92 protein-coding genes and 1 tRNA gene (2 of these 93 running past the window's edge) are annotated in these 115,343 nt (G+C 68.3%); 39 read left to right on the plus strand and 54 right to left on the minus strand.

What is annotated here, in order from left to right:
• Window positions 1–550, plus strand: partial view of a UTP--glucose-1-phosphate uridylyltransferase GalU gene (gene galU / locus PK98_RS13240; protein WP_039097306.1) — the 3' portion only. It extends 326 nt beyond the left edge of the window; the window shows 550 of its 876 coding nt (coding positions 327–876); its start codon lies off the left edge, out of view; the stop codon is at window positions 548–550.
• Window positions 551–595: 45 nt separating this feature from the next.
• On the opposite strand, the gene PK98_RS13245 is transcribed toward galU, so the two are convergent.
• The 3 genes from PK98_RS13245 to PK98_RS13255 are packed head-to-tail and all read right to left on the minus strand — an operon-like array spanning window position 596 to window position 2,403.
• Window positions 596–1,030, minus strand: a complete 435-nt coding sequence (locus tag PK98_RS13245) for an acetyltransferase (protein WP_456062131.1) — start codon at window positions 1,028–1,030, stop codon at window positions 596–598.
• 12 nt (window positions 1,031–1,042) lie between these two features.
• On the minus strand, window positions 1,043–1,696 hold the full coding sequence (locus PK98_RS13250) for a 3-oxoacid CoA-transferase subunit B (protein ID WP_039097309.1): 654 nt from the start codon (window positions 1,694–1,696) through the stop codon (window positions 1,043–1,045).
• Window positions 1,696–2,403 carry a CoA transferase subunit A gene (locus PK98_RS13255; protein ID WP_039097310.1) on the minus strand — a complete coding sequence of 236 codons (708 nt, stop codon included), beginning with the start codon at window positions 2,401–2,403 and terminating at the stop codon, window positions 1,696–1,698. Before PK98_RS13255 ends, PK98_RS13250 begins: the two co-directional genes overlap by 1 nt.
• Window positions 2,404–2,812: 409 nt before the next feature.
• Here PK98_RS13255 and PK98_RS13260 point away from each other — a divergent pair, with 409 nt between their 5' ends.
• A complete protein-coding gene (locus PK98_RS13260; protein WP_039097311.1) occupies window positions 2,813–5,119 on the plus strand; it encodes a CDC48 family AAA ATPase in 2,307 nt (768 codons plus the stop codon).
• 78 nt (window positions 5,120–5,197) lie between these two features.
• Here the strand turns inward: PK98_RS13260 and PK98_RS13265 are convergent, their stop codons facing one another.
• Window positions 5,198–6,151 (minus strand): ROK family protein, encoded by a 954-nt coding sequence (locus tag PK98_RS13265; RefSeq protein WP_052208678.1) that lies wholly within the window; start codon window positions 6,149–6,151, stop codon window positions 5,198–5,200.
• An 81-nt stretch (window positions 6,152–6,232) separates the two neighbouring features.
• Window positions 6,233–7,495, minus strand: a complete 1,263-nt coding sequence (locus tag PK98_RS13270) for an ROK family transcriptional regulator (RefSeq protein WP_039097312.1) — start codon at window positions 7,493–7,495, stop codon at window positions 6,233–6,235.
• A 284-nt stretch (window positions 7,496–7,779) separates the two neighbouring features.
• On the opposite strand from PK98_RS13270, the gene PK98_RS16775 reads away from it, so the two are divergent.
• Entirely contained in the window at window positions 7,780–7,947 is a 168-nt protein-coding gene (locus tag PK98_RS16775) for a DUF4177 domain-containing protein (protein WP_152608666.1), read from the plus strand.
• Between the two features lie 4 nt (window positions 7,948–7,951).
• Here the strand turns inward: PK98_RS16775 and PK98_RS13275 are convergent, their stop codons facing one another.
• Entirely contained in the window at window positions 7,952–8,317 is a 366-nt protein-coding gene (locus tag PK98_RS13275; RefSeq protein ID WP_039097313.1) for a TFIIB-type zinc ribbon-containing protein, read from the minus strand.
• A 53-nt stretch (window positions 8,318–8,370) separates the two neighbouring features.
• Window positions 8,371–11,226 carry a DNA polymerase I gene (gene polA / locus PK98_RS13280; protein WP_039097314.1) on the minus strand — a complete coding sequence of 952 codons (2,856 nt, stop codon included), beginning with the start codon at window positions 11,224–11,226 and terminating at the stop codon, window positions 8,371–8,373.
• 266 nt (window positions 11,227–11,492) lie between these two features.
• Here polA and PK98_RS13285 point away from each other — a divergent pair, with 266 nt between their 5' ends.
• Complete coding sequence (locus tag PK98_RS13285; RefSeq protein WP_039097315.1) at window positions 11,493–11,777, plus strand: hypothetical protein; 285 nt, start codon at window positions 11,493–11,495, stop codon at window positions 11,775–11,777.
• Window positions 11,778–11,857: 80 nt separating this feature from the next.
• Here the strand turns inward: PK98_RS13285 and PK98_RS13290 are convergent, their stop codons facing one another.
• The 5 genes from PK98_RS13290 to PK98_RS13310 form a co-directional block, all read right to left on the minus strand.
• Window positions 11,858–12,898 (minus strand): serine hydrolase, encoded by a 1,041-nt coding sequence (locus PK98_RS13290; RefSeq protein ID WP_039097316.1) that lies wholly within the window; start codon window positions 12,896–12,898, stop codon window positions 11,858–11,860.
• A 129-nt stretch (window positions 12,899–13,027) separates the two neighbouring features.
• Window positions 13,028–13,435 carry a baeRF12 domain-containing protein gene (locus PK98_RS13295; protein ID WP_039097317.1) on the minus strand — a complete coding sequence of 136 codons (408 nt, stop codon included), beginning with the start codon at window positions 13,433–13,435 and terminating at the stop codon, window positions 13,028–13,030.
• A gap of 180 nt (window positions 13,436–13,615) precedes the next feature.
• Window positions 13,616–15,256 (minus strand): chaperonin GroEL, encoded by a 1,641-nt coding sequence (groL, locus tag PK98_RS13300; RefSeq protein WP_039097318.1) that lies wholly within the window; start codon window positions 15,254–15,256, stop codon window positions 13,616–13,618.
• Between the two features lie 53 nt (window positions 15,257–15,309).
• Entirely contained in the window at window positions 15,310–15,597 is a 288-nt protein-coding gene (gene groES, locus PK98_RS13305) for a co-chaperone GroES (protein WP_039097319.1), read from the minus strand.
• A 140-nt stretch (window positions 15,598–15,737) separates the two neighbouring features.
• Window positions 15,738–17,108 carry an MATE family efflux transporter gene (locus PK98_RS13310; protein ID WP_039097320.1) on the minus strand — a complete coding sequence of 457 codons (1,371 nt, stop codon included), beginning with the start codon at window positions 17,106–17,108 and terminating at the stop codon, window positions 15,738–15,740.
• A gap of 83 nt (window positions 17,109–17,191) precedes the next feature.
• Here PK98_RS13310 and PK98_RS13315 point away from each other — a divergent pair, with 83 nt between their 5' ends.
• Complete coding sequence (locus PK98_RS13315; protein WP_039097712.1) at window positions 17,192–17,608, plus strand: c-type cytochrome; 417 nt, start codon at window positions 17,192–17,194, stop codon at window positions 17,606–17,608.
• A gap of 106 nt (window positions 17,609–17,714) precedes the next feature.
• Here PK98_RS13315 and rplL read toward each other — a convergent pair whose 3' ends face one another.
• The 5 genes from rplL to PK98_RS13340 all read right to left on the minus strand — a co-directional run bounded on the left by rplL (window position 17,715) and on the right by PK98_RS13340 (window position 20,140).
• Window positions 17,715–18,086: a 50S ribosomal protein L7/L12 gene (gene rplL, locus PK98_RS13320; protein ID WP_039097322.1), complete on the minus strand. Its 372-nt coding sequence runs from the start codon at window positions 18,084–18,086 to the stop codon at window positions 17,715–17,717.
• 83 nt (window positions 18,087–18,169) lie between these two features.
• The gene (gene rplJ / locus PK98_RS13325) at window positions 18,170–18,685 is read right to left on the minus strand and encodes a 50S ribosomal protein L10 (RefSeq protein ID WP_039097323.1); all 516 of its coding nucleotides are present in this window, start codon (window positions 18,683–18,685) and stop codon (window positions 18,170–18,172) included.
• Window positions 18,686–19,010: 325 nt separating this feature from the next.
• The gene (locus PK98_RS17175) at window positions 19,011–19,307 is read right to left on the minus strand and encodes a hypothetical protein (RefSeq protein ID WP_052208683.1); all 297 of its coding nucleotides are present in this window, start codon (window positions 19,305–19,307) and stop codon (window positions 19,011–19,013) included.
• Between the two features lie 57 nt (window positions 19,308–19,364).
• Window positions 19,365–19,601, minus strand: coding sequence for a helix-turn-helix domain-containing protein (locus PK98_RS13335; RefSeq protein ID WP_039097324.1), 237 nt, complete (start codon window positions 19,599–19,601; stop codon window positions 19,365–19,367).
• On the minus strand, window positions 19,601–20,140 hold the full coding sequence (locus PK98_RS13340) for a DUF2975 domain-containing protein (protein WP_039097325.1): 540 nt from the start codon (window positions 20,138–20,140) through the stop codon (window positions 19,601–19,603). The genes PK98_RS13335 and PK98_RS13340 overlap by 1 nt, the downstream gene beginning before the upstream one ends.
• A gap of 495 nt (window positions 20,141–20,635) precedes the next feature.
• On the opposite strand from PK98_RS13340, the gene rpoB reads away from it, so the two are divergent.
• The 3 genes from rpoB to PK98_RS13355 all read left to right on the plus strand — a co-directional run bounded on the left by rpoB (window position 20,636) and on the right by PK98_RS13355 (window position 30,487).
• Window positions 20,636–24,817: a DNA-directed RNA polymerase subunit beta gene (gene rpoB / locus PK98_RS13345; protein WP_039097326.1), complete on the plus strand. Its 4,182-nt coding sequence runs from the start codon at window positions 20,636–20,638 to the stop codon at window positions 24,815–24,817.
• Between the two features lie 82 nt (window positions 24,818–24,899).
• A complete protein-coding gene (gene rpoC, locus PK98_RS13350) occupies window positions 24,900–29,234 on the plus strand; it encodes a DNA-directed RNA polymerase subunit beta' (RefSeq protein ID WP_039097327.1) in 4,335 nt (1,444 codons plus the stop codon).
• A gap of 140 nt (window positions 29,235–29,374) precedes the next feature.
• Window positions 29,375–30,487, plus strand: coding sequence for an NADH:flavin oxidoreductase (locus tag PK98_RS13355; protein ID WP_039097328.1), 1,113 nt, complete (start codon window positions 29,375–29,377; stop codon window positions 30,485–30,487).
• A 27-nt stretch (window positions 30,488–30,514) separates the two neighbouring features.
• Here the strand turns inward: PK98_RS13355 and PK98_RS13360 are convergent, their stop codons facing one another.
• A complete protein-coding gene (locus PK98_RS13360; RefSeq protein ID WP_039097329.1) occupies window positions 30,515–31,420 on the minus strand; it encodes an ankyrin repeat domain-containing protein in 906 nt (301 codons plus the stop codon).
• Window positions 31,420–32,304 carry a hypothetical protein gene (locus PK98_RS16080; RefSeq protein ID WP_052208685.1) on the minus strand — a complete coding sequence of 295 codons (885 nt, stop codon included), beginning with the start codon at window positions 32,302–32,304 and terminating at the stop codon, window positions 31,420–31,422. The genes PK98_RS13360 and PK98_RS16080 overlap by 1 nt, the downstream gene beginning before the upstream one ends.
• 123 nt (window positions 32,305–32,427) lie before the next feature.
• On the opposite strand from PK98_RS16080, the gene PK98_RS13370 reads away from it, so the two are divergent.
• From PK98_RS13370 to PK98_RS13380, 3 genes are all read left to right on the plus strand, one after another.
• Window positions 32,428–32,847, plus strand: coding sequence for an META domain-containing protein (locus PK98_RS13370; RefSeq protein ID WP_039097330.1), 420 nt, complete (start codon window positions 32,428–32,430; stop codon window positions 32,845–32,847).
• A 61-nt stretch (window positions 32,848–32,908) separates the two neighbouring features.
• Window positions 32,909–34,240 (plus strand): glutamate--tRNA ligase, encoded by a 1,332-nt coding sequence (locus PK98_RS13375; RefSeq protein WP_039097331.1) that lies wholly within the window; start codon window positions 32,909–32,911, stop codon window positions 34,238–34,240.
• A 71-nt stretch (window positions 34,241–34,311) separates the two neighbouring features.
• Complete coding sequence (locus PK98_RS13380) at window positions 34,312–36,459, plus strand: TonB-dependent receptor (protein ID WP_039097332.1); 2,148 nt, start codon at window positions 34,312–34,314, stop codon at window positions 36,457–36,459.
• Between the two features lie 49 nt (window positions 36,460–36,508).
• Here PK98_RS13380 and PK98_RS16415 read toward each other — a convergent pair whose 3' ends face one another.
• The 6 genes from PK98_RS16415 to trxB form a co-directional block, all read right to left on the minus strand.
• Window positions 36,509–37,099, minus strand: coding sequence for a DoxX family protein (locus tag PK98_RS16415; RefSeq protein WP_039097333.1), 591 nt, complete (start codon window positions 37,097–37,099; stop codon window positions 36,509–36,511).
• A gap of 62 nt (window positions 37,100–37,161) precedes the next feature.
• On the minus strand, window positions 37,162–37,716 hold the full coding sequence (dcd, locus tag PK98_RS13390) for a dCTP deaminase (protein WP_039097334.1): 555 nt from the start codon (window positions 37,714–37,716) through the stop codon (window positions 37,162–37,164).
• Window positions 37,717–37,771: 55 nt separating this feature from the next.
• Window positions 37,772–38,257 (minus strand): hypothetical protein, encoded by a 486-nt coding sequence (locus PK98_RS13395; protein ID WP_039097335.1) that lies wholly within the window; start codon window positions 38,255–38,257, stop codon window positions 37,772–37,774.
• A complete protein-coding gene (locus PK98_RS13400) occupies window positions 38,254–40,110 on the minus strand; it encodes a rhamnogalacturonan lyase (RefSeq protein ID WP_081996239.1) in 1,857 nt (618 codons plus the stop codon). Before PK98_RS13400 ends, PK98_RS13395 begins: the two co-directional genes overlap by 4 nt.
• 329 nt (window positions 40,111–40,439) lie before the next feature.
• Window positions 40,440–43,562 (minus strand): bifunctional proline dehydrogenase/L-glutamate gamma-semialdehyde dehydrogenase PutA, encoded by a 3,123-nt coding sequence (gene putA / locus PK98_RS13405; protein ID WP_039097336.1) that lies wholly within the window; start codon window positions 43,560–43,562, stop codon window positions 40,440–40,442.
• Window positions 43,563–43,728: 166 nt separating this feature from the next.
• A complete protein-coding gene (gene trxB, locus PK98_RS13410; protein WP_039097337.1) occupies window positions 43,729–44,727 on the minus strand; it encodes a thioredoxin-disulfide reductase in 999 nt (332 codons plus the stop codon).
• A 206-nt stretch (window positions 44,728–44,933) separates the two neighbouring features.
• Here trxB and PK98_RS16090 point away from each other — a divergent pair, with 206 nt between their 5' ends.
• The 8 genes from PK98_RS16090 to treY all read left to right on the plus strand — a co-directional run bounded on the left by PK98_RS16090 (window position 44,934) and on the right by treY (window position 62,246).
• Window positions 44,934–45,455, plus strand: coding sequence for a MarR family winged helix-turn-helix transcriptional regulator (locus PK98_RS16090; protein WP_161792445.1), 522 nt, complete (start codon window positions 44,934–44,936; stop codon window positions 45,453–45,455).
• A gap of 90 nt (window positions 45,456–45,545) precedes the next feature.
• Window positions 45,546–48,569, plus strand: a complete 3,024-nt coding sequence (locus tag PK98_RS16420; protein ID WP_152608667.1) for an alpha-1,4-glucan--maltose-1-phosphate maltosyltransferase — start codon at window positions 45,546–45,548, stop codon at window positions 48,567–48,569.
• On the plus strand, window positions 48,566–51,814 hold the full coding sequence (treS, locus tag PK98_RS13425) for a maltose alpha-D-glucosyltransferase (protein WP_081996242.1): 3,249 nt from the start codon (window positions 48,566–48,568) through the stop codon (window positions 51,812–51,814). The genes PK98_RS16420 and treS overlap by 4 nt, the downstream gene beginning before the upstream one ends.
• A 5-nt stretch (window positions 51,815–51,819) precedes the next feature.
• Window positions 51,820–53,982, plus strand: coding sequence for a 1,4-alpha-glucan branching protein GlgB (gene glgB / locus PK98_RS13430; protein ID WP_200885057.1), 2,163 nt, complete (start codon window positions 51,820–51,822; stop codon window positions 53,980–53,982).
• Complete coding sequence (gene glgX / locus PK98_RS13435; RefSeq protein WP_235425514.1) at window positions 53,979–56,111, plus strand: glycogen debranching protein GlgX; 2,133 nt, start codon at window positions 53,979–53,981, stop codon at window positions 56,109–56,111. Before glgB ends, glgX begins: the two co-directional genes overlap by 4 nt.
• Window positions 56,108–57,826, plus strand: a complete 1,719-nt coding sequence (treZ, locus tag PK98_RS13440) for a malto-oligosyltrehalose trehalohydrolase (RefSeq protein WP_039097339.1) — start codon at window positions 56,108–56,110, stop codon at window positions 57,824–57,826. The genes glgX and treZ overlap by 4 nt, the downstream gene beginning before the upstream one ends.
• Window positions 57,823–59,835, plus strand: coding sequence for a 4-alpha-glucanotransferase (malQ, locus tag PK98_RS13445; protein ID WP_039097340.1), 2,013 nt, complete (start codon window positions 57,823–57,825; stop codon window positions 59,833–59,835). Before treZ ends, malQ begins: the two co-directional genes overlap by 4 nt.
• Window positions 59,832–62,246, plus strand: a complete 2,415-nt coding sequence (treY, locus tag PK98_RS13450) for a malto-oligosyltrehalose synthase (protein ID WP_235425515.1) — start codon at window positions 59,832–59,834, stop codon at window positions 62,244–62,246. The genes malQ and treY overlap by 4 nt, the downstream gene beginning before the upstream one ends.
• Before the next feature lie 15 nt (window positions 62,247–62,261).
• On the opposite strand, the gene PK98_RS13455 is transcribed toward treY, so the two are convergent.
• The 7 genes from PK98_RS13455 to PK98_RS16100 form a co-directional block, all read right to left on the minus strand.
• Window positions 62,262–64,085, minus strand: a complete 1,824-nt coding sequence (locus PK98_RS13455) for a glycoside hydrolase family 15 protein (protein ID WP_407637632.1) — start codon at window positions 64,083–64,085, stop codon at window positions 62,262–62,264.
• Window positions 64,086–64,087: 2 nt separating this feature from the next.
• The gene (locus PK98_RS13460; protein WP_039097341.1) at window positions 64,088–65,116 is read right to left on the minus strand and encodes an SDR family oxidoreductase; all 1,029 of its coding nucleotides are present in this window, start codon (window positions 65,114–65,116) and stop codon (window positions 64,088–64,090) included.
• On the minus strand, window positions 65,116–66,009 hold the full coding sequence (locus PK98_RS13465; protein ID WP_039097342.1) for an SDR family oxidoreductase: 894 nt from the start codon (window positions 66,007–66,009) through the stop codon (window positions 65,116–65,118). The genes PK98_RS13460 and PK98_RS13465 overlap by 1 nt, the downstream gene beginning before the upstream one ends.
• Before the next feature lie 107 nt (window positions 66,010–66,116).
• Window positions 66,117–66,509 (minus strand): response regulator, encoded by a 393-nt coding sequence (locus PK98_RS13470; protein WP_039097343.1) that lies wholly within the window; start codon window positions 66,507–66,509, stop codon window positions 66,117–66,119.
• Between the two features lie 64 nt (window positions 66,510–66,573).
• Window positions 66,574–68,973, minus strand: a complete 2,400-nt coding sequence (locus PK98_RS13475; RefSeq protein ID WP_052208692.1) for an ATP-binding protein — start codon at window positions 68,971–68,973, stop codon at window positions 66,574–66,576.
• Window positions 68,974–69,037: 64 nt separating this feature from the next.
• The gene (locus tag PK98_RS13480) at window positions 69,038–72,112 is read right to left on the minus strand and encodes a S8 family peptidase (RefSeq protein WP_081996243.1); all 3,075 of its coding nucleotides are present in this window, start codon (window positions 72,110–72,112) and stop codon (window positions 69,038–69,040) included.
• 99 nt (window positions 72,113–72,211) lie between these two features.
• Complete coding sequence (locus PK98_RS16100) at window positions 72,212–73,522, minus strand: EAL domain-containing protein (protein WP_052208693.1); 1,311 nt, start codon at window positions 73,520–73,522, stop codon at window positions 72,212–72,214.
• Here PK98_RS16100 and PK98_RS13490 point away from each other — a divergent pair.
• Window positions 73,521–74,549 (plus strand): AEC family transporter, encoded by a 1,029-nt coding sequence (locus PK98_RS13490; protein ID WP_235425516.1) that lies wholly within the window; start codon window positions 73,521–73,523, stop codon window positions 74,547–74,549. The two genes, PK98_RS16100 and PK98_RS13490, sit on opposite strands and share 2 nt — an antisense overlap.
• A gap of 3 nt (window positions 74,550–74,552) precedes the next feature.
• Here PK98_RS13490 and PK98_RS13495 read toward each other — a convergent pair whose 3' ends face one another.
• The 3 genes from PK98_RS13495 to PK98_RS13505 are packed head-to-tail and all read right to left on the minus strand — an operon-like array spanning window position 74,553 to window position 77,482.
• A complete protein-coding gene (locus PK98_RS13495; RefSeq protein WP_039097346.1) occupies window positions 74,553–75,179 on the minus strand; it encodes an exopolysaccharide biosynthesis protein in 627 nt (208 codons plus the stop codon).
• Between the two features lie 33 nt (window positions 75,180–75,212).
• Complete coding sequence (locus PK98_RS13500) at window positions 75,213–75,398, minus strand: YbdD/YjiX family protein (RefSeq protein WP_039097347.1); 186 nt, start codon at window positions 75,396–75,398, stop codon at window positions 75,213–75,215.
• A complete protein-coding gene (locus tag PK98_RS13505; RefSeq protein ID WP_052208695.1) occupies window positions 75,395–77,482 on the minus strand; it encodes a carbon starvation CstA family protein in 2,088 nt (695 codons plus the stop codon). The genes PK98_RS13500 and PK98_RS13505 overlap by 4 nt, the downstream gene beginning before the upstream one ends.
• Before the next feature lie 133 nt (window positions 77,483–77,615).
• On the opposite strand from PK98_RS13505, the gene PK98_RS13510 reads away from it, so the two are divergent.
• From PK98_RS13510 to PK98_RS13520, 3 genes are read left to right on the plus strand one after another with little or no spacing between them, the layout of a single operon-like run.
• Window positions 77,616–78,662, plus strand: a complete 1,047-nt coding sequence (locus PK98_RS13510; protein WP_081996246.1) for a type III polyketide synthase — start codon at window positions 77,616–77,618, stop codon at window positions 78,660–78,662.
• On the plus strand, window positions 78,662–79,351 hold the full coding sequence (locus PK98_RS13515; protein ID WP_039097350.1) for a methyltransferase domain-containing protein: 690 nt from the start codon (window positions 78,662–78,664) through the stop codon (window positions 79,349–79,351). Before PK98_RS13510 ends, PK98_RS13515 begins: the two co-directional genes overlap by 1 nt.
• Window positions 79,330–80,415 carry an NAD(P)/FAD-dependent oxidoreductase gene (locus tag PK98_RS13520; protein WP_039097351.1) on the plus strand — a complete coding sequence of 362 codons (1,086 nt, stop codon included), beginning with the start codon at window positions 79,330–79,332 and terminating at the stop codon, window positions 80,413–80,415. Before PK98_RS13515 ends, PK98_RS13520 begins: the two co-directional genes overlap by 22 nt.
• A 38-nt stretch (window positions 80,416–80,453) precedes the next feature.
• Here PK98_RS13520 and PK98_RS13525 read toward each other — a convergent pair.
• Window positions 80,454–80,540 (minus strand) — tRNA-Leu (locus tag PK98_RS13525).
• 96 nt (window positions 80,541–80,636) lie between these two features.
• The gene (locus tag PK98_RS13530; RefSeq protein WP_039097352.1) at window positions 80,637–81,305 is read right to left on the minus strand and encodes a zinc-ribbon domain-containing protein; all 669 of its coding nucleotides are present in this window, start codon (window positions 81,303–81,305) and stop codon (window positions 80,637–80,639) included.
• Window positions 81,306–81,463: 158 nt separating this feature from the next.
• On the opposite strand from PK98_RS13530, the gene PK98_RS13535 reads away from it, so the two are divergent.
• The 4 genes from PK98_RS13535 (at window position 81,464) to PK98_RS13550 (ending at window position 84,664) form a co-directional block, all read left to right on the plus strand.
• The gene (locus PK98_RS13535; protein ID WP_039097353.1) at window positions 81,464–81,994 is read left to right on the plus strand and encodes a YdcF family protein; all 531 of its coding nucleotides are present in this window, start codon (window positions 81,464–81,466) and stop codon (window positions 81,992–81,994) included.
• Between the two features lie 3 nt (window positions 81,995–81,997).
• Window positions 81,998–82,690 carry a lysophospholipid acyltransferase family protein gene (locus tag PK98_RS13540; protein WP_039097354.1) on the plus strand — a complete coding sequence of 231 codons (693 nt, stop codon included), beginning with the start codon at window positions 81,998–82,000 and terminating at the stop codon, window positions 82,688–82,690.
• A gap of 82 nt (window positions 82,691–82,772) precedes the next feature.
• Window positions 82,773–83,330, plus strand: coding sequence for a hypothetical protein (locus PK98_RS13545; RefSeq protein WP_039097355.1), 558 nt, complete (start codon window positions 82,773–82,775; stop codon window positions 83,328–83,330).
• Between the two features lie 8 nt (window positions 83,331–83,338).
• On the plus strand, window positions 83,339–84,664 hold the full coding sequence (locus tag PK98_RS13550; RefSeq protein WP_039097356.1) for a PepSY-associated TM helix domain-containing protein: 1,326 nt from the start codon (window positions 83,339–83,341) through the stop codon (window positions 84,662–84,664).
• A gap of 2 nt (window positions 84,665–84,666) precedes the next feature.
• Here the strand turns inward: PK98_RS13550 and PK98_RS13555 are convergent, their stop codons facing one another.
• Both PK98_RS13555 and PK98_RS13560 read right to left on the minus strand, forming a co-directional pair.
• Window positions 84,667–85,587, minus strand: coding sequence for a prephenate/arogenate dehydrogenase family protein (locus PK98_RS13555; RefSeq protein WP_039097357.1), 921 nt, complete (start codon window positions 85,585–85,587; stop codon window positions 84,667–84,669).
• Window positions 85,584–86,666, minus strand: coding sequence for a pyridoxal phosphate-dependent aminotransferase (locus PK98_RS13560; RefSeq protein ID WP_200885060.1), 1,083 nt, complete (start codon window positions 86,664–86,666; stop codon window positions 85,584–85,586). The genes PK98_RS13555 and PK98_RS13560 overlap by 4 nt, the downstream gene beginning before the upstream one ends.
• A gap of 119 nt (window positions 86,667–86,785) precedes the next feature.
• Between PK98_RS13560 and metX the strand changes: the two genes are divergently transcribed.
• The 4 genes from metX (at window position 86,786) to PK98_RS13580 (ending at window position 90,038) form a co-directional block, all read left to right on the plus strand.
• Window positions 86,786–87,904 (plus strand): homoserine O-acetyltransferase MetX, encoded by a 1,119-nt coding sequence (metX, locus tag PK98_RS13565; protein ID WP_039097358.1) that lies wholly within the window; start codon window positions 86,786–86,788, stop codon window positions 87,902–87,904.
• Window positions 87,901–88,332 (plus strand): GNAT family N-acetyltransferase, encoded by a 432-nt coding sequence (locus tag PK98_RS13570; protein WP_039097359.1) that lies wholly within the window; start codon window positions 87,901–87,903, stop codon window positions 88,330–88,332. The genes metX and PK98_RS13570 overlap by 4 nt, the downstream gene beginning before the upstream one ends.
• Window positions 88,329–88,916, plus strand: coding sequence for a methionine biosynthesis protein MetW (gene metW, locus PK98_RS13575; protein ID WP_039097360.1), 588 nt, complete (start codon window positions 88,329–88,331; stop codon window positions 88,914–88,916). Before PK98_RS13570 ends, metW begins: the two co-directional genes overlap by 4 nt.
• A 93-nt stretch (window positions 88,917–89,009) precedes the next feature.
• Window positions 89,010–90,038, plus strand: a complete 1,029-nt coding sequence (locus PK98_RS13580; protein WP_152608669.1) for a hypothetical protein — start codon at window positions 89,010–89,012, stop codon at window positions 90,036–90,038.
• A 6-nt stretch (window positions 90,039–90,044) separates the two neighbouring features.
• Here the strand turns inward: PK98_RS13580 and fdhD are convergent, their stop codons facing one another.
• The 5 genes from fdhD to PK98_RS13605 form a co-directional block, all read right to left on the minus strand.
• Complete coding sequence (gene fdhD, locus PK98_RS13585) at window positions 90,045–90,821, minus strand: formate dehydrogenase accessory sulfurtransferase FdhD (protein WP_039097362.1); 777 nt, start codon at window positions 90,819–90,821, stop codon at window positions 90,045–90,047.
• A complete protein-coding gene (gene mobA, locus PK98_RS13590) occupies window positions 90,811–91,341 on the minus strand; it encodes a molybdenum cofactor guanylyltransferase (RefSeq protein ID WP_039097726.1) in 531 nt (176 codons plus the stop codon). The genes fdhD and mobA overlap by 11 nt, the downstream gene beginning before the upstream one ends.
• A gap of 8 nt (window positions 91,342–91,349) precedes the next feature.
• Window positions 91,350–92,189, minus strand: coding sequence for an S-formylglutathione hydrolase (fghA, locus tag PK98_RS13595; RefSeq protein ID WP_039097363.1), 840 nt, complete (start codon window positions 92,187–92,189; stop codon window positions 91,350–91,352).
• Window positions 92,186–93,538, minus strand: coding sequence for an MFS transporter (locus tag PK98_RS13600; RefSeq protein ID WP_039097727.1), 1,353 nt, complete (start codon window positions 93,536–93,538; stop codon window positions 92,186–92,188). Before PK98_RS13600 ends, fghA begins: the two co-directional genes overlap by 4 nt.
• Before the next feature lie 156 nt (window positions 93,539–93,694).
• The gene (locus PK98_RS13605) at window positions 93,695–95,158 is read right to left on the minus strand and encodes an NAD-dependent succinate-semialdehyde dehydrogenase (RefSeq protein WP_039097728.1); all 1,464 of its coding nucleotides are present in this window, start codon (window positions 95,156–95,158) and stop codon (window positions 93,695–93,697) included.
• 116 nt (window positions 95,159–95,274) lie between these two features.
• On the opposite strand from PK98_RS13605, the gene PK98_RS13610 reads away from it, so the two are divergent.
• Window positions 95,275–95,832, plus strand: a complete 558-nt coding sequence (locus PK98_RS13610) for a superoxide dismutase family protein (protein WP_039097364.1) — start codon at window positions 95,275–95,277, stop codon at window positions 95,830–95,832.
• Here the strand turns inward: PK98_RS13610 and mdlC are convergent.
• A complete protein-coding gene (mdlC, locus tag PK98_RS13615; RefSeq protein WP_152608670.1) occupies window positions 95,829–97,361 on the minus strand; it encodes a benzoylformate decarboxylase in 1,533 nt (510 codons plus the stop codon). The two genes, PK98_RS13610 and mdlC, sit on opposite strands and share 4 nt — an antisense overlap.
• Before the next feature lie 128 nt (window positions 97,362–97,489).
• On the opposite strand from mdlC, the gene PK98_RS13620 reads away from it, so the two are divergent.
• Entirely contained in the window at window positions 97,490–97,852 is a 363-nt protein-coding gene (locus PK98_RS13620; RefSeq protein ID WP_039097366.1) for a hypothetical protein, read from the plus strand.
• A gap of 13 nt (window positions 97,853–97,865) precedes the next feature.
• On the opposite strand, the gene ctrA is transcribed toward PK98_RS13620, so the two are convergent.
• The 5 genes from ctrA to PK98_RS13645 all read right to left on the minus strand — a co-directional run bounded on the left by ctrA (window position 97,866) and on the right by PK98_RS13645 (window position 103,784).
• Entirely contained in the window at window positions 97,866–98,561 is a 696-nt protein-coding gene (gene ctrA / locus PK98_RS13625; protein ID WP_039097367.1) for a response regulator transcription factor CtrA, read from the minus strand.
• A gap of 126 nt (window positions 98,562–98,687) precedes the next feature.
• The gene (gene rpoN, locus PK98_RS13630; RefSeq protein ID WP_039097368.1) at window positions 98,688–100,160 is read right to left on the minus strand and encodes an RNA polymerase factor sigma-54; all 1,473 of its coding nucleotides are present in this window, start codon (window positions 100,158–100,160) and stop codon (window positions 98,688–98,690) included.
• Between the two features lie 23 nt (window positions 100,161–100,183).
• Window positions 100,184–100,945, minus strand: coding sequence for an LPS export ABC transporter ATP-binding protein (gene lptB, locus PK98_RS13635; RefSeq protein WP_407637633.1), 762 nt, complete (start codon window positions 100,943–100,945; stop codon window positions 100,184–100,186).
• 153 nt (window positions 100,946–101,098) lie between these two features.
• Window positions 101,099–101,686: an inorganic diphosphatase gene (ppa, locus tag PK98_RS13640; protein ID WP_052208703.1), complete on the minus strand. Its 588-nt coding sequence runs from the start codon at window positions 101,684–101,686 to the stop codon at window positions 101,099–101,101.
• A 133-nt stretch (window positions 101,687–101,819) separates the two neighbouring features.
• Entirely contained in the window at window positions 101,820–103,784 is a 1,965-nt protein-coding gene (locus PK98_RS13645) for a M61 family metallopeptidase (RefSeq protein ID WP_039097370.1), read from the minus strand.
• Between the two features lie 89 nt (window positions 103,785–103,873).
• On the opposite strand from PK98_RS13645, the gene hisS reads away from it, so the two are divergent.
• The 6 genes from hisS (at window position 103,874) to metK (ending at window position 111,063) form a co-directional block, all read left to right on the plus strand.
• Window positions 103,874–105,106: a histidine--tRNA ligase gene (hisS, locus tag PK98_RS13650; protein ID WP_039097371.1), complete on the plus strand. Its 1,233-nt coding sequence runs from the start codon at window positions 103,874–103,876 to the stop codon at window positions 105,104–105,106.
• Entirely contained in the window at window positions 105,106–106,176 is a 1,071-nt protein-coding gene (gene prfA, locus PK98_RS13655; RefSeq protein ID WP_039097372.1) for a peptide chain release factor 1, read from the plus strand. Before hisS ends, prfA begins: the two co-directional genes overlap by 1 nt.
• A complete protein-coding gene (gene prmC, locus PK98_RS13660) occupies window positions 106,173–107,027 on the plus strand; it encodes a peptide chain release factor N(5)-glutamine methyltransferase (RefSeq protein ID WP_039097373.1) in 855 nt (284 codons plus the stop codon). Before prfA ends, prmC begins: the two co-directional genes overlap by 4 nt.
• Window positions 107,028–107,233: 206 nt before the next feature.
• Window positions 107,234–108,166, plus strand: a complete 933-nt coding sequence (locus tag PK98_RS13665; protein WP_052208705.1) for a DUF4167 domain-containing protein — start codon at window positions 107,234–107,236, stop codon at window positions 108,164–108,166.
• Between the two features lie 32 nt (window positions 108,167–108,198).
• Window positions 108,199–109,773, plus strand: coding sequence for an apolipoprotein N-acyltransferase (gene lnt / locus PK98_RS13670; RefSeq protein ID WP_235425517.1), 1,575 nt, complete (start codon window positions 108,199–108,201; stop codon window positions 109,771–109,773).
• 36 nt (window positions 109,774–109,809) lie between these two features.
• Entirely contained in the window at window positions 109,810–111,063 is a 1,254-nt protein-coding gene (gene metK / locus PK98_RS13675; protein ID WP_039097374.1) for a methionine adenosyltransferase, read from the plus strand.
• Window positions 111,064–111,209: 146 nt separating this feature from the next.
• On the opposite strand, the gene PK98_RS13680 is transcribed toward metK, so the two are convergent.
• The 4 genes from PK98_RS13680 to PK98_RS13695 all read right to left on the minus strand — a co-directional run.
• Entirely contained in the window at window positions 111,210–111,908 is a 699-nt protein-coding gene (locus tag PK98_RS13680) for a M23 family metallopeptidase (RefSeq protein ID WP_039097375.1), read from the minus strand.
• Window positions 111,909–112,079: 171 nt separating this feature from the next.
• The gene (locus PK98_RS13685) at window positions 112,080–112,871 is read right to left on the minus strand and encodes a ferritin-like domain-containing protein (protein WP_039097376.1); all 792 of its coding nucleotides are present in this window, start codon (window positions 112,869–112,871) and stop codon (window positions 112,080–112,082) included.
• Window positions 112,868–113,311, minus strand: coding sequence for a peroxiredoxin (locus PK98_RS13690; RefSeq protein ID WP_039097377.1), 444 nt, complete (start codon window positions 113,309–113,311; stop codon window positions 112,868–112,870). Before PK98_RS13690 ends, PK98_RS13685 begins: the two co-directional genes overlap by 4 nt.
• Window positions 113,312–113,324: 13 nt before the next feature.
• A protein-coding gene (locus PK98_RS13695) for a [protein-PII] uridylyltransferase family protein (protein WP_039097378.1) crosses the window boundary here: on the minus strand, window positions 113,325–115,343 show its 3' portion. Its footprint extends 630 nt past the window's final position; 2,019 of the gene's 2,649 nt are visible here — the last part of the coding sequence; its start codon lies beyond the right edge, outside the window — the gene reads right to left on this strand; its stop codon occupies window positions 113,325–113,327.

The raw sequence follows: 115,343 nt of genomic DNA on the forward strand, positions 1-115,343 counted from the left end.
GATGGGGCTGGGCCATGCGATCTGGTGCGCGCGCGCGATCGTGGGGGACGAGCCCTTCGCCATCCTGCTGCCGGACGAGCTGATGGTGGGCCAGCCCGGCTGCATCAAGCAGATGGTGGAAGCCTATAACGAGGTCGGCGGCAACCTGGTGTCCGTGCTGGAAGTGCCGGAGGAGGAAGTCTCCTCCTACGGCGTCATCGCGCCCGGCGCGGTCAACGGCGCGCTGACCGAGGTGAAGGGCCTGGTCGAGAAGCCGAAAATGGCCGAGGCCCCGTCGAACAAGATCGTGTCCGGTCGTTACATCCTGCAGCCCGAGGTCATGCGCATCCTGAAAACGCAGGGCAAGGGTGCCGGCGGCGAGATCCAGCTGACCGATGCAATGGCGCAGATGATCGGCCAGCAGCCGTTCCACGCTGTCACCTTCGCCGGTCGCCGCTTCGATTGCGGCAGCAAGACCGGCTTCGTGGAAGCAACCCTGGCGCTGGCGCTGGAACGCCCGGATATGGGCGACGAAGTCCGAAAGATCGCGACGCGCCTGCTGGCGCAGTAAGGTCCGGACAAGGCGGGCTGCGCCGGTGGGGCAGCCCTGTTCCGGTCAGGCCGTGCGCCGCAGGTGGACCAGCGGGTAGGGGCGATCCTGCCCGTCGACCGGCGAACGGCCGGTGGGCGCAAAGCCGAGATAGCGATAGAAGCCCATTGCCCGGACGTTCTGTTCGTTCACGTCGGTCGTCAGCACGCCGCAGGACGCGATGGCGTGATCCACCAGCGCCCGACCGACGCCGCGGCCGGCATGCAGCGGGTCCACGAACAGCGCCTCCATGTGCGCCCCGTCCAGCAGCATGAACCCCATTGCCCGGTCTTCTGCATCGACGCTGATCCATAGCGGTGCCGAGGGGAGGGATCCGACCACCTCCCGCTCGATTGCCAGCCGGTCCGCCGGTTGCAGGAAATCGTGCGTAGCATCCACGGCGTTGCGCCAGATCTCCAGCACGCGCTCACCGTCAAGCGGCGTGGACCGACGGATTGACACCACGCCCGCCCCTCACGCTTCCAGGTAATGCCCGGTCGTCTTGCCCGCGATCTCCTCCGCGGTGACGCCGGGCGCCAGTTCCACCAGCCGGAAGGGGCTCGCATGATCCGGCCGGGCGAACACCGCCAGGTCGGTAACGATCATGTCGACCACGTCGCGGCCGGTCAGCGGCAGGGTACATTCGGGGATGAACTTGGGCGTGCCGTCCTTGGCATTGTGGTCCATCACCACGATGATCTTCTTGACCCCGGCCACCAGGTCCATGGCGCCGCCCATGCCCTTGATCATCTTGCCCGGGATCATCCAGTTGGCAATATCGCCCCGCTCGCTGACCTCCATCGCGCCCAGCACCGCCACGTCGACATGCCCGCCGCGGATCATGGCGAAGCTCTGCGCGCTGTCGAAATAGGCCGAGTGCGGCAGCTGGCTGATGGTCTGCTTGCCGGCATTGATCAGGTCGGCATCGACCTGGTCCGGATAGGGGAACGGACCGATGCCCAGCATCCCGTTCTCCGACTGCAGCGTGACCTCCACCCCCGCGGGGATGTGGTTGGCCACCAGCGTCGGTATGCCGATGCCAAGATTGACGTAGAAGCCATCCTCCAGCTCGGCCGCGGCACGGGCGGCCATCTGGTCGCGGGTCCAGCCCTTCAACTGCGTGGCCATCAGGCACTCTCCCTTTCGCGCACGGTCGTGAACTCGATCTTCTTGTCGTAGGGTGCGCCCACGATCAGCCGCTGGACGTAGATGCCCGGCAGGTGGATCTGGTCAGGGTCGAGCGTGCCCACCGGCACCAGCTCCTCCACCTCCACCACGCATACCTTGCCGCAGGTGGCGGCCGGAGCGTTGAAGTTGCGAGCGGTCTTGCGGAATACGCAATTGCCCGCCTCGTCGGCCCGCCAGGCCTTCACGATCGCCAGGTCGGCGAAGATGCCGCGTTCCAGGATATAATCCTGGCCGTCGAAGCTCTTCACCTCCTTGCCCTCGGCTACCTGCGTGCCGACGCCGGTCTTGGTGTAGAAGCCGGGAATGCCCGCGCCGCCCGCGCGCATCCGTTCGGCCAGCGTGCCTTGCGGGCAGAACTCCACCTCCAGCTCGCCAGACAGGAATTGCCGCTCGAACTCCTTGTTCTCGCCGACATAGCTGGCGATCATCTTCCTGACTTGCCGGGTGCGCAGCAGCTTGCCGATGCCTTCATTGTCGATCCCTGCATTGTTGCTGGCGAAGGTCAGATCGGTGACGCCGCTGTCGCGAATCGCGTCCAGCAGGCGTTCGGGCAGGCCGCACAGGCCGAAGCCGCCGGCCGCGATCAGCATCCCGTCACGCAGGACGCCGTCCAGCGCGGCCCCTGCATCGGGATAGAGTTTGCGCATCGTCAGGCCCCTCTCAACAGTGCAATTTGCAGGCAGGTGCTACGCAATCGGGCAGCACCTGTCACGGGGTGTCATGTATGGGTGTAACTCTTGCTGCACCGCACAATATTCGGGCATGACCCAGCAACATCCTTGCGCAACGCGACAGATGCCTTCAGATTTTTCATGCACTTAGCTTCCTCGCAGTTGCGCAATACGCAATCTTCCGTGCGCCTTTCGCACTTGCGAACAGGCAGGTCGGCGAGCATAAGGAACGGGCCTTTCAGGCATCCTCTCCCAAACTTTCAAGCCCGGCTGGCAACGGCCGGGCTTTTCTTTTTGGTCAAGCCCGCCTTGCCATGCGGACCCTTTCCATCGCCCTGCGCGCTTCCTAGCTGAACGGCAGGAACTGAGCGAAGGGACATGGCGGATGGCGGACGGGGAAGCGACAGTGGCAGCGGATCAGGCCGTGCGCCTGCAGGTGGCCGCCGCCCGGCAGGAAGAAAGCGGCCGCGGCATCGCCCGGATGCCACGGTCCGCCTTTCAGGCGCTGGGCATCACCGAAGGTGACCCGATCGAGATCGAGGGTAAGCGGATCACCGCCGCGCTGGCCTTTCCGGCCTATGACGAGGATCAGTCGCTATCCGTGGTCCGGCTGGACGGCTTGCAGCGCGCCAATGCGGAAACCGCCGGCGGGGAGCATGTGCAGGTGCGCCGCGCACAGACCCGCGTCGCCAGCCGGGTGGTGTTCGCCCCCGCGCAGCGGCAGATGCGGCTGCAAGGCCCGCCGGAGGCGCTGAAGCGTGTGTTTGCCGGCAAGCCGCTGGTACAAGGCGATTTGGTGGCAACCCATGGCCAGCAGCCGGTGCAGAACGTGCCCCCTGAAGTGCGGCGGATGTTCAACACCCCGGCCTATGCGTTGACGCAGATCCGCCTGCAGGTGATCTCCACCGTGCCACGCGGCATCGTCACCATCGGACCGGAGACCGAAGTCGAACTGCGCGCTGAGTATGCCGAGCCGCGCGACGGGCGCGGTACCGTCAATTATGACGATGTCGGCGGCATGGACGACACCATCAAGCAGCTGCGCGAAATGGTGGAACTGCCGCTGCGCTATCCCGAACTGTTCACCCGGCTGGGCGTGGATCCGCCAAAGGGCGTGCTGCTGCACGGGCCGCCGGGGACCGGCAAGACCCGGCTGGCGCAGGCGGTGGCGAACGAGAGCGAGGCCGAGTTCTTCATCATCAACGGGCCGGAAATCATGGGCAGCGCCTATGGCGAGTCCGAGAAGCGGCTGCGCGAGGTGTTCGAGCAGGCGGAGCGGGCGCAGCCGTCCATCGTCTTCATCGACGAGATCGATTCCATCGCGCCCAAGCGGCAGAACGTGCAGGGCGAGGCGGAGAAGCGGCTGGTCGCCCAGTTGCTGACGCTGATGGACGGGCTGCAGGCGCGCGCGAATCTGGTGGTGATCGCCGCCACGAACCGGCCCGACGCAATCGACGAGGCCCTGCGCCGCCCGGGCCGCTTCGATCGGGAGATCATCGTCGGCGTGCCGGACGAGAAGGGCCGACGCGAGATCCTGGGCATCCATACCCGCGGCATGCCGCTGGGCGAGGGCGTGGACCTGCGCGAGCTGTCCCGTTCCACCCACGGCTTCGTGGGGGCCGACCTGGCCGCGCTGGCGCGGGAGGCCGCGATCGAGGCGGTGCGACGGATCATGCCCAAGCTGGACCTCGATGCGCGCACCGTCCCGCCCGAGGTGTTGGAAACACTGCAGGTCGAGAAGAACGACTTCCGGGAGGCGCTAAAGCGCGTGCAGCCGAGCGCCATGCGCGAGGTGATGGTGCAGGCGCCCACCGTCGGATGGTCCGACATTGGCGGTCTGGGCACTGCGCAGGAGAAGCTGCGCGAAGGGGTGGAGCTGCCGCTGCGCAACCCGCAGGCGTTCGACCGGCTGGGGATCCGCCCGGCTAAGGGGTTCCTGCTCTACGGCCCGCCGGGCACCGGCAAGACGCTGCTGGCCAAGGCGGTCGCGCGGGAGGCGGAGGCGAACTTCATTTCCATGAAATCATCCGACCTGCTGTCCAAATGGTATGGCGAGAGCGAACAGCAGATCAGCAAGCTGTTCGCCCGCGCCCGGCAGGTGGCGCCCTGCGTGGTGTTCATCGACGAGATCGACAGCCTGGTGCCCGCGCGCGGCAGCGGTGCGGGCGAGCCGCAGGTGACCGCGCGGGTGGTGAACACCATCCTGGCGGAGATGGACGGGATGGAGGAGCTGAACTCCATCGTGGTGATCGGCGCCACCAACCGCCCCACGCTGGTCGACCCTGCGCTGCTCCGGCCGGGCCGGTTCGACGAACTGGTCTATGTCGGTCCGCCGGACGAAGCGGGCCGGGCGCATATCCTGTCGATCCACACCCGCAACATGCCGCTGGCCGCTGACGTGGACCTGGCGCCCATCGCCGCGCAGACCGACCGCTATACCGGCGCCGATCTGGAGGACGTGGTCCGCCGCGCCGGCCTGCTTGCCATCCGGCGCGACGGCGAGAATGCGCAGGCGGTGACGGCCGCCGACTTCCGCGCCGCGCTGGAGGAGAGCCGGGCCTCCGTCAGCGAGGCAATGGAGCGCGAATATGAGGCGATGCAGGGCGAGCTGAAGCGCCGGGCGATGGAAGTGCGACCGATCGGCTTCCTGACCGAAGGCATGGTTGAAAGCACCCGCAGCTCCAAGCACTGACGCTGCCGCCATCCGGGGACGCATGCCGGCAGGCGTAGCGTTCCCGGATGGACGGGCAGAGAGCGCAAGGGGCGTTCGTCAGCCTGCCGCCTGATGCTCCGCCGTGCCCGCGGCGGGCCACAGCCGCGCCGCGCCGCGCACGCCGGACGCATCGCCCCAGCGGGCCGGGACGATGCGCCCGTCCCACAGGTCCGAGAACGCATGATGCCGCACGATCGCCGGCAATGCCGGATACAGCTCGGCCACGTTGGACATGCCGCCGCCCAGCACCATTACGTCCGGATCGAGCAGGTTGGCGACCTGCGCCAGTACCCGGCCCAGCCGGTCGGTATAGTCCGTCAGGGCCTGCTTCGCAGCGGGATCACCGTTGCGTGCCGCCGCCACGATCTCTGGCGCGGTCAGCGTCTGGCCATGCTCCGCATGGAAGGCGCGGGCGAAGCCCTTACCCGACACCCAGGTTTCGCAGCAGCCGGCAAGCCCGCACCAGCAGGGTGGCGGGTCGAGTTCCGCCCCTTGCGGCCATGGCACCGGCAGGTGGCCGATCTCCCCGGCGATGCCGTGCGCGCCGTCCAGCAACGCGCCGTCCAGTACCAGCCCGCCACCGACGCCGGTGCCGATGATCAGGCCGAAGACCGATCCGACACCCGCTGCGGCACCGTCGAACGCTTCGGACAAGGCCAGGCAATTGGCGTCGTTTGCCAGCCGCACCGGGCGATCCAGTGCCGCCTCCAGGTCGCTGCCGAACGGCTTGCCGTTCAGATACTGCGAATTGGAATTGCGCATGATGCCCGTCCGCGGCGAAGGCGAGCCGGGCGTACCGACGCCGATCGTGCAGCGCGCGCCCAGTGCCTGCTCCGCCGCGCCGACCAGATCGCCGATGGCGGCAACCGCCTTGGGATAGGTGCCGGGATTGGGCACCCGGTCGCGCCACAGCACGCTGCCGGCCGGATCAAGCACGTTCGCCTCGATCTTGGTGCCGCCGAAATCGATACCAAGCGAGAGCGGCGCTGCACTTGTGGTCGGCTGGTGCAAAAGACGGTCTCCCCCGGGCACTCTGCGATGCGCGCGAACCATCCCTGCCACATCCGACAATAAACGAAAACGGTTGTTTTATTAGCGCGGCCGGCCGGCCTGCATCAGGATCGCGTCGGATGGCAGCAGGTGATCCAGGAAGGGCAGCATGGCCGCACCGATCGCCGGCGCGTCCTCCGCCATCGACGCCGCCAGTATCGGGGCACGGGCGGGCAGAGGGATATCCGCCAGCACGGCCGTCAGCGCCTCCGCCAGCCGGTGCATCAGCGGCATCGGCAGGCGCCCGCCCAGCAGCACAGCATCTGGATCGACCAAGCACTGCACCGCCACCAGCGGCGCGGTGAGCGCGCGGGCGGCATCGGCGATCCACCGGTCCACCACTGCACGGATCGCCGGGTCGTCACCGGTCATCCCGGCCCGGGGCAGGTCGGGGAAGCCGGCCTCCGCCAGCCGCAGGCTGAGCGCTGACAGCGACACGGTGTCCTGCACCAGCGCGCCGGGACGGCTGGCGGTCGGATCGGGCATCAGGCCCAGTTCCCCGCTGCGAGCATGGGCGCCGCGATGATAGGTCCGGTCGATCACCGGCCCGCCGCCCAGCCCGGCCGCGATCAGCAGGTAGAAGAAGGTCGGCGTGGCAAAGGCGGCGCCGTTCTGCGCCTCGCCCAGCGCGGCGGCGGCGGCATCGTTGTCGACGTGGATGTCCCACGGCAGGTCATCCGCCAGCAGGGCTGGCAGGTCGACATCGCTCCATGCGGCATAATCGGCCGGCTGGCCCGGCAGGGCGATACGCCCCAGGTCGTCCGGCATGGCAACGCCCACGCCCAGTACGGCGGCAGGGTCGAAGCCAGCTTCCGCGCGCAGTTCGGCCATGTGCTCGCGCACGAAGGCGACCACGTCCGCCGGCATGGGGAAGGCCACGTCGCGGGTGCGGCGGGCGCGCACCTCGCCCGTCAGGTCCAGCACCGCCAGCGTCAGGTGATCACGGTCGATGTTCAGGCCGATGCCGAAGGCGCCGTCCGGATCGACCTGCAGGCGCAGCGGCGGCTGCCCGCGCCCGCCCTGCAAGCGGCCCATCGTGCGCACCAGCCCGGCATCGATCAGCCGGTTGGTGATGTTGGCGATGGTCGCCGGGGTCAGTCCGGTCTCGGCCGCGATGGCGACGCGGGTGGTTTCCGCCTTCAGCCGGATGGCCTGCAGCACGGTGCGCTGGTTGTAGTCGCCCGCCCGCACCAGGTTGGTGCCGGACAGGCCACGCGCCAGTCGCGCATTGCGGGCGGGGGCATCGCGGCCCTCCTCTGTCGCCTGTTGCTCGGCAGCGTTCGGCCCGGTGGCTGGTCGTTCCATGCCCCGCCTCACGCCCCAGGACCGTCCGCAGCGCCTGGCGGCGTGCCATGAGCCCGGCCTGCCGGCGACAGGGGCAGAAGCGGTGAGGAGAAGGCCATGCGCGTTTATGTATCCCGATCCGTTCGCGGCGTATGTGGACCATGCGACGGCAGGGGCACTTGGGCAATGGTGCCACTGCCGACCGCGACGCCTTTTCACCTATCCCGCCCGCGGCTCCGCTGGTCAGGCGGGCGGTTGCATCATTGCCCGCGCCCGCTCACCTGTTCATTGCAAAGGAGCAGCCAATGCAGTGGGAATACCGGACGGTGGACGGCGCGCTGGATGCGCCCGCGCTGGAGCAACGCCTGAACAGCCTGGGGGCCGAGGGGTGGGAGCTCGTGGCCTGCGCCTCGCCCGGCCATTACGTGATCCACTATGTGCTGAAGCGCGCCGTCCCGCCCGACCCGGGCTGAGCCGTCAGTCGAACAGCTCTTCGATGAAGCTCTTCCTGCGCTTGGGCTTGCCATGGCGCTGGTCGTAGCCGCCCTGATGATGTGCGCCGCGATCATCATGCCGGTGATCGCGCTGCTGCTGCCCCTGACCCCACGGGCTGGCAGCCTGGGGCGGATAGGGGGCCGAGGCGGGCGCGGGGGCAGCCTGCGGGGCCTGCGCCACCTCGGCCGCGACGTTCCGCTCGATGATCTTGTCGAGTTCTCCGCGATCCAGCCACACGCCGCGGCATTGCGGGCAGTAATCGATCTCGATGCCCTGCCGATCTGACATGGCCAGGCTCACCTGGCAGACCGGGCACAGCATACCGGCAACGGCTTCGGGGGTACGCATGATGCTCTCCTGTGGTGTCCAGCACCCGATCTGGGGACGCTGTTGCACCTGCGCTAGTGCGCGGCATCCCAGCTGAGACCATGGCCGATATCGATCGCCAGTGGCACGCTCAGCTCCACCGCCGGCCGGGCCGCTTGCGCCATCACCCGTTCGATCACCGGCCGCGCCGCATCGACATCACCTTCGGGCATCTCGAACACCAGTTCGTCGTGCACCTGCAGCAGCATCCGTGCATGGCCCAGGCCGGCCTCCGCCAGCGCCGGCCCCATGCGGACCATCGCCCGCTTGATGATGTCGGCGCTGGTGCCCTGGATCGGCGCGTTGATCGCGGCGCGCTCGCTGCCCTGGCGTTCGTTGATCGCCTTGGAATTGATCCGCGGGAACCACGTCTTGCGGCCGAACAGGGTCTCGGAATAGCCGCGCTCCCGCACGCTCTCCAGCGTCTGCACGATGTAGCGCTGGATGCCGGGGAAGCGTTCGAAGTAGCGGTCGATCATGGCCTGCGCCTCGTCCGCCTCGATCTCCAGCCGGCCGGCCAGACCCCAGCGGCTGATGCCGTACAGGATGGCGAAGTTGATCGTCTTGGCCCGCGCGCGGGTGTCGCGGTCGACCGTGCCGAACATCTCTTCCGCAGTGCGGCTGTGGATGTCCTGCCCTTCGGCAAAGGCTTCCTTCAGCGGCGGCACGTCGGCCATGTGCGCGGCCAGCCGCAGCTCGATCTGCGAATAGTCGGCGGCCACCAGCACATTGCCCGGCTCCGCCACGAAGGCTTCGCGGATCTGCCGGCCGATGGCGGTGCGGATCGGGATGTTCTGCAGGTTGGGATCGGTGGAGGACAGCCGCCCGGTCTGCGCACCTACCAGGCTGTAGCTGGTGTGGACGCGGCCGGTCCCGGGATCGATCGCGGCCTGCAGTGCATCGGTATAGGTGGTCTTCAGCTTTGACAGCTGCCGCCATTCCAGGATCATCCGCGGCAGGGTCGCGCCATCCGCGGCCAGCTTCTCCAGCACGGCCTGATCGGTGGAATATTGCCCGCTCTTGCCCTTGCGTCCGCCCTTGTAGCCCAGCTTGTCGAACAGGATGTCGCCCAGCTGCTTGGGGCTGCCGATGGTAAAGCTCTGCCCGGCATTGTCGAAGATCTCGCCCTCGATCCGGGCAATCTCGCCAGCGAACTTCTCGGACAGGCCAGCCAGCGCCTGCCGGTCCACGCGGATGCCGTGCCGTTCCATGGCGGCGACCACCGGAATCAGCGGGCGGTCCACCGTCTGGTAGATGCGTGTGCCACCTTCGATCGCCAGGCGTGGCTTCAGATGGCGGTGCAGACGCCAGGTGACGTCCGCATCCTCCGCCGCATATTCCGTCGCGCGATCCAGCGGTACCTGGCCGAACGGAATGGTCTTCTTGCCGGTGCCGCAGATGTCCTTGAAGGTCAGGGTGGCGTGACTGAGGTGCCGCTGTGCCAGCTCGTCCATGCCGTGCCCGCCGCCGATCCCGTCCAGCGAGCGGCCGGCATCCAGCGCGAAGCTGATGATCATGGTGTCGTCGACCGGTCCCACGGCGATGTTGGCGCAGCGGGACAGGATGTTGATGTCGTACTTGATGTTCTGCCCGACCTTCAGCACCGCATCGTTTTCCAGCAGCGGGCGGAGCAGGTCATAGGCGACGTGCCGGTCCACCTGCGGCGGCACCTCGGCGAACATGTCGCTGCCACCATGGCCCAGCGGGATGTAGCAGGCATCGTTGGGACCGATCGCCAGCGAGATGCCCGACAGCTCCGCCTGCATGGCATCGAGCGCGCTCGTCTCCGTATCGATCGCCACCAGCCGCGCGGCGAAGGCCCGGTCCACCCAGTGCTGCAACCGTTCGGCGGTCTGCACGCACTCATAGGCGCTGCGATCGACCGGCGGCAGGTCCGGCAGGGCCTGGATGTTGCCCTGCGGTGCGGCCGGGCTTGTCGTCGTCAGCTTGGCGGGATTGAGGTTGGTGGCCCGATCGGGCGATCCGCGCCCGCCATCCAGCCGCTTCAGCAGGCTGGTGAAGCCATGTTCGGTCAGGAACGCCGCCAGCGGTTCCGGCGGCACGCCGTCCAGCCTGAAGGAGTCCAGCTCCATGGGGAGGTCGCAATCCTCCTTCAGCTGCACCAGCACGCGGCTGAGCTCCGCCATCGGGCGTCCTTCGATCAGCCGCTCGCGCAGCTTGCCCGCCTTCATCCCGGGCGCGGCGTCCAGCGCGGCGGTCAGCGATCCATGATCCTGGATCAGCTTGCTGGCGGTCTTGGGCCCGACGCCGAAGATGCCGGGCACATTGTCGACCGAATCGCCCATCAGTGCCAGCACGTCGCCGACCAGTTCCGGCGGCACGCCGAACTTCTCGACCACCTCAGGTACGTCGATCCGCTGGTTCTTCATCGTGTCCAGCATGTCGATGCAGCCGCCTTCGCAGCCATCGTCGGGCGCCCCGCACTGGCCGACCAGCTGCATCAGATCCTTGTCGCTGGACACGATGGTCACATCCCATCCGCGGCGGGTGGCCGCGCGGGCATAGGACGCGATCAGATCGTCCGCCTCCAACCCGGCTTCCTCGATACACGGGATGGAAAAGGCCCGGGTCGCGTCACGGATCAGCGGGAATTGCGGGCGCAGGTCCTCCGGCGGTTCGGGCCGGTTGGCCTTGTACTCGGCATACAGGTCGTTGCGGAAGGAGTGGCTGGCCTTGTCCAGGATCACCGCCAGGTGCGTGGGACCGTCCGCCTTGTCCAGGTCCTCCGCCAGCTTCCACAGCATGGTGGTGTAGCCATAGACCGCGCCCACCGGCGTGCCGGCCGGGTTGGTCAGCGGCGGCAGCCGATGATAGGCCCGGAAGATGTAGGCCGACCCGTCGACCAGATAGAGATGCTGCTTGTCCGCCATGGCCGCCTGTTAGCAAGGCCGGGGCAGGGGGTCAGCCGGTTTGTGGCAGACAGCCGGTAGCGCGAGCCCGGATGACGGCGATTGCGGCAACGGTCCCGCCGCAATTGTGGCCACTATTCGGCTGCCCGCCACTTTTCTGCCACATTCCGGTTGTGCTGCCCGCCCGGGCCGATTATCTTTTGTGATGAAGTTCGCCGCCGATTGGCGGATTTCGTGCGCCGCCGGGTGGCGGCGCGCTGTTATTCGCAGATCAAGGATGTCTGACCATGCGCAAGATCATTCTCGCCGCCGCCATTGCCGGTTCCGCCCTGTCGCTCGCCGCTTGCTCGGAAAGCACTGAAGACGCCGCCGGCGCTGCCGTCGAAGGCGCTGCCAACGACGTAGAAGCGAATGCCGAGGAAGTTGGCCAGACCGTCGAGACCGGCCTGAACGACGCCGGCGCCGCCGTTAGCGGTGCGGTCGATTCCGCCGGCCGCGCGACCGACGAAGCGGGTGACCGCATCGAGGCCGACGTGCAGGACGAGTCGGTCGCAGAAGCCAGCCGCGACTGATCTTTCGCTCAGCGAAAACGGGAAGGGGCGCCTGGCATCGGCCAGGCGCCCCTTTTTCGTGACCCGACGGCGGTCACCGATCAGTAGTTGGCGTTGACCATCTGGCGCGCGGCCAGGGTGCCCTGCTGGGCATAGCCGTCATAGATGGCGCGGGCGAGATTGGCGATCTTGGCATCACGCCCCGGGCGGCCACCCTGCCCGGTGACGTAGATCGCGACGGCGATGGTCCGGCCGTCAGGCGCGTGGATGAAGCCGATGTCGCTGGCCGTGTTGTTCAGCGTGCCCGTCTTGTGCGACACCGTCACGCCGGCAGGCATCAGGGCGCGTATGCGCCGGGTGCCGGTGCGGCAGCGTTCCATCGCACCCAGGATCACCCGGCGGCTGGAATCCGACAGGAAGCGGCCCTGATGCAGGCCGCTGAGCAGTTGCACCATGGCACGTGGCGTGGCGCTGTCGCGCGTGTCGATGCTGGTGGCAGGGTCGACCTCGCCATCGTCGCGCACCAGTGTAGCGATGTCGCGCGACAGGTTGAATTCGCTGATGCCGTTGCGACGCACCCAGTCGTTCACCGCCGCCGGGCCGCCGACTGCCTTCAGCAGCGCATCGGTCGCAGGGTTGGAACTGCGGGTGATCATCAGCTCTATCAGCTGGCGCGCACTCAGATGCTCGCCCGCCCGCACCGGTGCCACGGCGGTGGAGAACGGCCGGCTGGCCACCGGCACCATCAGCGGGAACTCGCTCGACAAGCTCCAGCGCCCGCGCTCCACGCCTTCCATAAAGGTGGCGGCGATGGCGATCTTGCTGGTGGAGGCCATGGGGAAGCGCTGGTCGCCCAACACTGCGATCTCCTCGCCCGTGGCCAGGTCGACCGCGAACAGGCCAATCCGACCCTGCCCGCCATCGGCCAGCCGGGCGATCTGCTGCTGCAGGATGCCTTCATAGCTGGCGGAATAATCCCGCGGGCTGCGGATGTCCGTGCCGAAGGCAGTGTCGAACGCCGCCTCCAGCTGGACGGCGCCCTGCGGGGGCGCCGCGTCGCGTGCGATCGCCGTGCCGCCAGCCAGCCCGCCAAAGGCGAGGGCGGCGGCAAGGGCGGTGCGTGCAAGAGTCCCGATCTGCATGGATCCCCCAATAAAGCCTGCCAGATTGCTGAAAGCCTAACCATACCAGCCGATTCGCGCAAATCGGACCGCGATGGTCAGGCTGACAGCTGCGACAACCGGGGGAACCAGGCAGCGGGACGAGCGTGATCAGGCTGCGGCGAGCACCTTCTCGATCGACGGAATTGGCTCCCCGGTCAGGGACTTGGCCAGTTCTCCCGCCAGACGATCCTTCAGCTCCACATGGTAATGCCGACGCATCTCGCCCAGCGTCTTGGGGTCGGCGACCACCACCAGATGCTCGATCTCGCCGGCCTTGGCCTTGCTGTTCAGCCATTCGGCGGCAGCGGCGCCATGAGCCAGCTCGTTCAGATTGGTCGAGGCGCCACCGGGGGCCGACGGTTCCTGATTACGAATGCCGGCGCTGAAGTTGGTCGGGTCCAGGTCGGGTTCGGCCACCAGTTGCAGGCTAGGCTCGAACGGCTGGCCACTGTTGCGCAGCACCAGGAAACGAGTGCCATCGACGAGTGCGACATGGGCGTTGTGCGGGATCTTCATGGGGGCGTTCTCTCCTTTATGTCGCTGATGTCGACCTAACGGCCCGCCCGCCTGCCAGTGCCAGACAATGCGACGACAAGGCGCCATTCGTCGCCAGCCGGTATCTTGCGGACGCACGAAAAAGGGCCGGAGGATCGCTCCCCCGGCCCCTTCCCGTAGCATGACGCGAGTGGCGCGGACTTAGAAGTCCATGCCGCCCATGCCGCCACCGCCCGGCATCGCCGGCATGGCAGGCTTGTCTTCCGGCGACTCGCTGATCGCGGCTTCCGTCGTGATCAGCAGGCCAGCCACGGACGAGGCATCCTGCAGCGCGGTGCGGACGACCTTGGTCGGGTCGATCACGCCGGCAGCCACGAGGTTCTCGTAGGTGTCGGTCGCGGCGTTGAAGCCCTGGGTCTCGTCGCCTTCGCGCAGCAGGTTGCCCGAAACGACCGCACCGTCATGGCCGGCATTCTCCGCGATCTGACGCACCGGGGCGAAGATCGCCTTGCGGATGATGTCGATGCCGCGGGTCTGGTCGTCGTTGGCGCCGGTCAGGCCTTCCAGGGCCTTCGTGGCGTACAGCAGCGCCGTGCCGCCGCCGGGGACAATGCCCTCCTCGACAGCTGCGCGGGTGGCGTGCAGTGCATCGTCCACGCGATCCTTGCGCTCCTTCACCTCGACCTCGGTCGCACCGCCGACCTTGATCACGGCAACGCCGCCGGCCAGCTTGGCCAGCCGCTCCTGCAGCTTCTCGCGGTCGTAGTCGGACGTGGTGGTCTCGATCTGTGCGCGGATCTGCTCGACCCGGCCCTTGATCTGGTCACCTTCACCCGCACCGTCGACGATGGTGGTGTTGTCCTTGTCGATGGTGACACGCTTGGCCTGACCCAGCATGCCCAGCGTAACGGTTTCCAGCTTGATGCCGAGATCCTCGGAAATCATCTCGCCGGCGGTCAGGATGGAGATGTCCTGCAGCATCGCCTTGCGACGATCGCCGAAGCCCGGTGCCTTCACGGCAGCGATCTTCAGGCCACCACGCAGCTTGTTGACCACCAGGGTGGCCAGCGCCTCGCCTTCGATGTCCTCGGCGATGATCAGCAGCGGACGGCCGCTCTGCACCACGGCTTCCAGGATCGGCAGCATGGCCTGCAGGCTGGACAGCTTCTTCTCGTGGATCAGGATGTACGGGTTATCCAGCTCCACCACCATCTTCTCGGCATTGGTGACGAAGTAGGGCGACAGGTAACCGCGATCGAACTGCATGCCTTCCACGACATCCAGCTCGAACTCGAGGCCCTTGGCCTCTTCCACGGTGATCACGCCTTCCTTGCCGACCTTTTCCATGGCCTCGGCGATCTTCTCGCCGACTTCACGGTCGCCATTGGCGGAGATGATGCCGACCTGGGCGATCTCGGACGAACCGGTCACGGCCTTGGAACGCGCCTGCAGGTTCTCGACCACCTTGGTCACAGCGATGTCGATGCCGCGCTTCAGGTCCATCGGGTTCATGCCGGCGGCAACCGACTTCATGCCCTCGCGCACGATGGCCTGGGCCAGCACGGTCGCGGTGGTGGTGCCGTCACCGGCCTTGTCGTTCGCCTTGCTGGCGACCTCGCGCAGCATCTGCGCGCCCATGTTCTCGAACTTGTCCTTCAGTTCGATTTCCTTGGCGACGGTGACGCCGTCCTTGGTGATGCGGGGCGCACCGAAGCTCTTGTCGATCACGACGTTGCGGCCCTTGGGGCCCAGCGTGACCTTGACGGCATTGGCGAGCGTGTCGACGCCCTTCAGGATGCGCTCGCGCGCATCACGGCCGAACTTTACGTCCTTGGCAGCCATTGTGTTATTCCTTCGCTATATGGGTGAACGGAAAGATCAGAGGCGGTGGCTGTTCAGCCGACCACGCCCATGATGTCGCTTTCCTTCATGATCAGCAGGTCTTCGCCATCCAGCTTGACCTCGGTGCCGCCCCACTTGCCGAACAGCACGCGATCGCCGACCTGGACATCCAGCGGGGTGACGGTGCCGTTCTCGGCGCGGGTGCCGGTGCCGACAGCGACGATCTCGCCTTCGCTCGGCTTTTCCTTGGCGCTGTCGGGGATGATGATGCCGCCGGCCGTCTTTTCCTCGGCCTCGATACGGCGGACCAGAACACGGTCGTGCAGCGGACGGAATGCCATGATTATGACCTCTTCCTCATGATGTGATTTCGGTGCTGGCACTCTCCGATCGAGAGTGCCAGCGGCCCGCATATGTGCAGGCGGAAGGTCCGCGTCAACCGGCATGTGCGCACAAAATCTTGCACGACGATGACGCGTGCTCAGGCGGCGATCAGTCCCAGCCGGACCCGGCGGCGCCAGCGGACCAGCAGCAGCACCGCCACGATCAGCAGCCCGATGGCAAGGCCCAGCCAGACGCCCGTGCCCCGTAGCGGGGTGTTGAAGCCCAGTCCGATGGCGAGGCCAAAACCGACCAGCCAGTAGCCGCCAATGGCGTAGGCCATCGGTGTGCGGGTGTCCTGCAGGCCGCGCAACGCGCCCAGCACCACGGCCTGCAGCCCGTCCGCCAGCTGGAACGCCGCCCCCACCAGCAGATAGGCGACGGCCAGTTCGACCAGCGGCGCGTTGGCGGCGTTGCCGGTGTCGATCCATGGGGTCAGCACCAGCAACGGCGCCCCCACCATCAGCGCGGCGCTGCCCAGCGCGAAGACCTGGCTCAGCACCATGCCGACCAGGCCGGCTCGCCCCACGCCCGCTGCATCGCCGGCGCCGAAGTGATAGCCGACGAGGATCGTCGCCGCCTGGCCGATGCCGAACGGCACCTGGAAGGCGAGCGAGGCGATGGACAGGGCCAGCGTGTGCGCCGCCAGTTCCAGTGCTCCGATCCGCCCCATCAGGAAGGCGGCCGCGCCGAACAGCCCGGCCTCCGCCACGATGGTGATGGATACGGGCAGTCCCACGGCCATCAGCCGGCGGATCTGCGGCCAGTCGGGCCGCCAGAAATTGCCGAACAGGTAATAGCGCCGCAACCGCCGGTCGTTGTGGATGGCGGTGACATACATCAGCAGGCCGATCAGCGCGGTAGCGACGCTGGCGATGGCAGCGCCCCGCAGGCCAAGCGCGGGCGCGCCCCACGCGCCGAACACCAGCAGGTAATTGCCCAGCGCGTTCAACGGCAGCGACAGCAGCGCGACGACCGTGGCGAAGACGGGGCGGCCCAGCGTGGAGACAAAGGCGCGCAGCACGTTGCTGAGCAACAGGGGAATGGCCGACCAGAGCATGATGCCGAGGTAATCGCCGCTCATCGCGGCAATCCGTTGATCCTGCCCCGTCAGCAGCATCAGGCGTTCGCCGCCGGCGCAGATCGCCATGGCCAGCAATCCGCTCGCCACCGCCAGCCACAGGCCCATGCGGGTGATCCGCCGCACCTCCCGCACAGCCGGACCGCGCGCGCCGATCGCTGCTGCCGCCAGTGCGCCGACCTGACCGGACAGGCCGCTCAGCGCCCAAACCGTGACGCTGAACAGCGCGACGGCCAAGCTGGCCGCGGCCAGCGGTTCCGGGCCGAGCCGGGCGATAAAGGCGATGTCCGTAGCGCCAAGCGCCATCTGCAGCAGCCCGGCAATCACCAGCGGACCGGCGAGGTGCAGCGTGGCGCGGATCTCTGCGCGAAGGGCTGGGGAGAAACGCATGGCCGTGCGGTAGGGGGCAGCGGCGATGGTGGAAAGCCCGGATCGTCAGGACAGGAGGCTTTCGCCGGCCTATGGCGCGGGTGATGATTATCAACCGGACCCTCGCCCTGATCGCCGGCCTGTCTGCGCTGGCGGGCTGCGAGCAGGCGCCGCAGCCCGCGCCGGCCTCGAGTGCGACATCCCGGGCCGAGGCTCTCGCTCGTGCCGGGCCCCCGCCGCCAAGGGCCTTCATCGTCTGCAGTGCCTGCCATGCGACAGGCGAGGGCCAGCACGGCATCGGCCCGTCACTGGCAGGTGTCTCCGGCAAGTCCGCCGGCGCCGCTGCGGGGTTTAACTACACGCCCGCGCTGCAGCAATCGGGGCTGGTGTGGGACGAGGCGACCTTGCACCGCTTCCTGGCCGATCCGCGATCGACGGTGCCCGGCACCACCATGACCTATGCCGGGCTGCACGACGCAACGGGGCGGCAAGAAATCATCGACTGGCTCAAGACGATCTGATTTCGCGCCCGTGAAACTTTCACGGACATGAAAAAGGCGGCTGCCCGCATGCGGGAGCCGCCCTTTCCTGTGCAGTGCCGGCCCGCGAAGGGACCGGCCCGGCCGATTACTTCAGCTCGATCGTGCCGCCAGCGGCTTCGATCTTGGCCTTGATGTCCTCGGCCTCGGCCTTGTTCACGCCTTCCTTGACGGCCTTGGGCGCGCCCTCGACCAGAGCCTTGGCTTCGGTCAGGCCCAGGCCGGTGATGGCGCGGACTTCCTTGATGACCTGGATCTTCTTCCCGCCGTCGCCGGTCAGGATGACGTCGAACTCGGTCTTCTCTTCTTCAGCCGGAGCAGCAGCGGCGGCCGGGCCGGCAACGGCAACGGCGGCAGCGGCGGACACGCCCCATGCTTCTTCCAGCGCCTTGGCGAGCTCGGCGGCTTCCAGCACGGTCAGCTGCGACAGGTCTTCGACGATCTTGGCGATATCGGCCATGATTATTCACTCCGTTCGATAAGGTTGCCCGTGCCCGGCATCAGCGCCGATCCAGCGGGTATTCGCATTCACACTGGCTCGGCTTACGCGGCTTCCTTGTCGCCATAGGCGGCAAAGACGCGGGCAAGCTTGGCGGCGGGCGCGGTGGTCAGCTGGGCGATCTTGGTCGCCGGCGCCTGCACCAGGCCGATGATCGTACCACGCAGCTCGTCCAGCGACGGCATCGCGGCAAGTGCCTTGATCCCGTCGGCGTCGAGCACCCGCGCACCCATGGAACCGCCCACGATCTCAATCTTGTCGGTGCCCTTGGCAAAATCGACGACGGCCTTGGCCGCGGCGATGGGGTCAACCGAATAGGCGATCGCGGTCGGGCCGGTCAGAAAACTGTCCAGACCCGTGTAATCGGTATCCTTGATGGCGAGCTTGGCGAGGCGGTTCTTCGCCACCTGATAGGTCGCGCCAACATCACGCATCTTCGAGCGCAGTACAGTCGACTGCGCGACCGACAGGCCGAGGTTGCGGGTGATCACCACCACGCCGGCCTCGCCGAAGACTTCGCTGAGCTGGGCGACCGCGTCGGCTTTCTGCGAACGATCCATGCCTTACTCCTTCACTTATGGCCGAGACCCGGGGCCGAAACCCCGCGCACGACCGGCTGCGTTGTCCTGCATCGCGGACGATGCAGGGCGGGTCCGTTGCGACAAGGGAAGGAGGTACGCTCCGGACAGGCCGGCGGCGCGAACGGGTGCGAAGACCCGAAAAACTCTGTCCCCGCCTAGGCTGGAGATTAAGGGGAAGCCCCACCAGCTGTCTTGGACGGATGATTCGGCGTGCACGAAAAGGCCCGCCGGATCGCGGCGGGCCTTTAACGAACCGGCGGCAAAGGTCAACCCGCCGCCGGTCCTTGCGGGGCGCTCCGCGCCGTCAGATCTTGTCGGCGCGATCCTCCAGCACCTCGGCCGTGCTGTCCAGCTGCTGCGCCCGGGTCGGGTCGGTGTCCTCCAGCTGGTCGGCGCGCTCGTCCATCTGGTCGGCCGCCTCGTCGATCGTGTCGCCCTGCGCTTCGCGCATGGAATCGATCTGCTCGCCCTGGGCTTCGGCCTGGCCGTTGACGTTGTTGATGTTGTCGATCTCCTCGCCCGCCTGTTCGGCCGGGCCGTCACAGGCGGCGAGGCCCAGGCCAAGGGCGAGGGGCAGAGCGGCGAGTGCGAGCTTGTTCATGTGATGGTTCCCTGTTTGCTTCAGGCCGACCAACCGTCCGGCCCATGGCAAGGTTCCTTATTCCACGCTGTAGCCCAGCAGGTCGCCCGGCTGGCAGCCCAGTTCCCGGCAGATCGCCTCCAGCGTGGAGAAGCGGATCGCCTTGGCCTTGCCGGTCTTCAGGATCGACAGGTTGGCGAGTGTCAGGCCGACCCGTTCGGACAGTTCGGTCAGGGTCATGCGGCGCTGGTGCAGCAGTTCGTCCAGCTTGACCACGATGCGGGTGCTGTCGTCGGGCTCGATGGCGGGGGGCATCAGACGGTACCTTCCAGATCGTCGCGCATCGCGGCACCCTGCCGGAAAACGCGGGCGAGGATGAACAGGGTGACGACCATGATGATGCCGCTGAGGTCCACGTCCGTGCTCTCGCTGGCCAGGGTCTCCTCGGCCATCAGGCTGCCGATCCGGTAGGCGAGCGGGGCCAGCGCCAGCGTCAGCATCTCCACCGCCAGCATGATCCACGCCATATGGGTCAGGCGCTGCGCATTGGCCGGCACGAAGGGATCGCCTTCGCTCACGGTGCGGACGATCCGCAGCAGGTTGCGGAAGAACAGGAACATCAGTGCGACAATCGCCAGGCAGATGCCCATGGACGGCAGGATCATTGGCAGCGGCAGGGCAAGGGCGGCATTGCCGGTCTCCAGCCGCATCGCAGCGGTGATCTGGTCGGCGAAGATGGCGGCCAGCGGCAGGGCGATCAGCAGGGTGATGCCGGCGATCGCCATCAGCCACTGGCCGATGATGACGATGGCCTTGCCGGTGACGAGCAGCGGGTCGAGAGTGCGTACGGACATGATGGTGTTTCCCCTCTTCGGATCAGGCGAGAACAGGAACGTCGCGGTATGCCGGGCCCGGGCTGACCGGTACCAGTGCGGCAAGCGCGATCAGCAGCGCGGCGAGCGCGGCGGCGGTGCGACGGAACAGCAAAGGCATATCGATCTCCAGCAATGAACTTGTTGCTTATCGATAAGCTGTGAGTTGCATATCGTCAATCAATAATATCGCTTTCCGATAAGGATGATCGGAATTCGCGGTGCGGTTGACCCGTAGCGGCACTGCTCCTATATCCGCCCTCTGCCAGATAGATTCGAGAAAGCCGGGCCTGCGCGGGGGCCTGTGCGATGGATGAGATGTCCGGCACGTTCCGCAAGATCTGCCAATGCTGCCACGACCGTCCACCAAGGGGCGAGTCGCCAGGCGGCGTTCCGCGTGTCTTGCGAACATTCCCCGTCAGCGAGATTTATCCGCCGGCGTGCATGTGCCGGCTCATCTGAAGAGGCACATCCTTCATGGCCACTGACTTCTCCGAAGTGACCGGCACCTCCACCGGCGCCAAGATCGGCAGCAAGAAGAAGCGCATCCGCAAGATCTTCGGCAACATCCACGAAGTGGTGGAGATGCCGAACCTGATCGAGGTGCAGCGCGAAAGCTACGAGCAGTTCCTGCGTTCCGACCGTGAGACGGGCTACGTCTCCGGCCTGGAGAAGACGCTGCGCTCGGTGTTCCCGATCCGCGACTTCGCCGGCACGGCCGAGCTGGACTTTGTCCACTACGAGCTGGAAGATCCGAAGTACGACACGACCGAATGCCGCCAGCGCGGCATCACCTACGCCGCGCCGATGAAGGTGACGCTGCGTCTGATCGTGTTCGAGGTGGATGCCGAGACCGAGACCCGCTCCGTGCTCGATATCAAGGAGCAGGACGTCTATATGGGCGACATGCCGCTGATGACGGAGAACGGCACGTTCATCGTCAACGGTACCGAGCGCGTGATCGTCAGCCAGATGCACCGTTCGCCGGGCGTGCTGTTCGACCATGACCGCGGCAAGACCCACAGCAGCGGCAAGTTCCTGTTCGCCGCGCGCGTGATCCCGTATCGCGGTTCCTGGCTGGATTTCGAGTTCGACGCCAAGGACATCGTCAACGTCCGCATCGACCGCAAGCGCAAGCTGCCGGTGACCTCCCTGCTGTTCTCGCTGGGCATGGACGGGGAGCAGATCCTCAACCACTTCTACCAGACCGTCACCTGGAAGCGCAGCGGCGCCGGCTGGGAAATCCCCTTCACGCCGGAGGCATGGCGCGGCCAGAAGCCGACCTTCCCGCTGGTGGATGCCAAGACAGGCGAGGAAGTGTTCCCCGCCAACCAGAAGGTCAGCCCCCGCGCCGCCAACAAGGCTGCGAAGGACGGGCTGGAAGCGCTGCTGATCCCGACCGAGGAGATCTTCGGCCGTTATTCCTCGCTCGACCTGATCGACGAGAGCACCGGGCGTATCTACATCGAGGCCGGCGAAGAGGTCGGTCCCGAGAATCTGGAGAAGCTGGACAATGCCGGCATCGACCAACTGGGCCTGCTGGACATCGACCATGTCAGCACCGGCGCCTGGATGCGCAACACGCTGCAGGCCGACAAGGCGGAGAACCGCGACGAGGGCCTGGAATCCATCTACAAGGTGATGCGCCCCGGCGAGCCGCCGACCAAGGAAACCGCCGAAGCTCTGTTCGAAGGCCTGTTCTTCGACAGCGAGCGGTATGACCTGTCGGCCGTGGGCCGCGTGAAGCTGAACATGCGTCTGGGCCTGGATGCGGAAGACACCGTGACCACCCTGCGCAAGGAAGACATCCTGGCCGTGGTCAAGGAACTGGTCGACCTGAAGGACGGCAAGGGCGAGGTCGACGACATCGACAATCTCGGCAACCGCCGCGTGCGTTCGGTGGGCGAGCTGCTGGAGAACCAGTATCGCGTCGGTCTGCTGCGCATGGAGCGCGCTGTGAAGGAGCGCATGAGCTCCGTCGACGTCAGCACCGTCATGCCGAACGACCTGATCAACGCGAAGCCGGCCGTGGCCGCGGTGCGCGAGTTCTTCGGTTCCAGCCAGCTGTCGCAGTTCATGGACCAGACCAACCCGCTGTCCGAAGTGACGCACAAGCGTCGCGTCTCGGCCCTCGGGCCGGGCGGTCTGACGCGTGAGCGCGCCGGGTTCGAGGTGCGCGACGTGCATCCGACCCATTACGGCCGCATCTGCCCGATCGAGACGCCGGAAGGCCCGAACATCGGCCTGATCAACTCGCTGTCGACCTTCGCCCGCGTGAACAAGTACGGCTTCATCGAGACGCCGTACCGCCTGGTCGAGGACAACCGCGTCACCGGCGAGGTCAAGTACCTGTCCGCGATGGAGGAGCAGAAGCACACCGTCGCGCAGGCCTCGGCCGAGCTGAACAGCGACGGCAACTTCGTGGAGGACCTGGTGTCCACCCGCCAGAACGGCGAATTCGCGATGAGCCCGCGCGAGCAGGTCACGCTGATGGACGTCAGCCCCAAGCAGCTGGTTTCCGTCGCGGCATCGCTGATCCCGTTCCTGGAGAACGATGACGCCAACCGCGCGCTGATGGGCTCCAACATGCAGCGCCAGGCCGTGCCGCTGGTGAAGGCGGAAGCGCCTTTCGTCGGCACCGGCATGGAAGAGACCGTGGCGCGCGATTCGGGTGCGGCGATCTCCGCCACCCGGTCCGGCGTGGTCGATCAGGTGGACGCCACCCGCATCGTGGTGCGCGCATCGGGCGAGGTCGACACGACCAATCCCGGTGTGGACATCTACACGCTGCAGAAGTTCCAGCGTTCGAACCAGAACACCTGCATCAACCAGCGTCCGCTGGTGAAGGTGGGTGACGTGGTGGAGCAGGGCGACATCATCGCCGACGGCCCCTCCACCGACCTGGGCGAGCTGGCGCTGGGCCGCAACAGCCTGGTCGCGTTCATGCCCTGGAACGGCTACAACTACGAGGACAGCATCCTGATCTCCGAGCGGATCGTGAAGGATGACGTCTTCACCTCGATCCATATCGAGGAGTTCGAGGTGATGGCCCGCGACACCAAGCTGGGGCCGGAGGACATCACGCGCGACATCCCCAATGTGGGCGAGGAAGCGCTGCGCAACCTCGACGAGGCGGGCATCGTCTACATCGGCGCGGAAGTGCATCCGGGCGACATCCTGGTGGGCAAGATCACGCCCAAGGGCGAAAGCCCGATGACCCCGGAAGAGAAGCTGCTGCGCGCGATCTTCGGCGAGAAGGCCAGCGACGTGCGTGACACCTCGCTTCGCCTGCCGCCGGGCGTGTCCGGCACGATCGTCGAGGTCCGGGTGTTCAACCGCCACGGCATCGAGATCGACGACCGTACCCGTGCCATCCAGAACGAGGAGATCGAACGCCTCAAGAAGGACAGCGAGGACGAGCGCGCGATCCTGAACCGTGCCACCTGGAACCGTCTGCGCGAAATGCTGGACGGCCAGGCCGCCGGCGCCGCGCCGAAGGGCATCAAGAAGGGCACGATCATCGACGGCGCCCTGCTCGACAGCGTAGATCGCCACGACTGGTTCAAGTTCGCGGTGGCCGATGACGGCGTGCAGGCGCAGCTGGAGGCGGTGAAGGGCCAGTACGACGAGGCCGGCAAGCGCATCCGCGACAAGTTCGAGGATCGCAAGGAGAAGCTGGAGCGCGGCGACGAGCTGGCTCCGGGCGTGCTGAAGATGGTCAAGGTGTTCGTGGCGGTGAAGCGCAAGCTGCAGCCGGGCGACAAGATGGCCGGCCGTCACGGCAACAAGGGCGTCATCAGCCGCATCCTGCCGATCGAGGACATGCCGTTCCTGGAAGACGGCACGCATGTGGATCTGGTGCTGAACCCGCTGGGTGTGCCCAGCCGCATGAATGTCGGTCAGATCTTCGAAACCCACCTGGGCTTTGCCGCCCGTGGCCTGGGCATGCAGATCGCGGCGCAGCTGGACGAATGGCGCGAAGCCAATCCCGATCCGCAGGCGGTGCCCCCGCCGGCGGCCATCGTGGAGCGGCTGAAGGACATCTACGGCGAGCAGTACCATGCCGACATCGACAGCCGTACCACCGCCGAGGTGGTCGAGCTGGCGGGCAACCTGCGCACGGGCGTTCCCATGGGCACCCCGGTGTTCGACGGCGCGCGCGAGCAGGACGTGACCGACATGCTGCTGAAGGCGGGCTATGCCTCCTCCGGCCAGTCCACGCTGTATGATGGCCGCACGGGCGAGGCGTTCGACCGCCCCGTCACCGTGGGCATCATCTACATGCTGAAGCTGCATCACCTTGTGGACGACAAGATCCACGCACGGTCCATCGGCCCCTACTCCCTGGTCACCCAGCAGCCGCTGGGCGGCAAGGCGCAGTTCGGCGGCCAGCGCTTCGGCGAGATGGAGGTGTGGGCGCTGCAGGCATACGGCGCGGCCTACACGCTGCAGGAAATGCTGACGGTGAAGTCCGACGACGTGGTCGGCCGCACCAAGGTCTACGAGGCGATCGTCAAGGGCGACGACACGTTCGAGGCCGGCATTCCCGAAAGCTTCAACGTGCTCGTCAAGGAAATGCGTTCGCTGGGTCTCAACGTCGAACTGACCTCCATGGACGAGGAAACGGACGGCGACGGCCTGCAGATCGCGGCGGAGTGACGGACGGAACGGGCGGCCCCCGGCCAACGGGGCCGCCGCCCGCATCCGCCTCGACAAGATTTCCCCTTATGGGATGTGACACATGAACGAACTGACCAAATTCACGAACCAGCTGGCCAAGCCGGAATCGTTCGACCAGATCCAGATCGGCATCGCCTCGCCCGAGAAGATCCGTTCCTGGTCCTTCGGCGAGATCAAGAAGCCGGAAACCATCAACTACCGCACGTTCAAGCCGGAACGTGACGGCCTGTTCTGCGCGCGCATCTTCGGGCCCGTGAAGGACTACGAGTGCCTGTGCGGCAAGTACAAGCGCATGAAGTACAAGGGCGTCGTCTGCGAGAAGTGCGGCGTCGAGGTCACCGTCACCAAGGTGCGCCGCGAGCGCATGGGCCATATCGAGCTGGCCGCGCCGGTCGCGCACATCTGGTTCCTGAAGAGCCTGCCGTCGCGTATCGGCCTGCTGCTCGACATGCAGCTGAAGCAGCTCGAGCGCGTGCTGTATTTTGAAAGCTACATCGTCACGGAGCCCGGCATGACGCCGCTGGAGAAGTTCCAGCTGCTGACGGAAGACGAACTGCTCGACGCGCAGGACGAGTATGGCGAGGACGCGTTCGTTGCCGATATCGGCGCGGCGGCGGTCAAGACCATGCTGATGGACCTCGACCTGGAGCAGGAACGCAAGGACCTGCTGGACGAGCTGGAAACCACCAAGTCTACGCTGAAGCCCAAGAAGATCATCAAGCGTCTGAAGGTCGTGGAAAGCTTCATCGATTCCGGCAACCGCCCGGAATGGATGATCCTGGAAGTCGTGCCGGTCATCCCGCCCGAGCTGCGCCCGCTGGTGCCGCTGGATGGCGGCCGCTTCGCGACGTCCGACCTGAACGACCTGTATCGCCGCGTCATCAACCGCAACAACCGCCTGAAGCGGCTGATGGAGCTGCGCGCGCCCGACATCATCGTGCGTAACGAGAAGCGCATGCTGCAGGAAGCGGTCGACGCCCTGTTCGACAATGGCCGTCGCGGCCGTGTCATCACCGGCGCGAACAAGCGTCCGCTGAAGTCGCTGTCCGACATGCTGAAGGGCAAGCAGGGCCGCTTCCGCCAGAACCTGCTGGGCAAGCGCGTCGACTATTCGGGCCGTTCGGTCATCGTGACCGGGCCGGAGCTGAAGCTGCACCAGTGCGGCCTGCCCAAGAAGATGGCGCTCGAGCTGTTCAAGCCGTTCATCTATGCCCGACTGGATGCCAAGGGTCTGTCCATGACCCTGAAGCAGGCCAAGAAGTGGGTCGAGAAGGAGCGCAAGGAGGTCTGGGACATCCTCGACGAGGTGATCCGGGAGCATCCGGTGCTGCTGAACCGCGCGCCGACGCTGCACCGTCTGGGCATCCAGGCGTTCGAGCCCGTGCTGATCGAGGGCAAGGCGATTCAGCTGCACCCGCTGGTCTGTTCCGCCTTCAACGCCGACTTCGACGGCGACCAGATGGCCGTACACGTCCCGCTGAGCCTTGAGGCGCAGCTGGAAGCGCGCGTTCTGATGATGTCGACCAACAACATCCTGTCGCCCGCCAACGGCAAGCCGATCATCGTGCCGTCGCAGGACATGGTGCTGGGCCTGTACTACCTGTCGATGGATCGCGAAGGCGAGCCGGGCGAGGGCAGCATCCTGGCCGATCTGGCCGAGGTGCACCAGGCGCTGCATGTCGGTGCGGTCACGCTGCACTCCAAGATCACCAGCCGCGTCCCGCAGACGGACGAGAAGGGCAAGCAGTACATGGCGCGCGTGGAAACCACGCCGGGCCGCATGCTGATCGGTGAGTGCCTGCCCAAGAGCCACACGGTGCCCTACAGCGTCATCAATCGCCTTCTGACCAAGAAGGAGATCGGCGACGTGATCGATCAGGTCTATCGCCACACCGGCCAGAAGGACACGGTGCTGTTCGCCGACGCGATCATGTCGCTCGGCTTCCGCAACGCGTTCAAGGCGGGCATCAGCTTCGGCAAGGATGACATGATCATCCCCGACAGCAAGGTGCAGCTGGTGGACGAGACCAAGGCGCTGGTGGCCGATTACGAGCAGCAGTACCAGGACGGCTTCATCACGCAGCAGGAGAAGTACAACAAGGTGATCGACGCCTGGAGCCGGTGCGGCGACCAGGTGGCGAACGCCATGATGGACGAGATCCGTGCCGCCCCGCTGGACGAGAACGGCCGCCAGAAGCAGATCAACTCGATCTACATGATGAGCCATTCCGGTGCCCGTGGTTCCCCGGCCCAGATGAAGCAGCTGGCGGGCATGCGCGGCCTGATGGCCAAGCCTTCGGGCGAGATCATCGAGACGCCGATCATTTCCAACTTCAAGGAAGGCCTGACCGTCCTCGAATACTTCAACTCCACCCACGGCGCCCGCAAGGGCCTGGCGGACACGGCGTTGAAGACCGCGAACTCCGGTTACCTGACGCGCCGCCTGGTCGACGTGTCGCAGGACTGCGTGATCGTGGAGGACGACTGCAAGACCACCAATGCACTGGAGATGCGCGCCATCATCCAGGGCGGCAGCGTGATCGCGTCGCTGGGCGAACGTATCCTGGGCCGCACCGTGGCCGAGGACGTGCTGAACGCGGCGACGGGCGAGGTGATCATCAAGGCCGGCACCCTGCTGGACGAACCGATGGTTGCCCGGATCGAGGAGGCCGAAGTTCAGGTCGCCAAGATCCGTTCGCCGCTGGTCTGCGAAGCCAAGCCCGGCGTCTGCGGCACCTGCTACGGGCGTGACCTTGCCCGTGGTACGCCGGTCAACATCGGCGAGGCGGTCGGCGTGATCGCCGCACAGTCCATCGGCGAGCCCGGTACGCAGCTGACCATGCGTACGTTCCACATCGGTGGCGCGGCGCAGGTGAACGAGACCAGCCATCTGGAAGCGATCAGCAGCGGCCGCGTGGAATATCGCGACATCCCGACCATCATGGACAAGCGCGGCCGTCAGCTGTCGCTGGCCCGCAATGGCGAGATCGCGGTGATCGATGCGGAGGGTCGCGAGCGCGCCATCCACCGCGTGCCGTACGGTACCGTGCTGATGCACGAGAACGGCGGCAGCGTGAAGGAGGGCGATCGCCTGGCCGAGTGGGATCCGTTCACCCTGCCGATCATCACCGAGACGGGCGGCATCGTGCGCTACCTGGACCTGGTGGAAGGCAAGACGCTGGAAGAGCGCGTGGACGATGCCACAGGCATCGCCCAGCGCGTGGTGATCGAGTACCGCGCCGCAGGCCGTTCCAAGAAGGAAGACCTGCGTCCGCGCCTGACCCTGCTGGGTGAGGAAAGCGTCGGCAAGGACGACACGGAGGCTGCGCGCTACATGCTGGCGCCCGGCACCACCCTGTCGGTCGAGGACGGTCAGCAGGTGGAGGCGGGCGACATCCTGGCCCGTGCCAGCCGCGAAGCCGCCAAGACGCGCGACATCACCGGCGGTCTGCCGCGGGTGGCGGAGCTGTTCGAGGCGCGCGTGCCGAAGGACAATGCGATCATTGCCAAGATCAGCGGTCGGATCGAATTCGTCCGTGACTACAAGGCGAAGCGCAAGATCGCGATCATCCCGGAAGAGGGCGATCCGGTGGAGTACCTGGTCCCCAAGACCAAGGTGATCGACGTCCAGGAAGGCGACCACGTTAAGAAGGGCGACACGCTGATCTCCGGCAGCCCCAACCCGCATGACATCCTCGAGGTGTTGGGCGTGGAGGCGCTGGCAGAGTATCTGTGCACCGAGATCCAGGAAGTCTATCGACTGCAGGGCGTGAAGATCAACGACAAGCACATCGAGGTGATCGTTCGCCAGATGCTGCAGAAGGTCGAGATCAGCGATGGTGGCGACACCACCCTGCTGCCGGGCGAACAGCTAGATCTGGCGGAGATGATGGAATACAATGCCCGTCTGCCGAAGGGCAAGGCTCCCGCTGCAGGCTTCCCGATTCTGCTGGGTATCACCAAGGCCTCGCTGCAGACCCGGTCGTTCATCTCGGCGGCCTCCTTCCAGGAAACCACCCGCGTGCTGACGCAGGCGGCGGTCGAGGGGAAGAAGGACATGCTGAACGGTCTGAAGGAAAACGTGATCGTCGGGCGGCTCATCCCTGCTGGTACCGGTGCGGGCATGAACCGCCTGCGGGTCACGGCCAACAGCCGCGATGCCGCGATCCGCGTGCAGTGGAAGCGGGCGCAGGATGCGCTGATCGCCGCCAACACGGCGGAAGAGGAGCATGCGGCCGAACTGATGCAGGGTGCCGAGGCAGCGATCGGCGACGATCCGCTGGGCCGGATGGAAGCCGAAACGCACGGCACCGATGCCGATGCGGGCGACTACCTGCTGCAGAGCGACGAAACGCCGGTGAACGAAGTGCCGGAGGGCGACACGAACGCCGAGTAAGCGTCCGCCCGTCTTCGCAAGGAATCGACCCCGCCGGACCCGATGGTCCGGCGGGGTTTTTCTTGTGCGCCGCCAAGCCGGCTTGAACGGTCATGCTGCAGCGCCACATGCCGCCCCTGATAGAAGGAGTCGCATCCCCCATGACTGACACGTCCAGCCTGTTCCAGCCATTTACCAGCCCCAAGCTGAGCCTGCCCAATCGCATCGTGATGGCGCCGATGACGCGCAACAAGGCGCCCGACGGCGTGCCCGGCGAACCCAATGCCGCCTATTACCAGCGCCGGGCGGAAGCGGATGTGGGCCTGATCCTGTCCGAAGGGACGACGATCGAACGCCCGGCAGCGCGCAATCTGCCGCATATCCCGCATTTCCACGGGGAGCGGCCGCTGGACGGCTGGCAGCAGGTGATCGAGGCGGTGCACGATGTCGGCGGCCGGATGGGGCCGCAGATCTGGCATACCGGCGGCACCGATGGCGGCGATGCCGGCTTCACGCGCCCGCCGCTCGACAGCCCGTCCGGCCTCAATGCGCCGGGCCAGAGCGTTGGCGAGCCGATGAGCGAGGAAGCGATCGCCGACACGATCGCCGCCTTCGCGCGCGCCGCCGGCGATGCCAGGCGCCTGGGCTTCGACACGGTGGAACTGCACGGGGCGCACGGCTACCTGATCGACCAGTTCTTCTGGGCCGGCACCAACCACCGCACCGACCGGTATGGCGGCGCCACGATCGGGGAGCGGTCACGCTTCGCGGCGGAGGTGGTGAAGGCCACGCGTGATGCCGTTGGCCCCGACTATCCGATCATCCTGCGCCTGAGCCAATGGAAGCAGCAGGACTATACCGCCAGGCTGGCGGCCAATCCGGCGGAGATGCAGGAATGGCTGCAGCCGCTGGTCGATGCCGGCGTCGACATCCTGCATTGCTCGCAGCGCCGCTTCTGGGAGCCGGAGTTCCCCGAACTGGATGGCGAGGACGGGCTGAACTTCGCCGGCTGGGCCAAGAAGATCACCGGCCTGCCGACCATCAGCGTGGGTTCCGTCGGCCTGTCGGGCGAATTCCTCGGCTCCTTCGCGGGCGAGGCGTCGCACAAGACCGACCTCGATCGCCTGGTCGCCCGGATGGAGCGGGGCGAGTTCGACCTGATCGCTGTGGGCCGTGCGCTGCTGGCCGATCCGCACTGGGCCCTGAAGGTGCGCGACGGCCGGGCCGACGAACTGGCCGATTTCGATGCGGCTTCGCTGGGTGAACTCGTCTGAGGCGATAATTGCGACCGGACCGCGGTGTTACCCCGAAGGGTTGGCGCGGTCCTGTGCGGCGTGCGCCTTGATGTCGGCGACAAGCGCCGCCGGCGTGTCACTGATCGGCCAGCGGTCTTCCGCAACCGCGCGGCGGACGTCTCGCGGGGATGGCGGGGGCCACGGCCGGTCAGCGCGACCAACCTGCCGCAGCAGGCGCTGGCGGGCGGCTTCGTCCGCCTCCGTGCTCAGGATCAGCGGCTCCGCGATGCCTTGCACGGGCAGCACGCCATCCGGGCCCAGCAGCCACGGATCGCCGCCGTGGCGGATCAGAACCTCGGCCGAACGCATCGCGTCACCGTCGACCGCGGTCTGGAGGATGGAGGTGCCCGTGCTGTCGCGCCGGTCGGGATCGGCACCATGGGCCAGCAGCAGTTCGACCGCCTCCGGAGATTTCAGCGTCGCGCTGTACATGGTGCGGAACGGATCGCCCGGCGGCTGGTCAGGGTGCGCCCCGGCGGCCAGCAGCTGCCTGGCGATCGTCAGGTCCCGCGCCTGCACCGCAAGGGTCAGCGGGCTGCCGGGGATTGCACCGTCGGCGGGCACGCCCAGCTGCAGCAGCAGGTCGACCATGCCGGTGTCGCATTGCGCCACGGCAAAGGTCAGCAGATCGCCGAACTGGCCATCGGGCGCGAAATCCGGGTAGGTTGCGGGCGGCACATGGGCTGTCCGCAGCTGCGGATCGGACGTCAGCATCTGCCGGACCACCGCCTGATCGCCAGCAAACACCGCCGCTGCCAGATCGCGTCCGGCCTGCCCGTGCGTGATGGCGGTCAGTATCTGGCGTTCGTCAGGCAGCATCCTGGTCCGATCATAACATGCGCCGGAATTGGCGCAGGCGGCGATCGACAACCCGCATGTCGCCGCCACCAGGACGGTGATCCATGATCGCATCAGCGTGGCAGGCTGCTCAATACCCAATCCATGCCATGCTTAGCCACGGGGTTGAGGCCGTCAAGCCAGCCGGCCCCGTCCGGGCGCGCTGCCTCGAGCTTGTGCCGGGTGCCATAGGCGCTGGGCGCATCGGCTACCGCTGCGCCCAGCAGACCGCCCAGCAGTCCGCCAGCCACCCGGTCACCACCATCTTGCAGGGCCGACAGGACTTCCCCGCTGACATAATAGGCATCGACCCGTCCGGCGGTGCCGCCGGCGCGCACGGCGTTTGCCTGTTTGATTGTGGTGTCGTGCAGGCCGGCGGCGTTGAACGTATCTGCCGGCCTGCCGGACGCGATGGCCGCTGCGGAGGCGAGGCCACCACCAAGAGAGTGGCCGGTGAAATCCACGCGGCTGGCCAGGGGCGAGTTCTTGATCCTCTGTCCGATGACCAGCGCCTGCCGGTAATGGAGCGAATCGTTGCCCGTTCCCTGCTGGGCGTTGGCGATCCAGTCGCCCTGCCCCTCCGTCCCGCGGAACGCGATGGTGTAGCGGGTGTCGGCGCCGCTGCCGGTGACATAGACGCGCGCGCGCAGGTCGCCGACTTCCAGCACGCCAGGATCCAGCCGCAGCGCCTGCAGGTCCTGCGCACTCGCCGTGCGATAGCCGGCGGGCGGGCTGGCGCGGTCATTGTACACGTCCTCCGCCAGCAAGGCGTGGGCGCGCAGTTCGGCGTGGTTGGCGGAGGCGGGTTCCGGTCGCGCCACGACAGCGAGCCGCGCCGTCTCGTTCGCCGGCGACGCGACCGCGGACGGACGGGCTTCGATCGAAAGGCCGCGCGCAAGCGCCTGCTGCGCCAGCAATCCGGATGTCGGGATGGGGCTGCCGATATGCTGCAGGTTCATGGCCGGACTCCTTGCCTGATCGCCGGGGCAAGCTAACCGGGGCGGGCGCGGGTGTCGCTAAGCGAACTGACTAGGGCACGACAGCGGCTTGGCGGTGTGCTTGGCGCGGGGTACGATGCGGCCATGCGCATCATCCCCTTGCTCGCCCTGTCCCTGCTTGCCGCCTGCCAGCCGGCGGACGACTCACCTGCCAGCACCGGCGGTACGGTTGCAGCGATCGCCCCCGCGGACCTTGCGGGATCCTACCGCGTCGGGTCGGCCGGCGGGGCGCCGGTCGATCAGCCGGAGGCGATCGCCGCCACGCTGACCGCCAGCCGCATCGACGTGCAGTCCGGCTGCATCCGTTTCGCCTATGATTACCGGCTGGCGGGCGGTGTGCTGACCACCACCTCCGCACCGGTCGCCAGCTGCCGCCGGGCGCTCACGCCGGCGGAGCAGGCGGTGCAGCAGGCCTTCGCCGCGGCGAAGCAGGTGGCACGCACGGCCGGCAATGGCGTGGAGTTCAGCGGCAACGGTCGCAGCGTGACCCTGTTCGCCCAGTAGGCGCGGGGCCCGTTGCCCTAGTCCCTTCCGCTCCGCGCAAAGCCAAGCTAGCGCGGGCGGCATGGCTGTCATCACCCGTTTCGCCCCGTCACCCACCGGGCATCTGCATGTGGGTAATATCCGCACTGCGCTGCATAACTGGCTGCTGGCCCGGCAGGCGGGCGGGCGCTTCCTGCTGCGGATCGACGACACCGACCAGGCGCGGAGCGAGGAACGGTTCGTGGACGGGATCCGCGCCGATCTCGCCTGGCTGGGGCTGGTGCCCGATGGCGAGGAGCGGCAATCCGCGCGCCTGCCGGTCCATGAACAGGCGTTCGAGACGCTGCGCGCGGCCGGCCGCATCTACCCGGCCTACGAGACGCAGCAGGAGCTGGAGCTGAAGCGCAAGGTCCTGCTCGGTCGCGGCCTGCCGCCGATCTATGACCGGGCGGCGCTGCAGCTGAGCGATGCCGAACGCGCCGGCAAGGAGGCCGCCGGCACCGCACCGCACTGGCGCTTCCTGCTCGACCATGCCGAGCCGATCACCTGGGAGGACGGCATCCGCGGTCCGCAGCAGTTCGACCCCGCCGCCCTGTCCGACCCGGTCGTGCGGCGGGCCGACGGTTCCTGGCTGTACATGCTGCCCTCCGCCGTAGACGATATTGCGATGGGCGTAACGGATGTGCTGCGCGGGGAGGATCACGTCAGCAACACCGCGCTGCAGGTGCAGATGTTCACCGCGCTGGCGGCCACTCCGCCGCGCTTCGCGCACGAGGCGCTGCTGGTGGGCAGCGAGGGCAAGCTGTCCAAGCGGCTGGGATCGCTGGGCTGCGATGCCTTGCGCGATGCCGGGATCGAGCCGGAGGCGCTGCTGTCGCTGCTGGCGCGGCTGGGTACCTCGCAGCCGGTCGAGCCGCAGGCGGACGTGGCGGCGCTGGTCGCCGGCTTCGATCTCGGCACGTTCGGCCGCGCGCCCGCCCGCTTCGATGCGGAGGAGCTGGCGCGGGTCAATGCGGCGGTGGTGCACCAGTTGCCCCACGCGGATGTAGCCAATCGGCTGCCTGCCGGCATGGGGCCGGAGGCATGGGAGGCGGTGCGACCCAACCTGGCGCGGGTAAGCGAGGCGGCCGACTGGTGGCAGGTGATCCGCGGTCCGGTGACGCCGCCGGCGATCGATGACGAAACCCGCGCATTCCTGCAGCAGGCCGCCGGGCTGGACCTGTGGGGCGAGGATCCGTGGGCGACGCTGACGGGCGCGCTGAAGGAACGGACCGGGCGCAAGGGCAAGGCGCTTTTCCTGCCGTTGCGGCAGGCGCTGACCGGCCGCGACGCCGGCCCGGACATGCACCGCCTGTTGCCGCTGATCGGGCGCGAGGAAGCGCGCCGGCGGCTGGAGGCTGCTGCACTGCAATAAGCACTTGGCAGGACCGCAGGGCAGGCGTAAGCGCCGGTGTTACAGCGTAACATAACGTACGGATCGTGCCCATGCCCCGCCATGTCCTGCTTGCCGCCACCGCCCTGATCACCCTGCTTCCGGCCGCCGCGCTGGCCCAGCAGGCTGGCAATGCCCGGTCCACGGGGGACGATTTCCATGGACCGATCGTGGTGACCGCCGCCGGGCTTGACCGCCTGGATCTGCTGGCCGGCACCTCCGTGGTCTCGGGGCTGGAATTGCAGCGCAACATGAACAGCCAGATTGGTGACGTGCTGGACAAGGTGCCGGGCGTCGCTTCCACCGGTTTCGTGCCGGGGGCGGCCCGCCCGATCCTGCGCGGTCTGGGGGGTGACCGCGTGCGCGTGCTGGTCGACGGGCTGGGCACTGCCGATGCCGGCAATGTGTCGGACGATCACGGCGTCGCCATCGATCCGCTGATCGCCACCAGCGTGGAGGTGCTGCGCGGACCGGCGGTGCTGCTGTATGGCAGCCAGGCAATTGGCGGTGCGGTCAACATCATCACCCGGCGCCTGCCGGAACGGCGGCTGGAGGAGGCGGTCCATGTCGACGCCATGGCCGGGATCGATGATGCCTACGACCGGCGGCAGGCGGGGGCTTCGGTCGATTTGCGGCTGACGCCTGACCTGATCTTCCACGTCGATGGCGCGTGGCAGAAGACGAACGATCTGGAAGTGCCCGGCTATGTGCTGGCGCGCGACCTGCGCAGCGACCTGCTGGCTGATGCGGCGGAGCACGCCGCCGACGGCGAGACGGACGAAGCCGCCGAACTGACCGGACTGGCTAACCAGCGTGGCATGGTCCGCAACACGGCAAGCGAGCAGACGAGCCTTGGCACCAGCCTCAACTGGTTTTCCGGCAACAGCAGCTTTGCCGCAGGCTTCAGCTATTTCGACAGCGATTATGGCGTGCCCAGCCGCCCCGGCTTCGAACATGCGCACGGGGAAGAGGGCGAGGACCACGATCACGACCACGGCCATGAGGCAGGCGAGGAAGCGGGCCATGGCGAGGAGAACGTCACCATCGGCCTGCGCCAGTATCGTGGCGACCTGAAGGGCGTTGTCGACCTGGGCACCGGCCTGTTCCGCGAGGCCCGGACGCGCCTGGCCTATACCGACTACTCCCACACCGAATTCGAAGGTGACGAGATCGGCACCGTGTTCGATGTCGAGACGGTGGAAGGCCGGCTGGAGCTGGTGCAGAACCGCCGCGAAGGGTGGGGCGGGTCTGTCGGTGTGCAGTTCCAGCACATCAACTTCGCCGCCACCGGGGAAGAGGCGTTCGTTCCGCCGAACGAGACGGAGAGCATCGCCCTGTTCACCTTGCAGGAGGTGGATCTCGGCCCGGCCGAGCTGGAGGCGGGCGCCCGTTACGAACATACCACGATCGACGTGAACGCGCTGGACGAGCACCGCGAATTCGATGCGTTCTCCGGCTCGCTGGGCCTGTCCGCGCAGTTGACCGGGGCCTTGCGCATCGGCCTGAACGGCAGCCATGCCGAACGCGCACCCGTGGCGCTGGAACTGTATGCCGAGGGCCCGCACGTCGCGACGCAACTGTTCGAGGTCGGCAATGGCGATCTGGATAAGGAGCGCAGCTGGGGGCTGGAAGGCTATGTCCGCGGCAATCTGGGCCCGGCGCGGCTGTCGGCCAGCGTGTACCGCAACTGGTTCGAAAACTTCATCTACCTGACGGAGACGGACGAGGAAGCGGACGGCCTGCCGGTCGCGTTCTTCGGGCAGCAGGCGATGGACCAGTGGGGCGTGGAAGCGGAGGCGCAGCTACCGCTGATCACCAGGGAAGCTTTCGGGCTGCTGGCCGATGTGCGGGCGGATTATACCCGCGCCACGCTGGACGATGGCAGCCCAGTCCCGCGCATTCCGCCGCTGGCATTGCTGGGCGCCCTGGAAGCAAACCTGGGCCATTTCGATGCGCGTGCAGAGGTGCAGTGGTTCGACGATCAGGATCGCGTCCAAGGTGCGGAAACGACGACGGACAGCTTCACCTTCGTCAACCTGTCGCTGGCGTGGCACCCGGTGGAAGGTTCGAACAATTTCACGCTGCTGCTGCAAGGCGACAATGTGTTCGACGTGCAGGGCCGCAATCATGCCAGCTTCACGAAGGACTACGTGCCGCTGGCCGGCCGCAATGTCCGGCTGACCGCACGGCTCAGCCTCTGATCGGCAGGATGATGGCGAGCCTGCCGGTGCAGGCTCGCCAATCGGGTGGTCAGTAGCGCCACCAGGACCGCTTGCGGTCTGGTACGCCATCGCCGTCCGTGTCGACATAGGCACCCGGCGTGGCCCGTGCCGTGACGGCGTTGGGACTGGCGGCGACATGCGCATCGCCGCGCCCTTCGGCCAGACCCTCGGCCCGTGCCTGCGCCAGCTCCGCCTCGCGTGCTCGCTTTTCCGCCTCCAGCGCCGCCAGTTCGCTTTTGCGCACCGCCTGGACGTGGTCGTAATGCCAGCGCATCTGGCCGTAGGCGAACACCATCAGCAGGCCGCCGGTGATGGCGACATTCTTCAGGGCCTGCATGCCTTGCACCGGATCGGTGATCTGCGGGTGGAAGATGACGATGGTCATCAGGGTGAACCCGGCCAGCAGTATCGAGACCAGCCGGCTCATCAGCCCCAGCGCAAGCAGCAGGCCGGCGACCAGTTCGAAGACGCCCACGGGTATGGCAAGGCCCGGCGAGAGGACGCTGTTTGCGGCGATGTAATCGGCGGTTGCGGCCGGTGCGGCCAGCTTCTGAATGCCGGACAGCACGAACAGTGCACCCAGCAATATGCGGCCAATTGTGGCAGCGATGGCGGACATCGGCGGCAACTCCCCTGATTGTTGTGGCGAGGAAACGCTCGGCAGGCAGGTAAGTGCCTGCCTTACAGCCTTGGCAGTGTCACGCCCTGCTGGCCCATATACTTGCCTGCCCGGTCGGCATAGCTGACCTCGCACGGCTCGTTCCCCTGCAGGAACAGGAACTGGCACGCGCCTTCATTGGCGTAGATCTTGGCCGGCAGCGGCGTGGTGTTGCTGAATTCCAGGGTCACGTGCCCCTCCCATTCCGGTTCCAGCGGGGTGACGTTCACGATGATGCCGCAGCGGGCATAGGTTGACTTGCCGAGGCAGATCACCAGCACGTCGCGCGGCACCCGGAAATATTCCACCGTGCGCGCCAGCACGAAGGAATTGGGCGGGATCACGCAGACATCGGTCTTGCGGTCGACGAAGCTGTTGGCGGTGAAATGCTTCGGGTCGACCACGGCATTGTCGACATTGGTGAAGATCTTGAACTCGTCCGCCACCCGCGCGTCATAGCCATAGGATGACAGGCCGTAGGAGATGCACCCGTCCCGCTGCTGGCGTTCCACGAAGGGTTGGATCATGCCGGTGGCCTGCGCCTGTTCGCGGATCCAGCGGTCGGAGAGAATCGTCATGGGCGCGGCATAGTCAGGCCGCGCCGAGAGGCAAGCGATCCTGCGGGCACAGGGGTCAGCCCGTGCGGCAGAAGCTCTCCCCCGTGCCGAGATACAGGCATCTCGCATCGCCCTTGCGCGCCTGCAGCCAGTCCCCGTCGATCCCGCGCACGAAATGCACCCGCCCGTCGCTGAGCACCCCGTCATAGGTCTCGACCGCCGGACCGTTGGTCAGCACCAGCGCGTAGCGCTCGGGCGTGGTCCGGGTGACGGTGAGCCGATTGCCCGCCGCATCGGCCCATTGCCCGACATAGGCATCGGGGGCCGCGGCCACCGCGTCGGGTAGCGCAGGCGCCTTGGGCGGCCCGATCTCAGGAGGAGCCTGGGTCTGCGCCACGGCGGATGGCGCCCCGACCGGGGCCGACTGCGTGGGAACGGGGGTGATCGACCCCCCGTCCCACATCCCGTCGGTGCCGAACACAGCCAGTGCGATGATGCCGGCCAGGGCGGCGCCTGCGCCCCACCAGGCCCGCGATGGTCCGGCACCGCCGCGCACGCTCACTTCCCGATCAGGTTGGCGCCTTCACCCAGGTAGAACCCGGTATGCGGCGGCTGGTTGTACGCGACGTTCTGCCATGCGACCGACATGCGGTAGACCGGATCGTGCATCAGCGTGCGCAGGCGCCGTGTCGTGGAATAGGGCGTCGCATAGATCCGCAACTCGCTGGAATCGGTGCTCGGCAGGATCGTCTCCTCGCGCCAGTCGCCCAGGATATCCGCGGTCAGGGACGGGTTCGCCTTGGTGCCGTTGACGCTGACCGTGCCATCGGCCGTCAGCAGGCGGGTGGCGGTGCCCGCTTCCCAGTTCCACTTGTCGATCCGGGTCTGGTCCTGCAGCTCGCGCAGCAGGTCGCCATCCCACCAGATCCCGAAATTGACCGCGCTCGGCCGCCGCGTGCCGATCAGCTCACCGGTGGCGGTGTACAGGTTGTTGCTGCTGGCGGCCCAGGCCTCCGAACCCGGGTGACGCGGATCGATGTCCATCGCCACGCCGCGCCCGATGTCGCTGCTGGCCGGGGTCGACCAGATCACCTGGCCCGTGCGCGCATCCAGCATGGACGACCCGATGCCGCCATTGGTGCGGAAATCCTCGTGCACGCCGTACTTTTCCAGGCCGGGGCGGGACGGGATGTGGTCGGTCACGTGCATGGCATCGCCGTGCTTCAGGTTGCTGTTCCACAGCGCGGTGCCGTTGTCGTCCAGCGCCATCGCGCCGTAGATGATCTCGTCCTTACCGTCGCTGTCCACGTCGGCGATGGCCAGCTGGTGGTTGCCTTGTCCGCGATACTGGCTGCCCGCGACATTGCTGTCGAAGAACCAGCGCTGCGTCAGCTGGCCATTGCGCCAGTCGACCGCCCACAGCGTGGTGCGCGTGTAGTAGCCGCGCGCGAACACGGCCGACGGGCGCGAACCGTCGAAATAGGCTACGCCTGCCAGGAAGCGGTCCACCCGGTTGCCGTAATTGTCACCCCACACCGTGTTGATCTGGCTGGGGGTCGGCGTCAGCGTGTCGGGATGGCGCGGGGGATTGTAGGGGATGGTCGCCATCGCCGCACCCGTCTGGCCGTTGAAGACGCTGAGATATTCCGGCCCGGCCAGCACGTAGCCGGCGGAGTTGCGGTAATCGGCCGCAGCGTCACCGATCACCGTGCTTACGCCATCGACCGTGGCGTCGGCGGTCTTCATCATGACCTCCGCCTTGCCATCCCCGTCGAAGTCATAGACCATGAACTGCGTATAGTGCGCGCCGGCGCGGATATTGCGGCCGAGGTTGATGCGCCACAGCCGCGTCCCGTCCAGCCGGTAGGCGTCGATGAACACGTCGCCGGTCACGCCGGACTGCGAATTGTCCTTCGCATTGGACGGATCCCATTTCAGCACGACCTCGTACCGGCCGTCACCATCCAGATCGCCGACGCTGGCATCGTTGGCGCTGTAGGTGACGCCGGATGCGCCGGTCGGACGGGATAGCGGGATCGACAGGTATCCGGCGGTCCATACGCCAGCGGACGCGCTCGGCGCCTCGGCAATGCCCTTCAGCACCGCGCGCACCGTGTATGTCGACGATGCACTGCCGCCCGTATCGACCAGGTTGGTGCGGTCGGCGATCGGCGTGGGGTTGAGCAGGGTGCCGTCGCGATAGACGTTGAAGCGGATGGCGTTGCTGTCGGTCCGCAGCATGCGCCAGGACACCAGGTTGCCGCCTTCGAGAGCGGGCACGACCACCAGCCCGCGGTCCAGCGTCTCCATCTGCCGCTGCTGCGCCGCCGCGGGCGCAGCCAGGACCATCGTTGCAGCGGTGGCTGCCAGCCAGGCACTTGCCAGCAGGATCCGCTTGCGTCCGAAAACACCCATCACGTTCTCTCCCTTGTCATTCTTATTGTTCTGGACGGACTATCCGGTCTGTCCCGGCACTCTCAGGCTGGGTGATGGTGCATTGGAGAAAAGCGGCCGAAAACCGCCGCTGTCATACATCCCGGTCACGCACTGCGCGCCGGGTGGACTCCCGTCCGATCATGCCATCCTCAACACTTATAATATAAGTGCAAAGCTATCGGCATGCGGATCAGGTGTCGAGAGGCGAGTGATCCTGATACAAAAAGACACACTCTGTCGGCAAACGGCCACGCCAACAGCCTTGACGCGGGCAGGCGCGCCCTCCCGCGAAAGGGAGGGCGCCGTTCCTAGAGGTTCGCCAGCAGCGTGGCGTTGCCGCCCGCCGCCGTAGTGTCCACGGTCGTCACCCGTTCCGTGGCGAAGCGCGCCAGATAATGCGGGCCGCCGGCCTTGGGTCCGGTGCCGGACAGCCCCTCCCCGCCGAAGGGCTGACTGCCGACGACCGCGCCGATCTGGTTGCGGTTGACGTAGAAGTTGCCGACCCGCGCCCGGCGCTCCACCAGCCGGCGGTTGCCTTCGATCCGGCTGTGCAGGCCCAGCGTCAGGCCATAGCCGGTGGCGTTGATCTGCTCGACCACATCGGCCAGCTGGCCGGCGCGGAAGCGGGCGACGTGCAGCACGGGGCCGAAATTCTCCGCCTGCAGGTCGCCGATCGCGTCGATCTCCACGATCGCCGGCGCGACATAGCTGCCGTGTGCGCAGGTCGGCGGCACAACCGCCTGCCAGACATTGCGGCCGGCGACCCGCATTTCGGCCAGATGGTCGTTCAGCTGTCCCTGCGCCTGCCGGTCGATCACCGGTCCGACATCGGTGGCCAGCAGCGCGGGGTCGCCGATCTGCAACGCGTCGAACGCGCCGCGGATCATCGCCAGCATGCTGTCGGCGATATCCTCTTGCAGATACAGCACGCGCAGCGCGCTGCAGCGCTGGCCGGCGCTCTGGAACGCGCTGCTCATCACGTCGCGCGTGACCTGTTCGGGCAGGGCGGAGCTGTCGACGATCAGCGCGTTTTGCCCGCCGGTCTCGGCGATGAACTGCCCGATCGGGCCGGGCCGCATGGCCAGCGCGCGATTGATCAGGTGCGCCGTGGCGGTGGAGCCGGTGAAGGCCACACCGGCCACGCGCGGATCACCGGTCAGCATCCCGCCGACCCGGCCGTCACCCGGGGCCAGCTGCAGCACATCGTCAGGGATGCCGGCCGCATGGCACAGCTGCACCGCGAAGGCGGCGATCAGCGGGGTCTGCTCGGCAGGCTTGGCGATCACGCTGTTGCCGGCCGCCAGCGCGGCGGCGGCGGGGCCGATGAAGATCGCCAGCGGGAAGTTCCACGGGCTGATCGTGACGAACAGGCCACGCCCATGCAGGCGCAGGCGGTTCTCCTCGCCCGTGGGGCCGGGCAGCAGCAGACCGTTGCCGGTGAAATGCCGGCGCGCCTCCTGCGCGTAGAAGCGCAGAAAATCGACGGCCTCGCGCAGCTCCAGCACGGCATCGGGCAGGGTCTTGCCCGCCTCGCGCCGGCACAGCTCCAGGATCTCGTCCGTGTGTTCCTCGAACAGGTCGGCGGCGCGTTCCAGCAGGCGCGCGCGATATTCGCCACCGGCACCGTCCCAGGCGATCTGCGCTGCCGTGCCGCGCGCCAGCATGGCGTCCACATCGGCGGGTTCCGCCTCCAGCACATGGCCGACCAGCGTGCCGTCATGCGGGCTCATCACCGGGCGCGTGCGATCCGCCGCGCCGGCAGCCTCCGCCACGACGGTCGGTGCTGCGCCCCACTCGCGCGCGTCCAGCGCGGCCAGCCGGTCCAGCAGTGGTTCGCGCACCAGGGGGTCGGCCAGGTCCACACCGGCCGAGTTGCGGCGGCCGGGGAAGATGTCGGTCGGCAGCGGGATGGACGGGTTGCGCTGCGGTACCAGCGCGGCCAGCTCCGCCACCGGATCGGTCGCCAGGTCGGCCGCCGGAATGGCGGCATCGGCCATGCGGTTGACGAAGGAGCTGTTGGCGCCGTTTTCCAGCAGGCGCCGCACCAGATAGGCCAGCAGTTCCTTGTGCCCGCCGACCGGGGCATAGATGCGCACGCGGCGGCTGTGCCCTTCGGCGGCAAGGGCGGAATAGACATCCTCCCCCATGCCGTGCAGCCGCTGGAACTCGAAGTCGGGATTGCCCTGGTCCTGCGCCAGCGCCTCGATCGCGCCGATCGTGTAGGCATTGTGCGTGGCGAAGGCGGGATAAAGCACGTCCGCCGCCGCCAGCAGCCGCGCGGCGCAGGCGAGATAGGACACGTCGGTGGCAATCTTGCGGGTGAACACCGGATAGTCGGCAAAGCCGCCCACCTGGCTCTGCTTCACCTCGGCATCCCAGTACGCGCCCTTGACCAGCCGCACCATCAGCCGCCGCCCATGCGCGCGTGCCAGGCTGGCAACCCAGCTGCACAGCGGCACGGCGCGCTTCTGATAGGCCTGCAGCGCCAGGCCGAAGCCTTCCCACTGTCGCCCGTCGGCGCGCCGGAACAGCGCATCATCCGCCACCAGCACCTCGATGATGTCGAGGCTCAGCTCCAGCCGCTCGGCTTCCTCGGCATCGATGGTGAAGTGGATGTCAGCATCGCGCGCTGCCACCGCCAGTTCGCGCACGATCGGCACCAGCGCGTCACGCGCAACCTCGGCATGGAGGTAGTCGTAGCGGGGATAGAGCGCCGACAGCTTGACCGAGATGCCCGGGCTGTCTGCCACGCCGGCTGCGGACTCGCGCGCCAGCCGGCGGATCGCCGCCATGTAGCTGTCGCGGTAGCGGGTCGCGTCGGCGAAGGTCATCGCTGCCTCGCCCAGCATGTCGAAGCTGTGTGTCAGGCCGCGGCGCCGTTCCGGATCGGCGCGCTTCAGCGCCTCTTCCATGTCCCGGCCGAACACGAACTGCCCACCCAGAATGCGCATGGCCTGCAGCGTGGCCTGGCGGATCACCGGCTCGCCCAGCCGGCCGACCGCCCGGCGCAGGCTGCTGGCGAACCCGGCATCGGCCTTGCTGCCGCCGCGCAGCACCTCGCCCGTCAGCATCAGGCTGAAGGTCGCGGCATTGACGAAGGTGGAGGAGGATTCGCCCAGATGTTCCGACCAGTCGATCCCGGCCAACTTGTCATGGATCAGCGCGTCGGCGGTGTCGGCATCGGGCACGCGCAGCAATGCCTCTGCCAGGCACATCAGCGCGATCCCCTCCTGCGTGCCCAGGCCATAACTTTGCAGAAAGGCGTCCAGCCCGCTGGCCTTGCGCTGCCGCGCGCCTTCCACCAGCCGGATGGCCAGGGCACGGGCTTCGCCATGCGCCTCACGCGCAGGTGCGGCCTGGCGCAGCCGTTCGGCAATGCAGGCAGCTTCGTCTTGACGGTAGGCGGTGCGGAGCGCGGAGCGATCGATCATTTTTCGCCCTTGGACCTGTCAAATCGACGGCGCAAGCGGCGCGCGACGGGCGCTATTCTGTTGCCGGACAGGCCGGTGCAACTGCCCGCAAATTGCTGGTTCGGCTGGTAAAACGCAACCGCGGGCAAGGCGCCGCGGAACGACTCCGCAGCGCCCCGGCCGGCAGCTATTCCGCCGCCTCGGCTTCGACCCTGGCATGGGCTGCCTGTTCGTTGCGGACATATTCCAGGGTTGCCAGGAAGCGCTCGGCATCCAGCGCCGCCATGCAGCCGCTTCCGGCCGCGGTCACCGCCTGGCGATAGGTGTGGTCGGCCACATCGCCGCAGGCGAACACGCCGGGCCGGTTGGTCTTGGGCGTGCCCGGCTCCACCACGATGTAGCCATTGTCGTCCATCTCCAGCTTGCCCTGGAACAGGCTGGTGGAGGGGGCATGGCCGATCGCCACGAAGGCACCGTCGCAGACGAAGTCGCTGAACTCGCCCGTCTCCATGTCGCCCAGCACCAGATGGGTCAGGCCGCCCTGCATCGGATCGCCTTCGAAGCTTTCGACCCGCTTGTTCCACAGCACCTTGATCTTGGGGTGGACGAACAGCCGGTCCTGCAGGATCCGCTCCGCGCGCAGGTCGCCCCGGCGGTGGATCAGCGTGACCTCCTCCGCATGGTGCGTCAGGTACAGCGCCTCTTCGACCGCGGTGTTGCCACCGCCGATCACCGCGACCTTCTTGCCGCGATAGAAGAACCCGTCGCAGGTGGCGCAGGCGCTCACGCCCTTGCCGCCCAGCGCCTGTTCGCCCGGCACGCCCAGCCATTTGGCCTGCGCGCCGGTGGCGATCACCAGCACGTCGCCGACATATTCGTCGCCGCTGTCACCCTTCGCGCGAAAGGGGGTGCCACTGTCGATGTCCACCTCGGTGATGGTGTCCCAGATCATGCGGGTGCCGACATGTTCGGCCTGCGCCTGCATTTCCGTCATCAGCCACGGGCCCTGCACCACGTCGCGAAAGCCGGGATAGTTTTCCACATCGGTGGTGATGGTCAGCTGCCCGCCGGGCTGCAGGCCCTGCACCACGATCGGCTCCATCCCTGCACGCGCGCCATAGATGGCCGCCGTCAGCCCCGCCGGGCCGCTGCCGATGATCAGCATCCGCGTGGTGTGCGTCGTCATGTCTGCCAAAAGTTCCCGTCCGTCGATCCAGCGGCTCAGGTGGCGCCTGGATGGCGGCGGATCAAGCCCGGTCGCAACAGTGCTGGACTTGTTAGCCTCCTATGTCCAGAGGGCTCCAGGACAGTGGAGCGGAGCGTGGAAGCGTCGGTGCGGTTGGCCTGCACCGCGAACGAGGCCATGAATGTGTCACTGAATCGAGAATGAGCATGGACAGTACCAAGAGCGACCAGCCCGAAGGTCGCGCCGCCAGCGCCTTCGCCATCTATCGCGAAGGCGGCACCACGCCGGATATCCGCCTGACGATCAACCTGGTGCTGGTCGCCCGCCGGTGGCGCGCGCTGCTGGACGAGAAGCTGCGCCCGATCGGCCAGAGTTCCGCCCGGATGGAGGCGATGTCCGCCATCATGAACGCGCCCGACCCCAACGCGCAGATCGACATTGCCAAGCGGCTGCGCATCGAAGGGCCGACCATGACGCGCATGGTCGACACGCTCAGCCGGGACGGGCTGGTCGCGCGCGAGCAGGCGCCACATGACCGGCGCACCAACTACGTCACCATCACCGATGCCGGCCTGACCGCGCTGGAGGAGATCTTCGGCGTGGTGGACCCGTTGCGTGACCGCCTGTTCGAAGGGTTCACCCCCGAACAGGTCGTCACCCTGACGGATCAGCTGGCGCTGTTGCTGGAACGGCTGGACGACGGACTGCCGGAGCCGGAGGGCGACTGACGCCCCGAGATGGGCATGCAGGCTGGAACGATGGTGCCGGGCAGGGTTTGAGTAGGCGAACCGAACACCTGACGATCCGGGAGATCGCCCTTGCCTGCTGCCGCCTTGCAGATTGTCCGCGCCTATGACCGCAACCAGTCGGAGGCCGGCACCGCGGGGCAAGCCGCCACCGGTGGCGCGGATGGATGGATCATCGAACTGCCCGGCCTGTTCGATCCGGCGATCGACGCGCCGCTGCGCGAGTGGGTGACGGCGGCAAAGGCCGCCGGGGCACGGCTGATCCTGCAGGCGGACCCGGCCCGGTTCGTGCACGACCATCCGCTGGTCGCCGCCAACCCGGCCGCCTTTGCCCTGCGCAGCGACGGAGCCCCGCGTGGCATCGTCGACCCGCGCAAGCCGATGCCGCTGACGGGCGAGGCCCGCGCACGCTTCCGCGACCCTGCCTGGCAGCCGCTGTTCGCCGGCATACTGGCGGAGCGGCTGGCCGAGCTGGCGCAGGCGGGCCTTGCCGGCCTGCGGCTGGCACCCGGATCGCTGTCGCCTGCCTTGTTTGCCGCAATACGGGAGCAGCTGGTCCGGAGCGCACCGGAGTTCCTGTTCATCGCCGGGCCTGCAGGGGCAGACCGGGCGGGGATGCTGGCGCTGGCGGGGGCCGGCTGCGATTATCTCGTATCCTCGTTCGGCTGGTGGGATGGTGCCGCCCCGTGGCTGCTGGAGGAGCTGAACATCCTGTCCCGCGCGGGGCGCGTGCTGCATGAACTGCCGGGCGGTGCGAGCGCGTGTCAGGCCGCCCTGGCGCAAGCCCTCGGCGGTGGAGTGATCCTGCCCGCCAGCAGCGAACTGACGGTGCAGCCGGCTGGTGCGGCGGCGTTCTCCGGCCCGCTGGTGCGCCTGTCCTCCGGCGCCGATCCGGTGCTGGCGCTCCTGCGCACCGACGGGGCCGATGCGCGGCTGGCCACCCGGGCGGAGCTGATCCTCGCCAATGGCGGCAGTGACGAGGCGGTGGTGACATCTGCGCAGCTGTCCGTCGCCGGTGCCCGCTTCACCGCCGGCATCACGCCCGTGACGCTGGCCGCGGGCGAGGTCAGCCGCGTCACGCTGGATGCCGCGAAGCCCATCACGGCGCAGCCGCCACGCACCGATCCTGCCGCGCTGGCATCCATGCCGCGGCTGGTGCTGGAAGCGATCGAGCCGGTGGTGGATGGCGGCGCCTTTGCCGCCAAGCGCGTGGTGGGGGAGGACGTGACCGTCACTGCCACCCTGTTCGGCGACGGGCACGAACAGCTCGCGGCCGAACTGCTGTGGCGCGCGGGCGACGGTGACGAATGGCAGCGCGTGGCCATGGAGCAGCTGCCCAATGATCGCTGGCGCGCCCGCTTTCCGCTGACCCGCCTTGGCCGGCACCAGTTCGTGGTGGAAGGCTGGCTGGATCGCTGGGGCGGGTTCCGCCGCGACTTCCGCAAGAAGGTCGTGGCCGAGGTCGCGCAGCCGGTCGACCATGCCGAAGGCCGCGCCATCGTGGCCGAAGCGATCGCGCGCATGACGGGCGACGTGCGCAAGCAGCTGGCCGGGCTGCTGCCCCGGCTGGAAAGCGCCAGCGAGGCAGACAGCGTGACGCTGCTGCTGTCGGACGAACTGGCGCAGCTGATGGCGACGGCAGATGACCGCCCCTTCCGCATCGTCAGCGCGCCAGCGCTCGTCGATGCCGAGCGGGTCGAGGCGCGTTTCTCCAGCTGGTACGAGATCTTCCCGCGCTCCATTACCGAAGACAAGGCGCGGCACGGCACCTTTGCCGATGTGATCGGCATCCTGCCGCATGTGCGCGATATGGGCTTCGACACGCTGTACTTCCCGCCGATTCACCCGATCGGTACCGCCAATCGCAAGGGGCCGAACAACACGCTGACGCCCGGGCCGGACGATGTCGGCAGCCCTTACGCCATCGGCAGTCCCGATGGCGGGCACGATGCGCTGCACCCGGAACTGGGCAGCTTCGACGATTTCCGCAGGCTGGTCGCCGCCGCGCACGAGCATGGGCTGGAGATCGCGCTGGACTTCGCCATCCAGTGTTCGCCCGATCATCCGTGGCTGAAGGAGCACCCCGGCTGGTTCGCCTGGCGTCCGGATGGCAGCATGAAATATGCGGAGAACCCGCCCAAGAAGTACCAGGACATCGTCAATGTCGATTTCTATGCGCCGGATGCGATCCCCGGCTTGTGGAACGCCTTGCGTGACGTGATCCTGCTGTGGGTGGCGGAAGGGGTGAAGACCTTCCGCGTGGACAACCCGCACACCAAGACGCTGCCGTTCTGGGAATGGATGATCGGGGAGGTCCGCAGCCTGCATCCGGAGGTGATCTTCCTGTCCGAAGCCTTCACCCGGCCAACCATGATGTACCGTCTGGCCAAGGTCGGCTTCAGCCAGAGCTACACCTATTTCACCTGGCGTGACCACAAGGCGGAGCTGACCGAATATATCGAGGAGCTGACGACAACGGCGCCGAAGGAGTTCTACCGCCCGCACTTCTTCGTCAACACGCCCGACATCAACCCGCACTTCCTGCAGACCGGCGGCCGCCCCGCGCACCGCATCCGTGCAGTGCTGGCGGCGACGCTGTCCGGCCTGTGGGGCGTATATTCCGGGTTCGAGCTGTGCGACGCCGCGCCGCTGGGGCCAGGCAAGGAGGAGTATCTCGACAGCGAGAAGTACGAGATCCGCCCGTACCAGGCGCGCCGGACCGGCGACATCGTGGACGATATCACGCTGCTGAACCATCTGCGCCGCGCGCATCCGGCACTGCAGACGCATCTCAACACGCGCTTCTATGCCACCGACAGCGATCAGATCATCTGGTACGGCAAGCCCGCCGTCGGCGATGGCGCACTGGCGGAGATGATCATGGTGATGGTCAACATGGATCCGCATAACGCCCATGGCTGCACATACGAGGTGCCGTTGTGGCAGTTCGGCCTGCCCGATCACGGCACGATCGCGGTCGAGGATCTGGCGAAAGGCAACAGCTTCCAGCTGCACGGCAAGGCGCAGACCATCCACCTGACCCCGGACGAACCCTATCGCATCTGGCGCTTCAGCCTGCCCAAGGACGCATCGTGACCGAACTTGCCCCCTCCACCACCAGCGCAACCTTTGTCGATCCGGCGGACGATCGGCAGTGGTACAAGGATGCGGTCATCTACCAGCTGCACGTCAAGTCGTTCTTCGATGCGAACAATGACGGGATCGGCGACTTTGCCGGGCTGATGGAGAAGCTGGACTACATCGCCGACCTGGGCGTGACGGCGATCTGGCTGCTGCCCTTCTACCCCTCGCCCCGGCGCGACGACGGCTACGACATTGCCGAGTATCGCGATGTGTCGCCTGACTACGGCACGATCGAGGAGCTGCGCGCGCTGATCGACGCCGCGCATGCGCGTGGCATCCGGGTCATCACGGAACTGGTCATCAATCACACATCCGACCAGCACCCCTGGTTCCAGGCCGCGCGCAAGGCGCCGCCGGGCAGCCCGGAGCGGGACTTCTATGTCTGGTCGGACGACGACAAGCTGTATTCCGGCACCCGCATCATCTTCCTGGACACGGAGAAATCCAACTGGACCTGGGATGAGGAGGCGGGCGCCTATTTCTGGCACCGGTTCTATTCGCACCAGCCGGACCTGAACTTCGACAATCCGGCCGTGCTGCAGGAAGTGCTGGACGTCATGCACTTCTGGCTGGACGCCGGGATCGATGGCTTGCGGCTGGATGCGATCCCCTACCTGATCGAGCGGGACGGCACCTCCAACGAGAACCTGGGCGAGACCCACGAGGTCCTGAAGAAGATCCGCGCCGACCTGGACCAGCATTACCCCGGCCGGATGCTGCTGGCGGAGGCCAACATGTGGCCGGAGGACACGCAGCAATATTTCGGTGCGCGGGAGGACGTGACGGAGGAATGCCACATGGCGTTCCATTTCCCGCTGATGCCGCGCATGTACATGGCAGTGGCGCAGGAAGACCGCTTCCCAATCACCGACATCATGCGGCAGACGCCCGACATCCCGGAGGATGCGCAATGGGCGATCTTCCTGCGCAACCATGACGAGCTGACGCTGGAAATGGTGACGGATGCGGAGCGGGATTACCTCTGGAACACCTACGCCGCCGATCGCCGCGCGCGCATCAATCTGGGCATCCGGCGCCGCCTGGCGCCATTGATGGAGCGGGACCGGCGCCGCATCGAGCTGATGAACGCGCTGCTGCTGACCATGCCCGGTACCCCGGTGCTGTATTATGGCGACGAGATCGGCATGGGCGACAACATCTTCCTGGGGGATCGGGATGGCGTGCGCACGCCGATGCAATGGTCGCCGGACCGCAATGGCGGCTTCTCCAAGGCCGATCCTGCCACGCTGACGCTGCCGGCGATCCAGGATCCGCTCTACGGCTATGCCGCGGTGAACGTGGAGGCGCAGGAGCGTGACCGCCACTCGCTGCTCAACTGGGTCAAGCGGGCGCTGGCCGTGCGCCGCCGCTACCAGGCGTTCGGACGGGGCGAGCAGTGCTTCCTGCGACCGGCCAACCGCCGGATCCTGGCCTATCTGCGCACCTTCGAAGGGGCAAACGGGCCGGAGACGATCCTGTGCGTGGCCAATCTGGGCCGGAATGCGCAGGCGGTGGAGCTGGACCTGCACGAATATGAAGGCCGCACCCCGGTGGAGCTGACCGGCGGCGAATCCTTCCCGGCCATCGGCCAGCTGCCATACCTGCTGACGCTGCCGCCATACGGCTTCCTGTGGTTCGAGCTGACGCAGGGCGACGCGCCCGGCTGGGCCAGCGCGGCGCCGTCGCTCGACAGCGAGCGGCACACCTTCGTGCTGCGGCCGGAACTGGCCGACGTGGCCCGGGGTGGCAACCGTGCCGTGCTGGAGGGCGACATCCTGCCCGCCTATCTGGGTGGTCGCCGCTGGTTCGGTGGCAAGGATGCGCGGATCGACGGCGTCAGCCTGCTGCGCACCACCGCGCTGCCCGGCGCGGACGACCTGCTGCTGGGCGAGCTTGCCGTGACCAGCGATGGCGAGGAGGCGATCTATACCCTGCCGCTGGGCATTACCTGGGAAGGCGAGCGGTCCGGGCCTTTTGCCAGCAACCTGGCGCTGGGGCGGGTGCGCCGTGGGCGCAATGTCGGGCTGCTGACCGACGGGTTCGCCACCCTGACCTTCGCCAGCAGCGTGTTGGCCGCCATGCGTGACGGGGTGACGGTGCCGGCTGACGGCGGCGAACTGCGCTTCGCCGCGACGCCCGCCTTCGACCTGGAGCCGGAGGGCGAGCCGGAATGGCTGTCCGCCGAACAGTCGAACTCGACCGTGATCGTCGGCCAGCAGGCGGTGCTGAAGCTGCTGCGCAAGCTGGCGCCCGGCGTACACCCTGATGCGGAGATGACCCGCTATCTGGGCGAGAACGGGTTCGCCAACGTGCCGGCCGTCATGGGCACGGTGACCCGCGTGGACGAGAGCGGCGAGGAGACGCTGCTGATGATCGCGCAGGCCTTCGTCTACAATCAGGGCGATGGCTGGCAGTGGACGCTGAACGCGCTGGAGCGGCTGTCGACCGATACGGACTGGAGCTTCTCCAATTACGAGAACTTCGCCGCCAATCTGGGGCGCCGCCTGGCGGAGATGCACGAGGTGCTGGCGCGCCCGACCGGCAATGCCGACTTCGCGCCCGAGCAGATGAGCGCCGCCGATGCAGAGGCGCTGGGTGCGCGGGTCGCGGGTGAGGTGGCGCAGGCGATCGGCCGGCTGGCCGATACCGAGCTGTCGGAAGACGTGGCGGCGGATGCCGGCTGGCTGGCCGACAATCGGGCCGCCATCACCGATGCGATTGCCGAACTGGCGAAGCAGGCCGAGGGACAGCAGCGCATCCGCATCCATGGCGACCTGCATCTGGGGCAGGTGCTGATGACCGGGCATGATGTAATGATCATCGATTTCGAAGGCGAGCCGGCCCGGCCGCTGCATGAACGCCGGGCCAAGGATCTGCCGGCGCGCGACGTGGCCGGCATGCTGCGGTCCTTCGATTATGCCGCCGCGGTTGCCGGCAGCAACCGTCCGGCGGCATCCGAAAGCCACGAGGAACGCGCAGGCGAGGGAGCGGAGATGTTCCGTCGCCGTGCGATCGAGGCGTTCCTGGAAGGCTATCACGGGACGGAGAAGCGCGATCCGATGATGCTGCTCTTCGTACTGGAGAAGGCCGCTTACGAAATCGGCTACGAGGCGGCGAACCGCCCCGACTGGATCGGCGTGCCGGCCGGCGGACTGGCGCAGGCAGCGCGCGCATTGCTGCAGGAGAATGGTGAATGACCGAGATGCTTCCTGCCGCCGCCGCGGCCATGCTGGAAGGCCGGCTGGACAATCCCTTCGCCTTCCTGGGCGCGCATCGCGAGGGCGATGCCGTGATTGTGCGCACCTTCCAGCCCGGTGCGGCAAAGGTGGAGGCGATGCAGGGCCGCGCCGCCAGCCCGCTGGCAGAGGCCGCCCCCGGCCTGTTCAGCGGCCCGCTGGCGAATGACGGGGCCTATCTGCTGCGCATCACCTGGCCCGATGGCACGGTGCAGGAGACGGAGGATCCATACGCTTTCGGGCTGGTCCTGTCCGAGTTCGACCTGCACCTGTTCACCGAAGGCCGGCACTTCGACCTGGCGCGCGTGTTCGGCGCGCAGCCCGTCACGGTGGACGGTGTCAGGGGTGTCAACTTCGCAGTGTGGGCGCCCAATGCCCGCCGTGTCAGCGTGGTGGGCGACTGGAACAGCTGGGACGGCCGCCGCCACCCGATGCGCGCCCGCCATCCCACCGGCGTGTGGGAGCTGTTCGTGCCGCGGCTGGCCGCCGACACCCGGTACAAGTTCGAGGTCGCGGGTGCGGATGGCTCGATCGTGCAGAAGGCCGATCCGCTGGCCCGTGCGACCGAAGCGCCCCCCGCCACCGCGTCCATCGTCGCGCCCGTGCCGGACTTCCGCTGGACCGACAGCGACTGGATGGAGGAGCGTGCCGCCAGGCAGGCGCCCGACGCGCCGATCAGCGTGTATGAGGTCCATGCCGGATCGTGGATGCGGACGCAGGGCGAGACGGGTGAGGTGCTGGACTGGGCCGGGCTGACCGAACGGCTGGTCCCCTATGTGGCGGGCATGGGCTTCACCCATGTGGAACTGCTGCCGATCATGGAGCATCCGTTCGGCGGATCGTGGGGCTACCAGCCGCTCGGCCAGTTCGCGCCTTCGGCCCGGTTCGGCACGCCGGACGATTTCGCCGGCTTCGTGGATGCCTGCCACCGGGCGGGCGTGGGCGTGATCCTGGACTGGGTGCCGGCGCATTTCCCGACGGATGCGCATGGCCTGGCCATGTTCGACGGCACGCCGCTGTACGAACATGCCGACCCGCGGGAGGGGTTCCACCAAGACTGGAACACGCTGATCTACAATCTGGGGCGCAACGAGGTGTCCGGCTTCCTGCTGGCGAGCGCGCTCTGGTGGCTGGAGACGTTCCATGTGGACGGGCTGCGCGTCGATGCCGTCGCGTCCATGCTGTACCGCGACTACAGCCGCAATCAGGGTGAGTGGGTGCCCAACGTGCATGGCGGGCGGGAAAATCTGGAGTCGGTCGCGTTCCTGAAGACCATGAACACGCTGGTGGCCGAACGCTGCCCTGGGGCGATCACCATTGCCGAGGAAAGCACCGCGTGGCCGGGCGTGTCGGCGCCGGTCGCGCATGGCGGGCTGGGCTTCGACTACAAGTGGAACATGGGCTGGATGCACGACACGCTCCAGTATTTCGAGCGGGATCCCATGTACCGCAAATGGCACCATGGGGAGCTGACCTTCCCGATGGTCTATGCCTATTCGGAAAAGTACGTCCTGCCGATCAGCCATGACGAGGTGGTCCACGGCAAGGGATCGCTGTGGGACAAGATGCCGGGCGATCCTTGGCGCAAGAGCGCGAACCTGCGCGCCTATCTCGCCTTCATGTGGACGCATCCGGGCAAGAAGCTGCTGTTCATGGGCTGTGAACTGGGCGCGCCGAAGGAGTGGAACCATGATGCCACGCTGCCCTGGCACCTGCTAGACGAGCCCGATCATGCCGGCATCCAGACGCTCGTGCGGGACCTGAACCGGCTTTATGCGGCCGAGCCGGCTTTGCATAAGTTGGATACGGAACCCGGCGGCTTCTTCTGGCTTGTGCCCGATGATGCAGACAACAGCGTGTACGCCTTCGTGCGGGCGGGTGGCGGCGGGGCGCCGATGGCGGTGATCGTCAACATGACGCCCCAGCCGCACCAGTCCTATCGCGTGGGCCTGCCGCAGGGGGGGCGCTGGATGGAAGTCCTGAACACCGATGCCGCGATCTATGGCGGCAGCAACTGGGGCAATGACGGGCAGGTCATGGCCGATGGCCATGGCTGCCACGGTCAGCCGCATTCCGCCGGCGTCAACCTGCCGCCGCTGGGCGTGGTCGTCCTGAAGGCGGGCACTTGAGCCTGAGCCCGCTGCCCGACCGCCTGCAACCGGGATCGCCATACCCGCTGGGCGCTACGTTCGACGGGCTGGGCGTCAACTTCGCGGTGTTTTCCGCCAACGCGGACGGGATGGAGCTGTGCCTGTTCGATCCGCAGGGCGGCAAGGAGATCGCCCGGCTGCCGCTGAACGAATGCACGGACGAGGTATGGCACGGCTACCTGCCCTATGCCCGGCCCGGCCTGCTGTACGGCTTCCGCGCGCATGGCCGGTACGAGCCGGAGCAGGGGCATCGCTTCAACCCGAACAAGCTGCTGCTCGATCCCTATGCCCGGATGCTGCACGGCGATGTGCGCTGGAATGAATCGCTGCACGGCTACCGCCTGCGCTCCCCTCGCAAGGATCTGAGCTTCGACAAGCGCGACAGCGCCTCCGCCATGCCCAAGGGCGTGGTGGTGACGGATGCGTTCGACTGGGGCAACGATGTGCGGCCCAACGTGCCGTGGTCGGAAACTGTGATCTACGAAGCGCATGTGAAGGGCATGACCCGCCTGCTGGAGGACGTGCCCCGGCGCGAGCGCGGCACCTATAGCGCGCTGGCCCATCCCACCGTAATCGATCACCTGAAGCGGATCGGCGTCACCACGCTGGAGCTGCTGCCGATCCACGCCTTCGCGCAGGACCAGCGGCTGCAGGAGGCCGGGCTCGCCAATTACTGGGGCTACAACACGCTGGGCTTCTTCGCGCCCGAACGCCGCTACATGGCGGGCAGTAGCGGGGACGAGCTGCGTATCGCCATCCGCCGGCTGCATGCCGCCGGGATCGAGGTGATCCTGGACGTGGTCTACAACCACACGGCGGAGGGGAGCGAGCTGGGGCCGACCCTGTCCTTCCGCGGGCTGGACAATGCCACCTATTACCGGCTGGTGCAGGATGACCGGCGCTATTGCGTCAACGACACCGGCACCGGCAACACGCTGGACCTCAGCCATCCGCGCGTGATCCAGATGGTCGCGGATTCCCTGCGCCACTGGGTGCAGAGCTACCATGTGGACGGTTTCCGCTTCGACCTGGGCGTGACCCTGGGGCGGGATGGCAACAATGGCTTCGATCCGCGCAGCGGGTTCTTCGACGTGCTGCGGCAGGATCCGGTGCTGGGACAGGTGAAGCTGATCAGCGAGCCGTGGGACATCGGTCCCGGCGGCTACCAGCTGGGCAACCACCCGCCGGGCTTCGCCGAATGGAACGACAAGTTCCGCGACGTGACGCGCAGCTACTGGAACGGCGCACCAGGCGCCCGGCCCGAATTCGCCAACCGCATTGCTGGCAGCGCCGACCTGTTCGACCGGCGTGCGCGCCGGCCCTGGGCCAGCGTCAACTTCGTGTCTGCACATGACGGTTTCACGCTGGCCGACCTCGTCAGCTACAACGACAAGCACAACGAGGCGAACAACGAAGACAACCGGGACGGCCATTCCAACAACCATTCGCGCAACTGGGGTGCGGAAGGGGCGACGGACGATCCCGCCATCACCGGCCTGCGCGACCGGGTGGCCCGGTCGATGCTGACCACCCTGTTTGCCTCGCTCGGCACGCCCATGCTGCTGGGCGGCGACGAGTTCGGGCGCACGCAGAACGGCAACAACAACGCCTATTGCCAGGACAACGAGCTGAGCTGGTTCGACTGGGACCAGTTGCGCAGCGATCGCGGCCGGGCGCTGAGCGACTTCGTCCGCCGGCTGACGGCCGTGCGCCGGGAATATCCGCTGCTGCGCGCGGGCAAGTTCCTGCATGGGGAGGAGGAGATCGCCCCCGGCATGCTCGACATCGACTGGTTCGACGAGCGGGGCGAGCACCTGTCGCAGGAGGACTGGCACAATCCTGAAGGGCGTGCGCTGCTGATGCGGCGGGTGCGCCGGCGCGAGGATGGCGTGCTGGAAGTGGTGTCCATGCTGATGAACGGGTCGGACGATCCGCTGACCTTCAACCTGCCCAGGCCATCGCGGGAGCGGCGGCTGGTGATCGACAGCGCCGATCCGACCGCGCCCGAGCGGGAGATCGGCGACATGGTCGAAGTGCAGGCCCATGCCGTGGTGCTGATTGTCGGCACCGGGACACAGGGCGATAACAATCCGGACGGTGGAGAATGAAGATGCGCTGGGGGCCGGAACTGCTGGGCGGCGGGCGCGCCCGGTTCAACCTGTGGGCGCCTGATCGCGCCGGCGTGATGCTGGAGCTGGAGGGGGCGCAGACGCTGCCCATGGAGCATGGCGCGGATGGCTGGTTCACGGCGGAGACGGAGGCCACGCCCGGCGCCCGCTACCGCTTCCGGCTGGATGCCGACCTGGCCGTGCCCGATCCGGCATCGCGCCAGCAGGCCGCTGGCGAGGATGGCGGCGTCCATGGCTGGAGCGTGCTGACCGATCCGGACGAGTATCGCTGGCAGACGACCGGCTGGCAGGGCCGGCCCTGGCCGGAGGCCGTGATCATGGAGGTGCATGCCGGCGTGCTGGGCGGCTTTGCCGGCGTCGCCGCACTGCTGCCGCAACTGGCGCAGCAGGGCATCACGGCCGTGCAGCTGATGCCGGTCAATGCGTTCACCGGTACGCGCAACTGGGGCTATGACGGTGTGCTGCCCTATGCCGTCGCCGGGGCATATGGCACGCCGGACGAGCTGAAGGCGCTGGTGGATGCGGCGCACGATCTGGGGCTGATGGTCTTCCTGGATGTGGTCTACAACCATTTCGGGCCGGACGGGAACTACCTGGGCGCCTATGCCGCGGGCTTCTTCGACGAACATGCGCATACGCCATGGGGCGGCGCGGTCGCCGTCAGCCGTGATCCGGTACGCCGCTTCTTCATCGACAATGCGCTGATGTGGCTGCGCGACTACCGGATCGACGGCCTGCGCTTCGATGCTGTGCATGCGATCGCCGACAACGCGTTCCTCGACACCATGGCGCGCGAGATCCGCGCCGCGCTGCCCGACCGGCAGACCCATCTGGTGCTGGAGAACGAGAACAACGATCCCGACCGGCTTGCCCCCGGACTGTATGATGCGCAGTGGAACGACGACTTCCACAATGTGCTGCATGTGATCCTGACGGGCGAGCGCGAAGGCTATTACGAAGGCTTTGCCGAACGTGCGACGGAGCGGCTGGCCCGCTGCCTGGCGGAAGGCTTCATCTATCAGGGCGAGGATAGCGGCCACGGCCCACGCGGGGCGCCCAGCGGCCATCTGCCGGCGGGGCGCTTTGTCACCTTCCTCCAGAACCACGACCAGGTCGGCAATCGCGCGCTGGGCGAACGACTGATCAGCCTGACCGATGCCGGCAAGCTGCGCGCTGCGACTGCACTGCAGCTGCTATGCCCGCAGGTGCCGTTGCTGTTCATGGGGGAGACGGAGGGCAGCACCACGCCTTTCCTGTTCTTCACCGACTTCCATGACGAGCTGGCGGACGCGGTGCGCGAAGGCCGCCGCAAGGAGTTCGCGCATTTCGCCGCCTTCTCCGACCCGGAGGCGCGCGAGGGCATCCCCGATCCCAACGACCCCGCCACCTTCACCCGCTCCATGCCCGAGCCGGGCCCGGATGCGGCGGAGTGGCGCAGCTTCTATGCCGACCTGCTGGCCCTCCGCGACGCCTATGTCGTACCGGGGATCGAGGGCGCGCATTCGGCGGGGGCCGAGGTGCTGGGCGAGGGCGCCATCGCCGCCCGCTGGCTGCTGGGTGATGGTTGCACGCTGGGACTGGCCTTCAACCTGGGCGATGCCCCCGTGATTTTCCCTTCGCCGGAGGGCCGGGTCCTGTTCGAACTGGGGGAGGCCGGCACGCCGGCCAGCTTTGTTGCATGGATCGCGAAATGAGTGCCGTGACGGAACTGGCCCGCGCGGTCGGGCTGCAGCCCGAATGGGATGACGCGCAGGCCAGGCCGCAGGTCACCGCCGAGGATGACCTCGCCCGGGTGCTGGCTGCGCTCGGCTATCCCGCCGGCAGCGAGGCGGAGATCGCCGCATCGCACGAGAAGCTGGCGGCGGAGCGGGCGGCCCGCAATTTCCTGTCTGTAGATCTGGGTGACGACCTGCTGATCAACGATGTCGGCATGGCCAAGGCCGAGGTCATGCTGGAGGATGGCGGCGGCATGATCCTGCCGCTGACGGCATATGGCAGCGGTCAGCTGCGCCTGCCCACTTCGCGCATCACCACGCCCGGCTACCACCAGCTGCAGGTCGGCGGGCGGGACTACACGCTGGCGGTGGCGCCGCGGCGCTGCTTCAGCTTCGCCGATGCGGCGCCCGGCCGCCGGCTGTGGGGCAGCGCGGCGCAGATCGCCTCGCTGGTCGATGACCGCCCGTCCGCCTTTGGCGATTTCGGCACGCTGGCCGGGGCCGCCGCGGCGCTGGGGCAGGCGGGGGCGGATGCGCTGGCGATCAGCCCGGCGCATGCACTGTTTCCGGCCGATCCCTCGCGCTTCTCGCCCTATGCGCCGTCCAGCCGGCTGTTCCTCAACATCCTGTATGCCGATCCCCGGCTGGTCGGCGGCACGCTGCCCGGCGGGGCCGGTGGCGAGCTGATCGACTGGGCGGAGGCCATCCCGGCGCGCATCGCCGCCTTGCGCGCGGCCTATGATGCGCGCAGCGATGCCGTGCGGCAGCAGGTCGCCGCCTTCGAGGCGAAGGGCGGACAGGAGCTGCGGCTGCATGCCACCTTCGATGCGCTGCATGCGCATTTCTTCGCCACCGGGGCTGGCGGCTGGCAGGGCTGGCCGCCGGAGTTCCACGATGCGCAGGGCACGGCCGTGCAGCGGTTTGCGGACGAGCATGCGGAGGAAATCGGCTTCTACCTGTTCGCGCAATGGCTGGCTGAAGGCAGCCTGGCTGCCGCGCAGGGCGCTGCCAAGCAGGCCGGCATGGCGATCGGTCTGATCGCCGACCTGGCGGTGGGCATGGACGGCGGCGGCAGCCATGCATGGAGCCGGCCGGACGATCTGCTGACCGGGCTCAGCATCGGCGCGCCGCCCGATCTGCTGGGGCCGCAGGGGCAGGACTGGGGCATCACCAGCTTCGCGCCGATGGCCTTGCAGCGGACCGGCTTCGCCGGCTTCATCGGCACGGTTCGGTCCGCCATCACCCATGCCGGCGGCATCCGCATCGATCACATCCTGGGGCTCAACCGTCTGTGGCTGGTGCCGCATGGCGTGCCGTCGAAACAGGGCGCCTACATCACCTACCCGCTGGACGATTACCTGCGCATCCTGGCGATCGAGAGCCACCGGGCCAGGGCCGTGGTGATCGGCGAGGATCTTGGCACCGTGCCGGAGGGCCTGCGCCCGCGGCTGGCGGCGCGCGCGGTGCATGGCATGAACGTGCTGTGGTTCGAACGCGAGGATGACGGGGCCTTCATCCCCCCGGCCGACTATCGCGCATCCTCCGTCGCCATGACCGGCACGCACGACCTGGCCACGGTCGCCGGCTGGTGGAAGGGCCGCGACGTCGACTGGGCCTGGCGGCTCGGCCGCTCGCGTGCCGACAGCAAGGATGATGACCTGCACGAACGCCAGCGGGACCGCGCGCAATTGTGGGAGGCCATCCGCCAGACCGGATCGGCGCACGGGCCATGCCCGGCCGACTGGGACCGCGACCCGGTGGTGGACGCCGCCGCCGCACATATCGGCACCGCATCCGCCGAACTAGTGATCCTGCCGCTGGAGGATCTGGTCGGGCTGGACGAACAGCCCAACCTGCCCGGCACGATCGACGAACATCCCAACTGGCGCCGGCGCCTGCCCGCGCCCGTGCCCGACCTGCTGGCCAGCCCGCAGATCGCATCCCGCGCCCGCCGCATCGGCGCAGCGCGCAAAGGAAACCCAGCTTGACCATCCCCCGCGCCACCTACCGCCTGCAGCTGCACCGCGACTTCCCGTTCAGCGCGGCGGAGGCGATCGTGCCCTACCTGCATGATCTGGGCATCAGCCATGTCTATGCCAGCCCGATCACCACCGCAGTGGCAGGGTCGATGCACGGCTATGACGTCACCGACCCCACGCAGGTGAACCCGGAACTGGGCGGGGAAGAGGGCCTGCGCTCGCTGGTCGCCGCCTTGCGTGCGCATGGCATGGGCCTGATCATCGACATCGTGCCCAATCACATGGGCATCGCCGGCGGCGAGAACCCGTGGTGGCAGGACGTGCTGCGACACGGGCAGGGCAGCCATTATGCCCGCTTCTTCGACATCGACTGGAGCGGCAAGCCGCTGCTGCCGATCCTGGGCGCCCGGCTGGAGGATGTGCTGGCCGACGGGCAGATCACGATCGCCCGCGACGGCGAGGATGCCGAGCTGGTGGTCTATGGCGAGCACCGTGTGCCGATCCGCCCCGAGGATCAGGCTGACCTGCCCGCCGACGGCGATGTCGCCGGCCTGCGCGCCCTGCTGGACCGGCAGCATTACCTGCTGGGCTGGTGGCGCACCGCAGATGACGAGCTGAACTGGCGCCGCTTCTTCACCGTCAGCGAACTGGCCGGCCTGCGGGTCGAGGATCCGCAGGTGTTCGACGAAACCCACGCGCTGTACTTCCGGCTTTATGCCGAAGGGCTGGTGGACGGCCTGCGGGTCGATCATGTGGACGGCCTGTCCGATCCCGGCACCTATTGCCGCACGCTGCGCGCGCGGCTGGACGCGATCGAACGGTCCGCCGATGTGCCGGGTGGCCCGGCCTATCTGGTGGTCGAGAAGATCCTGGGCGCGGGCGAACGCCTGCCGACCACCTGGCAGGTGGACGGCACCAGCGGCTACGACTTCATGGAGGAGGTCAGCGCCGTGCTGCACGATCCGGCGGGCGAGGCCCCGCTGACGCAGCTGTGGCACGAATTCAGCGGGCGCGACCTGACCTGGCACCAGGAGGAATTGCTGGCGCGCCAGCAGCTGCTGTCCTGGTCGTTCGACAGCCAGTTCCGCGCCTGTGCCGAGCTGTTCGCCGAACTGGCGGCATCGCGGCCGGAGAGTCGCGGCTGGACGCTGGGCATGATGCGCCGCGCGATCGAGCGGCTGCTGTGGGTGTTCCCGGTCTATCGTACCTACCGTCCGCGCGACAATCCGCCGACGCAGGATGCCATGCTGGACCGCGTGCGCGCAGCCGTGATCCCCTACGCCCCGCCGGGCGAATCCGGCGTGGTGGAGCAGATCCTGGACTGGCTGGTGGAACCGTCCGAAGGCGATCCGCTGCTGCAGGCCGCGCGCCGCCGCTTCTGGCAATTGTCCGCCCCGATCGCGGCCAAGGCGGTCGAGGATACCGGGTTCTATCGCTATTGCCGGCTGCTCAGCCGCACCGACGTGGGCTTCGATGCCGGCCGCTTCGGCCAGAGTGCAGCGGAATTCCACGCCGGCAATGCGGAACGGGCCGAGCATTTCCCCGCCGCGATGCTGGCCACCGCCACGCACGACCACAAGCGGGGCGAGGATGTGCGCGCGCGGCTGGCGGTGCTGAGCAGCGTGCCCGAACTGTGGCGTCAGGAGGTCACCGGCTGGGACTGGCTGGCCGGCGGCGAGGGCACGGGGATGCATGCCGCTGACCGCTACGCCCTGTGGCAGACGCTGTTCGGCGCCTGGCCGGCCGGCCTCGCAGCGGATGATGCTGCAGGCAAGGCCGACTTTGCGGAACGGGTCAACGCCTGGCAGCAGAAGGCCCTGCGCGAGGCGAAGTTGCGTTCGTCATGGGAGGCGCCGGACGAGGCCTACGAACAGCTTTGCGCCGACCTCGTCACCGCCCTGCTGACGGAGGAGCGGCATGCTCCCTTGGTGGGCGCCATCGTGACCTTCGTGGAGAAGGTGGAGCCCGCCTTCCGCGCCACGGCGCTGGTGCAGCTGGGCCTGCGCCTGACGGTGCCGGGCATGCCCGACACCTATCAGGGAACCGAGCAGGAGGATTTCAGCCTGGTCGATCCCGACAATCGCCGTCCGGTGGATTATGCCGCGCGGGCTGGTGGCGGACACTGGAAGGGCGATGTGCTGCGCCGCCTGCTGGCGCTGCGCCGCGACCATGCCGCCCTGTTCGCCGGGCGCAGCTACGTGCCTGTGGAAGCGACCGGTCCGCGGGCCGACAATGTGCTGGCGTTCCGGCGCGAAGGTGACGGGGAGACGCTGACCTTCGCCTTCGCGCTGCATTGTTCGGCCGCGATCATCGAGAGCGACGGCGCCATGCCGGACCGTGACTGGTGGGGTGACACGAAGCTGGGCGATGTGCTGGCGGCGGATGCCTTCGCCACGGCGCCGATCCACCTGTCGGCCTGATCCGCCGGCGCGGGATCAATCGTCCGACAGGTCGATCGCCTCGATCGCCATGATGTGGGCAAGGTGGGTCAGCCCCTGTGGCAGGTTGCCCAGGTAGGCGCCGGTGCGCGGGTCGACCATCTCGCTGTAGATGCCGACGCCGCGATCCAGCGCTGTCACCAGCGTGCGGAGGTTGTCCCGTGCGCGGTCCTTCTGCCCCAGCAGCGCGCGCGCCTCGATCATCCAGAACGAACAGGCCAGGAAGCACCCTTCCTCCACCTGTACGTCGCTGTAGCGGTAGTGGAACGGTCCGCTGCCAAGCTCCTGGTCGATGGTGTCCAGCGTGCGCTCCAGCCGGCCGCGATTGCCGAAGCCGAAGCGGACGGCCAGCACCATGGCTGCATCCAGCCGGTCCGTGCCGGGGTGCAGGACATAGGCGCCCTGCGTCTCCGACCAGCAGTTCTCCTCGATCCAGTGGGCGATCCGGTCACGTTCGCGGCACCAGCGGTCACGGCAGGTGTTCGGCAACTGCCCCTGATCGACCAGCTCGACAGCGCGGGCCAGCGCCTGCCAGCAGCTGATCTTGGAGGTGGTATAATGCTCCTCCTCCGGCAGTTCCCAGATACCCGAATCCTTGCGCCGCCAATGATCGGCGCAGCGGTCGGCGATGTGGACCAGCAGTTCGGCAGTCGAGGAATCGATGAGGTTGCCGCACGCCACGAAGCGGGCAACGGTCTCGAAAATGTCGCCATAGATGCCGTGCTGGTGCTGATCGGTCGCGACATTGCCGACGCGCACCGGCCCGGTGCGACGCCAGCCGGGCACGTCGATCTCCTTCACCTGCGGTGCCGTGCCACCATCCAGGCGGTACATGACATGCAGATCCTCCTCCTGCAGCCGCTTCAGCAGCCAGGTGAGCGCAGCCTTCGCCTCCGCCTGCGCGCCTGCGGCCAGGAAGGCCTTGATCGTGTACCCGGCATCCCGCACCCAGGCGTAGCGGTAATCGTAGTTCTTCCTGCCGCCGACCGCCTCTGGCAGGGAGGTGGTGGCCGCAGCGGCGATTGCGCCGGACGGGGAGTAGAGCAGCAGCTTCAGCGCCAGCACGCTGCGGATGAAGTCGTCCCGCCACTCGCCCGCATATTCGACATAATGTGCCCAGTCGCGCCATTCCTGATCCGACAGGTCGATGCGGCTGTCGATCTTGTCCAGCGGCGGCACGACCAGCGGCTCGTCCTCCCCGGCGACAATCGCCAGCACCTCGCGGCTGCCAGGCGTCACGGTGAAATTGCCGATCACCGCCTCGTCCGTCTGGTCGCGGGTCACGCCATCACTGGTCAGGAACAGGCCCAGCATCCGTTCGACATGGAACACGTCATGATTGCCGATGCGCGACTTGTACGGGCTGGCGCCATCCGCCCGGCGACCCGGGCGCATCTCCACCCGGAACCGGACGGAGCCGTCCAGCCCGTCCACCCGCCGGGCCAGTTCGGCCCAGGGCAGGCGGCCGGCATTGCCGCTGTTCATCGATTCGGTCAGCTTCGCCCGTCCGCCGTCGGGCGTGGTGAAGACCGTTTCCAGCACGTTGCTTTCATGGCGGTAGTGGCGTTCGACAGTGAACGGGCCCTCCGGCTGGATGACGAAGCGGCCGCCATCCTCCGGGTCCAGCAGCCGGTCGAACAGCGGTTGCGAGTCCAGGTTGGGCACGCACCACCAGTCGATCGAGCCATCGGCGCCGGACAGCGCGACCGAGCGTCCTTCGCCCAGTGCGCCATAATCCTCCAGCGGCAGGTAGCCGTCCTCCCGCTGGCCGGCCTGGTGCGTTACCGGTGTGCGGTTCGGCCGCTGCAACGCCTCCAGGATCTTCACCGGAGCAGGCGCCGGGGCCACCTGCGCGCGATGCCGAGGCCGGCCGCGATGCCGCCGGCGACCAGTCCCGTGGCAATGCCGGCCTTCAGCAGGTCACGCTGGCGCGAGGTGAAGATCTCCAGCCGGCTGCCGGTCACGCGGTCGGGCGAATCGCCGTCGATCCGGGCCGGGCCCGACACGGCCTGTTCCAGGTTGCCCGGCTTGTCATCGCTCGGCGCGCCCTGCTGCGCCTCGATGAAGCCGGCCGCCTGCCAGTCGGCGAGTGCGGGCGCGAGCGCCTGACCCAGCGCCATCTTGGCCGTGGAGCGACCGACCCATGCCTCCCGCTGGGGATCGTCGATCATCTGCACGATCGCCTCCGCACACAGCCGCGGATCGTAGAGCGGATCGGGCAGGACCTGTTCGTAGCCGCTGCGGTTGCGCGCCCAGCCGGGCTGCGGCGTGTTCACCGCCGGCAGGTAGACGACCGACAGGGTGATCGGCAGGTCATCCGCGATCAGCTCCGCCCGCAAGGCATCGGTGAAGCCGGACACCGCGAACTTGGCCGCGCAGTAAGCCGCCTGCATCGGCACCGCGCGGAAGCCCAGTCCGGACGAGACCTGCACGATTGCACCGGTGCCACGCGGCTTCATGTACCGCAGCGCGGCCAGCGTGCCGTAGACTTGGCTGAGATAGGTCGTGTCCGTCACCCGGCGGTATTCCGCCGGAGTGATCTCGTCCGCCCGCGCGACCACGGTGGACATGGCGTTGTTGACCCAGGCACCGATCGGGCCGAGCTCCTCCTCGATCTGCGCCGCCGCGGCGTCAACCGCATCGGCATCGGCCACGTCGGTCGGGATCGCCAGCACGCGCTGGCCATGTTTCGCCAGCATCGCCCGTGCCTGTTCCAGCCGGGCGGGATCGCGCGCCAGGATTGCCACCTGCCAGCCATCGCGAGCCAGATGCTTCGCCGTGGCCAAGCCGATGCCGGCGCTGCCGCCGGTCACCACCGCAGTCCGGGTGGTGCTGCCGTCCTGCACCGCCATCATGCGATCCCCGCGCCGCCGGTCACGCCATAGACCTCACCCGTGATGTAGCTGCCCTCCTGGCTGGCCAGCAGCACATAGACGGGCGCGATCTCCACCGGCTGCCCCGGGCGGCCGATCTCGCTTTTGCTGCCGAACTTCTGCACGGCCTCCTGCGTCTGCCCGCCGGATGGCTGCAGCACGGTCCAGAACGGGCCGGGTGCGACCACGTTGGCGCGGACACCCTTCTCGATCAGCTGCTTGGCCAGTGCCTTGGTATAAGCGACGATGCCGGCCTTGGTGGTGGCATAGTCCAGCAGGTGCGCCGAGGGGTCATAGGCCTGCACCGACGCGGTGGTGATCACCGCGCCGCCGGCGGGCAGGTGCGGCACGGCCGCCTGCGCGATCCAGTGCAGGGCATACAGGTTGGTCTTCATTGTCCGGTCGAAATCCTCGGACGTCAGCTCGGACACATCGGGCCGGGTCTGCTGGCGTCCGGCGTTCACCACCAGGATGTCCAGCCCGCCCAGCCTCTCCACCGCCTGCGCCACCAGCGTGCGGCACCATCCCTCGTCCGTCACATCGCCCGGCAGCGCCACCGCGGTGCGGCCTTCCGCCTCGATCAGGGCGATCACCTCGGCGGCATCGGCTTCCTCGTCCGCCAGGTAGGAGATCGCGACATCCGCGCCTTCGCGGGCATAGGCGATCGCGGCGGCGCGGCCGATGCCGCTGTCGCCACCGGTGATCAGTGCCCGGCGGCCGGCCAGCCGGCCCGATCCGGTGTAGCTGGTTTCGCCATGGTCGGCCTGGGGGTCCATCTTGCGCGCCAGACCCGGCGCCGCCTGTGGCTGCTCCGGGAAGGGGGGCTGGGGATACTGGGTGCGGGGATCCTGCATCGTCAGGCGCTCGCTCATGCGGCAACTCCGTTGTTCTGGTGTTGCAGGCAGAGGTTCCGAGCGCAGCAGATGTTCCGGATTTAACACCGGAACTTTTCCGGGGGGGGGGGGGGCGGGCGCGGGCCCTAGTCGATCACGAAGTCCTCCTCCGCCTCGCGCGGGGCCAGCCGGGCCATCGCGTCGAGCAGCGCGGCCATGGCGACCGGCTTCACGATCACCTCGTCCGCGCCAGCCGCGAGGCAGCGGGTGCGCAGGTCGGGTGCCATGTCGGCGGTCACCACGATGACCGGCGCGGACTGGTTGGGGCCGATCGTCCCACGCAGCAGGCCGATTGCGGTGATGCCGTCCATGCCGGGCATCCGCAGGTCCATCAGCACCATGTCGTACGGCTTGGCCGCCAGCATCCGCAGGCCGCTCTCCGCCTCTTCCGCCTCTTCCATGGTGGCGCCGACGACGCGGAGCATGTCCCGCACGACGCGGCGGTTCATGGGATCGTCTTCGACAAACAGGACCAGCATTCTCGACGCACTCCAGCAACCCTGCAGCGGCTTTAGACCGGCAAGGTAAATAGCCTGTTAGCCGTCAGGCGGCATCGGCCAAAGGTTGCGTGAACAACCCCCGCACTGCCGACAGCAGTTGCGCACCGCTCACCGGCTTGGCCAGCACGGTCATTGCCCCGCCACTGCCCTCGGCAGAATCGCCGGCGACCAGCAGGATCGTCGGCACGGACGATTCGCGCAGGCGTGCCATCGTGCCGGGACGGCAGGCACCGGCATCGACCAGCAATCCGTCGATCCCGCCGTCCTCCAGCAGGGCCAGTGCCGCCACTTCGTCGGACAGCGGCAGCGAAGCGGCGCAATGCGGCCGCAGCAGCCCGGCCAGCTTCAGCCGCCGTGCGGGATCGGCCTCCACGATGCCGATACGGGCGGCGGACAGGGTCTGCGGCGGGGGCGACTGCTCGACGATCGCCTCCTGCACCGGCAGGTCCAGCGTGAAGCGGCTGCCATGTCCGGGTTCGCTCGCCAGCGTCAGCGTCCCGCCCAGCGCCCCTGCCAGGTTACGGCAGATGGCCAGGCCCAGGCCCGTGCCGCTGAACTGCCGGGTCATGGCACTGTCCACTTGGTGGAACGCTTCAAACACATGGGCCTGCTGGTCGGCGGGGATGCCGATGCCGGTATCTTCCACCGCCAGCATCAGGTGCCCGGCTGCCGGATCGTGCGTGGCGAGCACGCGCACCTCGCCGGTGGCGGTGAACTTGATGGCATTGGACAGCAGGTTGAACAGGATCTGGCGCAGCTTGGCGCCGTCCGTTTCCACCGGCAGCGCGCCGAGCGTCAGCTCCGCCACCAGCCGCAGCCCCTTGGCCGCGGCGCGTGCGCGCCACAGTGCGACCGCATCGTCCAGGATCGGCTGCAGGCGGGTGGGCGCCAGCTGCACGCCGATCTCCCCCGCCTCCATCTTGGCCAGGTCCAGGATATCGTCCACCAGCACGCGCATCGTCTCGCCCGCGCCATGCACCAGCTGCACCTGCTCGCGGGTCTCGCCGGCGATCTCCGGCCGGGCCAGCATCACCTGCGTCATGCCCAGGATGCCGTTCAGCGGGGTGCGGATCTCGTGACTGGTCATCGCCAGGAAGTCGGTCTTGGCCCGCAGCGCACCTTCCAGCTCGGCGTTGACGCCGGTCAGCACCGTGTTGGCATCGCGCACCTGGTTGCGGCTGCGGCGGATCGACCAGGTCGCCCAGCCCATCAGCGCCAGCAGCACGAAGGCGGCGCTGCCCAGCAGGGCGAACACGTTGGTGCGGTATCGCCCGCGCTGCCGTTCCATCTGCACGTCGCGTTCCAGCTGCCCCTGCTTCAGCTGGGCGATGCGCAGGTTCTGGTTGGCGAAGTCGAACTGCGCGGCCATCAGCTGCGAGCTGGCGGTGGCGGTCAGGGCACTCGCCTCGCTGTCGATCCGCTTGGATGCGGCGAGATGCTCGTAGGCGAGCGGGAGTTGCCCCAGGCGTCGGTAAACCTGTGCAGCCGCCTCATGAAACTCGCGGAACCTGGCGTCCGTGCGGGTCAGGTCCAGCCCGGCGAAGGTGCGCTCCAGCCAGCGGGCGGCAGCGGGGTTGTCGCCCTTCGCCGCCGCCACCTTTGCCATCACGCCATATACTGTCGAGCGCCAGCTGGCCGCCTCCGCCATGCGACTGAGCGCGAGCGCGCGATCCGCATTGCGGGCGGCCGCGGCCACCTTGCCGCCATCCACCTGCGCCAGTGCCAGGTTGCCCAGCACCCGGGCTTGCAGCAACGGGCTACCCAGTTCGCGGGCATCGTTCATTGCTGCCGCGAAGCTGGCTTCTGCTTCCTGCCAGCGGCCCAGCCGGCGCAGCGCCTCGCCCGTGGTGTTCTTCGATGCCAGGGTGATCGCCGGATCGCCGGGAAACAGCTCTTCGGCCTGCCGGTTGTAGCGCAGCATCCGTTCGGTATCGCCGGCTTCCCAGTAGATCTGGCCGATATCCTGCAGCGCCAGCGCCTGGCTGCGCGGTTCACCGGCGGCGCGGAACAGGCGGAAGGCCGTCAGCAGGTCGGTCAGCGACTGGTGCGGGCGGCCCCGTTCGCCAGCGATGAATCCCCGCGCCCGCATCAGGTCACCCTGCAGCTTGGTCCGCGGGGCATGGCGATCTGCCAGCAGCAGGGCCTGCGCGACCTGTTCGTTCGCGTCGGTCAGCCGGTTCAGTCCGATCAACGCCTCCGCGCGCAACCACAGGGCCGTGGCACGGGCCACGTCTCCCGTGTCGCCGGACAGCGCGGCCGCACGCACCAGCGCGTGGTCGGCCTCTGCCAGCGCAGCCTCCGGATCGGCCATCATGGCGGTCTTGGCCCTGGCGATCGCCCGTTCGAAGGCGAACTGCGCCGGCGTCGGGGCGGCAGGGCCGGGTGCCGCCGCGGGCAGCAGCAGCAGCGCGGTGGCAGCAAGCAGGAGGCGCGCGGGTGTCATCCTGCGGCTTGTAGGGGCGGGGCGGTTAAGGCTTCGCAAAGCCGCCCCGCCCCGCATGTCAGGGTCAGAAACCCCAGCGCAGATTGCCGCCCACGGTCCAGGCCGGCATGTCGGGGTTGCGTTCCCGCAGTTCGGCACTGCTGAACAGGCTGGCAGAACCGCGACCGCCGGCAATGTCGGTGCCATAGATTGCCTCCGCCAGCATCCGCCGGCCCTCCGGCGCGCCGATGCCGACCTCCCGCGTGACGATCCCGATCTCACCCGATTCGCGGTCGATCACCTCGCGCGCGCTGTACCGGATCGTGCCCCGTTCCATCGTCAGCGGCTGCGCCAGCGACAGGCGCAACCGGTCGGTCCCCCCCAGCACCGCCTGCTTGGCAACGCCGACCTGGAATGCGGAGCTGAGTGTATCGCCAACCTGCAATGCGGCATTGCGGTGCGATGCGCTGGTGGCCAGCGTGCCGCTGGCGAACAGGCTGAGCCCGCCGCCGACGGCCGCATCGCCCGCGATCGTCATGCCGGTACTGGCGGTGCCGTCACCGAAGTCGCCGCGATTGAGCGACCGCACGCCCAGGAAGGCACCCCTCTCCTCCAGCCGGGTGAAGGCGGTGGACAAGGCCACGCCCGCGCTCGGCCGCCAGGTCACCTTCGCCTGCGACGCAACGGCACGATAATCGTCCAGTTGCGACAGTAGCGGGGTATCGACCGGGTCGAAGAAGGCACCGCCCATGTCCTGCTCGATCGGGCGATCCTGCCGGGTCACACCCATCTGTACTTCAAGCCGAGGAGCAATGCGCAGCGTGGTGGCGACATGCGCGCCGCCGCTGGCAAAGCCGAGCAGCGGGTTGGCGCCGCCGGTCTGCGGATTGAAGTCACCCGTCATCTGCAGTCCGCCGGTGCCGCCCAGCAGGACCGCGCCGTCGCCATGGCCGAAGCCCACGCTGAAGCGGCTGTCGGGTGCGGACACCTCCACGCTGGCGCGCAGCATGGTCCGGTCGGCATGACCCATGCTCACCACCTGCTCGGTGCGCCCGCGCGTCGCGACGCTCCAGCCGCCGGGCAGCGGCGTGGCGGTGCCGGGCACCAGGTCGGTCAGCGCGGCGATGTGCCGGTTGCTGCCGCCCCCACCGATCCAGCCGATCAGGCGGTGATAGACGAATTCCTGGAAGGTGCGCCCGTTCACGCCGGCATTGAACAGCCGGTCCGACAGCGGGATCAGGAAGTCACGCTCGGCACTGTCGATCTTCTCGAACGCGGTGAAATACATGTCGTTCGCCGACCAGGACGGCCTGACGCCGCTGCGCGCCAGACTATGCGCAGTGACTTCCTGCGTGCCGTTGCCGCCGATCAGGTAGTATTTGAGCTTCCCGAAATCGAGCGGCGCCTGCGACGCTTCGATATCCAGCAGGCCGTGGCCATAGACCGGGTCCACGCCGGGCGCGCCTAGGTCCTGCGCGCTTTCCAGGATGATCTTGGCGGTGTCGCGCGGATAGTTGCGCAGCCACGGCCAGCGATCGTGCAGAAGCGCGATTGCGCCCGATACCAGCGGCGCGGCGAAGGACGTGCCGGACATGCGGGTCACGCCGCCCGCATGGTCGGCCACCAGGATCAGCTCGCCCGGTGCCACAAGGAAGCGGTTCATCAGGAGGCCGCTTTCCTTCAGGTAATCGGACTTCTCGAACTTGTCCTTGCCGTTCCAAACCGCGCGGTTCTTGCAGTCGCTGCCATCGGTGATGCAGGCGGTGCCGGGGGTGTTGGAGAAGGACGAGATCGTGCCGCCCGGATCGACCGACCCGACCACCAGGAAGGTGCTGTCTAACGCGCCCTTCATGTCGATATTGCTGGCCTGGGTGATCCCGTCATTGCCCGCGGCGATGACGTAGAGGACCTTGTCCTTCTGGCTGTCGATGACGGAGGCGCGGAACACGTTGCGCCATTCGCCCGGCAGTGTCTGCCCGCTGACGCCCAGCGACAGGTTGACGACGGAGGCACCGGCGCGTGTCACCGCATTGATGCCGGCGCGTACATCGTCCCAGTTCGCCGTCATGCTCTGGTCGAACGGGTTGTAGGCGGCGATGCGCGCGAGCGGCGCGATGCCCATCACGCCGCGGCCATCATGCGATGCGACCATCAGGCTGCCTACGGCGGTGCCATGCGGATTGTCCACATTGGCGTAGCCGCCATTGAACACCACCTTGGACGCGACATCGCTGTCCGCCGCGGCGAAGAAGTCGACCAGGCCGATCGTGGTGTTGCGTCCGCCGCCCTGCACCTGCGTCAGCGCCGGCCGCCAGTTGACCGCGTTCATCCAGTGATCGGTGTTGTCCATGCCGGACAGGCCCATCATCTCGTCGTGCCAGTCCAGCATCATCAGCTGCCGGTCGACCAGGTCCAGACGCCCCAGCGATGCCGGATCGGCGGGATCGACGTTCCAGCTGGCATAGAACCGGTCGGCGAATCCTTCGGCGAAATCCTTGCCGGTGCGCTGACGCACGACATCGCCCCAGATGGCCGCACCATCGGCTGCAATCCCTTGCCACTGCGCGGCCAACGCGGTGTAGTCGCCACTGGCATCGGCCTGCACCCACAGGCCGAGGGTGTCGTCGATCTTCGGGATGTAGCCTTCGGCGAAGGCGCGGATGTAGCCGGTCTGCGCGCTGAGATCGCCACCCACCGGGGTCAGGCTACCCCAGAAGGCGCGGATATAGCCGGTATAGGGATCGATATCCCTGTCGAACGCCCGGATGTAGCCGGTGTGGGGCGCCGCTTCCCCGGCGAATGCCCGGATGTATCCGGTGAAGGGCTGCAGGCTGCCGCCAAAGGCGCGAATGTACCCGGTCTGCGGATCGATCCCGCCGCCGAACGCGCGGATATACCCGGTCTTGGGGTCGATCTCGCCGCTGAATGCCCGGATGTAGCCGGTCATCGGGGCCGCCCGACCATCCTCGACCGGCTGCGACGTCATGGTCGGCACCGGCAGCGGCGGCGGCGTGGCCGGGCCGCCGCGCAGCATGGTGGCAAGTGCCGTGGTGCCGCTGTCTGCAGGTTCCAGCACCTGTGCCTGGGCCGGTGGCGCGGCAAACGGCAGCATGGTGGCCACCGCTGCCAGCAGGCGTCCCCTGGTGGAAAGTAAAAGCATCGTGCCCTCCCGTTGCAAGGCCGCGAATCGACCGTCAGGCAGGGGCACGTTGGCAGGGGCAGGGTATCCGGCCCGCAAAGGAACGAAGTTAAGAAGTGGTTACCACGCCCGTCCGGGGTTTGCCGCATGCACCAGCCGCACCGGCATCGCGCCGGTCTGCACCGGGGGCGCATGGCCCGGGGCATCGCGCAGGAATGCCAGCAGGTTCGGCAGCGGCATCGGCCGCGCGATGTGGTAGCCCTGCAGCGCATCGCAGCCCATGACCTGCAGCAGCGACTGGCACATCGCGTCCTCCACCCCTTCGGCGGTGACCGTCATGTCCATCGCATGAGCGAGGTCGATGGAGGCGCGCACGATCAGCGGATCGCGATTGCTGCTGGTCAGGTGGCTGACGAACATGCGGTCGATCTTCAGCTCGCTGACCGGCAGGCGCTTCAGATAGGCCAAGCTGGACAGGCCGGACCCGAAATCGTCGATCGCCACCGGCACGTTCGCTGCCGCCAGCGCGGCCAGCGTCTCGATCGCGGCCTCCGGGTCCTCGATCACGCTGGTCTCGGTGATCTCGATCCCCAATCCGCTGCCGGCACTGGCGATCATGCCCATCACCTCGGCCATGAAGCTCTGGTCGCACAGCAGCGGGCCGGACATGTTGACGAACAGGCACAGTTCGTGGCCCGCGCCGCGCAGCACCGCCTGATCGCGCAGCACCTGGCGGATCACCCAGTTGGTGATGTCGCGAATGGCGCCGGTGCGTTCGGCCAGCGTGATCATGCGGATGGTGGAGACCGGGCCCAGCGTGGGCGAGTCCCACCGGAGCAGCGCCTCTGCCGACAGGTGCGCGCCGGTGCGGCAATCCAGCTTGGGCTGGTACACCAGGTGCAGCTCGTTCGCGGCCAGCGCGCGGGGCAGGGCGCGCAGCAGGGCCAGGTCGTCCAGCTGCACCGATGACGGCAGGCCGGGATCGATCTGGCGGATGCGCCCGCCAGCGGCCGCGCCGCCCTCGCCATCGCCCGCCAGCGCGGCCAGCACGGCATCGAACATCTCGTCCGTCACGGCGCTTTGTTCTGCCGGTATTGGCGCGAAGGCGACGGTGCCGGTCAGCTGGAAGGCCACCCCGGCAATCTCCAGCCGCCGTTCCAGCAGCGCCAGGCAGCGCGACAGGTCATGCCGGGCGGCCGCCACATCCGCCGCGCGGAAGCTGAATTCGATCGAATCATGCCCGATCCGCCCTACCGACCCACCCTGCATCGCAGCCAGGATGCGGTCGGCCGCACGCACCAGGATGCGGTTGGCGATCTCGAACCCGACCGTCTGGCGCGCCGGGATGAAGCGTTCGAACTCCACCACCGCGAAGAAGCGGACCCGCCGGTCGGCATCGTGCTTGATCGGGGCATGCAGGCGGCTGGTCATGCCGGCGACACTGCGCCCGACAGGTAAAGGAGGTGTTGATGCCGCTCCCGGCACCTTTGCGGGCATCAGCCGCGCCGCTATGCGCCGGGGCGTGCTGGCCATCCTGTTCATCATCCTGCCGATCTTCGGCCTGATCCTGGCCGGCTGGGCGTTGCGGCGTACCGGCGTGTTCGGCGCGCAGACCACGACGGAACTGAACCGCTTCGTGATCTGGCTGGCGCTGCCCGCGCTGATGTTCGACATCGTCGCGGGCGCGCGCTGGGCCGACATCTGGCGGCCGGACTTCATTGCGGCATTCGGCGGCGGCGTGGTGGTGATCTTCGGGGGCACGGTGTTGATCGCGCGCGGGCTGCGCCGGCCCCTGGCGGATGCGGCGGTGGACGGGCTGAACGCGGGTTACGCCAATACAGCCTATGTCGGCTTCCCGCTCGCCGCCGCGGCGCTGGGCCCGGGGACGCGCACCGGGGTGCTGATCGCCTGCATCCTGACCATCACCATCCTGTTCGCGATCGGGCTGATCCTGGCGGAGCTGGGGCAGCAACGCGGCGAAGGCGGTCTGGGACGGATCATGTTGCGGGTGGGCAACCGGCTGGCCCGCAACCCGCTGGTGGTGGCGCCGGCGGCAGGCGCGGTGGTGCTGGCCAGCGGGCTGGGCCTGCCCGCACCGGTGCACAGCTTCGCCACCCTGCTGGGCAATGCCGCCTCTCCCTGCGCACTGGTGGCGCTGGGCCTGTTCCTGGGGGAGAAGCGCGGCGCGGGCACGCGGCACCTGCCGGCAATCGCGATGCTGACCGGGCTGAAGCTGGTGGGTCAGCCGCTGGTCACCTGGGTGCTGGCGGTGCATGTCTTCGCGCTGGATGCCGCCACCACCACGCTGGCGGTGCTGATCGCCGCGTTGCCGACCGGCACCGGGCCGTGGATGGTCAGTGCGATCTATGCCCGCGATGCGGAAGTGACGGCGCGCGTTCTGCTGGCCAGCACGGTCGGGTCGGTGGTGACGCTGACGCTGCTGCTGAACTGGCTGTAAGGCTCAGCCGCCGCCCGCGCCGCCCATCAGCATCGATATGCCGAAGCCGATCGCGGCGAGGCTGCCGGCGAACGCCACCAGCATCAGCAAGCCATCGCGCACCAGCATGGCAAGGCCGAAGGCAGCGATCGCGGCCATGGGCGCGGTGGTGGCCAGCGGGATCAGCTCCAGCGGCGGAATGGTGAAGGTCAGGGCGATGATCGCCAACGCGGCCAGCCGCTGGAACCAGGGGCTGGTCAGCGCGGGCAGGCGGCCATGGAACCAGCGGTCCAGCCGGCGGGCGAGCTCGTCCAGCTTGTCCGCCGCTTTCTTCACCTTCCTCGCCTTCGCCCCGCGACGGGTGATGAAGCCGGGCAACCACAGGGTCTTGCGTCCCAGCAGCAGCTGGACCGCCGTAATCACGATCATCACCGCCAGCAGCGTGGGCAGGGTCGGGATGGAGCCGATCGGGCTGATGTCGATCAGCGCGGGGATAAGCAGGAACGGGCCGAAGCTGCGCTGCCCCATCGCATCGACCACATCGCCGATGGTGACCCGGTCCTGCCGACCGGCCAGATCGCGCAGGCGGTCGAGTATGTCCTCCACATTGTGGACCCCGCCGCCACCATCTTGCTGTTCGTTGTCAGCCATACGGGTTTTCAATGAACATGCCCGGCGATGGTTTCAGCAGCAGCGCCCGCCGCCGCTGGCGCCATAGCGGGCCTGCTGCCGGTCGCGGAAGAAGGCCACCCGGTCCATTACCGGTGCGCCCGGATGGTGCTGCGCCATGTGCTGCAGATAGGTGCCGTAATCGGGCAGGCCGACCATCGCGCGGGCGATGCGGGCGCAGCGGTCCCACAGACGCCTCATGCCGCAGCCCCGGCGGCATCGAGCGCGCGATCCTGTGCCGTTAGCGGCGTGGAGGGCCCGCCGATCTCCCGCGTGATCGGCGTGGGCGAGCGGCGTGCGGCCAGCACGGTGCGGATGGTGAAGCCGGCCAGCGTCAGCACGATCAGCAGGAAGATCGCCACCAGCGCCGCATCGATCCGGTCGTTGAACACGATGGCACGCATCGCATCCATGTCGGCGGCCGGCGCCAGCACCTCGCCGCGCTGCACCGCGGCGGAAAAGCGCGTCGCATGGGCCAGAAAGCCGATCGCCGGATCGGGGCTGAACAGCTTCAGCCAGCCGGCGGACAGGGTGCAGATCAGCAGCCAGGCTGTCGGCACCAGCGTGACCCAGGCAAAGCGGTCGCGCTTCATCCGGAACAGCACCGCCGTGCCCAGCATCAGCGCGATGGCGGCGAGCATCTGGTTGGAGATGCCGAACACCGGCCACAGTGTGTTCACCCCGCCCAGCGGATCGGTCACGCCCTGGTACAGGAAGAAGCCCCAGGCGGCGACGCACAGCGCCGTGCACAGCAGTCCCGCGGCCTGCGCCCGACGCTCGATGAAGCGCGGCGCTGCCAGGGCGAGCAGGTCCTGCAGCATGAAGCGCCCGGCGCGAGTGCCGGCATCCACTGCGGTCAGGATGAACAACGCCTCGAACAGGATGGCGAAATGGTACCAGAACGCCTTCATCCCCGGACCGCCGGCAATATGCGCGAAGATCTCCGCCATGGCGACCGCCAGCGTCGGTGCGCCGCCCGTGCGGCTGATGATGGTCGCCTCGCCTACGTCGCGCGCGGCATTGGTGATGGTCGCGGCGTCGATGGGGAAGCCCATGGCGGTGACCGCGGCGCTGGCGCTGGCGGCATCGGTGCCGATCAGCGCGGCGGGGCTGTTCATGGTGAAATAGATGCCAGGATCCAGGATGCTGGCGCCGACCAGCGCCATGATCGCGACGAACGCTTCCGCCAGCATCGCGCCATAGCCGATCAGCGGCGCATCGCTTTCGCTGGCGATCAGCTTGGGCGTGGTGCCGCTGGCGATCAGCGCGTGGAACCCGCTGACCGCGCCGCAGGCGATGGTGATGAACAGGAACGGGAACAGCGCACCCGACCACACCGGCCCGCCCCCGCCGATGAACTGCGTCAGCGGCGGCATTCGCAGCGGCGGCGCCATGATCAGAATGCCGATCGCCAGCGCCACGATTGCGCCGATCTTCAGGAAGGTGGACAGGTAGTCGCGCGGCGCCAGCAGCAGCCATACCGGCAGGACGGAGGCGACCGCGCCATAGCCGATCAGGATGAAGCACAGCGCCGCCGGCGTGAAGGTGAAGGCCGGGCCCCACACGGGCGAGGCGGCGATCTGTTCGCCATAGACGATCGCGGCCAGCAGTCCGGCCAGGCCGATCAGCGACACTTCCCCGATCCGGCCCGGCCTGATCCAGCGGGTATAGACGCCCATGAACAGCGCCAGCGGCACGGTGGCGGCCACGGTGAACAGGCCCCACGGGCTTTCCGCCAGCGCGCGCACCACGATCAGCGCCAGCACCGCCAGGATGATGACCATGATCATGAAGGCGCCCACCAGCGCGATGGTCCCGGCGGTCTGCCCCATCTCCATCCGCACCAGTTCGCCCAGCGATCGCCCGTCGCGTCGCATGGAGAGGAACAGCACGATGAAGTCCTGCACCGCGCCGGCGAAGATCACCCCGAAGATGATCCACAGCGTGCCCGGCAGATACCCCATCTGCGCGGCCAGCACCGGGCCGACCAGCGGCCCGGCCCCGGCAATGGCGGCGAAGTGGTGGCCGAACAGCACGGTGCGGTCCGTCGCCACATAATCCAGTCCGTCCGCCCGGCGCACCGCCGGCGTCGGCCGCGCTCCGTCCAGCCCCATCACATGGCGGGCGATGAACAGCGCGTAATAGCGGTAGGCGACCAGGAAGCAGCCGAGCGCGGCGGTGACCACCCACAGCGCGTTGACCGGCTCCCCGCGGGACAAGGCCACATGGGCCAGCGCGGCCAGGCCGCCGGTGCCGATCGCGATCCAGGGCAGGTGGCGCAGCATTGTGTGTGAACTCCCCGTGCAGCTTGCACCGGCTGTTGCAGATGGTCCGGCGGTCGCCAACCGCAAAAAACCGCGCCGGCACGGGCCATTGTCGTATCCGGAGCGTTGAAGATGTCTGCAGAAAGGGTCGTGCTTGCCAGCCTATCTCCACGCCATCGGCACCGCGGTGCCACCGCATGACGTCCACGCCACCTTCATCGAGTGGGCGCGTCGGCAGCTGGACAGCCCGCGCGAGGCGGCGGTGTTCGACCGGATGGCGGGGCGCGCGGGCATCGGCCATCGCTGGTCCGTGCTGCCGGTTTCCTCGTTCGAGGAGGACGGCGGTTTCTACCGTAACGTCGAATGGCCCGGCACCGCCACGCGGATGCAGGTCTATGCCCGGGCCGCACCCGACCTCGCCTGCGCCGCGATCGCGCAATTAGGCGAGCAGGTGGCGCTGGACGGCATCACCCATCTGGTGCTGGCCAGCTGCACCGGCTTCGTCGCGCCCGGCATCGACCAGATCATCGCCCGCCGTCTGGGACTGGCGCCATCGGTGGAGCGGCTGCTGGTCGGCTTCATGGGCTGTTACGCTGCGATCGCCGCCCTGCGGTCCGCCCGCCACATCGCGCAGTCGGAACCGGATGCGCGGGTGCTGGTGGTGACGGTGGAACTGTGTACGCTGCACCTGCAGCAGACGGCGGAGCTGGAGCCGATGCTGGCCATGCTGCAGTTCGGCGATGGCGCGGCGGCGGGGCTGGTGACCGGCAAGCCCGGCGGGTTGCTGCTGGAGCGGCCGTTCTCCTCCACGCTGGAGGAAAGCCATGAGCTGATCCGCTGGGACATAACCGACACCGGCTTCGCGATGCATCTGTCGGGGGAGGTGCCCGGCCGCATTGCCCTGGCCATGGCGGAGCCGGCCTTCGCCGCCGCGCTCGGCTGCCACCCTGCAGAAGTGGACAGCTGGGCGGTGCATGCCGGGGGCCGCTCCATCCTGGATGCGGTAGAGCGCTCGCTGGAGCTGGCGCCCGATGCGCTGGACCATTCGCGTGCCGTGCTGGCGGACAATGGCAACATGTCGTCCGCCACGCTGATGTTCGTGCTGAAGCGGCTGCTGGCCGGGCCGCCGGTCGGCACGGGCGTGGCCCTCGCCTTCGGACCCGGCCTCGCCGCCGAAGGGCTGACCTTCCGGGGCGCGTGATGGACCTCGCCCGGCGATCCCGCGACCCCGAGCTGATGGATGCCGACGACCTGCCGGCCGACACCTATGTCGCGGTCATGCGCGATCTCGCCCGCGTCAACGCGGTGACGCTTGCGCCACGGCCGACGCTGCGCTTCCTTGAGCGGGTGGCGCAGCGGCGCGCCAGCCTGCGCATCCTGGATGTGGGCTTCGGCGATGGTGACATGCTGCGCCGGATCGAACGCTGGGCGACACAACGTGGCGTGACGGTGGCGCTGACCGGCGTCGACCTCAACCCGCGCAGCGAACAGGCCGCCCGGGCGCATACACCGGTGGAATCGTGCATCCGCTGGGTGACCGGCGACTATGCCGATCTGGCAGGGCAGGGCTGGGACGTGATCCTGTCCAGCCTGGTGGCGCATCACATGGAGGATGACGAGCTGGTCGCCTTCCTGCGCTTCATGGAACATCAGGCTGCGGCCGGCTGGTTCGTGAACGACCTGCTGCGGCATCGCTTTGCCCATGGCGGCTACCCGCTGCTGGCGCGGCTTGCCCGCTGGCATCCGATCGTGCGGCACGATGGCACGCTGTCCATCGCCCGCTCCTTCCGCCCGGCCGAATGGCTGCCCTTGCTGGCGGCGGCCGGCATCACCGAGGCGCAGGTGCGCCGTTGCTTCCCGTTCCGGCTGTGCGTCGAACGCCTGCGCTGATCGTCGGCGGCGGGCCCGCGGGCGCGGCGCTGGCGTTGCGGCTGGCACAGGCCGGTCGCCCGCATCTCCTGCTGGAACGCAGCCGGGAGACCGGCGACGCGCTATGCGGCGGGTTTCTCAGCTGGCGGACACTGGCCATGCTGGAGCGGCTGGGGATCGCGGCCGAGGCGCTGAACCCGGTGGCGGTGACGCAGGTGCGGCTGTTCGCCGGCAACCGGCAGGCGCAGGCGGCGCTGCCCCGGCCTGCCCTGGCGGTGTCGCGCCGGCACCTCGACACGCTGCTGATGCAGGCGGCACTGGCGGCGGGCGCGGCGGTGGAGCGTGGCGTGACCGTGCGCGCGATCGACGGGCTGACCGCGCGGCTGGGCGACGGGACGGAGATCGCCGGCGACGCGCTGTTCCTCGCCAGCGGCAAGCATGATGTGCGCGGGGCGTCGCGGCCGGCCGAGGCCCGCGGGGCGGATCCGACCATCGGCCTGCGCGTACGGTTGCAACCGGCGCCGGCGCTGCAACGGTCTGTCGGCCCCAGCGTGGAGCTGCATCTGTTCGATCGCGGCTATGCCGGGCTGGTGCTGCAGGAGGATGGCGGTGGCAATCTGTGCCTGGCGGTCCATCGATCCCGCCTGACCGAAGCGGGCGGGCCGGCGGCATTGCTGCGCGCCTGGGCGGCGGAGAGTGGGCCGCTGGCGGAACGGCTGGCGCACTGGACGGGCGAGATGCCCGATGCGATCGCCAACGTACCCTATGGCTGGCGCGCCACCGGGACGGAGCCGGGCCTGTTCCGGCTGGGTGATCAGGCGGCGGTGATACCGTCACTGGCCGGGGAGGGCATGGCCATCGCCGTCGCCAGTGCCGGCGCGGCAGCAGCGGCCTATCTGCAGGGCGGACCGGACGCAGCGCCGGGATACCAGCGCCGCTTCGCGCAGGTGGCGCGCCGGCCAGTGGGCGTGGCGCGACTCGTGTGGCAGATGGCGGAGCGGCCGGCGGCGGCGCGGCTGGGAGTCAGGATCGCGCAGGCCGTGCCGGGGATGTTGCCTCTGCTGGCGCGCCTGACGCGGATCTGAGCTGGGGTCCGGCAAGGCCGGTCTATCGCGATCAGGGCTGGTGCGGCCAAGAAGACTCGAACTTCCACGGGCTTTCGCCCACAACGACCTCAACGTTGCGCGTCTACCAATTCCGCCATGGCCGCAAGCCGTGACACGGGCGCATGGCGCGCCCGGCCGGGTAGGAGCGCGCCACTAGCAAACAGGTGGCGCGCCTGCAAGCGGAGTGACAACCGGGACCGTCAGACCGGCTTCCAGCCGATCTCCGCCACCCGGGCCGATCGCGGCACATCGGTCACTGCCTCGCGCACGGTGACGCTTTCGCCGGGGGCCAGGCGCTTCTTGGGCGGGGCGACTTCCCAGCTGTAGACGATCCGGTCCCGCGCATCGCGCAGCACGATCAGGATCGGCGGCACGTCGGTGCTGCTGTCGGTGCGGTTGGTGATGGTGCCGCTGGCGCCGAAATATTCCGTGCCGTCGGGCAGCTGCTGCCATTCCTGCCGGTCCGCGGGGAAGTCCAGCGCCAGGCCGGGCCGCCCGGCATCGAAGGTCGCGCGCGGGATCGGCAGCCAGTCCGGCGGGCCCCACCAGCTGACCGCAGCGGCACTGGCGCCGCCCAGCACGGCCAGGATCACCAGCGCCCAGACCCACAGTCGACGCTGGCCGGACCGGTCACGCGGGGGTGCCGGGGCGGGTGCATCCTCGACTTCGGCGTTCGGTTCTTCCTGCGGGGCAGCCGCTGCGATGTCCTCGGCAGCGGCGCTCTCCGGCTCATCCGCCGGCATGTCGACCGCGGCTTCCTGGAACCAGCTTTCGCCGCATTTCGCGCAACGCACGGTACGGCCGTTCGGCGGTATGGCCGTTTCCGACACCTGGTAGCGCGTGGCGCAGGCGGGGCACTCGATCATCATGGTGCCGCAGCCGTAGAGCGGCGTGACGGCAGCAACAAGCCACCCGCGTGCACCATGCCCCGCCGCCGCTCTTTTTTCCCCAGCGATCCATGCCTATAGCCGGTCGCAGCCATGTCACTCCGCCATCCAGCCTGCCGTGCGCCACTCCGGAGCGCCCTGTGATCCGCCGCCTGCTGGCACTGGCCGTGCTGTTGTGGGTGCTCGGCTTCCTGTGGTTTGCCGTCGCGCTGCCGCAGCCGGCACCGGCCAGCCGGACCGACGCGATCGTGGTCCCGACCGGCAGCGGCGGGCGCATCCAGCGCGGGCTGGCACTGCTGCGCGATGACGCGGCGCCGCACCTGCTGGTCAGCGGCGTGGCGGAGGAGGTCCGCCCGGCCGAGTTCGCCGCCGAATACAATGTGCCGGCGGCCACGATGCGCTGCTGCGTGACGCTGGGTTTCGCCGCGCTGGACACCCGCGGCAATGCGCTGGAAACCGCCCAATGGGTGGAGGAGCAGCGCGTGCGGTCGCTACGGCTGGTCACCACGGACTGGCACATGCGCCGCGCCGCGCTGGAACTGGGCGCAACGCTGCCGGCCGATGTGGTGGTGGTGCAGGATGCGGTCCGGTCCGAACCGTCGCTGTTCACGCTGTTCCTGGAATATCACAAGCTGCTGGCCGCCTGGGTCGTGTCGCTGGGCAAAGGCTGACCGGTGAACCTGCTGCGATCACTGGCCTTCTACATCGGCTTCTACAGCGCGACCGTCTGGCTGGTGTCGTCGGCGCTGATCGCCGCACGCTGGGCGCCGCACCGGCTGGACCCGGTGGTACGCCGCTGGGCACGGGCCCATCGCTGGTGCCTGCGCCACCTGGCCGGGATCCGCATACAGGAGGAAGGGCCGCGTCCGGACCACCCGGTGATCTACGCCATGCGGCACGAATCGTTCTTCGAGGCGATCGACCTGCCCGGCCTGCTGTATCGGCCGGCGGTCTTCGCCAAGCGCGAGCTGTTCGACCTGCCCGGCTGGGGCCGGGTGGCGGCCGCCTATGGCCTGGTGCCGGTCTATCGCGAGGCTGGCGCCAGCAGCCTGCGCGACATGCTGAAGCAGGCAAAAAGCCGGGTGGCGGATGGCCGGCCGCTGGCGATCTTTCCCGAAGGTACCCGCACGCCGCACGGGGTGCGGGCGCCGCTGCGGCCGGGCTTCGTCGGCATCTACAAGGCGACGGGCCTGCCGATCGTGCCCGTCGCGGTGAACAGCGGGCCGCTCTATCACCGCTGGATCAAGCGGCCGGGCATCATCACGATCCGCTTCGGCGAGCCCATCCCCCCGGGCCGGCCGCGGGAGGAGGTGGAGGCGCGGGTGCTGGCGGCGATCAATGTGCTGAATGGAACCGGGTCAGCCTGAGCAATCGGCTATTGCGAGCCATTACCACATTGCGTAGGGCAGTCGGACCGGCAGCAGGATCGCTGCCGGCAAGAGGTCCTGCATGTCATCGCCTTCCTTATTCGCGCTACCCTTGGCGGCCATGCTGGCGATTGCCGGCGTGCTGGCGCTCCGGCTTGGCTGGGGGCGGCGGCAGCCGACACCATCGGTGGCGGGCTGGGCGATGCTGGCCGGCGCGGTGTGGGCCGGGGCTGCAGCCGGCGGGGCTTGGGGCATCACGGTGGCCAGCCTGTGGGCCATGGTCACCGCACTGGCTCTGGTCGGGCTGGCCGCTTGGCAGGCCCCGGCGCCCGTCCGCAGCCCGCGCCTGTCACGCGTGGCCACGCCGCCCGCGCGCCAGCCGTCGCGGATCGGCGGCCGCCTGGCGACCTTCGCAATCGTGGCGATCGGCGGCCTGGTCGCCGCGACGGGGCTGGCCCTCGCCGTGCACTGGCTGGCTACGCTGGCCGGAGCGGGAGAGGCGAACGCCAATGTCGCGTTGCTGTTCACCCTGCCGCTTGCCTGGGCGGTGCTGGCGCACCTGCTGATGACCGCATCCCGCCGTTCGCAGGGCGTGACGCTCGTCGCCTGCCTCGCCGCCGCCATTCCCGCATTGCTGTAAGAACTATCATGACCACCCCGCCATCCTCGCCGCTGCGCAATGCCCTGTCCGCCCATTCGGCCGTGGGGCTGATCGTCGGCGCGCTGCTGTATATCGTGTGCGTCACCGGCACGCTGGTCGTGTTCTACCCGGAGATGCAGCGGCTGGAGCAGTGGCACGCGCCGGAGATGGCGACGATAGCGCCCGACGCCGTGCAGCGCGGCGCGGCCGAGGTGCTGGCGCGGGAGCGTGCTGCCGGCCTGTCGCCGACGACGCACATGTATGTCCACCTGCCCGTGCCCGATCTGCCGCGCGCCACGATCACCACCGATACGCAGGCGTTCCACTTGGCGACCGACGGCAGCATCGCTGTGCCGGAACAGATCTGCTGGTCCGACTGGGCGGTGAAGCTGCATTACGGCCTCAGCCTGCCCGGCCTGTGGGGCTTCGTGCTGGTGGGCGTGCTGGGCGTGATGATGCTGACCCTGTCGCTGTCCGGCGTGCTGGCCCTGCCGCGTATCCTGCGCGATGCGTTCCGCCTGAAGGCGCGCAGTCCCGGCGGTGTGGCGCTGGCCGACTGGCACAACCGCCTGGGCACCTGGACTCTGCCCTTCGCCATTGCCATCGCCTTCACCGGCGCGGCGATCGGCCTGGGATCGCTGGGTGCCTGGACCCTGGGCAAGACGGAATATGCGGGCGATACGCTGGCGGTCTATGCCCCGATCTTCGGCGGGGAAACGCCGGGCGATCCGCGGGACATCGCGATGCCGGACGTCGCTGCCGCGCTGCAACACATGCAGGCGCGCCATCCAGACGTCACCGTGACCTACGCCATCCTGCACGATCCGCTGCAGGCGGGGCAGCATGTGCAGATCGCCGCCACGCACCACCGGCGGCTGATCTTCGGCGAGTATTACGATTTCGACGCCCGCGGCGGCTTCCGCGGCACGGCCGGCCTGGCGGATGGCGCGGCCGGGCAGCAGGCGGCAGCGTCCATCTACAACCTGCATTTCGGCAATTTCGGCGGGCTGGCCGTCAAGCTGGCCTACTTCGTCGGCGGGCTGGCGGCCAGCGTGGTGGCCGCGACCGGCACCTTCATCTGGCTGGGCAAGCGTCGCCGCCGCGGGATCCGGGAGCCGCGCCTGCATGCCGCGTGGCATGGCGTGGTGTGGGGTAGCCCGGCCATGCTGGCGCTGACCTTCGCCGCCCGGATGGCGATCGGCAACGAGGCACCGTTCGACGTGATCTTCTGGGGCGGGCTGCTGCTGTGCGTCGCCGTGGCCGTAACTCTCGCCGGCCGCGCCCGGGCACAGACGGACGCGGCGCCGGATATCGCAGGCGTGCCGGCGACCTAGTTCTAGTTCTGGTCCTTCCCGTGATCGCCCCGGCCGAAATCCGGCCGGGCATCATCCTGCCCGAAGGCGACGATGCTGCGGCGGACCGATCGCGTACGGCTGAACAGGTCGAACATCGCCTGTCCGTCCCCTTCGCTGATGGCCCCGCGCATCACCGCCAGGTCGGCCAGGAACCGGTCCAGCATCTCCAGCACCGCGTCGGAATTGTTCAGGAAGACGTCGCGCCACATGGTCGGGTCCGACGCAGCGATGCGGGTGAAATCGCGGAAGCCACCGGCGGAGAACTTGATCACCTCGCTGCGGGTCACCTGCTCCAAGTCGGACGCGGTGCCCACGATGGTGTAGGCGATCAGATGCGGAATGTGGCTGGTGACGGCCAGCACCATGTCGTGATGCGCGGCGTCCATGCATTCGACCATCGCGCCAAGGTCTTCCCACAGCTTGACCAGAGCCGCCACGCGGTCGGCCGGCGCATCCGCCGGCGGAGTGATGATGCACCAGCGTTGCCGGAACAGGGTGGCGAAGCCCGCCTCCGGCCCGCTGTTCTCCGTGCCGGCGACAGGGTGCGCCGGGATGATGCAGCGGCCGGGCAGGGCAGCCTGCAAGGCCTGCGTCACCGCCACCTTCGATCCGCCGACATCGCTGATCACGGCGTCCGCCCCGAGGCCCGGTGCCATGTCACGGGCGGCGGTGCCCATCGCACCGACCGGCACGCACAGGATCACGAGGTCCGCCCCGGCCACCGCCGCCGCGGCGCTGTCGTGCATCTGCCCCACCAGCCCCAGATCGGCCGCGCGCCGCCGCACATCGGGATCGCGGTCGAAGCCGCTGGTGCGCACGCCCGGCAGGTGCTGCTGGATGGCGAGGCCGACAGACCCGCCGATCAGCCCCAGGCCGATGATCGCCACATGGGTGAAGCTCATTGCGCGGGGTCCGCCAGCCGGGCCAGGATGCCGGCGATCGCATCCATCTGCTCGGCCGTGCCGATCGTGATCCGCAGGCCCTGCGGCAGGCCCTGCCCCGGCAGGTGCCGCACGATGTAGCCCTGCTCCGCCAGGCCGGCCAGTGCCGCCGCGGCTGTCAGCGGGCCTTCGAACAGCACCAGCACGAAGTTGGCCTCGCTCGGCAGGGGCCGCAGGCCGTGATTGCCCAGTGCCGCCATCGCCTCCATGAAGCGCGCGCGCACGGTCGCATTGTGCGCCCGCGACCGGTTCACGAAGTCCTGATCGGCCAGCGCTGCCAGCGCAGTCGCCTGCGCCCCGCGATTGATGTTGAACGGCCCGCGGATGCGGTTCAGCGCATCGATGACCGGCGGCGCGCCATAGCCCCAGCCGACCCGCTCCGCCGCAAGGCCGTAAGCCTTGGCAAAGGTGCGCGTCACCAGCACGTTGCCATGCGTCGCGGCGAGCGCCAGCCCGCCATCATCCTGCTCGGGCGCGACATATTCGGCATAGGCCTGGTCCAGCACCAGCAGCACGTGCGGCGGCAGGCCGGCATGGAGCCGGGCGAGGTCGTCAGCGCCGAGATAGCTGCCGGTGGGATTGTTCGGATTGGCGACGAACACCACCCGCGTTGCCGGCGTGACGCAGGCGAGCAGCGCATCGACATCAGTGCCGTAATCGGCGTCCGGTGCCTCCACCGGCGTGGCACCGCAGCGGCGGGCCGCGATCTCGTACAGCGAAAAGCCGTAGCGGACATACAGCACCTCGTCCCCCGGACCGGCAAAGGCGCTGGCCGCCACGGTCAGCAGCTCGCCGGAGCCGGTGCCGCAGACGATCCGCGAAGGATGCAGGCCGTGCAGTTCGGCAATGGCGGTCCGCAGCGCGGCCGAATCCGGATCGGGGTACAGGTGCGCCGGGCCGGCATCATCCCGCGCCGCCAGCGCGGCCGGGCTGGTGCCCAGCGGGTTCTCGTTGGCGGACAGTTTGATCAGCGCGCGTCCGTCCGCGCCGGTGCTGCGACCGGGGACATAGGCGTGGATGGCCGCGATCCACGGCTTCATCTGCGGGGCGGCCAGGGAGCTGGTCGGCGAGGATGGGGTCTGGTCGGTCACGATCCCGCCGATAGTGCCTGCGCGCACCAATTGACAGCCCGCCTGCCAGCGCCCAAGTCCGCCCCCCTATGGCGACCCCGCGCCCCCTGCCCACCACCAGCCTGCAGCTGCCCGATCCCCTGCCGCTCGACAGCGGACAGGTGCTGGACGGAGTGACCATGGCGTACGAGACCTATGGCACGCTGGCGTCCGATCGCCGGAACGCCATCCTGGTGCCGCATGCGCTGACCGGGGACCAGCATCTGGCCAGCGAGCATCCGATCACCGGCAAGCCCGGCTGGTGGGTGCGCATGGTGGGGCCGGGCAAGCCGATCGATACCGACCGCTTCTTTGTGATCTGCGCCAATGTGATCGGCAGCTGCATGGGATCGAGCGGCCCGGCCGCGCTGGATTCCGATGGTCGGCCCTGGGCCATGCGCTTCCCGGTCATCACCATCCGCGACATGGTGCGCGCGCAGGTGGCGCTGCTGGATGTGCTGGGGATCGAGCGGCTGCATGCCGTTGTCGGCGGCTCGATGGGCGGCATGCAGACGCTGAGCCTGGCGGCCAACTTCCCGGACCGGGCCGACCGGGTACTGGCGATCGCCACCACCGCGCGCCACTCGGCCCAGAACATCGCCTTCCACGAGGTCGGCCGGCAGGCGATCATGGCCGATCCCAACTGGCAGGCCGGGGATTATTACGGCACCGGCGCAGCGCCGGACAAGGGCCTGTCGGTCGCGCGCATGGCGGCGCACATCACCTACCTGTCCGAGGCTGGCCTGACGGGCAAGTTCGGGCGCCGGTTCCAGGACCGGCCCGACGGCACGGCGGGCGGGCGGTCCTTCGGCTTCGATGCCGACTTCCAGGTGGAAAGCTATCTGAGGCATCAGGGGCTGGCCTTCACCGACCGGTTCGATGCCAATTCCTACCTCTACATCACCCGTGCCATGGACTATTTCGACCTGGCGGAGGAGCATGGCGGGCGGCTGGCCGACGCCTTTGCCGGCACCCGCGCCCGGTTCTGCGTGGTCAGCTTCGACACGGACTGGCTGTATCCGACCAGCGAATCGCGCAGCCTGGTGCAGGCGCTGAACGCTGCCGCCGCCCCGGTCAGCTTCGTGGAACTGAGCGCGCCATACGGTCACGACAGCTTCCTGCTGGACGTGCCGGCGCTGGACCGGGTGGTGAAGGGGTTCCTGGAATGAACGCGCTGCCCGACGGATACGAACTGGTCGGCGATCAGGCACGGATCGATCCGGTGGCGACGCATGCCTATTTGTCGCGCAGCTACTGGTCGCCCGGCATCGCGCCGGAGATCGTGGCCAAGGGCATCGCCAACAGCCTGTGCGTGGCGGTGTTCTTTGATGGCGCGCTAGTGGCGCTGGCGCGGGTGGTCACCGACTATACCACTATGGCCTACCTGGCGGATGTCTATGTGCTGGAGGAGCATCGCGGGCGCGGGCTCAGCCACGCCATGCTCGAGTGGCTGCACACGCACCCTGATCTGCAAGGGCTGCGCCGGTGGGTGCTGTTCACCGCCGATGCCCACGACCTCTACGCCGCACATGGCTGGACGGCGCATCCGCATCCCGAGCGGCTGATGGTGCGGGTCGACCCGACGGCCTTCGCATGAGCCTCAGGCCCGATCTCGCCGTGATCGCCCGGCACGTCGCGCCCAATACCCGCGTGCTGGATGTCGGCTGCGGCGAGGGCGAACTGATGGCGGAGCTGCAGGCCAGCCGGCAGGTGGATGCCCGGGGGCTGGAGCTGGACCCGGTGGCGGTGGAACGCTGCGTCGCCCGCGGCCTGTCGGCGGTGCAGGGCAATGCCGATCGCGACTTGGCGGACTACCCCGACAAGGCGTTCGACTATGCCATCCTGTCGCAGACGCTGCAGACGGCCCGGCGGCCCGACGTGCTGCTGGACGAATTGCTGCGGATCGGCGCCAGCACCTTCGTCAGCTTTCCCAACTTCGCCTACTGGCGCAACCGGCTGGCGCTGCTGTGGCGCGGGCGGATGCCGGTGACGCGGAACCTGCCGGTGAGCTGGTACGAGACGGAGAACATCCATCACCTGACAGTCGGCGATTTCGACGAATTGCTGGCCCGGCTGCAGGTGACGACCGAGCGACGCTGGTTCTTCGCCAACGACCGGGAGATCGCCCCGGCCGGCGCCAACTGGCGCGCCGAACATGCGGTGTACCTGCTGCGGCGGTGACGTTGTGCACCTGCGAAGGGTGGCGATCGGCCGGGTGCCTGTGTAGGTTGCGTGCGAACGGGCACCGGGGTTCCGCCCGATGGAGATGGGTTCATGCACGATATGCTTGTGGCGACATGGTTTGTCGCGGATCAGCAGGGCGAAGGCACCTGGTTCCCGCAGATCGGTGGCAACTCTGCCGATGCCGGAGCAAAGGCGATCTACTGGCGCTGCGTGGTGACCTTCTACGCCACCAGCCTGCAGCATAACCCGCACAACCCCCATGCCTTCTTCACCAACACCGATCTGCCCAGTGTGGACGGTATCGACATCGCCGCGCTGTTCGCCCGCTGGGGGGTGGAAGTCATCCGCCTGCCGATCACCTACCGGATTCCGCTAGGCCGTGTGGATAGCTGGGGCAACCAGTTCTACATCTTCGACATCATCGACCACTGCGCGCGTAGCGGCCGCTGGCCTTCTGTGATCGTGCTGGATTCGGATGTGGTCTGGACCTCTGCGGCCGAACCCATGGAGCGGCAGGTCACCCTCGACGGTGCGCTCAGCTATGTCCATGATCTCGATGCCTATCCGGCCGGGGAGCAGATCAACGGCGTTACCCGGGAACAGCTGGTCCGCTTCATGGCGCGGCACGGCGGGCCGGTGCAGGACACCATGGTCTACTGTGGCGGAGAGATCTTCTGCGCCACGCTGCCCGCCATGATCGCCATGGCTGACCGGGTGCCGGCGCTATGGCAGGCCATCCTGGCGGGGGAGGAAGACGCCCCGAAGGAAGAGGCGCATCTGCTCAGCCTGCTTTACGTCATGGAAGGCTACCCGCTGGGCAATGCGGATCCGTTCATCAAGCGGATGTGGACGACGTTCAAGCACAACAACCTTGTTCCCGGGGACGAGCGGCTCGCCATCTGGCACCTGCCGGCAGAGAAGCGCAGCGGTTTTCCCGCCCTGTTCGCGCGGCTGAAGGGCCATGGGCTCGAGCGGCGCGATCCGCTGGAACTGGCTGTCAGCCGCGAGGAGATGGGGCGCATCTTCGGCGTACCGCGCCGCTCGCCGGCCAAGTGGCTGCGCGACATGCGCAGCAAGGTGAGCGAACATGCGGGCAAGCGGCTGGCCGGCGCCCGCTGACCGGGATCAGTCCGGCAGCAGCGATCCGCCCACCACCTGCAGCACGCTGTCGGGCCGGGCGAGGCTCCACAGGCTGAGGCCGGCGCTGCGGGCGCGCTCCGCCGCGAGGCTGGTCGGGAGCGAGATGGTCACCAGCGTGGTCGCACCCGCGCGCACGGCCTTCTCCACGATCTCGTAGGAGCAGCGCGCGGTGGACAGGATGAAACCGTCGTCCACCGAGCGGCCGGCAGCGGCGAGCGCGCCGATCAGCTTGTCCAGCGCATTGTGGCGGCCGACATCCTCCCGCACGGTGACGATCGCGCCGGCCGTGTCGCACAGGGCGGCGGCATGCGCCCCGCCGGTGGCGCGGGTCAGCGGCTGGTGGTCGCGCAACGCGGCCAGCGCGGCGAATATCGCGGCGGGATCGATGGCCGCATGGGGCGTCACCGGCGGCAGGGGACGGGCAACCGCTTCCAGGTTCTCGATCCCGCACAATCCGCAACTGCTTTCCGCCACGCGTGCGCGCACCCGGTCGGTCAGTTGCGCCACGCCCAGCCCGGCCAGTTGCGCGCGCACGATCCAGCCAGAGGGCACCTCGGCCACGGCCAGGTCGGTCAGCTCGCGGGGGTGGGCCGCCAGCCCCTCGGTCAGCGCGAAGCCCAGCGCGAAATCGGGCAGGTCGGCCGGGGTCGCCATCATCACGGCATAGGACAGGCCATTAAACTCCAGCGCGACCGGCGCCTCCGGCACCCAGGCGCGCTCTGCAGACGCTACGGTGCCGTCGGCGCGGTATTCAACCGCCACCCCGTTGCTCCAGGGTGGACAGGTCGGCCGGCGTGTTGATGTTAGCGGGCGAGGTTGGCAGCGCCACCGCGCGTGCGCCGCAGGCTTCCGCAAAGGCCATCATCGCATGGCTGCCTTCGCCTGCCAGAATTTCCTCCAGCAACAGCGCATCGTCCGGCCGCCAGTGGCCGACCACCGGCTGCGTGGCGAGGAAGGCGGGCGCCGGGCCGAGCAGGGCAGGCAGGTCGGCCGGCAGGTGCAGCGTATCGACACCCATGGTCAGCACGCCGGCATACCCTTCGTCCGCCGCATGGCGCAGGCCCGCCAGCACCCCGCCCAATGGCCCCATGCCTTCGCGCGGGTGATCGGGCACGGTCGGGGCCGGGGCCTGCTCGCGGCCGGCGACGATCACATGCTCGCACCAGCCGCTCAGCAGGTCGACCGCGTTGGCCAGCAGGGTGTGCCCCTGGTACTCGGCCAGGGCCTTGTCGCTGCCGAAGCGGGTGGACTGGCCGCCGGCCAGCACCACGCCCAGGGTCATCGGTGGCATCATGCGTAAAGCCTTTCCGCGTGCCAGCGCACATGGTCGGCCATGAAGCTGGAAATGAACAGGTAGGAATGATCGTAACCCGGCTGCATCCGGATGGTTGCCGGAATACCGGCCCGCTCGCACGCCTGCAGCAGCAGCTCGGGCTTCAGCTGTTCGGCCAGGAAGCTGTCCGCCGTGCCCTGGTCCACCAGCAGGTCCGGCAGGCGTGCACCGTCATCGATCAGGGCGCAGGCATCATAGGGCCGCCATGCGGCGCGGTCCGGCCCCAGGTAGCCGGTCAGCGCCTTGTCGCCCCACGGGCAGTGCAACGGGCTGCTGATCGGCGCGAAGGCGCTGGTCGACCGGAAGCGTCCGGGACTGCGCAGGGCGACCGTCAGTGCGCCGTGCCCGCCCATCGAATGACCGAAGATGCCCTGTCGCGCCATGTCCACCGGAAAGTGTTCGGCGACGATCGCCGGCAGCTCGTCCTCGACATAGCTGCGCATGGCAAAGTGCCCGGCCCACGGAGCCTGCGTGGCATCGACGTAGAAGCCGGCGCCCTGTCCCATGTCCCATGCCGGATCGTCTGCCACGCCTTCTCCGCGCGGGGAGGTGTCGGGTGCGACCAGGATCACGCCATGTTCCACACACGCGGCGCGGTACTCGCCCTTGTCGGTGACGTTGGCATGGGTGCAGGTGAGGCCCGACAGGTAGAACAGCACCGGCAGCTTCGTGCCGGCCTCGTGCGGGGGCACGAACACGGCAAAGGTCATGTCCGTGTCGGTGGCGCTGCTCTGGTGGCGGTAGACGCCCTGCACGCCACCATGGCTGAGGGCGGTGCTGACGGTATCAAGGCTCAAGAACGAACTCCTTCGAGGGTACGGGCGGCATCGTCGCGGTCGGGATCGGCCAATGGCAGCAGCCACAGCATGACCGCGCCGCCGACCGCGCCGATCGCCATCACGGCGGCAACAGCAGTCAGTTCCGCATCGCCGAAGGCGGCGAACAGCAGCCCGCCGATGATGGGCGATCCCGCCGCGCCGGCGCGACCCACGCCCAGCGCGATCCCGGTCCCGGTCCCACGGGCATAGGCGGGGAAGCCGCGCGCGAAGGCCGCGTAATAGCCGACGATCGCCGCGTTCAGGAAGAACATCGAAACGAACGCCAGCCCGCGCCAGCCCCACAGCGTGTCGCTGCCGGTGCCGAACCACACCATCGCCAGGGCCCCCAGCAGCGATGCCCCGATGGTGGGCCCCTTGATATCGAACCGCCTGAGGAAGAAGCCGAACAGGGTACCGCCGATCATCCCGCCGATATTGGCCCAGGTCAGCACGCTGGCAGCCTGGGGCGGGGTGAAGCCGGCATCGGCGACGATCTTCACCGCCCATTTCAGGATGAAGTAGAAGGTCAGCGTGTGGAACATGTAGCCGAGCGAGAGCAGCACGGTCACCTTGCGCAAGGCCGGTTTGGCCAGCACGTCGCTGGCGCGCGGTCTGTCCGCCGCGACCGAAGCCGGCGGCAGGGACGCGATCTCCGGCTGGCGCAGCGTGCGCAGGGACCGGTTGATCTTCGCCAGCGCGTCCGCCGGTCGCCGGGCGGCGAAATAGGCGGGGGTTTCCGGCACCAGCAGCAGCGTCAGCGGGATCATCGCGGCCGTCGCCACCGCGCCGAACAGGAACACCGCGCGCCAGTCGTGGTCCACCAGCAGCCAGCTCTGCGCCGCAAAGCCGCCGATCACCGCACCCAGCGGGTAGCCGATGACATAGATCGCCAGCGCCAGGCTGCGGACCGCGCGGCTGGTGCATTCGGCAGTCACAGCATTGGTCGTCGCCAGCATGCCGCCGATGCCGAGGCCGGTCAGCAGCCGCCAGATGATCAGCGCCGCCACGCTGTTCGCCCAGCCGGCCATGAACATCCCGATCGTCATAACTACCAGGCAGGACAGCAGCGTCGTCTTGCGGCCCAACCGATCGGCCATGTTGCCCAGGAACAGCGAGCCGACGCCCATGCCGACCAGCTCCGCCGACAGCACCACGCCCAAGGCATCGCGCGGGATGCCCCATTCCGCGCTGATGCCGGGCGCGGCGAAGGCGCTGGCCAGCACGTCGAACCCGTCCAGCGCGTTCAGCAGCGTCATCAGCACGACCACGATCCACTGGCGCGTGCTCATCGGATTGTCATCGATGATGACCCGCGGATCATTCCCCATCGCCGCTGGCGCCACCATCATCCCGTCCCTCTCAGCTCGCGGCCGTTTGCCGGCACATCATTCGTGTAGTCGCATCGGCAATGCTATCAATGACCAACCATGCCGATCAAGCGATCACCGGCAGGGTTGTTATGGCGCATTGCAATCGCACGCAAGCTAACCCGGCTGCAGCCCGGCCCAGTGCACGGCCTTGGTCTCCAGGTATTCCTCCAGCCCCTCGGCACCACCTTCGCGTCCCAGACCGGACTGCTTGACCCCGCCGAAGGGTGCCATCGCCAGGCTGATCGCGCCGGTGTTCAGGCCCACCATGCCGGCATCCAGCGCCTCGCTGACACGCCAGGCGCGGTGCATGTTGCCGGTGCAGCAATAGGTCGCGAGGCCATAGGGCGTCGCATTGGCGAGGGCGATCCCGTCGGCTTCCGTTTCGAAGCGGTAGATGGCCGCCACGGGTCCGAATATCTCCTCCTGAGCGGCGCGCATGTCCTGCGTCATGCCGGTCAGCAGCATGGGAGCGGTGAAGCGGGGCGGGGCGGTGGCCTGGGCCACCAGCGTCGCCCCCTTGGCCTGCGCATCCGCGACCAGCTCCGCCACTTTGGCCCGGGCCTTGTCGTCGATCAGCGGGCCGATCTCCATGCCGTCGGCCGTTCCCGGGCCAACCTTGAGCGCGCGCACCCTGGCGGCCAGCCGCTCCACGAAGGCATCGTGGATGCCGGCCTGTACCAGGATGCGATTGGCCGCGACGCAGCTTTGCCCGGCATTGCGGAACTTGGCCGCCATCGCCGCCTCCACCGCGCCATCCAGCTCGGCATCGTCGAACACCAGGAACGGCGCATTGCCGCCCAGTTCCAGCGCCAGTTTCTTGATGGTGGGCGCGCATTGCTGCATCAGCAGCGTGCCGACGGGGGTGGAGCCGGTGAAGGACAGCAGCCGCACCGCCGGGCTGCCGGTCAGCGCCGCGCCGATCGCCTTCGCATGGCCGGTGACGATGCCCAGCACGCCCGCGGGTACCCCGGCGCGGATGGCCAGCTCGCCCAGCGCCAATGCCGTGAACGGCGTCAGCTCCGACGGCTTCAGCACGATCGTGCAGCCCGCCGCCAGCGCCGGCGCCAGCTTGCGCGTGATCATCGCCGCGGGGAAGTTCCAGGGGGTGATCGCGGCGCAGACGCCGACCGGTTCCTTGCGCACCAGGATGCGGCGGTCGGCGGTGGGCGCGGGCACTTCGTGGCCCTGGCTGCGCTGCCCCTCCTGCACGAACCATTGCACGAAGCTGGCGGCATATGCGATCTCGCCCTCCGCCTCGGCCAGCGGCTTGCCCTGTTCGGCGGTCAGGATGCGGGCCAGATCCTTGGTGGCCGCGACCATCAGGTCATGCCAGCGCTGCAGGATCGCGCAGCGTTCGGGTGCGGGCAGGGCGCGCCATGCCGGCAGGGCGCGGGCGGCCGCGGCGATGGCGGTTTCGGTTTCGGCAGTGCCGCAATGGGGCACGGCGCCGATGACGTCGCTGGTGGCGGGATCGTCGACCGGGATGGTGCGCCCGTCGGCGGCGTCGATCCACCTGCCATCCACCAGCGCCCGCTGCCGCCACAATCCGCTGTCCGTCAGCCCGATATCCGTCGTCATGCCATGCTCCTTTGCCACATCATGTGGTGGCGGTGCAGGAGACGGCAACGGCGTCCGGCGGAACCGATTGGCTCGCCGCGCTCTATCCCATCACAGCTTCAGGAGTTCTTCGACCCATGCGCACCTTCCTTCCCCTTGCCGCCGTCGCCCCGCTGGCCCTGATGGCGTGCAGCGAGTCAGCCGAGCAGCCAGCCGCGCCGGCTATGGAGGAAAGCAGCGCCGGTGCCGCCGGGGAGCAGGCAGTCGCTGCCCTGCAGACGGGCGATGGCCAGGCTGCAGGGACGGCCACGGCGACCGTCACGGACGATGCGATCACCGTGGTGGTGGCGGTGCAGAACATGCCGGCAGGCGAGCATGGCGTGCACGTCCACATGGTCGGCCGTTGCGACGGGCCGGACTTCACCACGGCGGGCGCGCACTGGAACCCGACCGGGCAGACACACGGGCTGGACAGCAGCGGCGGCCAGCATGCGGGCGACATGCCCAACCTGGTGGTGAATGCGCAGGGCACCGGCACGCTGGAATATACCCTGCAGGGCGGCGCGACCTTTGCCGGCCTGATGGACGCCGACGGCTCCGCCTTCGTGGTCCATGCCGATGCCGACGACCAGCGCACCGATCCGTCGGGCGAGAGCGGCGGCCGGATCGCCTGCGGCGTGTTCTCCGCCGGCTAGGCGATCCTGAGATCCAGCAGGGTCGGGCCGTCTGCCGCGAAGCTCCAGCACAGGGCTTCGTCCAGCTGCCCGACCTGCTCGACCCGGCGGGCGGGCACGCCTTGTGCCTGCGCCAGCTGCACGAAGTCCAGCCCGCCGAGGTCGCAGCCGGGAACGTGGTTCAGCCCGAACTCGCCGGCAAAGCCGGTCAGCGCGGCGTAGGCCCGGTTGTTCAGGATCACGAATGACACCTGCGTGCCTTCGTCGCGGGCGGCGTACAGGCCCTGGATCGCGTACATTGCCGACCCGTCACCCAGGATGGCGATCACGCGATCCGGCTGCGCCAGCGCAACGCCGATGGCGGCCGGCAGCCCGTGCCCCAGGCCGCCACTGGCACAGGTGTAGAAACCGCCTGCGTGCGTGATCGGCAGGTGATCGTGCATCGGCCCACGCGCGGTCGGCGCCTCCTCCACGATCACCGCTTCGGCCGGGCGCAGGGCAGCGATCCGCGACAGCACATGCGCCGCGCTCATGGCCGGTTCCGGCGCGGCGATCTGGCGCGGTGAGCGGACGGGACCGTGCGGCTGTGGCAGTATCTTCGCCAGTTCCGCCAGTCCGCTGGCGGGGTCGCCCAGCACGCCGATCCCGCCGGGCAACGCCGCGCCATGCTGCGGATCGTCGCTCAGCAGCGCCAGCGCGGCACCGTCGGGCCAGAACGGTCCTGTGCCCTCCACATGCCAGGTGAAGACCGGGGCGCCCGCCACCAGGATGGCGTCATGCGGCTGCAGCGCGTCGCGCAGCCGCTCGCGCCAGGCGGGCAGGAAGCCGGCGAAGTGCGGGTGATCCTCCGGAAACACCTCGCGCGCGGCATAGGGGGCCGCCCACACAGCGGCGCCGCTTGCCTCCGCACAGGCGATCGCCGCGTTCCAGCCGCCGGCATTGGCGAGACCGGTGCCCAGCACCAGCGCCGGATTGCGCGCGCCCGACAGCAGCGCGGCCAGTTGCGCGAGACCCGCCGGATCGGCTGCGGTGCGGGTGGTGAGGGAGGGCAGCGCCGGCATGGTGCACGGCCGGTCCCAGTCATCCACCGGGATCGACACGAACACCGGCCCCATGGGCGGGGTCAGCGCGATGGCAAAGGCGCGGATCAGCGCCAGCGGCACATCCTCCGCCCGCGCCGGCTCCGCCGTCCACTTGACGTATGGCCGCGGAAACTCGGTCGCGCGTTCGGCGAACAGGAACGGGTCGAACGGCAGGATCGATCGCGCCTGCTGCCCGGCGGTGACCACGACCGGCGCGTTGTTCTTCCACGCGGTGAACAGATTGCCCAGCGCGTGACCGGTGCCCGCCGCACTGTGCAGATTGACCAGTGCCGCCCGCCCGCTTGCCCGGGCGTAGCCGTCGGCCATGCCCAGCACGACCGCCTCGTTCAGCCCCTGGACGTAGGGGAAGGGCAGCCCCTTCAGCATGGGCAATTCGGTGCTGCCGGGATTGCCGAACATCCGGTCCACGCCCCAATGCGCGAATACGGCGAAGGCGGCATCCCGCACGGTGGTGGCGGTGCCTGCCGGTAGTGCGGGGGTGATGATGGCGTGAACTCCCTTGCGGCCTGCATCGCTGCCTAAGGGATCGGCGCACCGGATGCCATCCGTTCAGCTTGGCCGGGCTAGTTGACGGCATGACCCGCCTGATCCTGCCGCTCCTCGCCGCCGCCATGCTGGCGCTGCCCGCTTCTGCCCAGCAGGCGCCGACCACGCCGGCGCTGAACCTGCAGCAGAACATGCTGCTGCGCTGCTCCGCCGCCTTTGCACTGGGCCAGCGCCTGCAGCAGGCGGGCGCACCGGAGGCGGCGGGCTGGCCGCCGCTGGCCGCGGGCGGGCGCGAGTTCTTCGTGCGATCGTCCGCGCAATTGATGGACGAGGCGCAGCTGTCACGCGAGCAGATCGTCACGCTGCTGACACGGGCCAGCCAGGATCTTGCCCGCGAGGGCCAGCTGGCCAGGGTGATGCCGGTCTGCCTGCAGGTGGCCGGCATCAGGTAAGGCTCGGGTGCGGCTAGGCCGCCAGCGCATCCTCCTGATGGTCGCGCAGCACGTAGCCGCGGCCCCACACCGTCTCGATGTAGTTCTCGCCTCCACAGGCGCCCGACAGCTTCTTGCGCAGCTTGCAGATGAACACGTCGATGATCTTCAGCTCCGGCTCGTCGATGCCGCCATACAGGTGGTTGAGGAACATCTCCTTGGTCAGCGTGGTGCCCTTGCGCAGGGACAACAGCTCCAGCATCGCATATTCCTTCCCGGTCAGGTGCACGCGGGCGCCATCGACCTCCACCGTCTTGCCATCCAGGTTGACGGCCAGCTTGCCGGTGCGGATGACCGACTGGCTGTGTCCCTTGGACCGGCGGACGACGGCATGGATGCGGGCGATCAGCTCGTCCCGGTGGAACGGCTTGGTGACGTAATCGTCCGCGCCGAAGCCGAAGGATCGGACCTTGCTGTCCAGTTCGGAAATGCCCGACAGGATCAGCACCGGGGTCTGCACCTTGGCCACGCGCAGCTTCTTCAGCACGTCGTAGCCGTGCATGTCCGGCAGGTTCAGATCCAGCAGGATGATGTCGTAATCGTACAGCTTGCCCAGATCGAGGCCTTCCTCGCCCAGGTCGGTGGCATAGACATTGAAGCTTTCGGTGGTGAGCATCAGCTCGATCGCCTTGGCAGTCGTCGGCTCGTCCTCGATCAGCAGCACGCGCATGTGAACAGCCCCCCCTGTAACCCTGTTTGGTCTGTGTGGTGCGAGGCCGGATGTCGCGTTAACCAACGCCATCCTCAACGAAAAAGGTAAATCATCCGTAGTGCTACATAGGGTCCGGAGGCGCCCTCAGGCGACCCGGGCGATCTTCTTCTGGCGGCGCCGCTGCACGGAGGAACCGATGCCGATCGCCTCCCGGTACTTGGCGACAGTACGACGGGCGAGGTCGAAACCCTTGTCCTTCAGCAGGTCGACCAGCGTGTCGTCGGACAGGATCGCGTCGGGCGATTCGGCATCGCACAGGCTGCGGATGGCCGCCTTCACCGCGGAGGCGGATGCGGTCCCCTCGCCATCGGCGGACGCAACGCCGCTGGTGAAGAAGAACTTCAGCTCGAACAGGCCGCGATGGCACTGCAGGTACTTGGCGGAGGTGACCCGGCTGACGGTCGATTCGTGCATGCCGATGGCCTCGGCCACCTGCCGCAGGGTCAGGGGCTTCAGCAGCGACACGCCCTTGCGGAAGAAGCCTTCCTGCTGGCGCACGATCTCCGCCGTCACCTTCAGGATGGTCTTCTGCCGCTGGTCCAGCGCCTTGATCAGCCAGTTGGCGTCCGCCAGCTTCTCGGTCAGCCAAGACTTCACCGCCTTGTCGCGGCAGGATCTGAGCTCCAGCGCGTAGGGGCGATTGACCACCAGCCGCGGCAGGCTGGCGGGGTTCAGCACGATGTCCCAGCCATCGGTCGCCGGCGCGATCAGGATGTCAGGCACCACCGCCATCACCTCCGCCCGGGCGAAGCGCAGGCCTGGCTTGGGATCATAGCGGCGCAGTTCGCGCAGCATGTCCGCGAAGTCCTCCTCGTCCACCCGGCACAGCCGCAGCAGCTGCGGGAATGCGCCGCGCGCGACCAGATCCAGATTGGCCAGCAGCGCAGCCATGCACGGATCGTGGCGATCCGCCTCCTTGGCCTGCAGCGCTAGGCACTCCGCCAGATTGCGCGCGCCCACGCCCGTGGGATCGAGCGACTGCACCGCCACCAGCGCCTGCTCCACGGGGGGGCGGGGCACGCCCAGGTCGCCGGCGATCTCCTCCAGCGGGGCGGACAGGTATCCGGCCTCGTCCAGCAGGCCGATCAGGTGGCGGGCGAGGAACAGGGTCTGCGGATCGCCGGCGACCGTGCCGAGCTGGCCTTCCAGATGCTGCACCAGCGTGGGTGCGCCGGCATCGCGGTCGGCATAGTCGGCCGGCAGGTCGTCACCCAGCGGCCCGGCGCCGGTGCCGGCGGACCAGTCACCGGTATCGCGGTCGCGATCCAGCGCGGTGGGATCGATGTCGAGCGGGGCATCGACCTCCCCCTGGCCGCGGCCGATCAGTTCGTCGGCGGTGGGCGGATCGGGCGGTGCCTCGGTGTCGGGCGCTGCCGGCGTTTCCGCCCCGGCACGCAGTTCGCCCGCTTCCAGCAGCGGGTTGCTGTCGAGCGCGTCGGCGACGAAGGTCTCGATCTCCAGATTGGACAGCGCCAGCAGTTTGATCGCCTGCTGCAGCTGCGGCGTCATTACCAGCGATTGCGACTGCCGCAGGTCGAGCCGCGGGGAGAGCGCCATGGCCGGTTACCCGCGGGTCCGGTTCACAGCGTGAAGCTTTCGCCGAGATAGAGCCGCCGGACATTCTCGTCCGCCACCAGATCCTCGGGCGAGCCGGCGAACAGCACCTGCCCGCCATAGATGATGCAGGCACGGTCCACGATGTCGAGCGTCTCGCGCACATTGTGGTCGGTGATCAGCACGCCGATCCCGCGCCGCTTCAGGTCCCGCACCAGTTCGCGGATGTCGGCGATGGACAGCGGATCGATGCCGGCAAAGGGTTCGTCCAGCAGCATGATGCTGGGCTTGGCCGCCAGCGCGCGGGCGATTTCGCACCGGCGCCGCTCGCCACCCGACAGCGCCATGGCCGGGCTGGTGCGCAGACGGGTCAGGCCGAATTCGCCCAGCAGGCGCTCCAGCTCCGTCTTGCGGGTCGCCTTGTCCGGCTCCACCAGTTCCAGCACCGCGGCGATGTTCTGTTCCACGGTCATGCCGCGGAAGATGCTGGTTTCCTGCGGCAGGTAGCCGAGACCCAGGATCGCGCGGCGATACATCGGCAGGCGGGTGACATCGACGCCATCCATCAGGATGCGCCCGGTATCGGGCCGCACCAGACCCATGATGGAATAGAAGCAGGTCGTCTTGCCCGCGCCGTTCGGCCCCAGCAGGCCGAGCACCTCGCCCTTGCCGACGCTGAGCGAGATGTCGGTCAGCACCGGCCGCTTGTCGTAGCTCTTGGCGATGGAGATCACCTCCAGCCCGCCTTGCGGGATCGGCGGCGCGGCATTGGCCGGCGCCTCCGCCATGCTCTGCGCCAGTGCGTCCGTATCGATCAATTGGTCAGCCATCACGCGCCCTATCTAGCATGGCGGTGGGGGGATTGAACCCCGGTGGGGGGCGCATTCGTGCAGGGCCGTGCCCGGGCTGGGCGGTGTCCGGCACCACCCAGCCCGGCATTGTCATGCGTCCGTCGGAGCGGAAGGCGCCGTGGTGCCGTCACCCGCAGGTGCGTCGGGGCCAGCTTCCTTGGCGCGCTCGATCGCTTCCAGCACGATCTGGCGTGCTTCGGCTGCGGTGCCCCAGGTGCCGACGCGGACCCACTTTTCCTTCTCCAGATCCTTGTAGTGGGTGAAGAAGTGCTCGATCTGCGCGAACAGGATTTCCGGCAGGTCGGACTTCTCGAACACGTCGCTGTAATAGGGGAAGGTCGAGTCGATCGGCACGCAGATCAGCTTCTCGTCGCCGCCATGCTCGTCTTCCAGGTTCAGCACCGCGATCGGCCGGGCGCGCACGACGCAGCCGGGGACGAAGGGCGAACGGGCCACCACCAGCGCATCCAGCGGATCGCCATCGGGCGACAGCGTGTGCGGCACGAAGCCGTAATTGGTGGGGTAACGCATCGGCGTGTGCAGGATGCGGTCCACGAACAGCGCACCCGATGCCTTGTCGAATTCGTACTTCACCGGCTCGCCGCCGACCGGCACCTCGATCACGACGTTCAGGTTTTCCGGCGGATTGTCGCCTGTGGGGATATGTTCAATACGCATGGTGTCTCCCTGACGCGCGTGGCGGCATCATCTTGCCTGTACTGGTTGCGCAGTTAACCCGCCCTCCGGCGCTTGGCGAGGGGGCATGTTTTGCATTGCACCAAAGTGCGACGCCCCTCGCCCCGCCTATGCTTCAGTTCATCGCCGCCCCGGCCGTGGCGCGTGCCGTCAGCAGGCGGTCCAGCGCCTGCTCGCCCTCGGCCGCGGGCTCCAGCCACGGATATTGCAGTCCGCCATCATAGGTGATCTCCAGCGGCGTGATCGTCTCGTCCCGCTTCACGATCAGGCGGATCGGCTGCTTCGAGGTCTTGGCTGCCGTGATCGCCGCCTTCATCGCATCGGCGCTATATTCCTGCCCGTCGACGGAGACGACCGACATGCCGTCCACCAGGCCCGCCCGGAAGGCCGGACCGTCCCACAGCGTCTGCGTCACCTCGCCCGAGGAACTGAGGTTCACGCCCAGCGAATACAGCAGGTCGAGGAAGCTGGTCGATGCCATCTGCCCGGCGCGCGCGGGGTTCGGTTCTTCCTTCCACACCAGCCGGTAACCGGCGGCCTCGATCCCTTCCACCGGCGCGGGCAGGCCGGCGGTGCGCATGTTGAGGGTGAGGAACGCGCGCCAGTCATGCGGGAAGACCTGGTTCAGCGTGTCGGCGATCTCGTCGAAATCGTAGGTCCGCTGGCCGTAATCGCCTTCCTGCGCGGCGAAGAAGATCTTGGCGAAATCGTCGAGGCCCTTGGCGCCGTTGGTGCCGTTGCGGATGATCCCGTCCGCCTCCAGCCACATCAGCGCGCCTTCGTTGTAGTAATCCTCGTCCCGGTGCAGCGAGGTGTAGGGTCGCGAACGGCGCGAGTTGATGATCGGGTCCATCGTGGTGTCTTCCACCGAACGCCAGGCGCGGCCGGGCTGCTTCGAATAGTAGCCCGCGCTGGTCGCCATCGCGCCCAGCACCACGTCCTTGGGCTGGATGCCCGAACGCGCCGCCAGCACCAGGCCCCAGAACTGCGTCTGGCCTTCATACATCCACAGCAGGTTGTCGCGCATCGGCTCCCGGTAATCGGGCGTCCACAGGCCGGCGGGGCGGCGGTACTTGCCGTTCCAGCTGTGTACCAGCTCGTGCGCGATCACGTTGCGGTCCCAGCCCATCGTGTCCCAGTCGATGAAGGTGGTCGGCTCGTAGGTGTTCTCGCTCGACCGGTGATGCTCCAGCCCGATGCCGCCGAGCTTGTCGGTCAGGCCCAGCAGGAACTCGTAATGATCGAACGGGCGCGAACCGAACAGGGTGACCGCCTCGTCCATCAGCCGGTTGTAGGTCTGCATGTTCTCCGGCTTGATCGCCAGCAGGCGCGCCTCGTCCGCGATGACGTTCATTTCCATCGCACGGCCGATCTGCCAGCTTTCCGCATGCTCCCCGGCGAAGACGGGCGAATCGACCAGCACCTCGTAATCGGTCGGATCCCAGGTTACCCGGTTGCCGCGCCCGCCGGCACTGGTCTGTCCGTCCAGAGCGGTGAACACCGTCCAGCCTTCGGGGAAGGTGACGGTCGGCTTGACCAGGATCTGCCGGACATAATGGCCGGCCGGATACAGGCTCATCTTCTCCCACTGCAGGTTCAGCATTTCAGGGGTCATGCTGATGCGGCCCTGACCGCTGATGGGGGACGTATGCACGAAGCTGGCGGTCACTTCGCGCGCATTGGCGGGAAGCGGAATGCGGAAGGCGTAGACCTCCACCGGATCGCGCGTCCAGTTGACGGGCTTGCCGTCCACGCTGAAGCTGATCTGCGCTATCTGGTTCAGCGGGCCCTTGGGACCGTGATTGCCGGGCAGCCATTCGGGCAGCTGCAGGATCAGCTCGTCCGTGCCGCGCTGCACGGGGAAGGTCTGCGTCACCCGGTACAGGTTGCGCACGATGTCGGTCGCATCGATGTCCAGCGTGACCGTACCCGGATAGCGCACGTCCTGCGCGTCCGGCAGCGGCGCGGGCAATGCCGCGGCGACCGGGGCGGAGCGGGCGGTCCCTTGCGCCAGGGCAGGCTGGCTGGCGGTGGCGAGGAGCAGGGCGGCGAGCGCGGCGCGCGAGAAGCTGTGGATCATTGCGGCAACAATGCCGCACCCGCCTGTGGTGCGCAAGCCACGCGCACCCTCTTTGCCGCGCCGGTATGAGGGTCTAGGGCGCCGGGACAATGAGCATCAAGACCCCCCAGGCCGTGCGCGGCACGCAGGACATCTTCGGACCGGAGGCGGATGCCTTCGCCCATGTGGTCGAAACCTTCGAACGGGTGCGCCGCCTGTACCGCTTCCGCCGGGTCGAGATGCCGGTGTTCGAGCGGACGGAGGTGTTCAGCCGGTCCCTGGGCGAGACCACCGATGTCGTGTCGAAGGAGATGTACTCATTCGAGGTTCGTGGCGGCGAATCGCTGACCCTGCGCCCCGAATTCACCGCCGGCATTGCGCGGGCGTTCCTGACCGATGGCTGGAAGCAGTATGCCCCGCTGAAGGTGGCGACGCACGGGCCGCTGTTCCGTTACGAACGGCCGCAGAAGGGCCGCTACCGCCAGTTCCACCAGATCGATGCCGAGGTGATCGGCGCGGCCGAGCCGCAGGCGGATGTGGAGCTGCTAGCCATGGCGGACCAGCTGCTGCGCGAACTGGGCATCAGCGACGGCGTGACGCTGACCCTCAACACGCTGGGCGATGCGGAGAGCCGCGATGCCTGGCGCGCCGCGCTGGTCGAGCATTTCCGCGGCGTGAAGGCGGAGTTGAGCGAGGATTCGCAGGAGCGGCTGGAAAAGAACCCCCTGCGTATCCTGGACAGCAAGGACGAGCGCGACCGCCGCTTCGTGGCCGACGCGCCGCAGATCGACACCTTCCTGTCGGCGGAGGCGCAGGACTTCTTCGCCGCGGTCACTGCCGGTCTGGACGCCGCGGGCGTGGCCTGGACGCGCAATGCCGCGCTGGTGCGCGGGCTGGACTATTACCGCCACACCGCATTCGAGTTCGTGACCGACCGGCTGGGTGCGCAGGGCACCGTGCTGGGCGGGGGCCGGTACGATGGACTGATGGAAAGCCTTGGTGGACCAGCCACACCGGCCGTGGGCTGGGCTGCGGGAATCGAGCGGCTGGCGATGCTGGTGGGCGCACAGGCGGAGGCGCCGGCGGATGCATCCGTGGTGGTGGAGGATGACGCCTTGCTGACGCGCGGCACTGCCATGGTCACGGCCATTCGCCGGGCCGGCTTCACCGCGGAACTGGTCGCCACCGGTTCGCCGCGCAAGCGGTTCGACAAGGCGGTGAAGGGCGGCGCGCTGACGCTGTTCGCCCTGTCACCGGGCGAAGATGGCGCTGCCGTCCGGACCAAGGGTGATGCCGAGCTGCTGGCGCGGATCGAGCAGGCGATCGGGATTGTGGCCCCATAATGGCCGCCATCCCCGAAGATCGCCTGGCGCAGATCGCCAACCGCTTCGCCGAGCTGGAGGCGCGCCTCGCCTCCGGCCAGCTGGAGGGCGAGGCCTTCGTTGCCGCCAGCCGCGACTATGCGGAGCTGGAGCCGGTCGCGCGGACGGTCAGCGAAGTGCGCCGGATGCGTGCCGAGATCGCCGAGCTGGCCGCCCTGACGCAGGATCCGGAAATGGCCGCGCTGGCGGGCGAGGAACTCGGCACCCTGCGTGTCGCTCTGCCGGAGGCCGAGCGGCGCCTGGCCGTAGCCTTGCTGCCGCGCGACTCCGCCGACGAGCGCCCGGCCATGCTGGAGATCCGCGCCGGCACCGGCGGGGACGAAGCGGCCCTGTTCGCGGGCGACTTGTTCCGCATGTACGAACGCTTCGCTGCCGAGCAGGGCTGGCGGGTGGAACCGGTCAGCATGAATGCGGCCGAGGTGGGCGGGTTCAAGGAGATCGTCGCCAACATCGCTGGCACCGGCGTGTTCGCCAAGCTCAAATATGAAAGCGGCGTCCACCGCGTGCAGCGGGTGCCCGTCACCGAAAGCGGCGGCCGCATCCACACCAGCGCCGCGACTGTCGCGGTGCTGCCCGAACCGACCGAGGTGGACGTGCAGATCGAGGACAAGGACCTCAAGATCGACATCTACCGTGCCAGTGGCGCGGGCGGCCAGCACGTCAACACCACCGATTCGGCGGTGCGCATCACCCACCTTCCCAGCGGCATCGTGGTGACTCAGCAGGACGAGCGCAGCCAGCACAAGAACCGCGCCAAGGCGATGCAGGTGCTGCGCGCCCGCCTGTACGAAAAGACCCGTGACGAGGCGCAGGGCGCCGAGGCGGAGGCGCGCAGGGCGATGGTCGGCAGCGGCGACCGTTCCGAACGCATCCGCACCTACAATTTCCCGCAAGGACGCGTGACCGACCACCGCATCGGCCTGACGCTCCACCGGCTGGCCGAGGTGCTGGAAGGGCCGGCGCTGGGCGAGCTGATCGATGCGCTGGCATCGGAAGATCAGGCCAAGCGGCTGGCGGCGCTGGACGGGTGAGCGGCGTCACGGTCGCGGATGCCTTGCGGACAGCGGCCGCGCGGCTGGCCGCCACCAGCGACACCGCGCGCCTGGATGCCGAGCTGCTGATGGCGCATGCGCTGCACACGACCCGTTCGGCGGTGCTGCTGCGGCACATGGCCGACCCGGTGCCCGCCGCCTTCGCCACGCTGGTCGACCGGCGGGCCAGGCACGAGCCGGTCGCCTATATCCTGAGCCAGCAGGAATTCTACGGCCGCGTCTTTGCCGTCGATCCGGGCGTCCTGATCCCGCGGGCCGACAGCGAGACGATCGTGGAGGCCGCGCTCGCCGTCTGCCCGGCGCCGCGCCGCGTGCTGGATCTCGGCACCGGATCGGGCGCGCTGCTGCTGACGGTGCTGGCGGAGACCGGCGCGCCGGAAGGCGTGGGGCTGGAGCGTTCGGCCGACGCGCGGCGGATCGCCTCCGCCAATGCCGCGGTGATTGCCCCGCAGGCGCGGATCGTCGCCGGTGACTGGCACCAGCCCGGCTGGGCGGACACGCTCGGCCGGTTCGACCTGATCCTGGCCAATCCGCCCTATGTGGAAGATGGGGCCGACCTCGCGCCCGACGTGCGCGGGTGGGAGCCGGCGGCGGCACTGTTCGCCGGTGCCGAGGGGCTGGACGATTACCGTGTGCTGGTGCCGCAGCTGCCCGCCCTGTTGGCGCCGAGCGGGGTGGCGGTGCTGGAGATCGGGGCTGCGCAGGGTCCGGCCGTGACTACCCTGGCCGAACAGGCGGGCTTCGGCGTCACGCTGCAGCGCGATCTGGCCGGGCGGGCCCGGGCGCTGGTGCTGCAATTAACGCTTGGCAAAGGCGGAGCGAGTAACTAACTGCCGAAACGTAGGCCGTGCGGTGCGGAAACGGGTTCCGGCATCCAGGCGACACATCCAGCATTTGCCACGGTCGGTCCGGCGTGATGCCGGGTGCAGAAATGCAGATGAGGATCGCGCCGGCAGGCGCCCGCGAGGCGGGGCGTCGGCGTGAACGGGGGCGATGCGACCGGCGCGGCCGGTCCCCAACGAGGAAGCGAATTCCCTTGAACACCAATCGCAATAACAACCGTCGGCGCGGCCGCAACAATAGTGGCCGTGGCCAAAGCGGCGGGGGCAATGGCGGGGGCAACCGGATCGACAGCCGCGCGCGGGGCAATGCACCGCAGATGCTGGAGAAGTATCGCAAGCTGGCGCACGATGCGTCGCTGAACGATGACCGGGTGCAGACCGAATATTACCTGCAGTTCGCCGATCACTATTTCCGCGTGCTTGCCGATTCCAAGCAGAAGGACGGCTCCCCTGCGCGGAGCCAGAACGATCGCGGCCAGTCCTTCGACGATTACGACGATGAAGAGGACGAGTTCGAGAACGGCGCCCGCGCAACGCCGCGTGGCCGGCCGGACCCGGCCCGCGACAGCAATCGGGACAGCAGCCGCGAGACCGGCCGTGACGGCAACCGCCGCAACGATGCCGAGCAGGGCGATGGTGATTTCGCCGAGCAGACCGCTTCGGAACAGCAGCGCGGCGGCGAAGATGTCGACAGCGCCGGTGTCGAGAACCCCTTCATCCGCGACACCGGACGGCGTGGCCGCCGCCCGCGCGGTGCCGCTGACGGCGACGGTGCTGTTCAGGCAGAGCCCCGCACGCGCACCGATGGCGAGACCCCGGCCGAGCCGCGTATCCGCACCGATGGTGCGGCACCGGCCGAAGGTCGCGGCCGCGGACGTCCGCGCCGGGCGCCGGTGACGGAGACGCAGGAGGACACCGGCTTCGATGCCATGGTGCTGCCGCCCTCCATCTCCCGCAGCGACGATGCTGACAGCACCGCCGATGCCGTGGGCGAGAGTGACGGGGCGCAGGACGCACCGGCCGCCCGCACCCGCAAGGCCCCGGCCCGGCCCCGCCGCCGTGCCGCCCGCACGGACGAGGGTGGCCCGGAAGATGGCGCCGGCGAGACACTCGAAATCGTCGGCTGACGGCGCGATCCAGCTGATCTGAGCCGGCCCGCATGATGCAGGATCGCTTTGGGGGCAGGGCCGGCGCCGCTGCCGCGCTCGCATTGGGCGTGCTGGCGGCGACCGGCTTCGAACCGCTGCACTGGTGGCCGGTCGCGCTGGTCGCCATGGGCCTGTTCGCCAGCCTGCTGGCGCGCACCACGACCGTGGGCCGCGCCGCCTGGCTCGGCTGGCTGTTCGGGCTGGGGCATTTCACCTTCGGCAACAACTGGATCGCAACAGCCTTCACGCACCAGGCGCAGATGCCCGCGGTGCTGGGCTGGGCGGCGGTGCCGCTGCTGGCGGTCTATCTGGCGGTGTACCCTGCCATCGCCGCGCTGGGTGCGCGGGCAATCGCCGGACCCGGACGGCCGCGCATGCTGCCGCTGGCCTTTGCCGGCTGCTGGATCGTGGCGGAGCTGCTGCGGGCCGGGGTCTTCACCGGCTATTCCTGGAATCCGTTTGCCATGGTCCTGCTGGGGCCGTGGGATCGCCCTGGCTTGGCGGTGCTGTCGCCGTGGATGGGCACCTATGCCCTGTCCGGTCTGGCGGTGCTGCTCTCTGCCGTGGCCGTCGAATCGGTACTGGGCCGCAAGGCGTTACCTGCCGCGGGCGTGGCGCTGCTGGTGATCGCGGGCATGCTGCTGCCGGCCCGCCCGGCGCCGGACGGTACGCTGCCGGTGACGGTGGTGCAGCCGAACCTGCCGCAGGCCCGCCTGGGCGATCCGCGTTTCTTCGAAGACAATTACCTGCAGCTGGCCAGCCTGTCGCCCGCCGCACGTCCTGGTGCCCGGCCGGGCACCACGCGGCTGCTGCTGTGGCCCGAAAGCGGCCTCGCCGACTATCTGCGCCCCGGCTACCCCCAGCGGTTCTACGATTCCACGACCGCGCTGGGCGATCCGGATTTTGCCCGCCGGCGTATCGGGCGCACCATCGGTACCGGATCGCTGCTCCTGACCGGGGCAGTCGACCTGGAGGTGCAGGGCGGCCGCGCCGTGGGCGCCTACAATTCCGTCACGGCGCTGGATGCGGCCGGCACCATCCGCGGCAGCTACACCAAGGCGCATCTGGTGCCCTATGGCGAATATCTGCCGATGCGCGAAGTGCTGGAGCCGCTGGGCCTGTCCCGGCTGGTCCCCGGCGCGATCGACTTCCTGTCGGGACCCGGTCCGCAGACGCTGACGCTGGGTCCGCACGGCCGCGCCGGCGTGCAGATCTGCTACGAGATCGTGTTTTCCGGCGAAGTGGCGGACCGGCACGACCGGCCCGACTTTATCTTCAACCCGTCCAACGATGGCTGGTTCGGCGCGTTCGGCCCGCCGCAGCATCTGGCGCAGGCCCGCATGCGCGCCATCGAGGAAGGGCTGCCCGTGCTGCGCGCCACCACCACCGGCATCAGCGCGGTGATCGATGCGCGCGGCGTCGTGCGCCATCATCTGGCCACCGGTGTCGCTGGCCGGATCGACACTGTCGTGCCCGGTGCCCTGCCGCCCACCATCTTTGCGCAGACCGGCAACATGCTCGCCTTTGCCTGGGCCCTGCTTTTTCTTGGGCTGGCGCTGGTTGCAGTGAAGCGGGCCCGCCCGTAGACACCGGCGCTTGTGCGGAACGAACGAAAGTCCCCGATGCGCCAGAATTACCTGTTCACGTCCGAATCCGTTTCCGAGGGTCATCCGGACAAGGTGGCGGACCAGATCTCCGATGCCATTGTCGACCTGTTCCTGTCGAAAGACCCGGAAGCGCGCATTGCCTGTGAAACCATGACAACCACCCAGCTCGTCGCGCTGGCGGGGGAGATCCGCTGCAAGGGCGTGTACGAGAACGGCGAGTGGGCCCCGGGCGCGCTGAAGGAGATCGAGGACACGGTCCGCGAAACCGTGCGCGACATCGGCTACGAGCAGGCGGGCTTCCACTGGGAAACCTTCACCTTCGAGAATCGCCTGCACGCGCAGTCCGCGCAGATCGCCCAGGGTGTGGACGCCAGCGGCAACAAGGACGAGGGCGCGGGCGACCAGGGCATCATGTTCGGTTTCGCCTGCAGCGAGACGCCCGACCTGATGCCGGCGACGCTGTACTACAGTCACAAGATTCTCGAGCGCATGGCTGCCGATCGCAAGGGCAAGGTCGTATCGTTCCTGGAGCCGGACGCGAAAAGCCAAGTGACCCTGCGGTTCGAAGACGGCGTACCGGTCGCTTGCGAAGCGGTCGTTGTGTCGACCCAGCATGCCAAGGATTATTGCGATCCGTGGGAAGATGCCAAGGGCAACAAGGGCGGTGACACCGAGAAGGCAGCCGAGCTGAAGGCCTATGTGAAGGCCGTCATCGCCGACATCCTGCCAGTCCAGCTGCTGTCGGATGCCACGAAGTACCACATCAATCCGACGGGCGCGTTCGAGATTGGCGGCCCGGACGGCGATGCCGGCCTGACCGGGCGCAAGATCATCGTCGACACCTATGGCGGCGCCGCGCCGCACGGTGGTGGGGCGTTCAGCGGCAAGGACCCGACCAAGGTCGACCGCTCGGCCGCCTACATCACCCGCTACCTGGCCAAGAACGTGGTCGCCGCGGGCCTGGCCACGCGTTGTACCATCCAGATCGCCTACGCGATCGGCGTGTCGGAGCCGTTGTCGCTCTATGTCGATACGCACGGCACCTGCGTGGCCGGCGTCACCGATGCCGGGCTGGAGCAGGCGATCCAGTCGATCGAATCGCTGGGCGGCCTGACCCCGCGCGCGATCCGCACCAAGCTGCGGCTGAACAAGCCAATCTACCGCCAGACGGCTGCCTACGGCCATTTCGGGCGCGAGCCGGAAGGCGACGCCTTCCCGTGGGAGCGGACCGACCTGGTGGACGAGCTGAAGGCCGCGCTGAAGGGCTGAGCCTGTCGCGTCATCGCGGGCGCTGCGCTCGCGATGACGGACGGCTGCCCGCGGGTCGAACCCCGGCCGGACCGGCCATCGCCAAACGAGAAAGGGCGCCCCGCGGGGCGCCCTTCTTGTATTCAGGTCCGGACGTGGTGGACGGATCAGTCCGCGCCGCCGATCCCGCCCTGGCTGGCCACGAGTGCCACGCGCGTCTCGCTGCCGCTGTCCAGCATGTAGGGGCGCGGGTCGACCGCTTCGCCTGCCACGCGCACTTCATAATGCAGGTGGGGGCCGGTGGAGCGGCCGGTGGAGCCGACATAACCGATCAGCTGACCCTTGCTCACCCGCTCGCCAGCGGAGACCGCAAAGCCGGACAGGTGACCGAAGCGGGTCTGCAGGTCGCCGCCATGTTCCAGCGCGATGTAGTTGCCATAGGAGCCCCAGGCATCGGCGCGGCTGACCAGGCCATCGGCCGGGGCATAGACCGGCGTGCCGGTGGGTGCAGCGAGGTCGACACCGCTATGCCGGCGACGGCCGCCCAGCACCGGGTGCGAGCGCATGCCGTAATCGCTGCTCATCCGCGCTGCATCCAGCGGGATGCGCGACGGGACGGAAACACGCTGGATCGGGGCGGCGGCGAAGCCGGTGGAGTCGCTGACGCGTCCGGCATCGGACTGCTGCCAGCTGGCGAACAGCTCGCTGAACTCTGCGTCACCCGAGCCGGTGGCGACCGGTGCCTCGATCACGCCGGTGATCTGGGCGCTGGTCAGCTGGGTGGCGGCGGCGTTGTCCTGCGCCTGCACGGGGGCCACGATGGTGGCGGCGATCCCGGCGGCGGCAATGGCGAGCTTGATGATCATATGACCGACGATCCGTCCTTCTTAGTTCCCGCCCGGGCCAAGTGGCAGGGGCGGTGTGTCGAAGTGCCGCACATCAGTTGCGCGACACGTTTCGGGCATTTTCTTGTGTTTAGAGAAGGTCGGAACCCCCCGCCGTCTCGTTGATTGGATGGGTAACCGGGTGCGCGTTGCCTACGCAAGCGCAACGTAGACCCTGCGCGGCAGACCGGCAGCTTGCCGCGCCGAGTCGTTGAACGGTGGCTTCAACGTGCCGTGGAAGTGCTGCCGCACCAGCATCTCCCAGTAATTCTCGTAAGATTCGCCGCGGCGTTGCGCCACTTGTGCAAAGTGCTTGGCGCCAACCGCGACATGGCGAATCTCGTCGTCAAGGATGCGCTGCAGGATGCGGGCGCCGCCCTCGTCTCCGCTTGCCCGGATCCGGTCGCGGGCGGCCGGCGTCACATCCAGCCCGCGCGCTTCCAGCACCATCGGGACGACCGCCAGACGCGCGGCGACATCACCCTTGGTGGCATCTGCCGCTTCCCACAGCCCGTCATGCGCGGGCAGTGCGGCGTAATGACTGTCAAGCGTGCGCAGCTTGCGGGCGATCAGCGACCAGTGCATCGCCTCGTCCGCGGCGACTGCCAGGAAATCGCTGACGAAGTCCGGTCCCTGCGCTTCTCCGAACCGGCCGGCCGCATCCAGCGCCAGATCGATGGCCATGAACTCGATATGCGCCAGCGAATGCCACAAGGCTACGCGCGTCGCCTCCGATCCCCCCTTGCGTCGGCGCGGCATCTGCCCGGGTGGCAGCAGCTGCAATCCCGGCGGCACGGCCGGTCGGTCGGGCATCGGCACCGCCCAGTCCCAGGCGAGCGTGCCCTTGCGCCAGGCCCGCGCCAGCGCCCGCACCTGCATGACCTTGTCCCGCGGCTCGCCCGTCAGCAGCGCCGCGGCAATGGCGGCGGACACGGATTGCGTCACAGTGCCCGCGCCGCCTCCAGCACCTCCGCTGCGTGGCCCTTCACCTTTACCTTGCGCCAGACCTGCGCGATCCGCCCAGCCGCATCCAGCAGATAGGTCGTGCGCTCCATGCCCAGATAGGTCCGGCCATACATGTGCTTCTCGACCCAGATGCCCAGCGCATCGGCCAAGCCGTCTTCCGCCGGATCGGAGGCCAGCGGCACGGTGAGGCCATGTTTGGCCGTGAACTTGGCGTGCGTGGCGGGCGGGTCCTTGCTGATCCCCAGCAGGGCCACGCCGGCGGCGGCGAAGTCGCTCGCCAGGGCGGTGAAGTCCAGGTTCTCCGTCGTGCAGCCGGGCGTGTCGTCCTTGGGATAGAAGAACAGCACGGCCTTGCGCCCGGCGAAGTCGCCTGCGCGGATCACGGCCCCGTCGGCACCCTGCATCGCCACATCCGGCATTGCCTCGCCCACATCAATCAACACTGATCTCCAGTTCTTGCCCCAGCACCGCCTGCCACGCCTGCGCCACGCAGGCCCGTGCCGCGCCCACGGAGTGCAGCAGGGCGGGGTAGTCGGCAAGTCCGCACGCGGCGGCGAAAGCGTCTTGCGCCACCAGCGGCGGGATGTCGCCAGCGGGTGCGAACAGCCGTTGCACCACCAGCACGCGCGTCAGCACCGCATGGTGGTGCGCCAGGCTCGCCGGCACCCGGCCGAGCCCCGCCAGACCGGCGATCGCCTGCGGCAGGTGCGGCTGCAGCGCCGCCCCGTCACGCAGTTGCAGGTAATGGATCAGGAATTCCAGATCGACCAGGCCGCCGCGCAGCAGCTTCACGTCCAGTTCGCTGACCGGTGCCTTGTGCGCCGCCATCTCGGCCCGCATCGCCAGCACGTCGGCGCGCAGGCGATCGGGCGCGCGCGGCAGGTGCAGGATCTCCTGCAGTAGCGCGGTCAGGGCGGCGCGGTCCTCCGCGATGCCGAACATCGGCCGGGCGCGGGTCAGCGCCATGTGTTCCCAGGTCCACGCCTCCTCCCGCTGGTACCGGGCGAAACTGTCCAGGCTGACCGCCAGTGGCCCCTGCGCGCCTTGCGGGCGCAGGCGGGTGTCGACCTCGTACAGCGCGCCTTCGGAGGTCGGCACGCTGAGTGCGGCGGTCACCCGTTGTGCCAGGCGGTTGAAGTAGAGCGAGGCGGTCAGCGGGCGCCGGCCATCGGATTCCACGCCGATATCGCCGGTGAACAGGTAGACCAGGTCGAGGTCGCTGGCATGGGTCAGCGCCCCACCGCCCAGCCGGCCGAGCCCCAGCACCAGCAGTCGTCCGCCCGGCACACGCCCATGCGCCACCTCGAATTCCGCAACTGCCGCCGCCGTTGCACAGCACAAGGCCGCTTCCGCCACGCGACCGAGGCCATCCGCCACATCCAGCGCATCGTGCCGCGCTGTCACCAGCTGCGCGCCCAGGACGAAGCGCTCCTCCCCCACCACCTGCCGGATGCGGTCCAGCCGCGCCTCAAGGTCGGCGGCCTGCCGCTCGACCGGCTGCATCGCCTGCATCAGCGCCGGCACGGCAGGCGGCAACTCCAGCGCGGAGCGATCGATCAGCCGGTCCAGCAGCGCGGGCCGGTGCGCCAGCGCGTCCCCCAGCGGGCGCGACAGTGTCAGCAGGCGCAGCACCTCGTCCAACAGGCCGGGGCGCTGCTCGAACAGGCGGAACAGGTTCACGGCGGAGGGCAGGCGGGCCAGCAGCCGTTCCCAGCGCGCCATCGCCTCCGGCGGATCGGGTGCCTTGTCGAAGGCGTCGAGCAGCCAGGGCAGCACTGCATCAAAGGCGACCCGCGCTTCCGCCCCGCGCAGTGCGCGTAGCGTGGCTCGCCAACCGGCTACCCGTTCGGCATGGCGCTGCGCCAGGGCCGGCGGGGGCGGCGCGGCGCGGTCTTCGCCCAGCAGGCGATCATAATGAGCCGCGACCGTGCGGGTCAGTCCGTCCAGCTCCGCGACCAGCGCTGCGCCATCCGTCAGGCCGTCCAGCCGGGCAACATTGTCCAGCGCGGAGAGGCTGTCGGGCAGGCTGTGCGTCTGGCGGTCGTCCACCATCTGCAACCGGTGCTCGATCGTGCGCAACCGATCATAGGCCACGCCCAGCTCCGCTGCGGTGTCCCCGGCGATCAGACCCTCCGCCGCCAGTGCATCCAGCGCGGCGCGGGTGCCGCGCAGACGCAGCGCGGGGCGCCGACCGCCATGGACCAGCTGGTGCGTCTGGGCGAAGAACTCGATTTCGCGGATGCCGCCACGGCCGCGCTTCAGGTCGAAACCGGGTCCGGGTGCCTGCGGCCCGTCATAGGCCTCGCGGATGCGGCGCGTCAGGCGGCGGATGTCCTCGATCGCGGTGAAATCCAGGCTGCGACGCCAGACGAAGGGCGTGATCGCCTGCAGGAACCGCTCCCCCGCCGCGATGTCGCCACCGGCGGCGCGGGCGCGGATGAAGGCGGCGCG

This window comes from Croceibacterium mercuriale, from assembly GCF_000802385.1.
Lineage (GTDB): Bacteria > Pseudomonadota > Alphaproteobacteria > Sphingomonadales > Sphingomonadaceae > Croceibacterium > Croceibacterium mercuriale.

Excerpts from the sequence above, each read along its gene's own strand:
- PK98_RS13250 (WP_039097309.1), bottom strand. The coding sequence starts at position 1,696 with ATGGCCACGCAGTTGAAGGGCTGGACCCGCGACCAGATGGCCGCCCGT.
- PK98_RS13255 (WP_039097310.1), bottom strand. The coding sequence starts at position 2,403 with ATGCGCAAACTCTATCCCGATGCAGGGGCCGCGCTGGACGGCGTCCTG.
- PK98_RS13260 (WP_039097311.1), top strand. The coding sequence starts at position 2,813 with ATGGCGGACGGGGAAGCGACAGTGGCAGCGGATCAGGCCGTGCGCCTG.
- PK98_RS13270 (WP_039097312.1), bottom strand. The coding sequence starts at position 7,495 with ATGGAACGACCAGCCACCGGGCCGAACGCTGCCGAGCAACAGGCGACA.
- PK98_RS16775 (WP_152608666.1), top strand. The coding sequence starts at position 7,780 with ATGCAGTGGGAATACCGGACGGTGGACGGCGCGCTGGATGCGCCCGCG.
- PK98_RS13275 (WP_039097313.1), bottom strand. The coding sequence starts at position 8,317 with ATGCGTACCCCCGAAGCCGTTGCCGGTATGCTGTGCCCGGTCTGCCAG.
- polA (WP_039097314.1), bottom strand. The coding sequence starts at position 11,226 with ATGGCGGACAAGCAGCATCTCTATCTGGTCGACGGGTCGGCCTACATC.
- PK98_RS13285 (WP_039097315.1), top strand. The coding sequence starts at position 11,493 with ATGCGCAAGATCATTCTCGCCGCCGCCATTGCCGGTTCCGCCCTGTCG.
- PK98_RS13290 (WP_039097316.1), bottom strand. The coding sequence starts at position 12,898 with ATGCAGATCGGGACTCTTGCACGCACCGCCCTTGCCGCCGCCCTCGCC.
- PK98_RS13295 (WP_039097317.1), bottom strand. The coding sequence starts at position 13,435 with ATGAAGATCCCGCACAACGCCCATGTCGCACTCGTCGATGGCACTCGT.
- groL (WP_039097318.1), bottom strand. The coding sequence starts at position 15,256 with ATGGCTGCCAAGGACGTAAAGTTCGGCCGTGATGCGCGCGAGCGCATC.
- groES (WP_039097319.1), bottom strand. The coding sequence starts at position 15,597 with ATGGCATTCCGTCCGCTGCACGACCGTGTTCTGGTCCGCCGTATCGAG.
- PK98_RS13310 (WP_039097320.1), bottom strand. The coding sequence starts at position 17,108 with ATGCGTTTCTCCCCAGCCCTTCGCGCAGAGATCCGCGCCACGCTGCAC.
- PK98_RS13315 (WP_039097712.1), top strand. The coding sequence starts at position 17,192 with ATGATTATCAACCGGACCCTCGCCCTGATCGCCGGCCTGTCTGCGCTG.
- rplL (WP_039097322.1), bottom strand. The coding sequence starts at position 18,086 with ATGGCCGATATCGCCAAGATCGTCGAAGACCTGTCGCAGCTGACCGTG.
- rplJ (WP_039097323.1), bottom strand. The coding sequence starts at position 18,685 with ATGGATCGTTCGCAGAAAGCCGACGCGGTCGCCCAGCTCAGCGAAGTC.
- PK98_RS17175 (WP_052208683.1), bottom strand. The coding sequence starts at position 19,307 with ATGAACAAGCTCGCACTCGCCGCTCTGCCCCTCGCCCTTGGCCTGGGC.
- PK98_RS13335 (WP_039097324.1), bottom strand. The coding sequence starts at position 19,601 with ATGCCCCCCGCCATCGAGCCCGACGACAGCACCCGCATCGTGGTCAAG.
- PK98_RS13340 (WP_039097325.1), bottom strand. The coding sequence starts at position 20,140 with ATGTCCGTACGCACTCTCGACCCGCTGCTCGTCACCGGCAAGGCCATC.
- rpoB (WP_039097326.1), top strand. The coding sequence starts at position 20,636 with ATGGCCACTGACTTCTCCGAAGTGACCGGCACCTCCACCGGCGCCAAG.
- rpoC (WP_039097327.1), top strand. The coding sequence starts at position 24,900 with ATGAACGAACTGACCAAATTCACGAACCAGCTGGCCAAGCCGGAATCG.
- PK98_RS13355 (WP_039097328.1), top strand. The coding sequence starts at position 29,375 with ATGACTGACACGTCCAGCCTGTTCCAGCCATTTACCAGCCCCAAGCTG.
- PK98_RS13360 (WP_039097329.1), bottom strand. The coding sequence starts at position 31,420 with ATGCGATCATGGATCACCGTCCTGGTGGCGGCGACATGCGGGTTGTCG.
- PK98_RS16080 (WP_052208685.1), bottom strand. The coding sequence starts at position 32,304 with ATGAACCTGCAGCATATCGGCAGCCCCATCCCGACATCCGGATTGCTG.
- PK98_RS13370 (WP_039097330.1), top strand. The coding sequence starts at position 32,428 with ATGCGCATCATCCCCTTGCTCGCCCTGTCCCTGCTTGCCGCCTGCCAG.
- PK98_RS13375 (WP_039097331.1), top strand. The coding sequence starts at position 32,909 with ATGGCTGTCATCACCCGTTTCGCCCCGTCACCCACCGGGCATCTGCAT.
- PK98_RS13380 (WP_039097332.1), top strand. The coding sequence starts at position 34,312 with ATGCCCCGCCATGTCCTGCTTGCCGCCACCGCCCTGATCACCCTGCTT.
- PK98_RS16415 (WP_039097333.1), bottom strand. The coding sequence starts at position 37,099 with ATGTCCGCCATCGCTGCCACAATTGGCCGCATATTGCTGGGTGCACTG.
- dcd (WP_039097334.1), bottom strand. The coding sequence starts at position 37,716 with ATGACGATTCTCTCCGACCGCTGGATCCGCGAACAGGCGCAGGCCACC.
- PK98_RS13400 (WP_081996239.1), bottom strand. The coding sequence starts at position 40,110 with ATGGGTGTTTTCGGACGCAAGCGGATCCTGCTGGCAAGTGCCTGGCTG.
- putA (WP_039097336.1), bottom strand. The coding sequence starts at position 43,562 with ATGATCGATCGCTCCGCGCTCCGCACCGCCTACCGTCAAGACGAAGCT.
- trxB (WP_039097337.1), bottom strand. The coding sequence starts at position 44,727 with ATGACGACGCACACCACGCGGATGCTGATCATCGGCAGCGGCCCGGCG.
- PK98_RS16090 (WP_161792445.1), top strand. The coding sequence starts at position 44,934 with ATGGACAGTACCAAGAGCGACCAGCCCGAAGGTCGCGCCGCCAGCGCC.
- glgB (WP_200885057.1), top strand. The coding sequence starts at position 51,820 with ATGCTTCCTGCCGCCGCCGCGGCCATGCTGGAAGGCCGGCTGGACAAT.
- treZ (WP_039097339.1), top strand. The coding sequence starts at position 56,108 with ATGAAGATGCGCTGGGGGCCGGAACTGCTGGGCGGCGGGCGCGCCCGG.
- malQ (WP_039097340.1), top strand. The coding sequence starts at position 57,823 with ATGAGTGCCGTGACGGAACTGGCCCGCGCGGTCGGGCTGCAGCCCGAA.
- PK98_RS13460 (WP_039097341.1), bottom strand. The coding sequence starts at position 65,116 with ATGGCGGTGCAGGACGGCAGCACCACCCGGACTGCGGTGGTGACCGGC.
- PK98_RS13465 (WP_039097342.1), bottom strand. The coding sequence starts at position 66,009 with ATGAGCGAGCGCCTGACGATGCAGGATCCCCGCACCCAGTATCCCCAG.
- PK98_RS13470 (WP_039097343.1), bottom strand. The coding sequence starts at position 66,509 with ATGCTGGTCCTGTTTGTCGAAGACGATCCCATGAACCGCCGCGTCGTG.
- PK98_RS13475 (WP_052208692.1), bottom strand. The coding sequence starts at position 68,973 with ATGACACCCGCGCGCCTCCTGCTTGCTGCCACCGCGCTGCTGCTGCTG.
- PK98_RS13480 (WP_081996243.1), bottom strand. The coding sequence starts at position 72,112 with ATGCTTTTACTTTCCACCAGGGGACGCCTGCTGGCAGCGGTGGCCACC.
- PK98_RS13490 (WP_235425516.1), top strand. The coding sequence starts at position 73,521 with ATGCCGGCGACACTGCGCCCGACAGGTAAAGGAGGTGTTGATGCCGCT.
- PK98_RS16100 (WP_052208693.1), bottom strand. The coding sequence starts at position 73,522 with ATGACCAGCCGCCTGCATGCCCCGATCAAGCACGATGCCGACCGGCGG.
- PK98_RS13495 (WP_039097346.1), bottom strand. The coding sequence starts at position 75,179 with ATGGCTGACAACGAACAGCAAGATGGTGGCGGCGGGGTCCACAATGTG.
- PK98_RS13500 (WP_039097347.1), bottom strand. The coding sequence starts at position 75,398 with ATGAGGCGTCTGTGGGACCGCTGCGCCCGCATCGCCCGCGCGATGGTC.
- PK98_RS13505 (WP_052208695.1), bottom strand. The coding sequence starts at position 77,482 with ATGCTGCGCCACCTGCCCTGGATCGCGATCGGCACCGGCGGCCTGGCC.
- PK98_RS13515 (WP_039097350.1), top strand. The coding sequence starts at position 78,662 with ATGGACCTCGCCCGGCGATCCCGCGACCCCGAGCTGATGGATGCCGAC.
- PK98_RS13530 (WP_039097352.1), bottom strand. The coding sequence starts at position 81,305 with ATGATGATCGAGTGCCCCGCCTGCGCCACGCGCTACCAGGTGTCGGAA.
- PK98_RS13545 (WP_039097355.1), top strand. The coding sequence starts at position 82,773 with ATGTCATCGCCTTCCTTATTCGCGCTACCCTTGGCGGCCATGCTGGCG.
- PK98_RS13550 (WP_039097356.1), top strand. The coding sequence starts at position 83,339 with ATGACCACCCCGCCATCCTCGCCGCTGCGCAATGCCCTGTCCGCCCAT.
- PK98_RS13555 (WP_039097357.1), bottom strand. The coding sequence starts at position 85,587 with ATGAGCTTCACCCATGTGGCGATCATCGGCCTGGGGCTGATCGGCGGG.
- PK98_RS13560 (WP_200885060.1), bottom strand. The coding sequence starts at position 86,666 with ATGAAGCCGTGGATCGCGGCCATCCACGCCTATGTCCCCGGTCGCAGC.
- metX (WP_039097358.1), top strand. The coding sequence starts at position 86,786 with ATGGCGACCCCGCGCCCCCTGCCCACCACCAGCCTGCAGCTGCCCGAT.
- PK98_RS13570 (WP_039097359.1), top strand. The coding sequence starts at position 87,901 with ATGAACGCGCTGCCCGACGGATACGAACTGGTCGGCGATCAGGCACGG.
- metW (WP_039097360.1), top strand. The coding sequence starts at position 88,329 with ATGAGCCTCAGGCCCGATCTCGCCGTGATCGCCCGGCACGTCGCGCCC.
- PK98_RS13580 (WP_152608669.1), top strand. The coding sequence starts at position 89,010 with ATGCACGATATGCTTGTGGCGACATGGTTTGTCGCGGATCAGCAGGGC.
- mobA (WP_039097726.1), bottom strand. The coding sequence starts at position 91,341 with ATGACCCTGGGCGTGGTGCTGGCCGGCGGCCAGTCCACCCGCTTCGGC.
- PK98_RS13600 (WP_039097727.1), bottom strand. The coding sequence starts at position 93,538 with ATGGGGAATGATCCGCGGGTCATCATCGATGACAATCCGATGAGCACG.
- PK98_RS13605 (WP_039097728.1), bottom strand. The coding sequence starts at position 95,158 with ATGACGACGGATATCGGGCTGACGGACAGCGGATTGTGGCGGCAGCGG.
- PK98_RS13610 (WP_039097364.1), top strand. The coding sequence starts at position 95,275 with ATGCGCACCTTCCTTCCCCTTGCCGCCGTCGCCCCGCTGGCCCTGATG.
- PK98_RS13620 (WP_039097366.1), top strand. The coding sequence starts at position 97,490 with ATGACCCGCCTGATCCTGCCGCTCCTCGCCGCCGCCATGCTGGCGCTG.
- ctrA (WP_039097367.1), bottom strand. The coding sequence starts at position 98,561 with ATGCGCGTGCTGCTGATCGAGGACGAGCCGACGACTGCCAAGGCGATC.
- rpoN (WP_039097368.1), bottom strand. The coding sequence starts at position 100,160 with ATGGCGCTCTCCCCGCGGCTCGACCTGCGGCAGTCGCAATCGCTGGTA.
- lptB (WP_407637633.1), bottom strand. The coding sequence starts at position 100,945 with ATGGCGGAGGCGCCGGCCAATGCCGCGCCGCCGATCCCGCAAGGCGGG.
- ppa (WP_052208703.1), bottom strand. The coding sequence starts at position 101,686 with ATGCGTATTGAACATATCCCCACAGGCGACAATCCGCCGGAAAACCTG.
- PK98_RS13645 (WP_039097370.1), bottom strand. The coding sequence starts at position 103,784 with ATGATCCACAGCTTCTCGCGCGCCGCGCTCGCCGCCCTGCTCCTCGCC.
- hisS (WP_039097371.1), top strand. The coding sequence starts at position 103,874 with ATGAGCATCAAGACCCCCCAGGCCGTGCGCGGCACGCAGGACATCTTC.
- prfA (WP_039097372.1), top strand. The coding sequence starts at position 105,106 with ATGGCCGCCATCCCCGAAGATCGCCTGGCGCAGATCGCCAACCGCTTC.
- lnt (WP_235425517.1), top strand. The coding sequence starts at position 108,199 with ATGATGCAGGATCGCTTTGGGGGCAGGGCCGGCGCCGCTGCCGCGCTC.
- metK (WP_039097374.1), top strand. The coding sequence starts at position 109,810 with ATGCGCCAGAATTACCTGTTCACGTCCGAATCCGTTTCCGAGGGTCAT.
- PK98_RS13680 (WP_039097375.1), bottom strand. The coding sequence starts at position 111,908 with ATGATCATCAAGCTCGCCATTGCCGCCGCCGGGATCGCCGCCACCATC.
- PK98_RS13690 (WP_039097377.1), bottom strand. The coding sequence starts at position 113,311 with ATGCCGGATGTGGCGATGCAGGGTGCCGACGGGGCCGTGATCCGCGCA.